At 73.5% G+C, this 84,471-nt stretch carries 82 protein-coding genes and 1 riboswitch; of the genes, 29 read left to right on the top strand and 53 right to left on the bottom strand.

The genetic code is table 11. From position 1 onward, the window contains the following. Window positions 1-149 precede the first annotated feature (149 nt). Together ACF1AK_RS28675 and thrC are read right to left on the bottom strand one after the other, a co-directional pair. Window positions 150-425, bottom strand: a complete 276-nt coding sequence (locus ACF1AK_RS28675; protein WP_350553263.1) for a MoaD/ThiS family protein — start codon at window positions 423-425, stop codon at window positions 150-152. Window positions 426-484: 59 nt separating this feature from the next. Continuing rightward, window positions 485-1,765: a threonine synthase gene (gene thrC, locus ACF1AK_RS28670; RefSeq protein WP_391501725.1), complete on the bottom strand. Its 1,281-nt coding sequence runs from the start codon at window positions 1,763-1,765 to the stop codon at window positions 485-487. A gap of 16 nt (window positions 1,766-1,781) precedes the next feature. Continuing rightward, window positions 1,782-1,913: riboswitch (SAM riboswitch) on the bottom strand. A gap of 161 nt (window positions 1,914-2,074) precedes the next feature. On the opposite strand from thrC, the gene ACF1AK_RS28665 reads away from it, so the two are divergent. Both ACF1AK_RS28665 and ACF1AK_RS28660 read left to right on the top strand, forming a co-directional pair. Beyond that, on the top strand, window positions 2,075-3,115 hold the full coding sequence (locus ACF1AK_RS28665; protein WP_391501724.1) for a glucosyl-3-phosphoglycerate synthase: 1,041 nt from the start codon (window positions 2,075-2,077) through the stop codon (window positions 3,113-3,115). Window positions 3,116-3,177: 62 nt separating this feature from the next. Then, window positions 3,178-4,647 (top strand): trehalose-6-phosphate synthase, encoded by a 1,470-nt coding sequence (locus tag ACF1AK_RS28660; protein WP_391501723.1) that lies wholly within the window; start codon window positions 3,178-3,180, stop codon window positions 4,645-4,647. Here ACF1AK_RS28660 and otsB read toward each other — a convergent pair. Both otsB and ACF1AK_RS28650 read right to left on the bottom strand, forming a co-directional pair. Continuing rightward, on the bottom strand, window positions 4,631-5,482 hold the full coding sequence (otsB, locus tag ACF1AK_RS28655) for a trehalose-phosphatase (protein ID WP_391501722.1): 852 nt from the start codon (window positions 5,480-5,482) through the stop codon (window positions 4,631-4,633). The two genes, ACF1AK_RS28660 and otsB, sit on opposite strands and share 17 nt — an antisense overlap. A 30-nt stretch (window positions 5,483-5,512) precedes the next feature. After that, window positions 5,513-5,818 (bottom strand): DUF3263 domain-containing protein, encoded by a 306-nt coding sequence (locus ACF1AK_RS28650; RefSeq protein WP_391501721.1) that lies wholly within the window; start codon window positions 5,816-5,818, stop codon window positions 5,513-5,515. Window positions 5,819-5,921: 103 nt separating this feature from the next. On the opposite strand from ACF1AK_RS28650, the gene ACF1AK_RS28645 reads away from it, so the two are divergent. Further along, complete coding sequence (locus ACF1AK_RS28645; RefSeq protein ID WP_391501720.1) at window positions 5,922-6,272, top strand: cupin domain-containing protein; 351 nt, start codon at window positions 5,922-5,924, stop codon at window positions 6,270-6,272. Between the two features lie 28 nt (window positions 6,273-6,300). On the opposite strand, the gene ACF1AK_RS28640 is transcribed toward ACF1AK_RS28645, so the two are convergent. Next, window positions 6,301-7,584 carry an extracellular solute-binding protein gene (locus ACF1AK_RS28640; protein WP_391501719.1) on the bottom strand — a complete coding sequence of 428 codons (1,284 nt, stop codon included), beginning with the start codon at window positions 7,582-7,584 and terminating at the stop codon, window positions 6,301-6,303. Window positions 7,585-7,930: 346 nt separating this feature from the next. Here ACF1AK_RS28640 and ACF1AK_RS28635 point away from each other — a divergent pair, with 346 nt between their 5' ends. Both ACF1AK_RS28635 and nagA read left to right on the top strand, forming a co-directional pair. Next, window positions 7,931-8,878, top strand: a complete 948-nt coding sequence (locus ACF1AK_RS28635) for an ROK family protein (RefSeq protein WP_391501718.1) — start codon at window positions 7,931-7,933, stop codon at window positions 8,876-8,878. Then, entirely contained in the window at window positions 8,875-10,047 is a 1,173-nt protein-coding gene (nagA, locus tag ACF1AK_RS28630; RefSeq protein ID WP_391501717.1) for an N-acetylglucosamine-6-phosphate deacetylase, read from the top strand. Before ACF1AK_RS28635 ends, nagA begins: the two co-directional genes overlap by 4 nt. Before the next feature lie 70 nt (window positions 10,048-10,117). Here nagA and ACF1AK_RS28625 read toward each other — a convergent pair whose 3' ends face one another. Together ACF1AK_RS28625 and ACF1AK_RS28620 are read right to left on the bottom strand one after the other, a co-directional pair. Then, a complete protein-coding gene (locus ACF1AK_RS28625) occupies window positions 10,118-11,101 on the bottom strand; it encodes a hypothetical protein (protein WP_391501716.1) in 984 nt (327 codons plus the stop codon). 211 nt (window positions 11,102-11,312) lie between these two features. After that, window positions 11,313-13,199, bottom strand: a complete 1,887-nt coding sequence (locus ACF1AK_RS28620; protein ID WP_391501715.1) for a diguanylate cyclase domain-containing protein — start codon at window positions 13,197-13,199, stop codon at window positions 11,313-11,315. A 385-nt stretch (window positions 13,200-13,584) separates the two neighbouring features. Between ACF1AK_RS28620 and ACF1AK_RS28615 the strand changes: the two genes are divergently transcribed. Further along, the gene (locus tag ACF1AK_RS28615; protein ID WP_391501714.1) at window positions 13,585-14,121 is read left to right on the top strand and encodes a flavin reductase family protein; all 537 of its coding nucleotides are present in this window, start codon (window positions 13,585-13,587) and stop codon (window positions 14,119-14,121) included. A gap of 28 nt (window positions 14,122-14,149) precedes the next feature. Here ACF1AK_RS28615 and arfB read toward each other — a convergent pair whose 3' ends face one another. Further along, the gene (arfB, locus tag ACF1AK_RS28610; protein ID WP_391501713.1) at window positions 14,150-14,584 is read right to left on the bottom strand and encodes an alternative ribosome rescue aminoacyl-tRNA hydrolase ArfB; all 435 of its coding nucleotides are present in this window, start codon (window positions 14,582-14,584) and stop codon (window positions 14,150-14,152) included. 69 nt (window positions 14,585-14,653) lie between these two features. Between arfB and ACF1AK_RS28605 the strand changes: the two genes are divergently transcribed. Further along, complete coding sequence (locus ACF1AK_RS28605) at window positions 14,654-15,151, top strand: hypothetical protein (protein ID WP_391501712.1); 498 nt, start codon at window positions 14,654-14,656, stop codon at window positions 15,149-15,151. Window positions 15,152-15,265: 114 nt separating this feature from the next. Continuing rightward, the gene (locus ACF1AK_RS28600; protein WP_380290715.1) at window positions 15,266-15,841 is read left to right on the top strand and encodes a TerD family protein; all 576 of its coding nucleotides are present in this window, start codon (window positions 15,266-15,268) and stop codon (window positions 15,839-15,841) included. 120 nt (window positions 15,842-15,961) lie between these two features. Here the strand turns inward: ACF1AK_RS28600 and ACF1AK_RS28595 are convergent, their stop codons facing one another. The 7 genes from ACF1AK_RS28595 to ACF1AK_RS28565 all read right to left on the bottom strand — a co-directional run bounded on the left by ACF1AK_RS28595 (window position 15,962) and on the right by ACF1AK_RS28565 (window position 22,553). Beyond that, on the bottom strand, window positions 15,962-17,143 hold the full coding sequence (locus tag ACF1AK_RS28595; RefSeq protein ID WP_391501711.1) for a hypothetical protein: 1,182 nt from the start codon (window positions 17,141-17,143) through the stop codon (window positions 15,962-15,964). Window positions 17,144-17,266: 123 nt separating this feature from the next. Then, entirely contained in the window at window positions 17,267-17,761 is a 495-nt protein-coding gene (locus ACF1AK_RS28590; protein ID WP_391501710.1) for a DUF3180 domain-containing protein, read from the bottom strand. 169 nt (window positions 17,762-17,930) lie between these two features. Beyond that, window positions 17,931-18,530, bottom strand: coding sequence for a 2-amino-4-hydroxy-6-hydroxymethyldihydropteridine diphosphokinase (gene folK / locus ACF1AK_RS28585; protein ID WP_391501709.1), 600 nt, complete (start codon window positions 18,528-18,530; stop codon window positions 17,931-17,933). A 58-nt stretch (window positions 18,531-18,588) separates the two neighbouring features. Further along, window positions 18,589-18,948: a dihydroneopterin aldolase gene (gene folB / locus ACF1AK_RS28580; protein ID WP_391501762.1), complete on the bottom strand. Its 360-nt coding sequence runs from the start codon at window positions 18,946-18,948 to the stop codon at window positions 18,589-18,591. Window positions 18,949-19,205: 257 nt separating this feature from the next. Then, entirely contained in the window at window positions 19,206-19,706 is a 501-nt protein-coding gene (locus ACF1AK_RS28575) for a nuclear transport factor 2 family protein (RefSeq protein WP_380295698.1), read from the bottom strand. Between the two features lie 24 nt (window positions 19,707-19,730). Next, window positions 19,731-20,603, bottom strand: coding sequence for a dihydropteroate synthase (folP, locus tag ACF1AK_RS28570; RefSeq protein WP_391501708.1), 873 nt, complete (start codon window positions 20,601-20,603; stop codon window positions 19,731-19,733). A 111-nt stretch (window positions 20,604-20,714) separates the two neighbouring features. Next, complete coding sequence (locus tag ACF1AK_RS28565) at window positions 20,715-22,553, bottom strand: phosphatidylglycerol lysyltransferase domain-containing protein (protein WP_391501707.1); 1,839 nt, start codon at window positions 22,551-22,553, stop codon at window positions 20,715-20,717. Window positions 22,554-22,929: 376 nt separating this feature from the next. Here ACF1AK_RS28565 and ACF1AK_RS28560 point away from each other — a divergent pair, with 376 nt between their 5' ends. Together ACF1AK_RS28560 and ACF1AK_RS28555 are read left to right on the top strand one after the other, a co-directional pair. Continuing rightward, a complete protein-coding gene (locus ACF1AK_RS28560) occupies window positions 22,930-24,084 on the top strand; it encodes an alpha/beta hydrolase (protein WP_391501706.1) in 1,155 nt (384 codons plus the stop codon). A gap of 134 nt (window positions 24,085-24,218) precedes the next feature. Continuing rightward, a complete protein-coding gene (locus tag ACF1AK_RS28555) occupies window positions 24,219-25,046 on the top strand; it encodes a ferritin-like domain-containing protein (protein WP_391501705.1) in 828 nt (275 codons plus the stop codon). Here the strand turns inward: ACF1AK_RS28555 and folE are convergent. The 6 genes from folE to dacB form a co-directional block, all read right to left on the bottom strand. Beyond that, entirely contained in the window at window positions 25,033-25,638 is a 606-nt protein-coding gene (gene folE, locus ACF1AK_RS28550; protein WP_376096460.1) for a GTP cyclohydrolase I FolE, read from the bottom strand. The two genes, ACF1AK_RS28555 and folE, sit on opposite strands and share 14 nt — an antisense overlap. A gap of 113 nt (window positions 25,639-25,751) precedes the next feature. Continuing rightward, window positions 25,752-27,806: an ATP-dependent zinc metalloprotease FtsH gene (gene ftsH / locus ACF1AK_RS28545; RefSeq protein WP_391501704.1), complete on the bottom strand. Its 2,055-nt coding sequence runs from the start codon at window positions 27,804-27,806 to the stop codon at window positions 25,752-25,754. Window positions 27,807-28,032: 226 nt separating this feature from the next. Continuing rightward, window positions 28,033-28,587 (bottom strand): hypoxanthine phosphoribosyltransferase, encoded by a 555-nt coding sequence (hpt, locus tag ACF1AK_RS28540; protein ID WP_350553213.1) that lies wholly within the window; start codon window positions 28,585-28,587, stop codon window positions 28,033-28,035. 71 nt (window positions 28,588-28,658) lie between these two features. Beyond that, window positions 28,659-29,798: a tRNA lysidine(34) synthetase TilS gene (gene tilS, locus ACF1AK_RS28535; protein WP_391501703.1), complete on the bottom strand. Its 1,140-nt coding sequence runs from the start codon at window positions 29,796-29,798 to the stop codon at window positions 28,659-28,661. Window positions 29,799-30,064: 266 nt separating this feature from the next. Then, the gene (locus tag ACF1AK_RS28530) at window positions 30,065-31,249 is read right to left on the bottom strand and encodes a zinc-dependent metalloprotease (protein WP_391501702.1); all 1,185 of its coding nucleotides are present in this window, start codon (window positions 31,247-31,249) and stop codon (window positions 30,065-30,067) included. Between the two features lie 1,131 nt (window positions 31,250-32,380). Then, the gene (dacB, locus tag ACF1AK_RS28525) at window positions 32,381-34,123 is read right to left on the bottom strand and encodes a D-alanyl-D-alanine carboxypeptidase/D-alanyl-D-alanine-endopeptidase (RefSeq protein ID WP_391501701.1); all 1,743 of its coding nucleotides are present in this window, start codon (window positions 34,121-34,123) and stop codon (window positions 32,381-32,383) included. A gap of 77 nt (window positions 34,124-34,200) precedes the next feature. On the opposite strand from dacB, the gene ACF1AK_RS28520 reads away from it, so the two are divergent. Then, on the top strand, window positions 34,201-34,692 hold the full coding sequence (locus tag ACF1AK_RS28520) for an inorganic diphosphatase (protein ID WP_344344657.1): 492 nt from the start codon (window positions 34,201-34,203) through the stop codon (window positions 34,690-34,692). A 220-nt stretch (window positions 34,693-34,912) separates the two neighbouring features. Further along, window positions 34,913-35,587, top strand: a complete 675-nt coding sequence (locus ACF1AK_RS28515; RefSeq protein WP_391501700.1) for a heme oxygenase (biliverdin-producing) — start codon at window positions 34,913-34,915, stop codon at window positions 35,585-35,587. Window positions 35,588-35,641: 54 nt separating this feature from the next. Here the strand turns inward: ACF1AK_RS28515 and ACF1AK_RS28510 are convergent, their stop codons facing one another. From ACF1AK_RS28510 to ACF1AK_RS28500, 3 genes are all read right to left on the bottom strand, one after another. Next, window positions 35,642-36,289, bottom strand: coding sequence for a GNAT family N-acetyltransferase (locus ACF1AK_RS28510; RefSeq protein ID WP_391501699.1), 648 nt, complete (start codon window positions 36,287-36,289; stop codon window positions 35,642-35,644). A gap of 455 nt (window positions 36,290-36,744) precedes the next feature. Next, complete coding sequence (locus ACF1AK_RS28505; RefSeq protein ID WP_391501698.1) at window positions 36,745-38,418, bottom strand: HtaA domain-containing protein; 1,674 nt, start codon at window positions 38,416-38,418, stop codon at window positions 36,745-36,747. Window positions 38,419-38,460: 42 nt separating this feature from the next. After that, window positions 38,461-40,008 (bottom strand): HtaA domain-containing protein, encoded by a 1,548-nt coding sequence (locus ACF1AK_RS28500; protein ID WP_391501697.1) that lies wholly within the window; start codon window positions 40,006-40,008, stop codon window positions 38,461-38,463. A 171-nt stretch (window positions 40,009-40,179) separates the two neighbouring features. Here ACF1AK_RS28500 and ACF1AK_RS28495 point away from each other — a divergent pair, with 171 nt between their 5' ends. Genes ACF1AK_RS28495 through ACF1AK_RS28485 form a run of 3 tightly spaced genes read left to right on the top strand, consistent with a single transcriptional unit; the run spans window position 40,180 to window position 43,096 of the window. Continuing rightward, window positions 40,180-41,205: a hemin ABC transporter substrate-binding protein gene (locus ACF1AK_RS28495; protein WP_391501696.1), complete on the top strand. Its 1,026-nt coding sequence runs from the start codon at window positions 40,180-40,182 to the stop codon at window positions 41,203-41,205. A gap of 29 nt (window positions 41,206-41,234) precedes the next feature. Further along, a complete protein-coding gene (locus tag ACF1AK_RS28490; RefSeq protein WP_391501761.1) occupies window positions 41,235-42,272 on the top strand; it encodes a FecCD family ABC transporter permease in 1,038 nt (345 codons plus the stop codon). Continuing rightward, window positions 42,269-43,096, top strand: coding sequence for a heme ABC transporter ATP-binding protein (locus tag ACF1AK_RS28485; RefSeq protein WP_391501695.1), 828 nt, complete (start codon window positions 42,269-42,271; stop codon window positions 43,094-43,096). The genes ACF1AK_RS28490 and ACF1AK_RS28485 overlap by 4 nt, the downstream gene beginning before the upstream one ends. 1 nt (window position 43,097) lies before the next feature. Here the strand turns inward: ACF1AK_RS28485 and ACF1AK_RS28480 are convergent, their stop codons facing one another. The 3 genes from ACF1AK_RS28480 to ACF1AK_RS28470 all read right to left on the bottom strand — a co-directional run bounded on the left by ACF1AK_RS28480 (window position 43,098) and on the right by ACF1AK_RS28470 (window position 45,042). Next, complete coding sequence (locus tag ACF1AK_RS28480) at window positions 43,098-43,313, bottom strand: dodecin (protein ID WP_391501694.1); 216 nt, start codon at window positions 43,311-43,313, stop codon at window positions 43,098-43,100. A gap of 94 nt (window positions 43,314-43,407) precedes the next feature. Then, a complete protein-coding gene (locus ACF1AK_RS28475; protein WP_391501693.1) occupies window positions 43,408-44,367 on the bottom strand; it encodes an asparaginase in 960 nt (319 codons plus the stop codon). Between the two features lie 78 nt (window positions 44,368-44,445). Next, complete coding sequence (locus ACF1AK_RS28470; RefSeq protein WP_391501692.1) at window positions 44,446-45,042, bottom strand: ABC transporter substrate-binding protein; 597 nt, start codon at window positions 45,040-45,042, stop codon at window positions 44,446-44,448. Window positions 45,043-45,562: 520 nt separating this feature from the next. Between ACF1AK_RS28470 and dtd the strand changes: the two genes are divergently transcribed. Further along, window positions 45,563-46,003: a D-aminoacyl-tRNA deacylase gene (gene dtd, locus ACF1AK_RS28465; protein WP_391501691.1), complete on the top strand. Its 441-nt coding sequence runs from the start codon at window positions 45,563-45,565 to the stop codon at window positions 46,001-46,003. Window positions 46,004-46,010: 7 nt separating this feature from the next. Here the strand turns inward: dtd and ACF1AK_RS28460 are convergent, their stop codons facing one another. The 3 genes from ACF1AK_RS28460 to ACF1AK_RS28450 form a co-directional block, all read right to left on the bottom strand. Beyond that, entirely contained in the window at window positions 46,011-46,973 is a 963-nt protein-coding gene (locus tag ACF1AK_RS28460) for a YgfZ/GcvT domain-containing protein (RefSeq protein WP_391501760.1), read from the bottom strand. A gap of 19 nt (window positions 46,974-46,992) precedes the next feature. Further along, a complete protein-coding gene (locus tag ACF1AK_RS28455) occupies window positions 46,993-47,457 on the bottom strand; it encodes a Fur family transcriptional regulator (protein ID WP_380296460.1) in 465 nt (154 codons plus the stop codon). A gap of 97 nt (window positions 47,458-47,554) precedes the next feature. Beyond that, window positions 47,555-48,157 (bottom strand): FABP family protein, encoded by a 603-nt coding sequence (locus tag ACF1AK_RS28450; protein ID WP_391501690.1) that lies wholly within the window; start codon window positions 48,155-48,157, stop codon window positions 47,555-47,557. Between the two features lie 274 nt (window positions 48,158-48,431). Here ACF1AK_RS28450 and ACF1AK_RS28445 point away from each other — a divergent pair, with 274 nt between their 5' ends. Further along, window positions 48,432-48,800: a DsrE family protein gene (locus ACF1AK_RS28445; protein WP_391501689.1), complete on the top strand. Its 369-nt coding sequence runs from the start codon at window positions 48,432-48,434 to the stop codon at window positions 48,798-48,800. On the opposite strand, the gene ACF1AK_RS28440 is transcribed toward ACF1AK_RS28445, so the two are convergent. From ACF1AK_RS28440 to ACF1AK_RS28410, 7 genes are all read right to left on the bottom strand, one after another. Beyond that, window positions 48,794-49,066, bottom strand: a complete 273-nt coding sequence (locus ACF1AK_RS28440) for a DUF3099 domain-containing protein (protein WP_391501688.1) — start codon at window positions 49,064-49,066, stop codon at window positions 48,794-48,796. The genes ACF1AK_RS28445 and ACF1AK_RS28440 overlap by 7 nt on opposite strands. A 68-nt stretch (window positions 49,067-49,134) precedes the next feature. Next, window positions 49,135-49,425 (bottom strand): DUF1416 domain-containing protein, encoded by a 291-nt coding sequence (locus tag ACF1AK_RS28435; protein WP_344343425.1) that lies wholly within the window; start codon window positions 49,423-49,425, stop codon window positions 49,135-49,137. Window positions 49,426-49,465: 40 nt separating this feature from the next. Beyond that, the gene (locus ACF1AK_RS28430; protein ID WP_391501687.1) at window positions 49,466-50,299 is read right to left on the bottom strand and encodes a sulfurtransferase; all 834 of its coding nucleotides are present in this window, start codon (window positions 50,297-50,299) and stop codon (window positions 49,466-49,468) included. A gap of 249 nt (window positions 50,300-50,548) precedes the next feature. Further along, window positions 50,549-50,629, bottom strand: a complete 81-nt coding sequence (locus ACF1AK_RS28425) for an Ms5788A family Cys-rich leader peptide (protein WP_350517234.1) — start codon at window positions 50,627-50,629, stop codon at window positions 50,549-50,551. Window positions 50,630-50,896: 267 nt separating this feature from the next. Next, the gene (locus tag ACF1AK_RS28420) at window positions 50,897-51,613 is read right to left on the bottom strand and encodes a DUF2993 domain-containing protein (RefSeq protein ID WP_391501686.1); all 717 of its coding nucleotides are present in this window, start codon (window positions 51,611-51,613) and stop codon (window positions 50,897-50,899) included. A gap of 136 nt (window positions 51,614-51,749) precedes the next feature. Next, window positions 51,750-53,387: a hypothetical protein gene (locus ACF1AK_RS28415; protein WP_391501685.1), complete on the bottom strand. Its 1,638-nt coding sequence runs from the start codon at window positions 53,385-53,387 to the stop codon at window positions 51,750-51,752. A gap of 5 nt (window positions 53,388-53,392) precedes the next feature. Continuing rightward, the gene (locus tag ACF1AK_RS28410; protein ID WP_391501684.1) at window positions 53,393-53,692 is read right to left on the bottom strand and encodes a MoaD/ThiS family protein; all 300 of its coding nucleotides are present in this window, start codon (window positions 53,690-53,692) and stop codon (window positions 53,393-53,395) included. Between the two features lie 683 nt (window positions 53,693-54,375). Here ACF1AK_RS28410 and ACF1AK_RS28405 point away from each other — a divergent pair. From ACF1AK_RS28405 to ACF1AK_RS28385, 5 genes are all read left to right on the top strand, one after another. Next, complete coding sequence (locus ACF1AK_RS28405) at window positions 54,376-55,119, top strand: response regulator transcription factor (protein ID WP_391501683.1); 744 nt, start codon at window positions 54,376-54,378, stop codon at window positions 55,117-55,119. Between the two features lie 146 nt (window positions 55,120-55,265). Further along, complete coding sequence (locus tag ACF1AK_RS28400) at window positions 55,266-56,312, top strand: LacI family DNA-binding transcriptional regulator (protein WP_391501682.1); 1,047 nt, start codon at window positions 55,266-55,268, stop codon at window positions 56,310-56,312. 94 nt (window positions 56,313-56,406) lie between these two features. Continuing rightward, on the top strand, window positions 56,407-57,576 hold the full coding sequence (locus ACF1AK_RS28395; protein ID WP_391501681.1) for a S1C family serine protease: 1,170 nt from the start codon (window positions 56,407-56,409) through the stop codon (window positions 57,574-57,576). Between the two features lie 56 nt (window positions 57,577-57,632). After that, window positions 57,633-58,409, top strand: a complete 777-nt coding sequence (locus tag ACF1AK_RS28390) for a response regulator transcription factor (RefSeq protein WP_391501680.1) — start codon at window positions 57,633-57,635, stop codon at window positions 58,407-58,409. Further along, on the top strand, window positions 58,406-59,911 hold the full coding sequence (locus ACF1AK_RS28385) for a sensor histidine kinase (RefSeq protein WP_391501679.1): 1,506 nt from the start codon (window positions 58,406-58,408) through the stop codon (window positions 59,909-59,911). The genes ACF1AK_RS28390 and ACF1AK_RS28385 overlap by 4 nt, the downstream gene beginning before the upstream one ends. 70 nt (window positions 59,912-59,981) lie before the next feature. Here the strand turns inward: ACF1AK_RS28385 and ACF1AK_RS28380 are convergent, their stop codons facing one another. The 4 genes from ACF1AK_RS28380 to ACF1AK_RS28365 all read right to left on the bottom strand — a co-directional run bounded on the left by ACF1AK_RS28380 (window position 59,982) and on the right by ACF1AK_RS28365 (window position 65,931). Further along, a complete protein-coding gene (locus ACF1AK_RS28380; RefSeq protein ID WP_391501678.1) occupies window positions 59,982-61,775 on the bottom strand; it encodes a bifunctional metallophosphatase/5'-nucleotidase in 1,794 nt (597 codons plus the stop codon). Window positions 61,776-62,013: 238 nt separating this feature from the next. Further along, entirely contained in the window at window positions 62,014-63,363 is a 1,350-nt protein-coding gene (locus tag ACF1AK_RS28375) for an ATP-binding protein (RefSeq protein WP_391501677.1), read from the bottom strand. Window positions 63,364-63,401: 38 nt separating this feature from the next. Continuing rightward, complete coding sequence (locus ACF1AK_RS28370; protein WP_391501676.1) at window positions 63,402-64,976, bottom strand: SCO6880 family protein; 1,575 nt, start codon at window positions 64,974-64,976, stop codon at window positions 63,402-63,404. A 7-nt stretch (window positions 64,977-64,983) separates the two neighbouring features. Continuing rightward, window positions 64,984-65,931: a hypothetical protein gene (locus tag ACF1AK_RS28365; RefSeq protein WP_391501675.1), complete on the bottom strand. Its 948-nt coding sequence runs from the start codon at window positions 65,929-65,931 to the stop codon at window positions 64,984-64,986. On the opposite strand from ACF1AK_RS28365, the gene ACF1AK_RS28360 reads away from it, so the two are divergent. Further along, window positions 65,921-66,085, top strand: a complete 165-nt coding sequence (locus ACF1AK_RS28360; protein ID WP_387673152.1) for a hypothetical protein — start codon at window positions 65,921-65,923, stop codon at window positions 66,083-66,085. The two genes, ACF1AK_RS28365 and ACF1AK_RS28360, sit on opposite strands and share 11 nt — an antisense overlap. 183 nt (window positions 66,086-66,268) lie before the next feature. On the opposite strand, the gene ACF1AK_RS28355 is transcribed toward ACF1AK_RS28360, so the two are convergent. Together ACF1AK_RS28355 and ACF1AK_RS28350 are read right to left on the bottom strand one after the other, a co-directional pair. Then, window positions 66,269-67,090: a hypothetical protein gene (locus ACF1AK_RS28355; RefSeq protein WP_391501674.1), complete on the bottom strand. Its 822-nt coding sequence runs from the start codon at window positions 67,088-67,090 to the stop codon at window positions 66,269-66,271. Between the two features lie 344 nt (window positions 67,091-67,434). After that, window positions 67,435-67,785 (bottom strand): hypothetical protein, encoded by a 351-nt coding sequence (locus tag ACF1AK_RS28350; protein WP_391501673.1) that lies wholly within the window; start codon window positions 67,783-67,785, stop codon window positions 67,435-67,437. Window positions 67,786-68,033: 248 nt separating this feature from the next. On the opposite strand from ACF1AK_RS28350, the gene ACF1AK_RS28345 reads away from it, so the two are divergent. Both ACF1AK_RS28345 and ACF1AK_RS28340 read left to right on the top strand, forming a co-directional pair. Further along, window positions 68,034-69,236: an NlpC/P60 family protein gene (locus ACF1AK_RS28345; RefSeq protein ID WP_391501759.1), complete on the top strand. Its 1,203-nt coding sequence runs from the start codon at window positions 68,034-68,036 to the stop codon at window positions 69,234-69,236. 195 nt (window positions 69,237-69,431) lie between these two features. Then, window positions 69,432-70,157: a phosphatase PAP2 family protein gene (locus tag ACF1AK_RS28340; protein WP_391501672.1), complete on the top strand. Its 726-nt coding sequence runs from the start codon at window positions 69,432-69,434 to the stop codon at window positions 70,155-70,157. Between the two features lie 22 nt (window positions 70,158-70,179). Here ACF1AK_RS28340 and ACF1AK_RS28335 read toward each other — a convergent pair whose 3' ends face one another. Further along, entirely contained in the window at window positions 70,180-70,368 is a 189-nt protein-coding gene (locus tag ACF1AK_RS28335) for a hypothetical protein (RefSeq protein WP_391501671.1), read from the bottom strand. A 166-nt stretch (window positions 70,369-70,534) separates the two neighbouring features. Here ACF1AK_RS28335 and ACF1AK_RS28330 point away from each other — a divergent pair, with 166 nt between their 5' ends. Both ACF1AK_RS28330 and ACF1AK_RS28325 read left to right on the top strand, forming a co-directional pair. Beyond that, window positions 70,535-71,476 carry a hypothetical protein gene (locus ACF1AK_RS28330; RefSeq protein ID WP_391501670.1) on the top strand — a complete coding sequence of 314 codons (942 nt, stop codon included), beginning with the start codon at window positions 70,535-70,537 and terminating at the stop codon, window positions 71,474-71,476. Window positions 71,477-71,684: 208 nt separating this feature from the next. Continuing rightward, window positions 71,685-71,906, top strand: a complete 222-nt coding sequence (locus ACF1AK_RS28325; protein ID WP_391501669.1) for a hypothetical protein — start codon at window positions 71,685-71,687, stop codon at window positions 71,904-71,906. Between the two features lie 36 nt (window positions 71,907-71,942). Here ACF1AK_RS28325 and ACF1AK_RS28320 read toward each other — a convergent pair whose 3' ends face one another. Next, complete coding sequence (locus ACF1AK_RS28320; protein ID WP_391501668.1) at window positions 71,943-72,350, bottom strand: metal-sensitive transcriptional regulator; 408 nt, start codon at window positions 72,348-72,350, stop codon at window positions 71,943-71,945. Between the two features lie 348 nt (window positions 72,351-72,698). Here ACF1AK_RS28320 and ACF1AK_RS28315 point away from each other — a divergent pair, with 348 nt between their 5' ends. Beyond that, the gene (locus ACF1AK_RS28315; protein ID WP_350553137.1) at window positions 72,699-73,319 is read left to right on the top strand and encodes a DUF47 family protein; all 621 of its coding nucleotides are present in this window, start codon (window positions 72,699-72,701) and stop codon (window positions 73,317-73,319) included. Window positions 73,320-73,324: 5 nt separating this feature from the next. Then, window positions 73,325-74,323 (top strand): anion permease, encoded by a 999-nt coding sequence (locus tag ACF1AK_RS28310; RefSeq protein ID WP_391501667.1) that lies wholly within the window; start codon window positions 73,325-73,327, stop codon window positions 74,321-74,323. Window positions 74,324-74,479: 156 nt separating this feature from the next. Here the strand turns inward: ACF1AK_RS28310 and pstB are convergent, their stop codons facing one another. The 8 genes from pstB to mshD all read right to left on the bottom strand — a co-directional run bounded on the left by pstB (window position 74,480) and on the right by mshD (window position 84,347). Continuing rightward, window positions 74,480-75,256, bottom strand: coding sequence for a phosphate ABC transporter ATP-binding protein PstB (pstB, locus tag ACF1AK_RS28305; protein ID WP_391501666.1), 777 nt, complete (start codon window positions 75,254-75,256; stop codon window positions 74,480-74,482). 45 nt (window positions 75,257-75,301) lie between these two features. Then, window positions 75,302-76,378 (bottom strand): phosphate ABC transporter permease PstA, encoded by a 1,077-nt coding sequence (gene pstA / locus ACF1AK_RS28300; RefSeq protein WP_391501665.1) that lies wholly within the window; start codon window positions 76,376-76,378, stop codon window positions 75,302-75,304. Between the two features lie 67 nt (window positions 76,379-76,445). Beyond that, window positions 76,446-77,426 carry a phosphate ABC transporter permease subunit PstC gene (gene pstC / locus ACF1AK_RS28295; protein WP_391501664.1) on the bottom strand — a complete coding sequence of 327 codons (981 nt, stop codon included), beginning with the start codon at window positions 77,424-77,426 and terminating at the stop codon, window positions 76,446-76,448. A gap of 148 nt (window positions 77,427-77,574) precedes the next feature. Next, window positions 77,575-78,711, bottom strand: a complete 1,137-nt coding sequence (gene pstS, locus ACF1AK_RS28290; protein WP_391501663.1) for a phosphate ABC transporter substrate-binding protein PstS — start codon at window positions 78,709-78,711, stop codon at window positions 77,575-77,577. 244 nt (window positions 78,712-78,955) lie between these two features. Next, a complete protein-coding gene (locus ACF1AK_RS28285) occupies window positions 78,956-79,507 on the bottom strand; it encodes an NUDIX hydrolase (protein WP_391501662.1) in 552 nt (183 codons plus the stop codon). 1 nt (window position 79,508) lies between these two features. After that, window positions 79,509-80,597 (bottom strand): CHAD domain-containing protein, encoded by a 1,089-nt coding sequence (locus tag ACF1AK_RS28280; RefSeq protein ID WP_391501661.1) that lies wholly within the window; start codon window positions 80,595-80,597, stop codon window positions 79,509-79,511. Window positions 80,598-80,837: 240 nt separating this feature from the next. Next, entirely contained in the window at window positions 80,838-83,015 is a 2,178-nt protein-coding gene (locus tag ACF1AK_RS28275; RefSeq protein WP_391501660.1) for an RNA degradosome polyphosphate kinase, read from the bottom strand. Window positions 83,016-83,351: 336 nt separating this feature from the next. Further along, complete coding sequence (mshD, locus tag ACF1AK_RS28270) at window positions 83,352-84,347, bottom strand: mycothiol synthase (protein ID WP_391501659.1); 996 nt, start codon at window positions 84,345-84,347, stop codon at window positions 83,352-83,354. Window positions 84,348-84,471 lie beyond the last annotated feature (124 nt).

Below are 84,471 nucleotides of genomic sequence, written 5' to 3'. Positions count from 1 at the left end.
CCCGGGGCCCGGGCCGCCCCCCCTTCCCCCCGCCCGGCCACCAAAAATCCCCCCCAAAACCCCGGGGCCCCGGGCCGCGCCCCGTTCGCCGGCCCCCCCCACGGCCGGTCAACGGCACGTCCGTCCGGCGGGAACGGGCACGGCGGGGCTCAGCCGCCGGCGACCGCCGGGATGATCGAGACGTTGGCGCCGTCCTTGATCTCCGTCGCCAGGCCCTCGGCGAAGCGCACGTCGTCGTCGTTCACGTAGACGTTGACGAAGCGGCGCAGCTTGCCGGTGTCGTCCAGGATGCGGGCGGCGATCCCGGCGTGGTTCTTCTCCAGGTCGGCGATGACCTCGCCCAGCGTGGTGCCCTCGGCGGGCACCTCGCTGGCGCCGCCGGTGTAGGTGCGCAGGATGGTCGGGATGCGGACGTTGGCGCTCATGGGGGTCTCCTCGGTGCGGGCGCGGGGGCGGCGCGGGGGGGCGGGTGGAGTACGGGGGGTCAGGCGGACGCCAGGCCGGCGCCCCGGAAGGACTCCAGGGTCGGCCGGATGACGGCGGTCATCCCGGCCTCCGAGACGGCGTCGAGGGTCTTCAGGCCGTCGCCGGTGTTGATCGCGACGGTCTCCTTCGACGGGTCCAGCCGGCCGGTCTCGACCAGCTTCTTCAGCACGCCGACCGTCACGCCGCCCGCGGTCTCCGCGAAGATGCCCTCGGTGCGGGCCAGCAGCCGGATCGCGGCCACGACCTCCTCGTCCGTCACGTCCTCGACCGCGCCGCCGGTGCGCCGGGCGATGTCCAGCACGTACGGGCCGTCGGCCGGGTTGCCGATCGCGAGCGACTTGGCGATGGTGTCCGGCTTGACCGGCCGGATCACGTCGTGGCCGGCCTTGAACGCGGCCGAGACCGGCGAGCAGCCCGCCGCCTGGGCGCCGAAGATCCGGTACGGCCGGTCCTCGACCAGGCCGAGCTTGATCAGCTCCTGCAGGCCCTTGTCGATCTTGGTGAGCTGGGAGCCCGAGGCGACCGGGATCACGATCTGCTCCGGCAGCCGCCAGCCCAGCTGCTCGCAGATCTCGTAGGCGAGCGTCTTGGAGCCCTCGCCGTAGTACGGCCGCAGGTTGACGTTGACGAAGCCCCAGCCCTCGCCGGCCGGGTCGCCGATCAGCTCCGAGCAGAACCGGTTCACGTCGTCGTAGTTGCCCTCGATGCCGACCAGCTCGCCGCCGTACACCCCGGCCATCACGACCTTGCCCTGCTCCAGGTCGTGCGGGATGAACACGCAGGACCGGAAGCCCGCCCGGGCCGCCGCCGCGCCCACCGCGCCGGCCAGGTTGCCGGTCGAGGAGCAGGACAGGGTGGTGTAGCCGAACACGCGGGCCGCCTCGATGGCGCAGGCCACCACGCGGTCCTTGAAGGAGTGGGTCGGGTTGCCCGAGTCGTCCTTGACGTGCAGCTGCGCGGTGAAGCCCAGCTCGCGGCCCAGGTTGTCGGCCTTGACCAGCGGGGTCCAGCCCGGGTTCAGGTTCGGCTTGCTCGCGACGTCGGCGGGCACCGGCAGCAGCGGTGCGTAGCGCCAGATCGACGCGGGACCGGCCTCGATGCGCTTGCGCAGTTCCTCGGCGCCCTCGCTGCCGAAGTCGTAGGCGATCTCCAGCGGGCCGAAACACTCCAGGCAGGCGAAGCTGGGGCCGAGCGGGAAGCGGGTTCCGCACTCGCGACAGGACAGCTGGGCGGCGGGGCCGAGGTCGACGGTGGCGGGTGCGGCGGTGTCGATGGACATGTGGCGGAGGCCTCTCTCCTCATCTTCCCCGTGACGCGGTCGCGCCCGGGCCGGAATTGGCACCTGTCCCGCCGGGGCCGTACGCCAGCCGTGCGAGAAGGTTGCCGGGACGTCAACGGGCCGTTCCCTCAGTCCCTCTGGATGAGCTCTGTGAAGTTGTGGTCCTGCTCAGCGGTGACCCCGGCGTGCGAAGGTCCGACCGCTGTACGAAGACTGTATCCGAAGGCGTCAACCCCGAACGGCACCGTCCGCCACGCGAGATGCCCCGTCCCACCAGGCCCCGTCCCCGAGCCCGCCGAGGAGAGCACCGTGCCCCCCGAACCGACCCCCGAGCTCCTCCCCGAGACGGCGTCCTGGCTGCGCCGGCGCTCGTGGAGCGCGGCCGACCGGCCGGTGCACACGCTGCCGGCGGCCAAGCGCGCGCTCGGCCCGGCCGGCACGGTCAGCGTCGTGCTGCCCGCCCTGGACGAGGAGGCCACCGTCGGCGAGATCGTCCGGATCATCCGCCGCGAGCTGATGGAGCGGCTGCCGCTGGTCGACGAGCTGGTGGTGGTCGACTCCGGCTCCGCCGACGCCACCGCCGAGGTCGCCGCGCGGGCCGGCGCGACCGTCGTGCACCGCGACGCGATCCTGCCCCGGCTGCCCGCCGCCCCCGGCAAGGGCGAGGTGCTCTGGCGCTCGCTGCTGGTCACCCGCGGCGAGATCGTCTGCTTCGTGGACGCCGACCTGCGCGAGTTCGACCCCGCCCTGGTCTCCGGCATCATCGGCCCGCTGCTCACCGAGCCGGACATCCAGCTGGTCAAGGCGATGTACGACCGGCCCCTGGAGACGGACGGCGCGGTGGTGCCGGCCGGCGGCGGCCGGGTCACCGAACTGGTCGCCCGCCCGCTGCTCAACCTGCACTGGCCGGAACTCGCCGGTTTCGTCCAGCCGCTCGGCGGTGAGTACGCGGCCCGCCGCTCGCTGCTCGAACGGCTGCCCTTCCCGACCGGCTACGGCGTCGAGCTCGGCCTGCTGGTGGACGCCCTGGAGACCGCCGGACTGGACGCGCTCGCCCAGGTGGACGTCGGCGTCCGCCACCACCGGCACCAGGACGGCCAGGCGCTCGGCCGGATGGCCGCCACCATCTACCGCACCGCGCTGGAACGGCTCGACCGCGCCCACCGGCTCAAGGCCTCCGCCGACCTGCTGCACCCCCGGCTCACCCAGTTCACCCGCGACCCGCGCACCCGCGCCTTCACCGCCCACACCCACCCGGTGACCGCCGTCGAACGCCCGCCGATGCACACCGTCCCCGAGTACGCCACCCGCCGCCGCGAGCCCGGCTTCCGGGTCGGGCGGGGGTCGTGACCTGACCCACGAGTCAGGCCCCGGGGGGTTTGCCACCCCGGACCCCCGGCAACCAACCAACCATGGGCCCTGACACGACCGAACGTTCGAATCCGACCGGCGCCGCCCCCGTCCTGGTGGCGTCCAACCGGGGGCCGGTGTCCTTCGGCACCGCGGACGACGGGACGCTGACCCTCCGCAGAGGCGGCGGAGGCCTGGTCTCCGGGCTCTCCGCCATCGACGACCCGGACGCCGTCTGGGTCTGTGCCGCACTCTCCGACGCCGACCGCCGGGCCGCCCGGGAGGCCCCGGACGGCCGCCTCGACCGGGCCGGCCACGACGTCGGCGGGCAAGCCGTGCGGATGCTCGACATAGACCCCCGGACCTTCGCCCGCGCCTACAACGGCGTCGCCAACTCCACCCTCTGGTTCGTCCACCACCTGCTCTGGAACACCCCGACCGCCCCCGCCTTCGACGCCGGCTTCCGCACCGAGTGGCAGGCCTACACCGACTACAACACCGCCTTCGCCGAGGCCCTCGCCGCCGAGGCGGCCCCGGGCGCCGCCGTCCTGGTGCAGGACTACCACCTCTCGCTCGTCCCCGCGCTGCTCCGCGCCGCCCGCCCCGACCTGCGGATCGGCCACTTCTCGCACACCCCCTGGGCGCCGCCGGAGTACCTGCGGCTGCTGCCCGACGACATCGCCGAGGCCGTCCTGACCGGCATCCTCGGCGCCGACCGGGCCGGTTTCCTCACCCGCCGCTGGGCGCTCGCCTTCGCCGACTGCTGCGAGCGGTTCCTCGGCGCGACGGTCGACCGCGAGGCGCTCACCGTCACGCACGCCGGCCGCACCACCGCGCTCGGCGTCCACGGCCTCGGCGCCGACGCCGACTTCCTGCGCGAGCGCGCCCACCGCCCGGACGTCGAGGAGCGGCTCGCCGCCCTGCGCGCCACCGTCGGCGAGCGCCGCACCGTCGTGCGGGTCGACCGCACCGAGCTGAGCAAGAACATCGTCCGCGGCTTCCTGGCCTACCGGCACCTGCTGCGCACCCGTCCCGAGTGGCACGACCGGGTGGTGCACATCGCCTTCGCCTACCCCTCCCGCACCGACCTCGCCGAGTACCGGGCCTACACCGACCAGGTGCGGGCGCTCGCCGCCGAGATCGACGCGGAGTTCGGCACACCGGACTGGACACCGCTGGTCCTGCACGTCGACGACGACTTCCCGCGCTCACTGGCCGCCTACCGGATGGCCGACGTCGCCCTGGTCAACCCGATCCGGGACGGCATGAACCTGGTCGCGAAGGAGGTCCCGGTGGTCTCCGACCGGGGCTGCGCGCTCGTGCTGTCCCGGGAGGCCGGCGCCCACGCCGAACTCGGCGAGGACGCGCTGAGCGTCAACCCGTACGACATCGTGGCCACCGCCGAGGCGCTGCACGCCGGGCTCACCATGGCGGCCGGCGAACGCGCCGACCGCACCAAGCGGCTGGCCGCCGCCGCGACCGCGCTGCCGCCCCAGCAGTGGTTCCTCGACCAGCTCAACGCCCTGCGCTGAGCTCCTCCCCCAGCGCGCCGAGCAGTTCCACCACGCCGGCCGGGCCCGGGACCACCAGGTCCGCCCGGTCGGCGAGCTCGCGCACCGGCGCGTCCGGCGCGTCGCCCACCGTGCCGCTGCAGACCAGCAGCCCGGCCAGGCCCTCCCCGCGCAGCTCCTCCACCGCCGCGAAGGCCGGGACGTCCCCGAGGTCGTCGCCCGCGTAGAGCACCGAACGGGCACCGCGCTCCCGCAGCAGCCCCGTCAGCGCCGCGCCCTTGTCCACCCCCGGCGGCCGCAGCTCCAGCACCATCCGGCCCGGCTCCACCACCAGTCCGTGTTCCCGGGCCAGTTCCTCCATCGGCCCGCGCAGCAGTTCGAAGGCGGCGGCCGGCTCCGCCGTGCGCCGGGTGTGCACGGCCACCGAGCGGCCCTTGTCCTCCACCGAGGTGCCGTCCGGCGCGCCGAGCGCGGCCAGCACCTGCGGCAGCCGCTCGCGCACCGCGTCGACGCCCGGGTGCGGCGGCGGCGCGGTCAGCTCGCCGTCCTCCCAGCGCTCCGCGCCGTAGTGCCCGAGCACCACCACGCCGTCGAGCCCGGCGAGCCCGCCGTACTCCACGGCCAGCGCGGCCGGGCGGCCGGTCACCACCGCCACCGCGCCGACCCGCGGCGCCAGCACGCGCAGTGCGGGCACCACGCCCGGGTGCGCCCGGGCCCGGCTCGGGTCGGGGACGATCGGGGCGAGCGTCCCGTCGAAGTCGAGGGCGATCACGGCGTCGCGGGGCGCGGCGAGCACCGCCGCCAGCCCCGCGCGCCCGGCATCCGTCAGCGGTCGCGTCATCTCGGCAAGGCCCATGCCTGGCACCGTACCCGCCCGGGCCGGAGGTCATCCGCCGGACGCCGGACCGTGCTCCTGCGGCCGGGCCTGGCGTGCCGCCCGGCGGGTGTCGCGGACCCGGCGCAGCCGGTTGACCAGGACCGGGGCGTGCGCCAGCGCCTCCGGCCGGTCCAGCAGCGCGTTCAGCAGCTGGTAGTACCGGGTGCTGGAGAGCCCCAGCTCCTCCCGGACGGCGCGCTCCTTGGCGCCGGCCGTCCGCCAGGAGCGGCCCTCCAGCTCCAGTACGGCCCGGTCCCGCTCGTCCAGGGCGCCGGGCGCAGCCGGTTCCGGTGCCGTCTCGTCGTCCGCGCCCATCGGGGCCCACCTCCGTCCATCACTACGGAGTGTCATTCTCCCCCGCGGACCCGACACACTCTGCGTCCTGTGCCGCCCCGGCCCGGCGGCTAGCGTCACGCCCATGACCAGCATCCCGCCCACCGCCTTCGCCCTGCACGTCCCGAGCGCCGAGCTCGTCCCCGACCCGCTCGACCCGGCGCAGATCGTCTCCGGGAGCCCCGAGGTGTCCGCCCTGGTGCTCACCGGGTCCGCCACCGGGGAGAGCGGCATCTGGCAGATCACGCCGGGGGTGGCGACCGACGTCGAGGCGGACGAGGTGTTCGTGGTGCTGAGCGGCCGGGCCACCGTCGTGGTCGACGGCGGCCCGGTGCTGGAGCTCGGCCCGGGCGACTGCGGGGTGCTGCGGGCGGGCGACCGCACCACCTGGACCGTCCACGAGACGCTCCGCAAGCTCTACACGGTCACCTACTGACGCCCGCCGGCGCCCGCCCGGCCCGGATTCACTTGCGGATCCGGGCCGCCTCCTTCACCGCCGCCTGCTGGAGGTCCTCCAGCACGGGCTTGGCGTCACCGGTCACCGCCGCTCCGATGCCGGCCTTGATGCGGTTGGAGACCTCCGCCCAGGCCGGGTCGCCGAACGGGTAGAAGCTGGCGTTGGCCAGGCCGGCCGCGAACTGCTTGAGGTCCTCGTGCTTGGGGTCCCTGGTCATCGCGTCGAAGGCGTCCTGGGTGACCGGCAGCAGGTTGTAGGTCTCGTCGAACTTGAGCTGGTTGTCCTTGGTGTAGACGAAGGACAGGAACCGGCGGATCTCGTTCTTGTGGCCGTTGGCCTTGAACGCCATCATCCAGTCGGCCACGCCGAGGCTGCCGGTCTTCGCCAGGCCGTCCTTGCGCGGGATCGGCGCCGTACCGAAGTCGATCTTGCCGTTGGCGGCCATCCGCAGCAGCGTCGGGTGCCCGTTGAGCATCGCCACCTTGCCGGCCGCGAAGTCGCTGAACACCGGGGTGCGGTTCACCTTGCCGGGCTCGGGGTAGGTCAGACCGGTGGCCACCAGATTGGTCTTCAGCCAGGTGAAGGTGGCCTGGTTCTGGGTGCTGTCGATGGTGTAGTTGCCGACGTCGTCGGAGAGGCTGCCGCCGCCGCTCAGCGTCCAGAGCATCGACTCGGCCGGCGCCTCCTCGGGCCCGAGCGGCAACCCGTACGGCAGGACGCCCGGGACCTTGGCCCTGATCTTCTCGGCGGCCTGCTTGAGCTCGTTCCAGGTGGCCGGCGGCTGGGTGATGCCGGCCCTCTGGAAGACCGCCTTGTTGTAGAAGAGCACCCGGGAGGAGGAGACGAACGGGATGCCGTACTGCGTGCCGAGCACCTGCCCCGCGTGCGAGAACGACTCCATGATGTTGGCCTGGGTGTCCAGGGAGAGCACCTCCGAGGCCGGGTACAGCCGGTCGGCGGCGACCTGGTCGGCGAAGCCGCCGGTCTGCAGCAGGTCGGGGGACTTGCCGCTCTTCACCAGGTCGTCGACCCGCTTGCCGATGTCGGTCCAGCTCGCCACCTCGACGTCCACCTTGATACCCGGGTTGGCGGCCTCGAAGCGGCGGGCGAGGTCGTCCCAGTACAGCTTGGAGCCGGTGTCCGCGCTCTCGCCGTAGTCGGCGGCGACCAGCCTGAGGGTGACCGGGCCGTCGTCCTGGCCGCCGCAGCCGGTGAGCACCAGTGCTCCGGCCAGGGCTCCGGCCAACGCGACGCCGAACAACCGGGTGGGGACCTGGGCGCGCCTGTCCAACGCGGGTACCGCCTTCGAGGGGGATCCTGGGGTGGAACGGACCGGATGCAGGGGGGATCCGGCCGGGGGAAGGCCGCAAGGGTGCCAAACCGGACGCACGGCGGTCCACACCTCCGGGCCCGGAACGCCGGGTAGTTATCGAAGTGCGGGATTTGTTGCGCAGCGCGCAACAAATCCGCGGATCCGACCCGCCAGAACCGTCCCGCCCCCGCCCGGGGGTCCGTCGAGGGGCTCGTGCAAAGTGCCGCACACCACACGCTTCTGCGACAAAGCTCACCCCTTTGGACCAGACCAATCCGACAACTGGACTAGACCTCTTAGACCCGGTCAAGGGAAACTGTCCTCCGTGAAGCACGTCATCGCACTCGATGTGGGGGGCACCGGCATGAAAGCCGCGCTGCTCGCCCAGGACGGCTCCGTGCTGTTCGAAGCACGCCGCCCGACCGGGCGGGAGCACGGCACGGACGCCGTGGTCACCGCCATCCTCGACTTCGCCGCCGACCTGGCGGACGAAGGCCGCAGCCGCTTCGGCGCCGCGCCCCTCGCGGCGGGTGTCGCCGTCCCGGGGACGATCGACGAGAAGCACGGCATCGCGGTCTTCTCCGCCAACATCGGCTGGCGCGACCTCCCGCTGCGCAAGCTGCTGGGCGAGCGCCTGGCCGGCCCGGACGGCAGCGCGATGCCGGTCGCCCTCGGCCACGACGTGCGTTCCGGCGGCCTCGCCGAGGGCCGGCTCGGCGGCGGCCGGGGGGTCGGGCGCTTCCTGTTCATCGCCCTCGGCACCGGCATCGCCGGCGCCATCGGCATCGACGGCCGGATCGAGGCGGGCGCCCACGGCTACGGCGGCGAGATCGGCCACGTGGTGGTCCGCCCCGGCGGACCGCAGTGCGGCTGCGGCGCCCGCGGCTGCCTGGAGACCCTCGCCTCCGCCTCCGCCGTCTCCCGCGCCTGGGCCGAGGCCGTGGGCGACCCCGACGCCGACGCGGCATCCTGCGCCGTCGCGGTGGACGCCGGGGACCCGCGGGCGATCGCGGTCTGGCAGAACGCCGTGGAGGCCCTGGCCGACGGCATCGTCCTCGCCCAGAGCCTGCTGGACCCGTCCCGGGTCATCGTCGGCGGCGGCCTCGCCGAGGCCGGGGACACCCTCTTCACCCCGCTGCGGGCGGCGGTCACCGAGCGGCTGACCTTCCAGATGCCCCCCGAGGTCGTTCCCGCCATGCTCAAAGACACCGCCGCGTCACTGGGCGCGGGCCTGCTCGCCTGGGATCTGCTCTCCATGGAGGTGACCGCGTGACCGCGGACCGACTCGCACTGACCGGCGCCCGGCTGGTCCTGCCCGGAGGCGTCGTCGAGGGTGACCGCCTCGCCGTCGAGGGCGACCGGATCTCCGGTCTCGGCGGCTCCGCCACGCCCGGCGACCTCGACCTCACCGGCTACACCGTGGTCCCCGGCTTCGTCGACCTGCACGTGCACGGCGGCGGCGGCGCGTCCTACTCCTCCGGCATCGCCGAGGAGGCCCTCCAGGTCGCCCGCACCCACCTGGAGCACGGCACCACCACCACGGTCGCCTCCACCGTGACCGGCGAGATCGACGACCTGGCCCGCCAGGCGGCCGTGCTCTCCGAGCTCGTCGAGGACGGCGTCCTCGCCGGCATCCACTTCGAGGGCCCGTTCATCTCGCACAACCGCTGCGGCGCCCACCGCCCGGACCTGCTGCGCGACCCCGACCCGGCGCTGGTGCGCAAGCTGGTCGACGCCGCCCGCGGGCACGCCAGGATGGTCACCCTGGCGCCCGAGCTGCCCGGCGGCCTGGACTCCGTGCGGATGCTCGCCGACCTCGGCGTGATCGCCGCCGTCGGCCACACCGACTCGGACTACGCCAAGACGCTGGAGGCCATCGAGGCCGGGGCCACCGTCGCCACCCACCTGTTCAACGCCATGCCGGGCATCGCCCACCGCGCGCCCGGCCCGATCGTGGCGCTGCTGGAGGACGAGCGGGTCACCGTCGAGCTGATCAACGACGGCGTGCACCTGCACCCGTCCGTGCTCGACCTCGCCTACGGCACCGCCGGCGCCTCCCGGGTCGCCCTCATCACCGACGCCATGGGCGCGGCCGGCATGGGCGACGGCCTCTACCCGCTCGGCCCGCTCCAGGTCGAGGTCAAGGACGGCGTCGCCCGCCTGGTCGAGGGCGGCGCGATCGCCGGCTCGACGCTCACCCTGGACGTGGCGTTCAAGCGCTCGGTCACCATCAACGGCCTCAGCCTCAACCAGGCCGTCGAGTCGCTGTCCACCGTCCCGGCCCGCCTGCTCGGCCTCGCCGACCGGATCGGCAGCCTGGAGCCCGGCAAGTCCGCCGACCTCGCCGTCGTCGACTCCACGACCTACGACCTGGTCGCCGTGATGCGCCACGGCGAGTGGATCACCGGCGGCGACCGCTTCGCCCCGATCGCGGCCGGCTGACCGGCGCGGCCCGCACACGGCACGGCCGCCCGCTCCCCTCGGGGAACGGGCGGCCGTCGCGCGTTCGGGGCTACGCCGCCTCCAGCAGCACCTGGTCGATCAGGATCGTGCCGCTGCCCGGCGGCAGCGAGATCACGATGGTGTTCGTGCCCGCCTGCATCGGCGGCGTTATGTAGGTGTTGAACCAGGACGAGGCGGGCTCCTTGCCCGGCGAGTAGTTCTTGAAGTTCGCGCCGCCCGGCCAGTCCTTGCCGTTCACCGCCGTGGTCGCCCGCACGTCGGCGCCCGGGTTGTTGTAGTGCACGGTGAACTTGTACGTCCCGGCCGCCGCCAGGTCACCGGTCCAGGTGACCGTGCCGCCCGGGTTGAGCGTCAGGTAGCTGCCGTCGGCCGACTTGGTGCCCTTGACGGTGTTCGCCGAGGGCGCGTTCTGCCCCTGCAACTGGCTGGCGTCCACCGGGCCCAGCCCGCCCGAGGCGGTCGCCGAGGGGGTGGCCGACGCGGCGGCGCTCGTCGGATCGGCGCTCGCGGTGGCGCCGCCCGGGGCGGCCGGGGCGCTCGCCGCGGTGGTGCCGCCCTTGGCCTCCTTGTCCTTCTCCTTGTCCGGATCGCCGGACAGGGCGATGCCGGCGCCGATCGCGATCGCCGCGACCACGGCGACCGCACCGATCACCGCGCCCTTGCCGCGGCCGCCGCTCGGCGGCCGCTCCTCGCCCGGCTGCGGGCGGGAGTGCTCGGCGTAGCGGGTCTGCTGGGTCGGGGCGGCGCCGAAGTCGCCCTGCGGCGGGTACGGCTGCGGCGGCGGGGCCTGCGGGTAGCCCGGCTGCGGCGGGTAGGGCTGCTGCGGTCGCGGCGGCTGGCCGTACTGGGCGCGGCCGACCTCCATCGGCCGGCTGTAGGACGTGCGCGGCACGCCCTGCTGCGGCTCGGCCTGCTGACCGGAGCCGCCGTCGGCCGGACGGTAGAGGTAGCCGAAGGGATCGTCGTCCTGCGGGGCGCCGTCCTCCGGGCCCTGGGGCGCTCCGCTGCTGCCGGCGGTGGTCACGGTGGTCAACTCCCCCATCGCGGTCGCGCCGCCGGGCTGCCGTGCCGTCGGCGCTGGTCGTGGTCGCTCGTACCCCGGAACCCTACCTGCCGCCCCGGACGCCCCGGAAAGACCCCTTGACAACCGGCGAGTAGCCCCCGCCCGGCCCCGCCTGCGGGAGGGTGGTCCGGGGCCCGTCTCGTGGACTTCGGCGGCCCGGCAAGGATCCACGGGACCGGCCCTAGCCCGCCCTCCGGTGCGAACGCTCGCCGCGGGCGCCGCGCACCGCGCCGCCGCGGGCCCGCTTCTCGTCGTACATCCGCTCGTCCGCGGTGTGCAGGACCTCCTCGATGCTCATCCCGCAGCCGGCCCAGCCGATGCCGAGGCTCACGCCCACCCGCATCCCCCGGCCGTCGATGCGCATCGGCGGGATGATCGCGTTGCGCAGCCGGTGGGCGAGGTCCTTCGCCTCGTCGCGGCCGATGCCGTCGGCGAGCACCACGAACTCGTCGCCGCCGAGCCGGGCCACCGTGTCGCCGTCGCGCACGGCCGCGCTGAGCCGGCGGGCCACCTCGACCAGGACGGCGTCACCGGCGTTGTGGCCGAACCGGTCGTTGATCGACTTGAAGCCGTCGAGGTCGCAGAAGAGCACCGCGAGCCCTTTCTCGACGGCGGCGGCGCTGCCGGAGCGGAACGGGCCGGACCACGGCTCGCCGCCCGGGCCGTGGTCGGCCGGGACCACCGCGTGCACGTGCTCGCCGTAGCCGTTCGCCCCGGCCGGTCCGGCGTCGGCGGCGGGCACCGGGTAGCCGTCCCGCGGGCCCTGGCCGTGCCCCGGCTCCGGGCCGCCGAAGCCGTCGCCCGGGCGGGAGGGCTCGCCGAACAGGCTCTCCGGGTACCCCGCGAACCCGTCCTCCGGGCCCGCGGCGCCGTACCCGGTGCTCCCGTGGGCGGCGTCGCCGTACCCCGGACCGCCGTACCCCGGACCGCCGTAGCCGGCCTCGTCCGGGCCGCCCTGGTGCCCGGCGGCGACGGCCGCCTGCGGCTGCCCGCAGAGCCGGCGCCCGAGCCGCGCCTTGAGCTCGGCGCCGTTCGGCAGGCCGGTGAGGGCGTCGTGGCTGGCCCGGTGGGCGAGCTGGAGCTCGTGCCGCTTGCGGTCCTCGATGTCCTCGACGTGGGTGAGCAGGAAGCTCGGCCCCTCGGCGGCGTCCGCCACGATCGAGTTCCGCAGGCACACCCACTGGTAGCCGCCGTCCCGGCGGGAGAGCCGCAGTTCCGCCCGGCCGCTCTCGGCGCTGGTGCGCTCCAGCAGCGCGCGGTCGTCCGGGTGGACCAGGTCGGCGAAGCTCTGCTGGCGCAGCACCGCCCGGGGGCGGCCGAGCAGTCGACAGAGCGCGTCGTTGACCCGGGTCAGCTGGCCCCGGCCGGCGCCGTGCAGTTCGGTGATGGCCATCCCGCTGGGCGCGTACTCGAAGGCCTGGCGGAAGCTCTCCTCGCTGGCCCGCAGGGCCTGCTGCTCCTTCTCCAGGCGGGCCAGCGCGCGTTGCATCTCGGCGCGCAGCCGGGCGTTGCCGATCGCGATGGAGGCCTGCAGGGAGAACATCTCCAGGGCCTCGCGGGTCCAGGCGCCGGGCCGCTTGCCGCTGCGCGGGCGGTCCACCGAGAGGACGCCGAGCAGGTCGCCGCCGGCGCTGTACATCGGGGCGAGCAGACCGTCGGCGGGGTGCCAGTCGTTGGCGTAGACCGGCATCGGGCCGTCCCCGATCCAGCGCGGGATGTCGCTGGCCACCGCCCAGCCGCGGTCGTAGGGGAGGAAGCGCAGGGTGCCCCAGTGGTCGCTGACGCCGAGCAGCCGGTCCCAGGACTCGCGGGAGCCGACCTGGCCGAGCAGCACGGACGGGCCGCCCATGGCGCTCTCCTCCAGCTCCCAGACGGCCGCCACCACGAGGTCGCCGTCGGGCCGTACCAGGCTGACCGCGGCGGCGTCGAAACCGAGTCCGTGCACCGCGCCCTCGACCACGGCCTGCAGCGTGCCCGCCAGGCTGCGGGCAGCGTTGAGGTCCGCCACGACCCGGTGCAAGGTGCGGAGGGTCGCGAGACGGACGTACGGCTCCGACTCGGCTTCCATGCGGGGGCTCCCCGGCTGCTTCGGATAGGTCTTGATTGGTTATCGTCCGATTGCCAGAAGAACTGAATCACAGGGAGCACAGCGTTCGGCACGCTCGGTCAGCAATAGGTCGGCACTTGTGACTTAAATCACACAACACTAATGCGCCCTTAATCAGTTCATCCGCCCCATACCGGGACATCCCTGCCCATCGGAACATTTCCCGTGGTCGGTCGCATTGGCCCCGCGCTGTAGTGCCCGACCGCCGGCAGGCCCCTCCCTTCACTCCTGGGGGTGAGAGCGGACGCGGACCGTAACCTTTCCGCCGCCCCGGCGGGCCGAGCGGTGCTGCGCCGCTGGTCCTACGACCAGGGCCCGATGTCGCCGCCCCCGGTCCCGGGCTACCGTGCGGTACGTGTACCCGTCCCCGCAGCCCGAAGCTGCCACCCAAGCGACCCCCGACGAGTTCCGGGCGGCGCTCTCCCAGCTCGCCGCCGGTGTGAGCCTGGTGACCGTCCACGACCCGGACGACGGGGAGGACGTCGGCATGACCGCCACGTCCTTCCTCTCCGTGTCGCTGGAACCGCCGCTGGTCCTGATCTCCGTCCGGGAGGACTCCCGGATGGACGAGGTGCTCAGCCGGGCCGACACCTGGGCGGTCTCCCTGCTGGCGGAGGGCCAGAAGGCACTCGGCTCGCGGTTCGCCATGAAGGGCCGGCTCAGCGACCGGCTGCTGTTCGCCGACGCCCCGCACCACCGCGGCCCGCACAGCGGCGCCCCGCTGATCGACGGCGCGCTCGCCACCGTGGAGTGCCGCACCGAACAGCGGGTGGCCGCGGGTGACCACACCCTGCTGCTCGGCCGCGTCCTGGAGGCCACCGTGCCCGACCCGGGCGGCCGTCCGCTGCTGTACTTCCGCGGCGGCTACCGCACCCTGGGCTGAACCGGCGACCCGCGCGTCAGGACACGCCCTACTGCTCCCCGCGCGGAGCGCGCCGCCCCTGCTTCAGCTCGGAGCGGTGCCGCTTGTTGGTGAGCCGCCGCTCGACCATGCCCCGGCTCGGCCGGGTCGCCCGGCGGGCCTTCGGCGGCGGCGCGGTCGCCTCGCCGAGCAGCGACGCCAGCCGGGCCGCCGCGACCTCCCGGTTGCGCCACTGCGAGCGGTGCTCGGACGCCCGGACCACCAGCACCCGCCCGTCCACCAGCCGGCCCGCCAGCCGCTCCAGGGCGCGCTGCTTCCACACCTCGGGCAGCGCGGCGGAGGCCGCCAGGTCGTAGCGCAGCTCGACCTGGGTGTCGGAGGTGTTGACGTGCTGGCCGCCGGGGCCGGAGGAACGCGAGAAGCGCCAGACGAGCTCGGCGTCGGGGACGACCACCGACCCCCGTACGCGGATGGGCTCGGGCATGTGCCCATCATCCCGCGCCGGGCCGCGCCGGTCACCCGGTTATCCGGCCAGGACCGGTCTGCCCCGACAATGTCCAGTGTGATCGAGCTCGGCTACTCCCTCTCCAACCGTTTCCCCGACCCCCCGCAGACCGACTACCGGACCGCGGGCGTGCGGGAGCTGCGGTACGACCTGTTCTGCGGCGACGTCCACCTCGACGCCGAGGGCTCCGAACTGTCCACGGCCTGGGGATGGGTCCCGGTGCTGGACTTCGCCTGGGCGCTCTGCGACGTCGTCGAGGAACTCGACCGCGACCCGGCCGGCGGCCGCGCGGCCCGGGTGCAGAGCGCCGACCTCGACTTCACCCAGAACACCGAACTGCTGCGGTTCGCCCGCCGCTTCAACTGGGTCGAGATCACCGCCACCTGGCTTCCCGACGAGCCGCCCGTCGTGGTGCGCCACGGCGACCTGCGCCGGGAGGCCCGCGACTTCCTCCAGGACACGCTCGCCGACCTCTTCGACATGCACCCGGACCTCGCCGACAATCCGGTGGTCTGGGAGCTCCAGGGCCGGTTCCGGCGGATCTGACGGGGGAACATCCCAGCCGTGCCGGCGGCGGAAAAGAACCGGCCGCGCGGAACCATCCCCGGAGGTTCCCGCGTTATCCCCGGCAACAAGCAAATCGAAGGGACAGCACACACCATGCCAGTGAGCCTCTCCAAGGGTGGCAACGTCTCGCTGACCAAGGAGGCCCCCGGCCTGACCGCGGTCACCGTCGGCCTCGGCTGGGACGTCCGCACCACGACCGGTGCCGAGTTCGACCTGGACGCCAGCGCGATCGTGCTGAACGCGGACGGCAAGGTGCTGTCCAACAGCCACTTCGTCTTCTTCAACAACACCAGCACGCCGGACAACACCGTCGTCCACACCGGTGACAACCGCACCGGCGAGGGCGCCGGCGACGACGAGGCGATCAACGTCAACCTCGCCTCGCTGCCGGCCGAGGCCGCCCGGATCACCTTCCCGGTCTCGATCTACGACGCCGTCGCCCGGTCGCAGAACTTCGGCCAGGTCCGCAACGCCTACATCCGTGTGGTGAACTCCGCCGGCGGCGCCGAGATCGCCCGCTACGACCTCTCCGAGGACGCCGCCACCGAGACCGCCATGATCTTCGGCGAGCTCTACCGCAACGGCGCCGAGTGGAAGTTCCGCGCGGTCGGCCAGGGCTACGCCTCCGGCCTGGCCGGCATCGCCCAGGACTTCGGCGTGCAGATCTGACGCTCCCGCACCGCGGGCCGTCCGGCGCCCGTCCCGCCACCCGGCGGGGCGGGCGCCGTGCCGTTCCCGGGCCCGCCGCGCCCGCACCCGGACGCGGCGGGCGGCGGGCGGCGCCCCCTCCTACCGCGAGGCGCGCAGCTCGGGGACCTCGATCTGCTCGGTCTCGTCGTGCGGGGTCAGGTCGACCACCTCGGGGGCGTCCTCGCCGGCCTGCGGCAGCAACCGGGTCTGCGCCTCGGTGTCCGCCGGCTCCGGGACCCGCTCCTGCTCCCGGGTCCGCTCCAGCGCCTGCGCCGCGACCGCCTCGTCGCCGACCACGTCCGCCAGGTCCGCCCGCTCGCCGAGCTCGGCGACACTGCGCACGGCCGGCGACGGCGCCGCCGCGCGGACCGCCGCGCCGGAGCCCCGGCCGAAGAAGCTGAAGCCCTGCGGACGCGCGGCCGGGGCGGCCGCCGGGCGCGGACGCTGCCGCTCGGCCGGCCGCACGGCCGGCGTGGCGGGCGCGGCGGGCGCCCCGCCGAGCTGCCCGACGGTCGCCGTCAGCACCGGCCGCACCGGGGCCGCGGGGGCGTCGGGAGCGGCCGCGGAGGGGGCCGCACCGGGCTCGGGCACCGAGGGCGCGGCCGGTGCCGGAACCGCCGTCGTGACCCGCCCCGGCGCCGGCGCGGCCGTCGTCGCGGGCGCCGTCCGCGCGCGCAGCGCGACCTCCGCGCCCGCCGCGCGCTCCGCCTCGCGCCGGGCGTCCTGCTCCCGCTGCGCCTCCTGCTGCGCCGCCCGCCGCTCCAGCTGCCGCAGCACGGCCGCGGCGCGGACGTACGCGGCCGGGCTGGCCGGGTGCTTGGGCCGGCTCGCGGCGAGCGCCCGCTGGGCCGCCTCGGCCTCCTTGAGCGCCTGCTCGGCGACCATCACCGCGCGCTCCTTGAGCAGCCGGGCGATCTCCGTCTCGGCCTTCGCCAGCCGGGACTTCTCGGCGGTCAGCCGCCGTCCGAACCGGGTCGCCCGCTCCTCGGCCACCTCGGCGGCGTACTCGGCCTCGGCGAGCTGCTCCTCGAAGCGCTCCTCGGACCGCAGCCGCTGCGCCGCGGAGACCTCGGCCGCCGCCCGCGCGGCCCGGTCGCGCTGACGCAGCAGGACGGCGAACCCGAGCGTGGCGAGCACCGCGGCCGCGCCCACCGAACGGACCAGCACGGTGTCCTGACTGAAAAGCAGTGCCCCCAGCGCGGCGACGATGAGCACGCCGGCGGCGGTGGGGGGAAAGACCCGGCCGAGGACGGAGGAATGACGGTGGCGTCCGCGAGACATGCTCAAGAAACTAGCGTGCGAATTGGGGCCGTGTCAGCCCAGGGTCCGGTTCGGCCCTTGACACCGCACCGGTTTTACCGGACGCATCCGGGAAATCACTCAAGATCACCGGAAAAGCGCTGGTCAGCGATGCGTGGCCGCCGGCCCGTGGCCACCGGGGTCGTCGTGGTCCTCCGGCAGCCGGCAGACGTGCTGCAGCCAGAGCGCCGCCGCGATCACGGCCGCGCCGGCCAGGACGGCGAAGCCCGCGGTGATCGCCTGGTCCTTGCGGGCCGGCACGTCCAGCTCCCCCAGCAGGTGGATCCCGGCGCCCGCGTAGATCCCGGTGACCACCGCCGAGACCAGGGCGCTGGCCTGCCCGAGCACCACCGCCCGGGCCGCACCCAGCGGGTCCACCCGCTTCGCCCCTGGCTGCCGCTCGCGCGCCGCCTTCAGCCGCGAGCGCAGCGAGAGCGCGGTCGCGAGCAGGATCACCGCCACCGCGGCCAGCACCACGGGCGCCGCGCCCGGCACCGCGGGCAGCGTGTCCAGGGAGGCCCACAGCTTGGCGCCGGCCCAGGACAGCGCCGTCGCGGCGGCCGTGATGCCGATCAGCAGACGGAGGCGAAGCAGCTTCACTCGGACGAGGTCCTTTCCCGGGCGGCGGGTACGACGGCGTCAGGCCACCGTACCGGGCCCCGGCCCGGGGGGTCCCGGACCGGGGCGGACACCCATGGGTACGGCCGGCGGCCCCGCACGAGTTCCCGGCCCGCGCGGACGGGGCCGTCCGCGCACGCTGCGGCGGTGCCTACTCCGGCAGCGTCAGCCGGATGTCGTCACGCCGCCGCACACCCTGGGCGTCCGGGCCGCCGAGCGCCTCCAGCAGGCCGGCCACCGGCCCGTGCCCGGGCAGCTCGGCGTCCGGCTGGGCGTCCAGCCACGGGGCGAGCACGAAGGCCCGCTCGTGCGAGCGCGGGTGCGGCAGCAGCAGCTGCGGGTCCTCGCTGACGACGCCCTCGTAGGCCAGGATGTCGACGTCCAGGGTGCGCGGGCCCCAGTGCACGGTGCGGACCCGGCCGAAGGCGTCCTCGATCGCGTTGCCGCGCTCCAGCAGGTCGCGCGGCGGCAGCGAGGTGCGCAGCACCACGACCGCGTTGTAGTAGGCGGGCTGCTCGGCGGGGCCGCCCACGGCCTGCGTCTCGTACACCGCGGAGACGGCCTTGATCTTGAGCCCGGGCGTGTCGGCGAGGGCGTCCACGGCCCCCTGGAGGGTGTCCAGGCGGTTGCCGAGGTTGGAGCCGAGGGCGATCACGGCGAAGCGCTGGCTGTGCAGGGTGGTGTCCACCGAGTCCACCCGCTGCTCCAGGTCGAAGGCGCTCGGCGCGGCGGTCGGGTCACTTGTGGTCATCGGACTTCCCCTCGGGCTGGGACGGGCGCTGCGGCGGGCACCGGACGGACGGTGCGGGTCATCCGCGGGTCCGGTGGATGGTCACGGTCACGTCGTCGAACGGCACGGTGATCGGGGCGTCCGGCTTGTGCACGGTCACCTCGACCTCCTCCACCGGCTCGTGCTTCAGGCACTGGTCCGCGATCCGCTGGGCCAGGGTCTCGATCAGCTCGACCGGCTCGCCGGCGATGATCGCGGTGACCTCCTCGGCCACCATGCCGTAGTGCGCCGTGCGGGTCAGGTCGTCCCCGGCGGCGGCCGGGCGGGTGTCCAGGAAGAGCACCAGGTCGACCACGAAGGTCTGGCCCTCGGCCCGCTCGCGCTCGAAGACGCCGTGGTGGCCGCGGGCACGCAGGCCCCGCAGGGTGACGCGGTCCAGCAAACGAATCACTGCTCCCAGTCGGACGGGCCCCGCCCCGGAGGAGGGAGGCGAACAGGGCGGAGACGGGCGTCGCGCCCGCCGCTGCCTTTTCGAATCTACCCGCGCGCGCCGACAACACCCGACCGTCCTACCCGGCACGAACCGTCGCCACGCGCGCCGGAATGGCGATTGACGTGAACGTTCGGTGACCTGCCGGGAATTCCCCGGCCGCCGGCCGGTGACGTTTTCCCGCGATTTCCCGCCGGGGTCCGGAATCAGTCCTCGTCGTCCTCGTCGGCGCTGGTCAGAACGGGTGAACCGTGGTGCGACCACAGTTTCCACCCGGCCGGAGTGCGCCGGAAGAGATTGGTCGACACGACCTTTCCGCCGACCAGCGGCCCGAGCTCGCCCTCCTGTTCGGCCTCGCCGCCGGAAAGGATGTTCTCGGTGCACGTGACAAGGGCCACATCGCCGTGCACCTCCGCTTCCTCGTCGGTGAGGATGAACTGGATGTACTCGGTGTTCGCCATGATCAGCATGTACGAGCGGGTCACCTGGGCCCGCCCGCGCAGCACCGGCCACCCCGGGTGGACGCAGACCACGCCCCCCTTGTCGTCCGCCTCGCCGGCGCCCAGCCAGGCGTCCTCGACCGCCGCGAGGTCGCCGGTCTCCAGCGCCTCGTAGAGCGCCCGGTTGGCGGCCAGGACCGCCTCGCGGTCCGCGCCGCCGGCCCGTCGGCCCGCCGTCTCCCCGCTCAACCTGCCGTCACCCGCCATGACCCTCCCGTCTTCGCCCAGCGCTCATCCCTGCCCGGCGGCACGCTGCCAGGCCGCGACGACCCGGACGGCGTCCGCCGTGCCGGACACGTCGTGCACCCGCACCGCCCACGCGCCGGCCCGTGCCGACAGCACCGACACCGCGGCGGTCGCGTCGTCGCGCTCCCGCGCCGGGCGCAGCTCCCCGGTTTCCGGGTCGGCGAGCAGCGTACCCAGGAACCGCTTGCGCGATGCGGCGACCAGGACGGGCCGGCCGAGCGCGGTGAGCGCGTCGAGCCGGCCGAGCAGCGCCCAGTTGTGCTCGGCGGTCTTGGCGAAGCCGAGCCCCGGGTCGAGGATCAGCTGGTCCTCCTTGACCCCGGCGGCCAGCAGCGCGTCGACCCGGGCGCTCAGCTCGCCCACGACGTCGGCGACCACGTCGTCGTAGACGGCCAGCCGGTCCATGTCGGCGGACTGCCCGCGCCAGTGCATCACCACGAACGGCGCGCCGCTCTCCGCGACCACCCGGGCCATCGCCGGGTCCGCCAGGCCGCCGGAGACGTCGTTGACGACCAGCGCGCCCGCCTCGACGGCCCGCTCGGCCACCGAGGCCCGCATGGTGTCGACGGAGACCGTCACCCCGGCGGCGGCCAGCTCGCGCACCACCGGGACCACCCGGCGCAGCTCCTCCTCCTCGGGGACGCGCTGCGAGCCGGGGCGGGTGGACTCGCCGCCGACGTCGACCAGGTCGGCGCCCCGGGCACGCAGGGCGAGCCCGTGGGCGATCGCCTTGGCGGGGTCGTGCCACAGCCCGCCGTCCGAGAAGGAGTCGGGGGTCACGTTGACCACGCCCATGACGGCGCAGCGGTCCAGCCGCGGCAGTCCGGGCGGCAGCGGGAAGGGCACCGAATTGCTCATACCCCCATTATCCGGCCGCCCCCCGCGGCCGCCCGGCCCCCACCCCCGGGAAACGGCCGGCCCCCGCCGGGGAGGGTCCTCGACGGGGGCCGGCACGGGTGCCGCCGGGCCTCAGGCGGCCTCGCCGACCGCCGGGCGGGTGCTCTCCGGCATCAGCCCCTGGCGCTGCGGCTTGCGGCCGAAGCGGGGCATCCCCAGGGTGATGAAGGCCTCCGCCTGCATCGCGGCGAAGCCGATCCGCGGCAGGTCGCGGTTGTTCGGGAAGACCAGGAACCGGGGCTCCCACTCCGGCTGGAACTTCGCGTTGAACTTGTACAGCGACTCGATCTGGAACCAGCGCGACAGGAACACCAGCAGCCCGCGCCAGGCGCGCAGCACCGGCCCGGCGCCGATCCGCTCGCCGCGCGCCAGCGCCGAGCGGAACATCGCGAAGTTGAGCGACACCCGGCGCACCCCCATCGCCGGGACGGCCTGCAGGGCGGCGACGATCAGCAGCTCGTTGAGGCCCGGGTCGGCCGCCCGGTCACGGCGCATCAGCTCCAGCGAGATGCCGTCCGCGCCCCAGGGCACGAAGTGCAGCACGGCCTTGAGGTCGTCGCCGCCCTCGCCCTCCTCGGGCGCCTTGTGGGCGGTGACCACCACGCAGTCGTCGTCGCCCGGGTCGCCGAAGCGGCCGAGCGCCATCGAGAAGCCGCGCTCGGTGTCGGTGCCGCGCCAACGGGCGGCGGCGTCGGCGATCCGCTGCTTCTCCTCCCGGGTCAGCTCGGCGACCCGGCGGACCCGGCAGGAGTAGCCGTTGCGCTCGATCCGCTTGACCATCTGGCGGACGTTGCGCATGGCCCGCCCGGCCAGCGAGAAGGTCGCGGTGTCGACGATCGCCTCGTCGCCCAGCTCCAGCGCGTCCAGCCCCGCCTCACGGGTCCAGACCTCGCCGCCGACCTCGCTGCAGCCCATCACGGCCGGCACCCAGGCGTGCTCGCGGGCCTCCGCCATGAACACCTTGATCGCGCCGGGCCAGGCCTCGACGTCGCCGACCGGGTCCCCGGAGGCGAGCATGACGCCGGAGACCACCCGGTAGGAGATCGCCGCCTTGCCGGTGGGCGAGAACAGCACGCTCTTGTCCCGGCGCAGCGCGAAGTAGCCGAGCGAGTCCCGCTCGCCGTGCCGCTCCAGCAGCGCGCGGACCTTCTCCTCGTCCTCGGCGGTCAGCTCCGGCTTGGGCTTCTCCGGGCGCAGCGCCAGGTAGGTGGTGGTGAGGGCGGTGATCAGGCCCATCGCGCCGAGCAGGTAGCCGACCAGGTCCTCGATCCGGTCCGCGTTGTAGTGCACCGGGCCCTCGAAGCCGAACAGCCCGTAGACCACGTGCTCCAGCCGCTGGGACAGGCCGGGGTGCCCCAGCTCGTACTTCGTCCGGGTGCTGACGATCAGCAGGCCGAGCACGATGCTGAAGGCCCCCAGCACGACCAGGTTGACCACGGCGCGCCAGCGGGTGCGCGGGTCGGCCTTGGCGTAGAACTCGCGCCGGTGGATCAGCACGACCGCGAACAGCACCAGCGAGATGACCGCCGGGCCGAGCTGGTGCCAGCGCAGCAGGTGCAGCGCCGCGCCGACCGGCAGCAGCACGCACACCGCGCGCCAGGCGCGCCGCTTGCGCCGGCGCAGCGCGTGCGCGAGCAGCACCAGCAGCAGGCCGATCATCAGGGTGCCGGCGGCGGCCAGCGTGGTGGTGCCGCCGGGCAGCTGCCCGGCGAAGGTGTGCACCTTGGTGTGCCGCAGTTTGGGGAACACCGCGCTGGCGATGTCCACCAGCCCGATCAGCAGACAGGCGTAGCCGACCGCACCGGGGAGCCAGGCCCTCGGAACGGCGGCCGCTTGGGTACGAAGCGTCTGCAGGCCGCGACGGCGCAGCGGCTGCTCGGGGCTCGGCTCAACGGACACGGGAACGCTCATGGGGATTCAGCGTAGAGGCTGCGGCGGGGTGTCCGGCCACTCCTGGGCGGGAGCCGTGATGGACCTTCATGCCTTTTCCTTCATCTGGCAATACGCACACCAAGGAACCGGCAACGAAGGGTAAACCGGCGCCCTGGGGGCACTGCGAATTGAGCCGTGGGGTGGGTGCCGGAGCCCCTCACCGCGTGGCGCGACGGGCCCCCGCGTACGTCCTACGTACGGTGGACGCCGCATTTTAGGGCGTCGGTTGCGTGCGTGCGCCGTCGGCCTCCCGGGCCCTCCCGGCGTCCGGACAGCCTAGCCGCGGTGGCCGGGGCTGACGCACCGCCAGACGATGAAGCCTGCACCGACAGTGTCCCACCGGAAGGCCGACGGTATGGAACTGACCAGCGACGCCCTGATGAACTCGCTGCTTGCCCTGGGATCGGCGACACTCGTCACCACCCTGTGGATCTGGCCCAGACTGGCCCGGCAGCGCCCGCTGCCGGTGCTCGGCCGGGTCGGCCTGCTGACCGTCACTCAGGCCTCGGTGCTGGCGGTGCTGGCGCTCAGCGTCAACAACTCCTTCGGGTTCTACACCTCATGGGACGACCTGCTGAGCCCCGGCGGCACCAAGCTCGCCCTCACCAGCAACGAGAACCACAAGGGCGGCGCCCCGGCCGGCGACGCCCTCCTGACGCCGACCGACGAGGGCGGCCTGGAGGGCGTCGGGGACCTGCCCAAAGGGGCACCCGAGGAGGCCGGCAAGGTCGAGTCGGTCCGGATCACCGGCCAGGAGACCGGACTGTCCGACCAGATGTTCGTCTACCTGCCGCCGGAGTACTTCGACCCGAAGCTGGGCCTGACCCGCTTCCCGGTGCTGCTGGCCATCGCCGGCTACCCCGGCACCACGCTCAACCTGATGAAGGACCTGCCGGTCATCCAGACCGCGGCGGAGCTCCAGCGCACCGGGAAGATGCAGCCGGCCATCGTGGTACTGGCCCGCCCGACCCTCGCCCCGCCGCGCAACACCGAGTGCGTGGACGTCGCCGGCGGGCCGCGCACCGAGACCTGGTTCACCAAGGACGTCCCCGACGCGCTGCGCTCCGCCTACCGGATCGGCCGCTCGCCCGCCTCCTGGGGCGTCCTCGGCTACTCCACCGGCGGCAGCTGCGCGCTGCGGCTGGCGATGCGCTTCCCGGGCGTCTTCGGCAGCGCGGGCGGGCTGCACGCCGACTTCAAGGTCAACGAGGACCAGTTCACCGGCGGCAGCCTGTTCGGCGGGGACAAGGCGCTGGCCGAGCAGAGCGACCTCGCCTGGCGGCTGCAGAACCTGCCCGCCCCGGCGCTGTCGATGCTGGTGGTCTCCACCCGCAAGGAGGCCGACTACCCGCAGACCGTCCAGTTCGTCGAGCTGGCCCAGCAGGTCGCCGCCGCCAATCCGCAGTTCCAGGCGGAGTCGATGTACCTGGACGACGGCGGCCACAACTTCGAGAGCTGGGTGCGCGAGCTGCCCGCCTCGCTGGAGTGGATGGGCCACCACCTCGGCTGACCCGGCCCCCGGACGCCTCCGGGGGAGTGAATACCGGCGGGGTCGGGCACGGCGCCCGCCGCCGCGGGGGACGTATCTCGACCGCCCCGGCCGAACGACGGCCGGTGCCGTCCCGGATCCGGGCAGGAGGCCCCATGCTCAGCACCCGATCGCTCTTCGACCAGATCTACCGGAACGACGAGGCCTACCAGCTGTTCTGCAGCATCGCCGCCGGCGGCGAGGACCAGGGCGGGTGGGAGAACGAGCGCATCGCCGGGCTCACCCGCGACCCGGTGCTCGCTGCGAAGGTCGCCCGGCACGGCGCCGACGAGCGCAAACACGGCCGGATCTTCACCCAGCTGCTCCACAAACGCGGCCTGCCGAAGGCCGGCGTGCCCGCCGAGGCCGACTACTGCATGCTGCTGGAGCGCCAGGGCGTCGGCCTCGCCCACGAGCGGCTGACCAGCGGCGTCCCGCTGACCGACCGCGAGATCATCACCTACCTGGCGCACAGCCGGGTCACCGAGCAGCGCGCGGCCGAGCAGATGCGCCAGCTCGTCAAGGTGTACGGGGACAACCCCGACCTCGGCCGGGCGATGCGGTTGATCTCTGCCGACGAGGACAACCACCTCGCCTACTGCCACGAGGAGCTGCTGCGGCTGGCCGCCGAGGGCCACGGGCCGTACATCCGGCACGTGCTGGAGACCAGCGCCCGCGGCGAGATCCGCACCCACCGGGACGTCGGCCTCGCGGTGACGTCCCGGATGGCGCGGATCCTGCGCTGGCCGCGCTGGCAGCTGGCCGTGGTCTCGGCCGGCGTGCACGCGCTCTACCTGTACGACCTGCTGTACGGCTGGCGGCGGATGGTGCGGCTGAGGATGCCCGCGCGCCGCAACGCGCTGGGCACCCCGGCCCCGCCGCACACCGAGCCCGAGCCCGAGCCCGGGCACGAGCCCGAGCGGGATCCGGTCAGCGACCGATGATCAGGCTCATCGCCTCGGCCCGGGTGGCCGGGTCGCGCAGCTGGCCGCGCACGCAGGAGGTGATCGTCTTGGCGCCGGGCTTGCGGATGCCGCGCATCGACATGCACATGTGCTCGCACTCGACCACGACGATCGCTCCGCGCGGCTCCAGGATCCGCATCAGCGCGTCGGCGACCTGGCTGGTGAGGCGCTCCTGCACCTGCGGCCGGCGGGCGTAGACGTCGACCAGCCGGGCCAGCTTGGACAGGCCGGTGATCTTGCCGCTGGTGGACGGGATGTAGCCGACGTGCGCGACGCCCCGGAAGGGCACCAGGTGGTGCTCGCAGACCGAGGTCAGCTCGATGTCCTTGACCAGCACCATCTCGTCGTGGCCGAGGTCGAAGGTGGTGGTGAGGACGTCCTCGGGCTCCTGCCAGAGGCCCGCGAATATCTCCTTGTAGGCGCGGGCCACCCGGGCCGGCGTCTCCAGGAGGCCCTCGCGGTCCGGGTCCTCGCCGACGGCCAGCAGCAGCTCGCGGATGGCGTTCTCGGCCCGCTTCTGGTCGAAGGTGCCGACGGCGGGCGAACCGTCGAGCGTCACCGGGTCGATCATGCGGGCCTCGCTAACTGGTTGACGAACAGGGGTTGAACAGCACGGATGCCGCGCCTCCAGGGTACAAACCCCGGTGACGCGGCATCCATTCCGTCGGGTGCCCGAGCTTCCCGTCAGCCCTCGGCGGGCGGGTCGACCGGCAGCGGCGGGAGCTTCACCACGTCGGCCGGGGCGGACTCGGCGGTGGCGGTGGCGCCGTTGGTGAGCGCCAGCTCCTTGGGCGACTGCACCGGCGGGCGGGTGGACGGCGTCCGGCGGGCGGAGCCGGTCCACGCCGGCCGGGCCGGGCGCTTGACGATCGGGGCGAAGATCTCGGCGATCTGCTCCTTGTTCAGGGTCTCCTTCTCCAGGAGCTCCAGGACCAGGTTGTCGAGCACGTCGCGGTTCTCGACCAGGATCTCCCAGGCCTCGTTGTGCGCGGCCTCGATGAGCTTCTTGACCTCTTCGTCGACCAGCCCGGCGACCTCTTCCGAGTAGTCGCGCTGGTGGCCCATCTCGCGGCCCAGGAAGGGCTCCGAGTTGTCGCTGCCGAACTTGATCGCGCCCAGCCGCTCGGTCATGCCGTACTGGGTGACCATGGCCCGCGCGGTGGCGGTGGCCTTCTCGATGTCGTTCGAGGCACCGGTGGTCGGGTCGTGGAAGACCAGCTCCTCCGCCGCGCGCCCGCCCAGCATGTACGCCAGCTGGTCGAGCATCTCGTTGCGGGTGGTGGAGTACTTGTCCTCGTCCGGCAGCACCATGGTGTAGCCGAGGGCCCGGCCGCGGGACAGGATGGTGATCTTGTGCACCGGGTCGCTGTACTGGCAGGCCGCCGCGACCAGGGCGTGACCGCCCTCGTGGTACGCGGTGATCTTCTTCTCCTTGTCGGACATGATCCGCGTGCGCTTCTGCGGACCGGCCACGACGCGGTCGATCGCCTCGTCCAGGATGTTGTTGTCGATCAGCTTCTTGTCCGAGCGGGCGGTCAGCAGCGCCGCCTCGTTCAGGACGTTCGACAGATCGGCACCGGTGAAGCCGGGGGTGCGCTTGGCGACGGCCGAGAGGTCGACGTCGGGCGCGATCGGCTTGCCCTTCTGGTGCACCTTGAGGATGTCCAGACGGCCCTGGAGGTCGGGGCGCTCGACCGCGATCTGCCGGTCGAAGCGGCCCGGGCGCAGCAGCGCCGGGTCCAGGATGTCCGGGCGGTTGGTGGCGGCGATCAGGATGACGCCGCCCTTGACGTCGAAGCCGTCCATCTCGACCAGCAGCTGGTTGAGGGTCTGCTCGCGCTCGTCGTGACCGCCGCCGAGGCCCGCGCCGCGGTGCCGGCCGACGGCGTCGATCTCGTCGACGAAGACGATCGCCGGGGCGTTCGCCTTGGCCTGCTCGAAGAGGTCGCGGACGCGGCTGGCGCCGACACCGACGAACATCTCGACGAAGTCTGAGCCGGAGATCGAGTAGAACGGCACCCCGGCCTCGCCCGCGACGGCGCGCGCCAGCAGGGTCTTGCCGGTGCCGGGCGGGCCGTAGAGCAGCACGCCCTTGGGGATCTTGGCGCCGACCGCCTGGAACTTGGCCGGCTCCTGGAGGAACTCCTTGATCTCGTGGAGCTCCTCGACCGCCTCGTCGGCGCCCGCGACGTCGGCGAAGGTGGTCTTCGGGGTGTCCTTGGTGAGCAGCTTGGCCTTCGACTTGCCGAACTGCATGACGCGCGAGCCGCCGCCCTGCATCTGGTTCATCAGGAAGAGGAAGACCAGCACGATGATCACAATGGGCAGCATCGACAGCAGCAGGCTGACGAGGGTGCTCTGCTTCTCCGGGCTGATGGTGTAGCCCTCGGAGAGCGTGCTCTGGTCGTTGTCGTTGATCTGGGCCTGCAGCTTGTCGGCGATCGCGACACCCTGGTCGCCGATGTACGAGGCCTGGAACTTGCTGCCGGACTGCGGCTTGCCGGTGCCCACGGCGGGCAGCTTGGCGCCGTCCTTCAGCTGGATCTTGATGGTGTTCGAGTCACCTGTGGTGATCTGCGCCGACTTGACCTGCTTCGCGTCGATCGCCGCGACGACCTGCCCGGTGTCCACCGTCTTGTAGCCGTTCGAGTCCGAAACGACCTGCATCAGCACGACGACGGCGAGGACGGCCAGCACGATCCACATGATCGGCGCACGGAAGTATCGCTTGACGTCCATCCATGCGGGGCGTTGCCGCCCCGTCCCTCCTGCCACTCAACGGCGCCGCGGGGCCTGGGGGCCGCCGGCGCATTCGGTCAGTGCTCATGTGAAGAGCGGTTTATTGGACCGTACCGCAGTGCGGCCCCCACGTGGCGGGAGCACGGCGATACGACGTTCTTCTATGGTCCCCCGGATCCAACGGGCGGGAACAGGCTCCTGTTCCCGTCCGTCGTCCGAACGGGTCTCAGCCGCCGTAGACGTGCGGCGCGAGGGTGCCGATGAACGGCAGGTTGCGCAGCTTCTCCGCGTAGTCGAGGCCGTAGCCGACGACGAACTCGTTGGGGATGTCGAAGCCCACGTACTTGACGTCGATCTCGACCTTCGCCGCGTCCGGCTTGCGCAGCAGGGCACAGACCTCCAGGGAGGCCGGGCCGCGCGAGCTCAGGTTGCCGAGCAGCCAGGAGAGGGTCAGACCGGAGTCGATGATGTCCTCGACGATCAGGACGTCACGGCCGGCGATGTCGGTGTCGAGGTCCTTCAGGATCCGCACCACGCCGGAGGACTTGGTGCCCATCCCGTAGGAGGAGACGGCCATCCAGTCCATGGTCACCTGCGAGTGCAGGGTGCGGGCGAGGTCCGCCATGACCATCACGGCCCCCTTGAGGACGCCGACGATCAGCAGGTCCTTGCCTGCGTAGTCCCGGTCGATGCGCTCGGCCAGCTCCAGGAGCTTGGCGTCGATCTCGTCCTTGCTGATGAGCACCTTCGCGAGGTCAGCGCCCATGTCGTTCTGGTCCACCGGGGATACGTCCTCAAACGTGTCGGGGTCTGGATGGCCGGCGGCCGGCTCCCCCGGGGCATGCCCGCCCGTCAGTCGCCCTGTCGCCGAAAGACCAGCGTGCCACACCGCCGGGTCGCCTCGACGCCCCCGGGTAGGTGCAGCGGCCCCTGGCCGCGCCATCCGGTGACGAGCAGGTCGATCGTTTCGAGGTGCCGGGCGAAGAGGTCCCCCGCCGGACAGCCCGCCCGCAGCGCGGCCCGGCGCAGCACCCGGCGGCGCACCGCGGGGGGCAGTTCGGCCAGCTTGACGGCGTCCAGGGCGCCCTCGCCGGCCCGGATGTCGCGCTCCGCCAGCGCGGCCCACTGGTCGAGCGCGTCGGCGTCGTCGCGGAACAGCCGGGCGGTGCGGGCGAGCGCCTCCACCACGCCGCCGCCCAGGTGCTTCTCCAGCACCGGCAGCACCTCGTGGCGGACCCGGGAGCGGGTGTAGGCCGGGTCGCAGTTGTGCGGGTCGTCCCAGACCGGGACCGCCTGGGCGGAGCAGGCCTGCCGGGTGGCGGCCCGGTCCAGCTCCAGCAGCGGGCGGCGGTAGCGGCCCTTCTGGGCCGGCATGCCGGCCAGCGAGCGGGAGCCCGAGCCGCGGGCCAGGCCCAGCAGGACGGTCTCGGCCTGGTCGTCGCGGGTGTGCCCGAGCAGGACGGCGAGCGCGGCGTGCCGCTCGGCGGCCTCGTCCAGCGCGGCGTAGCGGGCGTCCCGGGCGGCGGCCTCGGGCCCGCCCTCGCGGCCGACCCGCACGGCGACCGCCTCGACCGGGTCCAGGCCCAGCTCGCGCAGCCGGCCGGCGACCTGGGCGGCGCGGTCGGCGGAGCCCGGCTGCAGGCCGTGGTCGACGGTGACGGCGCCGACCCGCAAGCCGATCTTGGGGGCCTCGAAGGCGGCCGCGAGGGCGAGCGCCATGGAGTCCGCGCCGCCGCTGACGGCGACCAGGACCAGCGGCGAGCCGGGCGCGGCGGGGGTGCGGGGCAGCCCGGAGGGGTGGCGGTGGGCGTTGCCGATCAGCGTGGTGCCGACGGCGGCGGGCAGCGCGGCGGCGGCCAGCGGCGCACCGCCGGTGCGCTCGCGCGGCTCCCGGACGGGCGCGGTGAAGGTGGAACCGGCCTCGGCGGCGAGGTCGGTGAGGGTGCGGCGAACGGCCAGGCGTATCGCGGCGACGGCGGGGTGAGGGCCCACGGCGACGACTCCTCGCGGAGGGGGGACAGGACGGCGGTGGGCGCGGCGGGGAACCGCGCAGCTGTGAGCACCCTGTTACCGGGCGCTCACAGATGGTGGCAGAAAGGAGACACCCGCTACGCCACCCGCGCCACCGGTACGACCACCGTCCCACGTTCGGGTGAATGAAGAAACGTATCTTCACCCGCCATGTGCACGACTGGACCACCCGTACGAACGGGTTTGCACCGCCGGTTTCCTCGTCACCGCCTCACGGGCGGCCCGTCTCAGCGCGCGACCCGGGCCACCCAGGCGGCGGGGTCGTGGATCTCCTCCTTGGTCGGCAGCGTGTTCGGCGAGGTCCAGACCCGGTTGAAACCCTCCATGCCGACCTGCTCCACCACGCCCCGGACGAACACCGCGCCGTCCTGGTACTGGCGGAGCTTGGCGTCCATGCCGAGCAGCCGGCGCAGCACCAGGTCCAACCGGTTCGCGCCGCGGTCCCGGCGCTGCTGGAACTTCTCCCGGATCTCCGCGACGCTCGGCACCACGGCCGGGCCCACGCCGTCCATCACCACGTCCGCGTGCCCCTCCAGCAGGGACATCACGGCGGTCAGCCGGCCGAGGATCTCCCGCTGGGCCGGCGACTGGACGATCTCCAGCAGACCGGTCGAGGAGGTGCTGTCGCCACGGGACCCGCCGCCCAGGCCCGGCAGCCCCGCGCCCAGCGATCCGGCGGCGTCCCGCAGGCGCTCCAGCAGCGCCCCGGGGTCGACGTCCGTCTCGGCCAGGAAGGACTGCACCTCGGACTGGATGTGGTCGCGCAGCCAGGGCACCGCGGTGAACTGGGTGCGGTGGGTCTCCTCGTGCAGGCAGACCCAGAGCCGGAAGTCGGCCGGATCGACGTCCAGCTCGCGCTCCACGTGCACGATGTTCGGCGCCACCAGCAGCAGCCGCCCGGGGCCGGGGCCCTCGGGGCCGAGACGCGGCTTGTCGAACAGCGCGGCCGGGCTGTCCGGCGCCTCCAGCGAGGGCTCGGCCGGGGCGAAGGTCTCGTACTGGCCGAGCACCTTGGTCGCCAGGAACGCCAGCAGCGCGCCGACCTCGATGCCGGTGGCCTTCTCCCCCACCGTGCCGAACACCGCGGAGGCCGACCCGTTCGTCCGGCGCGCCTGCAGCTTCTCCACCAGCGGCTGCACGATGGTGCGGAAGCCCGCCACATTGGCCCGCACCCAGCCGGGCCGGTCCACGATCAGCACCGGGGTCGCGGCCGCCTCGGCCAGGCTGCTGGACCGCATGCCGGTGAACTCCCGGACGTGCTCCTCGGCCGCCAGGGCGTGCCGGCGCAGCTCGGCGACCACCGCACCCGCCTCGGCCCGGCTCACCTCCGGCCCCGGCCGCACCAGCCTGGTCGCGGTTGCGACCGCGAGATTCCAGTCGACCATGTCAGCACCGCCGCTCGCGCTCGTCATGCCCTCACCGTACGTGCTCCCGCCCGCCGGGGGGAGCCGGAACGGCCGGTCAATGGCCACCCACCGCGGGACGGCAGCGGATCCGCCCCCCTCCCCCGCTCCGGCACCCGCCCGAGGGAGGGGGAGGCGGCGCCCATGGCCCCACGCACCTCGACCCCCCCGGTACCCCCGCCCGCCTCCGCGGCCACGCGCACACCGGCGCCTCCCCGAAGTGCCGCCAAGGCAGCGGCCTGCCCCGGCGCCGCCCGGCCCTGCCCCCGGAACTCACCTCGGCCACGAGCCCCTCCGTCAGGTGTCGGCCCCCCACGCGCGTCCGCCCCGGCCCAAGACGCAGCAGTCCACCGGCCACCGCCGCACGCCCACAAGCCCCTCCACGGGGTACCGCCACGTCGGCCGGCTCCCGCACGAGAGCCCCACCCCGGCCCCGTCCGTCCGTGGGGTGCCACCAGGCCGGCGGCCTCCCAGCGCGCGGACTTCCGCCGGCCTGACACGCCCGGCCCAGCCCGGAACGCAACACATGCCGGGCACCGCCACACGCCCACGAACCCCTCCACGGAGCACCATCACCTCGGCCGGCTCCCGCACGAGAGCCCCACCCCGGCCCCGTCCGTGCCTTGCCACCGAAACTCACCTCAGCCACGAGCCCCTCCGCGGGGTGGCGCCGCGTCAGGGGCTTGGCGCATGCGAGCTGCCCCCGCCTCAACACGCCCGGCCCAGCCAAGACGCAGCAGTCCACCGGCCACCGCCGCACGCCCACAAGCCCCCTTCCGGGGTACCGCCGCGCGCGCCCTTTCGAGCCACCGCAGCCGACTACGCACGCCCCTGGCCGGCCTGGATCCGTGCGCTGCGGCGCCTCTTGGAGGCGCCGCAGCTGCTCCGTCCCGGCCCACCTCTACGCGGAACCCCCGCCGGACCGAACGTCCGACCACATGCCGAGGGCCCTCGCGGAGGCGCCGCGCCCGACACACCCTGGACCCGGCGGCCACACCCGCCCCGGTCGGTCCGCCCGGGCAACTCGGTCTGCGGCCGTTCGCCGAACTCCCGCCGTCCGCCCGGAGGGCGGGCCAACAGGAACGCCTCGCGGCGGCGAAGCCCGCCCAGCCGAAGGCGGCGGCGAAGCCCGCCCAGCCGCTAGTGGCAGCCGCAGGCGGCGAGGCGGGCGACGACGCGGTCCATGGCGGTGCGGGCGGTGTCGGCGGGGGCGGTGGTACGGGTCATCAGGGCGAAGGAGAGCAGGCGGCCGTCGGCGTCCACGACGGTGCCCGCCAGGGTGTTGACGCCGCTCAGGCTGCCGGTCTTGGCGCGGACCAGGCCGGCCGCGTCGGCGGCGCCCGAGGTGGAGCCGAAGCGCTTGCCGAGGGTGCCGGTGAAGCCGGCGATCGGCAGGCCGGTCAGCACCGGGCGCAGCGTCGGGTGGTCCACGGAGGCGGCGAGCGCCAGCAGCTTGACCAGGACGACCGGCGGGATCGCGTTGCCGGTGTGCAGGCCGCTGCCGTCGTTGAGCACCACGCCGGCCGTCGGCACGCCGAGCCGGGCGAGTTCCTGGGTGACGGCGGTGGCGGCGCCCTCGAAGCTGGCCGGCTGGTGGGCGGCGAGCGCGGCCTGCCGGGCGAGCGCCTCGGCGAGCGTGTTGTCGGAGGTGGTCAGCATCCGCTCGACCAGCCTCGCCACGGTGGGCGAATCGACCCGCCCGAGCACCGGCGCGTCGGCGGCGGCCGGGGCGGTGGCCTGCTTGGCCTTGCCCTGGACGGTGATGCCCTGCGCCTTGAGCAGGTTGGCGAAGGCCTCGGCGGCCGCCCCGGCCGGGTCGGTGACGCGGGCGGGCGCGTCCTCGCGGCTCTTCGGGTCGACCTTGCCCTCGTCCACCATCAGCGGCGTCACCGCGGCGATGTTCTCGTTGTCGTGGTTCTTGTGCAGCAGGCCGCCGGCGTAGAGGGAGACGTCGTAGTCGAGCGCGACGGCGGTGGTGCCCGCGGCCTTCAGCGCGGCGGCGGTCTGCCGGGCCAGTGCGTCCAGCGAGGCGGGGGCGGTGTCCGGGTCGGCGGGGACGCCGCCGATCTGCACCTGCTCGGCGGGGAGCCCGGTGAGGGTCGGATCGCCACCACCCACGAGGGTGATCCCGCCGGTGGCCGCGTTCTTGACGACCCGGGTCGTCAGCCGGGTGTCGCCGGGGATCAGCGACAGCGCCGCGATCGAAGTGGCCAGCTTGGTGGTGGACGCCGGGGTGGCGGCGGTGTTCTCGCCGCTGCCGTAGAGGAGCCGGCCGTCGGCGGCGTCCGCGACGGCGAGGCCGACGGTGCCGAGGTTCTTGTCGGCGAGCACGGCGGCGAGCGCCTGCTGGAGGCCCTGGGACGTGGGCAGGCCGGTGTCCGGCCCGGCCCCGGCGGCGGTCAGCACCGTCCCGGCGGGGGCCGGACGGGCGGCCCCGGAGGGCTTGGCGGCGGGCGGGGCCGTGCCGGTGGCGGGGGCGCCCGGCGCACCGGCGGCCGGGGTGGTGGCGGTGCCGGTGGCGCTCGCGGACGGGTGGGGCGACTCGCCGCCCCGGCGCCCGGGCCGGTTGCCGTTGTCCCCCTTGCCGCCCCGGTCCCCCTTGCCGCCCCTGCCGTCGTCCCGGCGGCCGTCGCCCTCGTCCTCGTCCCCCTGGGCGTTCCCGGGGGCCCGGCCGGAAGGCGGGACCGGTCCGGACCCGGAGGGCGAGGCCGGTCCGCCCGGCGCGACCGATCCGGCCGGCGAGCCGGATCCGGACGGCGCCGGGGACGGCTGCGCGTACGCACCGCCCGCGCCCAGCACCGTCCCGGCGACCAGCACCGCCGCCCCGAACAGCCCCGCGGCCGTCCCCCCGCGTCGGTCCCCCGACCCAGCCCCTGCACGCACCGAACCGGCCCCTTTCCTCAGCACTCACTCCCGTAGGAGACACTTGGATTCTGTCAGTCCCTACCTTGGAGGAACCGTTGGAGTTCGACGTCCTTATCGAAATCCCGAAGGGCTCTCGTAACAAGTACGAGGTCGACCACGAGACCGGCCGTCTGCGGCTCGACCGGATGCTCTTCACCTCGACCCGCTACCCGGCCGACTACGGCTACGTCGAGGGCACCCTGGCGGACGACGGTGACCCGCTGGACGCCCTGGTCATCCTGGACGAGCCGACCTTCCCCGGTTGCCTGATCAAGTGCCGTGTCATCGGCATGTTCAAGATGACGGACGAGGCCGGCGGCGACGACAAGCTGCTCTGCGTCCCGGCGACGGACCCGCGCTGGGAGCACCTGCAGGACATCCACCACGTGTCGGAGTTCGACCGCCTGGAGATCCAGCACTTCTTCGAGGTCTACAAGGACCTGGAGCCCGGCAAGTCGGTCGAGGGTGCCAACTGGGTCGGCCGCACCGAGGCCGAGGCCGAGGTCACCGCGTCGATCAAGCGCCTGGCGGAGCAGGGCGGTCACTGAGCCGTCGCGCCCGTCTCGTCCGTCCGGCGGTCCGTCCGCCCGGGCGTTTCGAGGTAGGTCGGGGCAGTGGGAGGCCGGGGCCCGCGGAGTTGTTCCGCAGGCCCCGGCCTTCGCCGTTCCCGGGGGTGCGCGGTTCTTCCCGACACCCTGTCGGCATGACGGAAACTTAGGTTAGGCTAACCGAAGTAATCGGGGGCGTACTCGATCTCTGGAGGCCCGCATGCCCATACCCGAGCAGCCCGTCGTCCCGTTCTCCACCGTGCTGCGCACCGCCAGCAGCGCCGAACACGAGGCGGCCGAGCAGTCGTCCTTCATGAGCCGTCTGCTCGGCGGGCACCTCGGCGTCGAGGCCTACGCCGACCTCACCGGCCAGCTCTGGTACGTCTACCGCGCACTGGAGGAGCGGGCGCAGGAGCTCGCGGGGCACCCGGTGGCCGGCCCCTTCATCGACCCCGCGCTGCTGCGCACCGACGCCATCGAGCGCGACCTGGCCCACCTGCGCGGCCCGCGCTGGCGCGAGGAGCTCGCCCCGCTGCCCGCCACCGCCGCGTACGCCGCCCGGCTGGAGGAGCTCGCGGCCGACTGGCCGGCGGGCTACATCGCGCACCACTACACCCGCTACCTGGGCGACCTGTCGGGTGGTCAGATCATCCGCGGCCTCGCCGAGAAGACCTGGGGCTTCGAGCGCAAGGGCGACGGCGTGCGGTTCTACGTCTTCGAGCAGGTGGAGAACCCGGCCGCGTTCAAGCGGGACTACCGGGCCAGGCTGGACGCCGCCGGGCTCGCCATGGACGAGGTCGAGCGCCGCCGGGTGGTCGAGGAGTGCAAGCGCGCCTTCCAGCTGAACGGCGCCGTGTTCCGCGACCTGGACACCCGGTACCCGCTGAGCGCCTGAGCGGCCGAGCGTGGAGCAGGAAGTCGGCCGGGCCGGCTTCCTGCTCCTTCCGCGTCACTCCGGGCCGAACCAGGGAAGGCACTCCGCCAGCCCCTCGATCCCCACGGGGACCGGCCGGTGCTCCCGCCAGCGGTCGGAGGTGAGGCGGAGCCGGCGCAGGACCGCGGCCCGTCCGCGGACGACGTGATGCTCGACGCCGTCCTCGCGGTACCCCAACTTGCCGGACACCGCCAGCGACGCGGCGTTGTCCGCGTAGGCGCCGGAGACGGCGTGCCGCGCGCCGAGTCCGGCGAAGGCCAGGTGGAGCGCCGCGGCCCGCATCTCGGTCCCCAGGCCCTGACCGTGGTGCGCCCGGCCGAGCCACGAGCCGGTGCGGACCTCACGCAGGACCGCGAAGTCCCGGGCGGCGATGCCCTGGGTGCCCACGACCACGCCGTCCCGCAGCGCGACGAGGTTCAACTCCCAGGCGTCCGGCTGCCACTCGCCCCAGCAGCGCCAGTGGTACTGCAGGACGCCCCGGGCCCGCTGCTCGGGCTCGACGTCGGTCCAGGCGACCGTGAACGGCTGCACGGCCGGGTCGTGCACGCCGTCGGCGGCCAGCGAGGCCAGCGCGGCGAGCTCATCGGGGTTCGGCAGGCGCAGTTCCAGGCGGGGGGTGGTCAGCCGCAGGCCGGCCAGCGGCCACTGGGACATCAGGCTCATACGGGAGGATTCTCCCGCCCCCCACCGCCCGTGACCACCGGATATCGGTCAGCGGGGCATCCGGCGACGGCCCCCGGGGGTCGGTTCCGGGCCGAGGTGGCCGGCCTCCCGTTCGCGCCGCACCCCTCGGCGGCCCTCGCCCGGACCGGGCGGGGCCACCGGACACCAGCCGGAGTGGGAAGTCGGTCCCGCCGACTTCCCACTCCGTGTTCATCCGCGTCGGCCGCCACCGCGACGTGTTCGGGGTGACCACGCCACCGTCGGGTTCGGCACGCCCCCCGGGCCACCCCCGCCGGCAGCGGGGACCGGGACCGGCCTTTCCCGCTCACCGAACTACGCGGCCACGGGCGCCTCGGGGCGGCGAACCCCGACGACGCGTGGGCGCAGGGCCGGCCGGGGGTGAGGGGCCGGAGCAGGAGGCCGGCCGGGCCGGCTTCCTGCTCCATCGCCCCTGGTCAGGCGCGGGTGGACGTGCGGTGGCGGGCCAGGGCGGTGGCGCCGCCGCCGAGGAGGAGCAGGCCTCCGGCGGTCGCCAGCAGCGGGGCGACCGGGGTGGAGGAGCCGGTGGAGGCCAGCACCCCGGTGCCGCCGCCGGTGGTGGTCAGGGAGGCGCCGCCGACGGGCCCGGTGCCGGTGCCGGCGGAACCGGTCGTACCGGTGGTGGTGCCGCCCGCCGTACCGCCGGTGGTCGGCCGGGTGGTGGGGAGCGGGGCGTTCTTGTCGAAGGCCAGCGAGACGGTGACCGGGTCGAGGGCCTCGCCCGCCCTGTAGTTGGCGAAGGCCGGGACGCCCTCGGCGGTCAGGGTGGCCGGGACGGCGTTCAGCGTCACCACGCCGTTCACCGGGGTGAGGTCCGCCTTCGAGACGTCGAGCTTGGCGATCCGGGCGGCGGACAGTGAGGTCGTCCTGCCGTCCGGGGACTTGGCGTCGACGTCGGCGGTCAGGTAGGCGCCGTCCTTGTCGATGCTCAGGCCGAGCTTGGAGAAGGTGGTGTCCAACTGGTAGCCGCCACCGGCCGGGTGGCCGAGGAAGCGGACCGATCCGGCGAAGCCCGCCGACAGGGTGTGGCTCCTGGTGTTGTAGCTGCCGGTCGCGCCGCCGAAGCGGTAGCCGGCCGCGCCCGCGCCGAACTCGACCTTGCCGTTGGCCACCGGGCTCTGCAGGTACGTGCGGAAACTCTCCTTGACCTGCCAGTCCAGGGTGCCGTTGACGACAGCGAGTTCACCGTGGCCGGCGGGAGGGGTGGTGGCGGGGGCGGTGGCGGTCGGGGACGCGGTGGTGGACGGCGTGGCGGTAGCCGTGGACGTGGGCGTGGCGGTCGGGGCCGCCGACGGGGACTGCGTCGGCGACGGGTTGGCGGTGGCGGTGGCCGACGGCGAGGCGGTGGCCGTGGCGGACGGCTCGGCGGTCGGCGTGGCCGTCGCCGTCGGAGTGGCCGTGGCCGTCGCCGTGGCCGTGGCCGTGGCCGTGGCGGTGGGCGTGGCCGTGGTGGTCGGTGTGGCCGTCGGGGACGGGGTCACCGGGCTCTGCCGGAGCAGCAGAGCCAGCGGGTCCATGTCCGCCCCGGCCCGGTAGAAGCCCGCGAAGGCCTTGGCGCCCTCCTCCGTGAGCTTCGCCGCCGTCGGCACGCCCGTCGTGGTGTCCCGGCCCACGGTGAACGTCACCAGCGGCACGTCGTCCCGCCTGGTGACCTCACCGGCGCCCATCGACTCCTTGGAGGCGGTGTCGGCGGTGAGCGTGCCGGCCGTCCCCGACGTGGTGATCCTCAGGTCGCTGAGGGCCACGTCCAGCGCCCCGTGGTGGGCCGTGAAGTGCACGCCACCGGTGAAGGAGGAGCTGAGCGCGTGGGTGGTGAGGTCGTACGTGGCGCTCGCCAGGCCGAAGTGGAAGGTGCCGTCGGCGTTGCGGGTCGCACCGTCGGTCAGCTCGATCGCGCCGCCCTGGGAGGCCGGGCTCTCGATGTAGGTGCGGAAGCTCGCCTTCACGCCCCAGTCCAGCGCGCCGGTGTCGTACGTGACGCTGCTCGGCGCACCGGCGCCGAAGGCCAGGGCCGGGGCGCCGATGGCGGTCAGGCCGAGGCCGGCGGTGACGGCGGCCAGGGCGGCCATCCGGGTGCGGTTGCGGGACATGGGGGAACTCCGATCGATGAGCGGGGGGAAGAAGGGTGGGGGTCAGGCGCGGCGGCGGCGGCGGAAGAGGAGGAGGCCTCCCGCCGTGAGCAGCGCGGCAGCGAGCACACCGCCGGCCACCACGGCCGCCGTCGGGACGCCGTCCGGGCCCTCGGCCCCGGTCGCGGCGGCGACCGGCGTGACGGACGGGCTGACCGGCGCGAGCGCCGGGGCGCTGCCGATGTCCGGCAGCGGCGGGAGCGCGGCGGCCGGGTCGAGGGCGACGGCGAAGCTCAGCGGGTCCATCCCGGTGCCCGCCGGGTACAGGCCGCCGAAGGCCCTGCCACCCGGCTCGGTGAGCGTGAGCGGGATCTCGACGGCCTTCAGCAGTCCGCCCTCGGCCTTGAGCCCGGCCGGATCGAAGGTCGCCAGCTCGACGCCGGTGAGCTGCTGCGCGGCGCCGTCCGGCGTGCGGCCGGAGACGTCGGCGCTCAGCACGCCCTTCCCGTCGGCGACGGTGATGCCAGGGTCGGTCAGGGTGAGGTCCAGGCCGTAGGCGTCACCGTTCTTCAGGCCGGTGAAGCGGACGCTGCCGGAGAAGGCGGCAGTCATCGCACCGCTCGCCGGGTCGTAGGTGCCCTTGGCGGGCGTCCAGCGGAAGAACGCGCCGCCGTCCGCCGCGCCGCCGGACGGTTCCCAACGGCCCTGGGCGATCGCGCCGGTGACGTAGTCGCGGAAGGTCCGGCGCACGCCCCAGTCGAGCGCGCCGTTGCCGAACTCGGTGACGGCGGCGGCCGGAGCGGTCGTCGGGGCCGGGGTGTCGGCCGGGGGCGCGGAAGCGGCCGGAGCGGCCGGAGCGGCCGACGAAGGCGCGGCGCTCGGCGGAGCGGCCGCGGTCGCGGTCGCGGCCGGAGTGGGCGAGGCCGCCGGGGCCGTCGGCGCGGCCGGAGTCGGGGTCGGGGTCGGAGTCGGCGCCGCCGCGGGGAGGTTGACCGACAGGCTGACCGGGTCGAGCGCCGTCCCCGCGGTGTAGAACCCGGCGAAGGCCTTGGCCCCCGCATCGGTCAGCGTCGCCGGGACGTTGCCGAGCGTCAGGGTGCCGGCCGCGCCGCGCAGGTCGACGCCGGAGAGCGAGAGGTCCGCCAGCTTGGCCTGGCTCGCGCTGCTGACCTGCCCGGTCTCCCGGGACTTGCTGGTGACGTCCGCGTACAGCCCGGCCGCCCCGCCCGGGGAGGCCCGGAAGGTGAGCCTTCCGATGCTCAGGTCGAGCGCGTTGGTGCCGTCCTCCTGGTGGCCGGTGAACCGGACCCCGCCGGAGAACGCGGCGCTCAGTGCACCGCTCGCCGGGTCGTAGGTGCCGGCGGCGGAGTGGAACCGGAAGCCGCTGCCGGCGACCGTGGCCGCGCCGCCGGTGAGCGACCAACTCCCCTTGGCGATGGGCCCGGTGACGTACGTCAGGAAGGACTGCTTGATCCCCCAGTCGAGCCGCCCGCCGGACACCTTCCCCTCGGCCGCCACCGCCCGGCCCGGCAGCAGGGCGACCGTCAACAGGGCCGCCAGGGCGGCCACCAGGACGGCGGCCGGACGGCGGAGCCGATGGGGCAGAGGCACGCGGATCACTCCTCGGCGCGACAGGGGGAAGCAGGGAAAGCGGGGTCGGCGCAGCGCCGACCCCCTTGCGAGATTTAGGTAAGGCTAACCTAATATATGAGTCAAGAGCCCCGCCGGGCACCCCCGCACCCCACCCACCGGCGGCGACAACTCCCGACGAAGGGAACGACGTTGAGCAGCAGTACCCCCCGACATCGGGCCGCCCGCGGCCCCGCGATCCTGCTGCTGCTCCTGGGTCTCCTGCTCGCCCTGACCGCCTGCGGCTCCACCACCGGCACCACCGGCGAGGCCTCCGGAACCGGCTCGCGCGCCCCGGACGCCGTCGAACCGCTGCCCGACGCCCCGACTCCGCGACTGCCCGCCACCGCGGCCTCCGCCGACGGCCGGACGACCACCGTCACCAGCGCCGAGCGGATCATCCCGCTCAACGGCAGCCTGGCCGAGATCGTCTTCAGCCTCGGCCTCGGCTCCCGCGTGGTCGCCCGGGACGTCTCCACCACCTTCGAGCAGGCCGCCGCCCTGCCGGTGATCACCCAGGCCCACGACGTCTCCGCCGAGGGCGTGCTCTCCCTGCACCCCACCGTCGTCCTCGCCGACCGCTCCACCGGCCCGGCCGAGGCGATCGCCCAGATCCGCGCGGCCGGCGTCCCGCTGCTCGTCCTGGACGACGCCAAGCGGCTGGAGGACGTCGGCCCGCGCATCGACACCGTCGCCGCCGCCCTCGGAGTCCCCGACGCCGGACGGCAGTTGAAGGAGCGCACCGAGCAGCGGATCACCGGGGCCAGGGCCGCGCTGCCCGTCGTCGAGCGCCGTCCCAAGGTCGCCTTCCTCTACTTGCGCGGCAGCGCCTCGGTCTACCTGCTCGGCGGCCCGGCCTCCGGCGCCGGCTCGCTGATCGAGGCGGTCGGCGGCGAGGACGCCGGCACCGCCGCCGGACTCGGCGGCGACTTCACCCCGCTCACCAGCGAGGCCCTGGTCAAGGCCGCCCCGGACGCGATCCTGGTGATGAGCAAGGGACTCGACTCCGTCGGCGGCGTCGACGGCCTGCTCAAACTGCCCGGCGTCGCCCAGACCCCGGCCGGGCTCGACCGCCGGATCGTCTCCGTCGAGGACGGCCAGTTGCTCAGCTACGGCCCGCGCACCCCGCAGGTGATCAACGAGATCGCCGAACAGCTCTACCCGGGGACCGCCCGGTGACCGCCGCCGTCGCCGGCAAGAGCCTTCCCGTGGCCGGGCGCACCGGCCACACCACCCTGGTGACCGTCGGCCTCGCCGCCGCCCTGCTGCTCTTCGCCCTGCTCGCGGCCGGCATCGGCGCCTACCGCATCCCGCTCGGCGACATCCTCGCCTCGGTCGCCCACCGGACCGGCCTCGGCGGCCACGCGCTCGACCGCGTCCCCGAGTCGGTGCTCTGGAACGTCCGGCTCCCCCGGGTGGTGCTGGCCCTGCTGGTCGGCGCCGCGCTCGGCTGCGCCGGGGCGCTGATGCAGGGCGTGTTCGGCAACCCGCTCGCCGAACCGGCCGTCATCGGCGTCTCCTCCGGCGGCGCGGTCGGCGCGGTCGGCTGCATCGTGCTCGACCTGGACGCGTTCGGCACCTGGACGGTGACCGTCGCCGCCTTCGCCACCGGCCTGCTGACGGTCTTCGCCGTCTACGCGATGTCCCGCTCCGGCGGCCGCACCGAGGTGGTCACGCTGATCCTCACCGGTGTCGCGGTGAACGCCTTCTGCGGCGCGCTGATCGGCCTGTTCCTGTTCACCGCCGACTCCGCGGCGATCAGCCAGGTCACCTTCTGGCAGCTCGGCTCGCTCGCCCAGGCCACCTGGGGCAAGGTGCTCGCCGTGCTGCCGTTCGCGCTCGTCGGCCTCGCCCTCGCGCCCCGCCACGCCCGCTCGCTGGACCTGCTGGCGCTCGGCGAACGGCCCGCCCGCCACCTCGGCGTGGACGTCGAGCGGATGCGGCTGGTGCTGATCACCGTGGTCGCCCTGCTCACCGCCGCCGCCGTCGCGGTCAGCGGCATCATCGGCTTCGTCGGCCTGGTCGTCCCGCACCTGCTGCGGATGGTCGCCGGTCCCGGCCACCGCTTCCTGCTGCCCGCCTCCGCGCTCGGCGGCGCGCTCGTCCTGGTCGCCGCCGACCTCGCCGCGCGCACCCTGGCCGAACCGGCCGAGCTCCCGCTCGGGGTGCTCACCGCGCTGATCGGCAGCCCGTTCTTCTTCTGGCTGCTGCGCCGCACCAGGACCAGGCAGGGAGGCTGGGCATGAGGCTCCGTACGCTGCGCGGCCGCCCCGAGGTGCCCGGCCGGCCCGCCCCGGGCACCGAACTGCTCACCGCCGAGGCCGTCCGGCTGACCGTCGGCGGGCGCGACCTGCTGGCCGGCGCGGACGTCCGGGTCACCGCCGGCGAGGTGGTCGCCCTGCTCGGGCCGAACGGCGCCGGCAAGTCCACCCTGCTGTCGGTGCTGGCCGGCGACCTCGTGCCGACGGCCGGCGAGGTCCGGCTGGACGGCCGCCCGCTGGCCGGCTACCGGCCCGCCGACCTCGCCCGGCGGCGCGCGCTGCTGCCGCAGGCGGCCGCGCTGTCCTTCCCGTTCCCGGCCGACGAGGTGGTGCGGATGGGCCGCGCTCCCTGGGCCGGGACGGCCGCCGCCGCCGAGGACGAGCGGGTGATCGCCGAGGCGATGGCCGCGACCGAGTCCGCCGCCTTCGCCGGGCGCCCGTTCACCGTCCTGTCCGGCGGCGAACGGGCCCGGGTGGCGCTGGCCCGGGTGCTCGCCCAGCGCACCGCCCTGCTGCTGCTCGACGAACCCACCGCCGCGCTCGACCTGCGCCACCAGGAACTGGTGCTGCGGCTGGCCCGTGCCCGGGCCGCCGCCGGGGACGGCGTGGTCGTCGTCCTGCACGACCTGTCGCTCGCGGCGGCCTACGCGGACCGGGTGGTGCTGCTGACCGAGGGCGCGACGGTCGCCGACGGGCCGGTGGCCGAGGTGCTGCGCGCGCCGCTGCTCAGCGAGGTGTACGGGCACCCGGTCGAGGTGCTGGCGCACCCGCGCACGGGACTGCCGTTGGTGCTGCCGGAGCGCGGGTGACTCAGCCCTCGTCGTCCAGCCGGAAGCCGACCTTCATGCACACCTGGTAGTGCTTGATCCGGCCTTCGGCGAGATGGCCCCGGACCTGCGAGACCTCGAACCAGTCGAGGTGGCGCAGCGTCCGGGAGGCCCGCTCGATGCCGTTGCGGATCGCGGCGTCGATGCTCTCGGTCGAGGACCCGACGATCTCGGTCACCCGGTACACGTGCTCGCTCATGGCGGTCTCCTCAGCTGTGCGACGGCCCCCGGTCCACCGTGCACCGGGGGCCGTCGCTCCGCATGCGGAGGGAGGCGGAGGGGCGGAGGAAGCGCTAGAACGCCGCGCGGACCTCGCCGACCCGGACGCCGCCGCCGAACAGCGGCGAGGCGGCGATCCGCTCCAGCGTCGCGTCCCCGGTGCTCACCCCGAGGCGGCGCAGCGCGGCGGCCAGCACCGGGCCGCGGGCCCGCTCGGCACCGTCGTCGATCTTGAAGGCGAGGGCCCGCCCGTCCGGCAGGGCCACCACCTGGACGGCTTCCGCACCCATCTTGGCCAGCGCGCCGGGCACCGCCCGCATCAGCCGGGTGTCGGCCCGGCGGGTGCCGGCCACGTACTCGGGGTGCGCCCGCATCGCGTCGGCGACCCGGCGCTGCGGGGTGCCGGGCCCGGCCAGCACCAGGGCGCGGTAGGCGCGGGCCAGCCCGGTCAGGCCGACGGCCAGCAGCGGCGCGCCGCAGCCGTCCACCCCGGCGTGCACGGCGGGCTCGCCGACGGCCTCCTCCAGGGCCTCGCGGGCCAGCCGCTGGATCGGGTGCTCCGGGTCGAGGTAGCTGTCGGTGGGCCAGCCGTTGGCCACCGAGGCGGCGAGCCAGCCGGCGTGCTTGCCGGAGCAGTCCATCAGGATCGGCTCGCGGTCGCCGCCCCAGCGCAGGTGCAGCTCCGCCTCCAGGTCGTCGAGGGGGAGGTCGGCCGGGGTGCGCAGGGCGGACTCGTCCAGCCCCGCACCGGCGAGGATCCGCCGCACACCGTCAAGGTGAAACGATTCCGCGGAGTGGCTGGAGGCCGCCAGGGCCAGCAGCTCCCCCTCGATCGCCAGTCCGGCCCGCAGCGTGGCCACGGCCTGGAACGGCTTGGCGCAGGAGCGCGGGAAGACCGGCGCGTCCGGCGCGCCCAGCGCGAGGTCGACCGAGCCGTCGGCGGCCAGCAGCACCAGCGAGCCGTGGTGCCGGCCCTCGACGAAACCCGAGCGGACGACTTCGGCGAGCACGGGCAGGGCGGCGGAATTGGACATGGCGAAAGCCTTCCGGAGGTGAGGGTGAACCGGGGGCGAGCCGGGCCCGTCCCCCGCCCCCGGCGGCCCTCGCACCTGTCAGAGCGGGCCGCCTGCGAGCAGGTCGTCGACCCGTGCTTCCCCATCACGGTACCTGCGGGTGATTTCGGCGTTGCAGCCGTCCGCCGTGCGCAGCAGCCGCTGCCGCCGCCCGGACACCTCCCGCTCGTGCGCCCGCAGCCGCTCCAGTGCCGCCAGCAGCTCCTCGGCCGGGTGCGCGGCGAGGTCGGCCAGCTGGACGTCGCCCATCAGCGCGTCCGCCTCCAGCTGGGACTGCTGCCCGCGCGGCGGCCCCAGCGTGACGTGCCGGGCCGAGCGGCGGACGCTCGACGGCGCGTCCGTCAGGATGGCCGGCAGCCGCTCCAGCAGGGCCCCGGCGGCGCCGGCCGGCTCCGCCGCGTCCGCCGGCCGGGCCGCCCCGGCACCGGGCCGGCGGTCCAGCTCGGCCAGCAGGATGTCCATCCGGCCGTGCAGCAGCCTCCGCAGGTAGGAGAGGTCGGCCTCCTGCTCCAGGGTCTCCCGGCGCAGGGTCCGCAGTTGGTCCAGGCCCAAGCGTCCGAGGTCCGGCTCGGGGCCGGCCCCGGGCCCCTCGGGCAGCCGCCCGTGCCGGTCCTGCGCCGTGCTGATCGCGTCCATCAACCAACCACCTGCCGTCGTCCCGATCCCACCCGCTCGCGGCGCCCCGTCGCCTGCCGCCGGTCCGGCCCGTCAACCGCCGCCCGCGCCCGACGGCGCGTTCCCGTCCGGAGGCACGCCCGGACGCCTGCGAAGGTTCCCGCCCCCGGCCGTGGCCACCCACCGGGGCGACACGACCAGAACGCCTGACCCACCGGCTCGGCCGCCCGGCCGAACCGGGCCCGGCGCGGCGGACCTCGGCGCCCCGGACCTCGGACGCGCCGACCGGCCCCGCCTGGGCGGCGGAGCGGCGGGCCCGTCCTCGTACGGTTCCCCAGCGTGCCACCCCGCCCGGCGCCGCCGCACCGCCCGTGCACCCGAACGGCCCCCTGGCGAAGAGGGGTGGCTGATACGACCGAAGCTTTTCGCAGGGAGAACGCCGCCATGGTGCGCGCAGGCGCACGCTACCCGGCGCGCACCCCTGTCTGGAGCGCCCCCGGGGGCATGCTCACGCCCCCACCGGCTCCGGCAGAATGGCCGCATGCGAGCAGTGGTGCAGCGAGTGACCGAGGCCAGGGTGACGGTGGACGGCGAGACCGTCGGCGCGATCGAGGAGCCGGGGCTCTGCGTCCTGGTCGGCGCCACCCACGACGACACCCCCGCCAAGGCGGCCCAGCTGGCCCGCAAGCTGTGGACCCTGCGGCTGCTGCCGGCCGACGACGAGGGTGTCGAGCAGTCCTGTTCCGACCTCGGGGCGCCGCTGCTGGTGATCAGCCAGTTCACGCTCTACGGCGACGCCCGCAAGGGCCGCCGCCCCACCTGGAACGCCGCCGCGCCCGGCCCGGTCGCCGAGCCGCTGGTGGACGAGGTGGTCGCCCGGCTGCGCGCGCTCGGCGCCAAGGTCGAGACCGGCCGCTTCGGCGCCGACATGAAGGTCGCCCTGGTGAACGACGGTCCGTTCACCGTCGTCGTCGAGGTCTGAGTCCCCCCTACTGGGGCACGATCACGTCCTGCGTCCCCGGCACCGTGCCGGCCAGCAGCACCGCGTCCACCGGGACGTTGCGCTTCACGAGGGCCAGCGCGACCGGCCCCAGCTCGTGGTGGCGCGCCGAGGAGGTGACGAAGCCGAGCGCCCGGCCCTGCGGGTCCGAGGCGAGCCGCACCTCCGTCCCGTGCGGGGGCAGCACCTCCTCGGTACCGTCCAGGTGCAGGAAGACCAGCCGGCGCGGGGGCCGCCCCAGGTTGTGCACCCGGGCCACCGTCTCCTGCCCCCGGTAGCAGCCCTTCTGCAGGTGGACGGCGGTGTTCAGCCAGTCCACCTCGTGCGGGATGGTGCGGTGGTCGGTCTCGAACCCGAGCCGCGGCCGGTGGCCCTCGATCCGCAGCGCCTCGTACGCCCAGACGCCGGCCGCCGGGCCGTAGCCCGCGGTCCGCTCCGCCAGCTCGGCGCGCGGCAGGAAGAGGTCCCGCCCGTAGGGCAGTTCACGGACGGCGACCGCGCCCTCGGCGGAGGCGGTGGAGCCGGCCGGCAGGTGGACCACCGCGTGGTCGGCGGTCGCGTCGGCCACCTCGACCCGGTACATGAACTTCATGCTCTCCAGGTAGCCGACCAGCGCCTCCTGGGTGCCCGGCTCGACGTGCGCCCAGGTGGTGGTGCCGTCGTCGACCAGGTAGAGGGCGTGCTCGACGTGCCCGTTGGCGGAGAGCACCAGCGCGTCGGTGGCCTGCTGCGGCGGCAGCGCGCTGACGTGCTGGGTGATCAGCAGGTGGAGCCAGCTCAGCCGGTCCGCGCCGGTGACGGTGATCACGCCGCGGTGCGAGAGGTCCACGAAACCGGTCCCCCGGGAGAGGTTCCGTTGCTCGCGGAAGAGGTCGCCGTAGTGGGCGGCGACGCCCTCGTCGGTCCCCTCGGCGGGGACGGCTCCGGGCAGGGCAAGCAGCGGACTCTTCAGACCGGTCATACCGGCAAGCTTACGACCGCCCCGCGGCGCGCTCGGCGGTGCAGTCGGAGCAGCGGCCGAAGATGGCGAAATGCTTGAGGTCGGTGTCGAAGCCGTGCTGGTCACGGAGGCTGTCGATCAGCGGCTGGGCGATCTCGGTACCGGTCTCGGTGACCTTCTCGCAGTCCCGGCAGACCAGGTGCAGATGGTGGTGGCGGCCGGCCAGGTGGTAGGTCGGGGCGCCGTGCCCGAGGTGGGCGTGCGAGACCAGGCCCAGCTCCTCCAGCAGCTCCAGGGTCCGGTAGACGGTGGAGATGTTGACGCCGCTGGCGGTCTGCCGCACGTGGCAGAGGATGTCGTCCGGGGTCGCGTGGTCGAGCGCGTCGACCGCCTCCAGCACGAGCTGCCGCTGCGGGGTGAGCCGGTACCCGCGCTCGCGCAGGTCGGCCTTCCAGTCGCCGGAGAGCTGCCAGTCGGTGGTGCCGGTGTCCGCCACGGTCCTGTCCCTGCCAAACGTCGGGGGTCCTGGAGCAAGTGTAGGGACCGGCCCCGGGCCGGTCCCTACCGTGTGCGCGACTCGCGGGCGGGCGTGCCTACTTGAAGAAGGCGATGCCGTCGTCCGGCAGGTCGTTGATGTCCTTGATCAGCTGGGCCGGCGAGAGCACCTTCTTCAGCTGGGCGGACATGTACGGGCGCAGCGGCACGTTCGGGGCGGCCTTCTCGCCCACCCAGAGCAGTTCCTCGTTGACGAAGCCGTAGAGCCGCTTGCCGCCCGAGTACTCCGGGGAGCCCTCGATCCGGGCCACCGCGTCGGTGGAGACGTCGATCTGCGGCTTGCCGTCGGCCAGCTCGCCGTACCAGATCTCCACCGTGCCGTCGTCACGGACGGACGAGATCTCGATCCCGCGGGCGCCGCTGGTGCCGTGCTGGTTGCTGGTGATCCGCCAGAAGGCGTGCTCGTTCTCCAGCGGGCGGACCTTCTCGCCCTCGCCGTTCAGCACCCAGGTGCGGGAGCGGAACTCCAGGAAGGGCCGTCCGTCGTGGCGGATGACGATCTCCTGGCCGAAGTTGCACTTCTCGGCGTCCGGGGCCCCGTCACCGGGCAGCGGGGCGTAGACGCCCGCGCCCTCCCAGGTGCCGAGGAGGAAGGCGAGCGGGACGACGTCCTTGTGGAGGTCAGAGGGGATCTCGATCATGTTCCTGGTCGCTGTCGTCGGTGCGGGAGTACTTCAACCGTACGGCAGTGCGCTCAGCGCTGGCCCTGGTAGAGCTTCATCACCGAGAAGATGGCGAACCAGGTGATCAGCACGGCCATGAGGGCCAGCAGACCGTCGAAGAAGATTTCCAGACCGGACACGGGGGGCTCCCATTGCGGCGACAGTGTGGTGGATTTTGCTGCCGCTCACTCTATCCGGCGGGTGGGGGAGGGTCTCGGTGAGCCCCACCACGTCGGCGATCTAGGGTGTCGGCATGGCCCAGAAGAAGAAGCTCGTCATCAAGGTGACCGCCGGGGCTGACGCCCCCGAGCGGTGCTCGCAGGCGTTCACGGTGGCGGCGGTGGCCGTCGCCAGCGGCATCGAGGTCTCGCTCTGGCTGACCGGCGAGTCGGCCTGGTTCGCCCTGCCCGGGCGGGCGGCGGAGTTCGAGCTGCCGCACGCGGCGCCGCTGCCGGACCTGCTGGAGTCGGTGCTGGCCGGCGGCACGCTCACGCTGTGCACCCAGTGCGCGGCGCGGCGCGGGATCGAGCAGCAGGACACCCTCGACGGCGTCCGGATCGCGGGCGCGCAGGTCTTCGTCAGCGAGATCATGGCCGACGGCGTGCAGGCGCTCGTCTACTGACGGGGTTCGTGGTCGGGGCGGTCCCGGTCGTGGCCGGGGTCGTCCCACTTGGGGTCCTCCCAGCGCGGGTCGTCCCACCAGTCGTCCTCGGGGTCGCGCCGGTTGGCGAACACCGCCGCCGCCGGCGGGATGACCATCGCGACCACGCACAGCGCCACGGCCGCCGGGACGGAGACGAACCGCACCACTCCCCAGGCCAGCACGAAGAGGCCCAGGCAGACGCCCATCATGGCGTAGTAGTAGCGGCGGCGCCGGCGGGTCTGCACCCTTCCACGGTATGCCCGGGGGCCCCCGCTCGGCAGGGGCCCCCGGTCGTGCTCGCTCGCGTCGCCGGTCAGACGGCGATGGCGACCTCGGTCAGGTTGCCCTGGGAGGCGACCACCTGGCGGTCCACGGTCTGGCCCGGGATGAGCGCGCGCAGGGTCCACTTGCCCGGGCGGGCGAAGAACCGGAACTGGCCGGTCGCCGAGGTGGGCACCTCGGCCGTGAACTCGTTGTTCTCGTCGAGCAGTCGCACGTAGCCGTTGACCGGCTCGCCGTCGCGGGTCACCGAACCCTGGATGATCGTCTCGTTCGCCACGTCAACTCCTGCCAGGTCCGGGCCGCCGGCCTTCGCACCGCACATTGTCTTGTTTCCCTTCTGCCTTACGGGTGGAGCCGGAGGCTCAGTTGCCGAGCTCGATCGGCACGCCGACGAGGCTGCCGTACTCGGTCCAGGAACCGTCGTAGTTCTTCACGTTCTCCTGGCCGAGCAGCTCGTGCAGCACGAACCAGGTCAGCGCGGAGCGCTCGCCGATGCGGCAGTAGGCGATGGTGTCCTTCGCCAGGTCGACGCCCTCGGCCTCGTAGAGGGCCTTGAGCTCGTCGTCGCTCTTGAAGGTGCCGTCGTCGTTGGCGTTCTTGGCCCACGGGATGTTGCGCGCGGTCGGCACGTGGCCGGGGCGCTGCGACTGCTCCTGCGGGAGGTGGGCCGGGGCGAGCAGCTTGCCGGAGAACTCGTCGGGCGAGCGGACGTCCACCAGGTTGAGGGTGCCGATGGCGGCGATCACGTCGTCGCGGAAGGCGCGGATCGAGGAGTCGGCGGCCTGCGCCTTGTACTCGGTGGCGGCGCGCTGCGGCACCTCGGCGACCAGGTCGCGGGAGTCCAGCTCCCACTTCTTGCGGCCGCCGTCGAGCAGGCGGACGTCGCCGTGGCCGTACAGCTTGAAGTACCAGTAGGCGTAGGAGGCGAACCAGTTGTTGTTGCCGCCGTAGAGGACGACGATGTCGTCGTTGGCGATGCCCTTGGCGCTGAGCAGCGCCTCGAAGCCGGCCTGGTCGATGAAGTCGCGGCGGACCGGGTCCTGGAGGTCGGTCTTCCAGTCGATCCGGACCGCGTTGCGGATGTGGTTCTTCTCGTAGGCGGAGGTGTCCTCGTCGACCTCGACGATGACGACCTTCGGGTCGTCCAGGTGGGCCTGGACCCAGTCGGCGTCGACCAGGACGTCGCTGCGGCTCATGGTGATGTTCTCCATCCGGGGGCGGTTGGCGGAAGGTGCTCGCTGCTTCGGGTGCTGCTGCTCAGCGGTGGTGCTGGTCGCCCGTCGGCCACCGGTCCGAATTCCTGTCCGAATAATGGGACTGACGGCGGTGTGCGGCGCGACCGGGCGGTGCGTGGAGAAATACGGCGGCGAAGCCCGGCCGAGGGGCCGTCGGCGATCGCCGGAAGAAGTCGGCGGCGGGGGCAACTGCCCTGCCTGGACGCCGAGTTAACGCATTCGACACAGACAGGCGGCCACGCGGCACAGGTCTACCGCCCGCCGCTTGGTGAGATCCGTCTGTCGCTTCATGCGGACGATGCTAGGGACACCGGACGCCCGCTGTCATCAGCGTATCGAATGGCGAGACTCAATGGCTCGCATCATGGGATTTGACCCGCTCTTGGGCGACCGGAACCGGCCGGAGCCCGGACGGCGGGCGCACGGGGACCGGCCCGGCGGCGGGAACGGCACCGCTCCGCGGCCTGCGCTGGACAGTGCGTCTCGCGGAGCGGAACGGAGGAACGGGGAACGGGAGAGGGTGCGGCGGTGCGGAGGTGCGGAGGTGCGGCGGCGGGGTCAGCCGATCAGTTTGACGTCCTTGCCCTCGAAGCCCAGCTGGAAACCCTCCTCCTGCGGCGTGACCGAGGACAGGTTCAGCCCGGCGGGCAGCTCGGAGAGGGTGAAGCTGATCGGGTCGATGGTCTGGTCGGCCACCCCGGCCAGCAGGGACGCCATCGCGCTCAGCTTGAACCCGTCCACCGTGACGGTGTTGCCCCGGCTGTGCACCGCGGCGTCGCCGACCGGGAACGGCCCCAACGAGGCCTTGACCTTGCCCGGACCGCCGTAGGAGAGATTCAGCCGGGTGCCCGCGCCCAGCGAGAGCCGGCCCGCGTTCGGCACCAGCTCCGAGGCCGGCGGCAACAGCCGGGAGAGGTCCGCGTAGGTGATCAGCCCGGAGCCGCTCCCCCGGTCCACCGTGGCGCTGCTCATGTTGCCGCTGACCTCGACCCCGGACAGCTCGGCCTTGAACGCGTGCAGGGCCACCTGGTCCTTGCCCTCGCCGACGGTCAGCCCGTCCGAGGAGATCCGCACCTCGTCCAGCTTCCGCGCGACCACCTGGGTGAGGAACGGGAAGCCCTCGATCGAGACGTCCGGCTTGCGGCTCATCCGGCCGCTCTTCAGGATCTGCTCGGCCGCCTCGTCCTCGGCGACACCGACGGCGATCCGGTCGGCGCCCACCAGCACTCCGAAGAGCACCACCACGCCGATCGTCGCCTTCAGCCAGCCGCGCATCGCTCTCCCCCGTCGTCGCCGGTCGCTGTCGCCCGCCCCCGCTCCGGCGGACCGGGCCGTTCCGGTGCGGCCGCTTCCGCACGACCGTACGACGTCCCGCCCCGGAGCATGGTTCCGGGGCGGGACGCCACGGCCGTCAGCCGAGCAGCGCGGTGGCGATCCACACCAGCGGCGCGGAGACCGCGAGCGGCAGCGCCACGCCCGCCGTCATGTGCACGAACCGGGACGGGAAGTCGTACCCGGCCACCCGGCGGCCGATCAGCGCACCGAGCCCGGCCGCCAGGCCCAGGAACGGCGGAGCGCCGACCGCGAAGCCCAGGCCGACCGCCGCGAGCAGGCCCAGCAGCGGGCCCGACCAGCGCGGGCCGGGCACCGGCGCGGCCGCCAGCAGGGTCGCCAGCGCGACCGCGCCGACCGCCGCCGGCACCCAGTCGGCCAGCAGCAGCGCGGTGCAGAGCACCGTGACCACGGTGGCGGAGCCGAGCACGGTGAGCGCGTAGAAGCGTTCCTTCGGATCGGCCGGCCGGAACGTCTGCAGCACCAGGACCAGCAGGAAGAACCCGCCGAGCGTGCCCACCACGGCGGCGGTGCCGCCGTCCTCGTCGGCCAGCAGCACCGAGACGTCGGCCACCACGCCGGACAGCGCGGCCAGCGCGATGCCCTGGCGGGCCGGCCACATGCCGTTCAGCCGGAACCAGCCGGCCGCCGTCAGGCCCTGGAGGAGGACGAGCACCAGCGCGAGCGCGACCTGGCCGAGCGCCGCGCCCCCGGCCAGCAGGGCGGCGGCACCGGCGGTGATCAGGGCCGGTTGGAGACCCGGGTCGTTGATCGGCGAACCGGTCCGGACGGGCGGGGCCGCCGGGGCCGGCGCCGGGGACTGGGACGGGCTCTGGGCCGCAGCCGGGGCCGGGGCCGGGGCCGGGAACGGCTGGGTGCCGAGCGACGGGGCCGGGCCGGGGAACGGCGCGGCCGGACGGGCGGGCGCGACGTGGCCGCCCTGCGCGGCCCGGGCGGCCCGGGCGGCGCGGGCCGCGGCCGGGTCGGTCAGCACCGGGGCCGGGGGCTCCGGGCGCTTCAGCGTCATGGTCGGCTGGTCCAGGCCCTGCCCGTGGTCCGGGGCGGGAGCCGACGGGGGGACCGGGGCCTGGGACTGGACCTGTGCCCGGGCCGGAGCCTGGACGGGCCCGGGGGCGGGCGCGGGGGACTCCGTCCGGCGGTGCGAACGGCCGCGCCGCGGCTCGGTGTAGGGCCGCGCCGGTCCCCCGGCCGACGGCTGCCCCGGCGCGGCCGGCGGCACCGGACCCGACTCCGTCACCGGGGGGAGCAGGGCGGTCGCGGCCTCGTCCGGCGGCGGAACGGGCGGGAGCAGCGTGGTCGCCGCCGCGTCGTCCAGCGGCGGCACCGGCGGGAGCAGCGCCGTCGCAGCGTCGTCCGCGCCCGGCCCGGCCCCGTAGGGCGACCGGCCGTGGGGCGGCTGTCCGTAGGAGGGCTGCCCGTAGGGCTGCCGGCCATAGGACTGCTGGCCGTACGGCGCAGGGCCCGCGCCGGGGGCGTGCGGCTGCGCCGCGTGCCCCTGCTGCGCATAAGGATCCGGCGCGTACGCCTGCGGCGGGGCGTACGGGTAGGGCGCCTGCCCGGACTGGGGCTGGGGCTGGTAGCCCTGCGGCGCCTGCTGTTGCGGCTGCGGCTGCGGCTGCGGCTGCCCGTACGGGTACTGCGGCTGGTACGGCTGCTGGGGCTGCTGCCCCTCGGGGGTCGGGTTCGTCCCGCTCACGCCGCTCACCCGCCCGCGAACGGGGGAAGGACCTCGACCGTGCCGCCCTCGGTGAGGGCGACGGTCGCGTGGTCGCGGCCACCCACCGGCGAGCCGTCCACCAGGTAGGAGCAGTGGCCGAGCAGCCGGACCAGCTTCGGCCGGTCCGCGTGCCGCTCCGCCGCCCCTGCCAGCGCCTCGGCCAGGGTCGCCGCCAGGTACGGCTCCTCGGCCAGCCCGGCCTCCGACTTCGCCGCCGCCCAGTAGCGGATCGTCCCGCTCACCCGAACGGCGGCCGCCGGGTCGTGCCCGGTGGTCGCGCCCATGGCAACCCCTTCTCGTCGTCCTCGCCCGGGCCCGGGTGTCCCGGCCGGGTCCACCACCGGGGCGGCCGCGCCTCGCCCGAAAGGTGGACTCGCACGGTGCCGCCGATGTGTCCCCCCATGATGTCGTGTTCGCCCGCGCGAGCGGCAATCGCCCTGGCCCGGCGCCCGGCGGCGCCGTCGCGAAGCTGTGGCGGGGCTCACCCGGGGCGCGCCCGGAAAGGCCGGCCCGCCGGGCTCGGGCCCTCCCGGCGCGGGGGACCGGTCGGTTATCCTCGATCCCCGAGGGATCCGGGCAGAGTCGCCCCCGGGTCCTTTTGTGCTTTCAGGACGCCAGTACGGACGTCCGTGCGAATCGTCGGCCCACCCCCGGCGTGCCGCAGGGACCGCCCCCGCCACACACGGCACAACGACGTGCCGCAACCGGGCCGGGGCGTCGGACAACCCCGGCTCCGGGCCGCCGCCCGGGACGGGCCAGGACCGGAAGGTTCGCGGATGAGCAGGGCAGAAACGGTGCACCGGGGGTCGCGGGACGCCCGGGACGTGCCCCGTCCGGCCGCGCGCACCGCCGTGTCCCCCGCGTCCCCACGGGCCTCCGTCTCCTCCCCCTCACCAGCACGTGCGCCATCCGGCTGTGGCGGCAGCCGGAACGCGACCGCGACGACCCGGAAAGGGGACTACCGGGTATGAGTTCTCTGCTCCTCCTCACCAACGCGCTGCAACCCTCCGCGGAGGTCCTGCCCGCGCTCGGCCTGCTGCTGCACAACGTCCGGGTGGCCCCCGCCGAGGGCGCCGCCCTGGTCGACACCCCCAGTGCCGACGTCATCCTGGTGGACGGCAGGCGCGACCTGCCGCAGATCCGCAGCCTCTGCCAGTTGCTGCGCTCCACCGGCATCGGCTGCCCGCTGATCCTGGTGGTGACCGAGGGCGGCCTGGCCGCCGTCACCGCCGACTGGGGCATCGACGACGTCTTGCTCGACACCGCCGGCCCCGCCGAGGTCGAGGCCCGGCTGCGGCTCGCCCTCGGCCGGCTCCAGGTGACCACCGACGACAGCCCGGGCGAGATCCGCAGCGGCGACCTCTCGGTCGACGAGGCCACCTACTCCGCCAAGCTCAAGGGCCGGGTGCTGGACCTCACCTTCAAGGAGTTCGAGCTGCTCAAGTACCTCGCCCAGCACCCCGGCCGGGTCTTCACCCGGGCGCAGCTGCTGCAGGAGGTCTGGGGCTACGACTACTTCGGCGGCACCCGGACGGTCGACGTGCACGTCCGCCGGCTGCGCGCCAAGCTCGGCGTCGAGCACGAGGGCCTGATCGGCACCGTGCGCAACGTCGGCTACCGCTTCGTCGTCCCCGAGAAGGGGGACAAGGGCGAGCGGACCGAGCGGACCGAGCAGCCCGCCCGGCGCTCCGCGGCCGCCCTGGAGGCCTGACCGACCGGCCGGGCGGTCCCGTCGCCGACGGGGCCGCCCGGCCTGTCCGGATTCGTCCCGCCCCGCCCGGGACCGGGCCCGCGCCGCACCCGCCCGGCGCGGGTCCCCCGCTGCCCGGCCGCACGCCACACGCGTAGACTCCCCCCGTGGCCAAAGTGACGCGCGACGACGTAGCCCGACTGGCTGGTACCTCGACCGCGGTCGTCAGCTACGTGATCAACAACGGACCGCGCCCGGTCGCGCCCGCCACCCGGGAGAAGGTGCTCGCCGCGATCGAGCAGCTCGGCTACCGGCCGAACAGCGTCGCGCAGGCGATGGCCTCCCGCCGCACCAACCTGATCGGCATGGTCGTCCCGGACGCCCGCCAGCCGTTCTTCGCCGAGATGGCGCACGCCGTGGAGCGGGCCGCCTCCGAGCGCGGCAAGCTCGTGCTGATCGGCAACTCCGACTACGTCGACGACCGCGAGGTCCACTACGTCCGCGCCTTCCTCGGCATGCGGGTCTCCGGCCTGATCCTGGTCAGCCAGGGCCCCTCGCAGCGGGCCGCCGAGGAGTTCGCCGCCATGGAGGGCGCCAAGGTGGTGCTGCTGCACCGCCGCCCCGAGGCGATCGACGACGTCGCGGTGGTCACCGACGACGTGGCCGGCGCCGAGACCGTCGTGCGCCACCTGCTGGAGGTGCACGGGCATCCGTACGTGGCCTGCTTCGGCGGCCCGGTGGAGTCCCCCGCCCCCGGCGACCCGGTCATCGACCACGTCGAGGGCTGGCAGCGGGCCATGGACGCGCACGGCCTGCCCACCGAGCCGCACCTCATCGACGCGCCCTTCCACCGCTACGGCGCCTACGACGTCGCGCTCGGCGTGCTGCGCTCCGAGGACCGCCCGCCGGCGATCTTCTGCTCCACCGACGACCAGGCGATCGGTGTGCTGCGGGCCGCCCGCGAGCTGGGCCTGCGGGTGCCGGAGGACCTCGCGGTGGCCGGCTTCGACGACGTGCCGGAGGCCGCGCTCGCCGACCCGCCGCTGACCACCGTCGCCTCCGACCGCGACGCGATGGCCCGGGCGGCGGTGGACCTGGTGCTGGACGACTCGCTGATGGTGCCCGGCTCGGACACCGAACGGGTCCGCACCTTCCCGTCGCGCCTGGTCGTGCGGCGTTCCTGCGGCTGCTCGCCGAAGAGCGCCGACGCCTAGCCCGACCAGGCTTTATGAGAAGTCAACGGGCTTCTCGGGGCGTTCTGAGCGGGCTCTCACCGGATTCTCATCCGGCGGGCGGACGTTGGTCGCCATGAGCGATCACCGGCAGTGGCAGCCCCGCACCGACGACCGGCAGGACGACGGCCCCCACGGGTACCCGCGGCCCCGGGTCGTCCCGGGCACCGTCCTCGGCAGCACCACGCACGACAGCGCCGTGCACAACGGCACCGGGTACGACGGCACCGGGTACGGGAGCCCCGCCCACCCCGCCGCCGGCACCCCGCCCCCGCCCCCGGCCCCGCCGTCCCCTCCCGGAGCGGCCGGGGTACCCGCCCCGGCCGCCCCCGGCGGCCCCGGCCACCGCGCCCGGCGCGGCCTGCTGCGCGGACGGCTCGCCCTGGTCACCGCCGTCGCCGCGATCGCCGCCGTCCTCGGCGGAGTCACCGGCGGCGTCGTCGCCGCCCAGGAGCACGACTCCGACGGCCGCACCGGCACCCTCGCCGGCCCGGTCGCCGCCCGCTCCGACGGCAGCGCCGACGTCGCCGCCGTCGCGGCCGCCGTCGCGCCCAGCGTCGTCCAGATCACCGTGCAGAGCGCGAACGGCACCGCCACCGGCACCGGCGTGGTGCTGACCGGCAGCGGGCGGATCCTCACCAACTACCACGTGGTCTCCGGCGCGGCCACCGGCGGCCGGATCACCGTCACCTTCCACGACGGCTCCACCGCCCGGGCCGACCTCACCGGCACCGACAAGGGCCTGGACGCCGCCGTGATCACCGCGAGCGGCGCCGGGCACCTCACCCCCGCCGTCCTCGGCGACTCCTCCGAGGTCGCGGTGGGCGACCCCGTCGTGGCCATCGGCAACCCCGAGGGCCTCACCGGCACCGTCACCTCCGGCATCATCAGCGCCGAGCACCGCGAGGTCACCGTCCAGCTCGACGAGGGCACCACCGGCGGCAACGGCGGCTTCGGCCTCCCCCAGCTGCCCGGACTGCGCGGCGCCGCCCCGCAGGGCGGCGGCGAGACCGCCACCTACCAGGCCTTCCAGACCGATGCCGCGCTCAACCCCGGCAACTCCGGCGGCCCGCTGATCAACGCCGAGGGGCAGGTCATCGGCATCAACGCGGCCATGTACGCGCCGAACGGCTCCAGCGCCACGGCCGGCGGCAGCGGGGCGGGCAGCGTCGGCCTCGGCTTCGCCATCCCGATCGACGACATCAAGCAGGTGCTGCCGCACCTGCAGTCCGGCCGGAACGTCTGACCACGTCCGACAATTGACCCGAGCAGGCCCTCCCGCCACCAGAAAGGCGACCGCCGATGACCCCGTCCGCCGACGACCGCACCCCCGCCGAGCCCGGTCAGCAGACCACCGCCCGGCTCCTGGTGGTCGACGACGAACCCGCGCTCCGGGACGCCCTGGAGAACAGCCTCGCCTTCGAGGGCTACGAGGTCACCACCGCCACCGACGGCTACGAGGCCCTCGAAACCGTCGAACGCGACCGGCCGGACCTCGTCCTGCTCGACATCATGATGCCCCGGATGGACGGGCTCACCGCCGTCCGCCGGATGCGCTCGCGCGGCGACACCGTCCCGGTGCTGATGCTCACCGCCCGGGACGCCGTCGGCGACCGGGTCACCGGCCTCGACGTCGGCGCCGACGACTACCTCGCCAAGCCCTTCGAACTCGACGAGCTGCTCGCCCGGGTGCGCGCCCTGCTGCGCCGCAACGCGCTCGCCACCGAGGCCGCCGCCCGGGCGGCCGCCGTCGAGGAGGAGACCGACGTCCTCGCCTTCGGCGACCTGCGGATGAACACCGCCACCCGCGAGGTCACCCGGGCCGGCCGGCCGGTCGAGCTGACCCGCACCGAGTTCATGCTGCTGGAGATGTTCCTCGCCCACCCGCGCCAGGTGCTCACCCGCGAGCAGATCCTCAAGGCGGTCTGGGGCTTCGACTTCGAGCCCTCGTCCAACTCGCTGGACGTGTACGTGATGTACCTGCGCCGCAAGACCGAGCAGGGCGGTCTGCCCCGGCTCGTCCAGACCGTCCGCGGAGTCGGCTACGCACTCCGCCCGGCCACCGGCACCACGGCGTGAACCCCGCCGTCCCGCCGCCCCCGCTCACCCCGCCCCGCATCCCGCGCCGCGGCCGCCTCACCACCTGGTACCGCGCCCGCTCCCTGCGCACCCGGCTCACCTTCCTCACGGCGGCGGCGGTGGCGGTGGCGATCGCGCTGTCGGCGCTGGCGTGCTGGTTCATCGTGGAGAAGCAGCTCTACGACCAGATCCGCAACGACCTGGAGCACATCCCGCAGCCCCGGGTGGCGACCCTCCAGTCCGCCTGTCCGAAGACCCCCGAAGCCGCCCTCGAACTGGCGCAGCGGACCAGCACCCTCGCGGAACCTCCCCAGGGCGGCGGCCCGGCCCCCCGGGACACCCAGTTCCTCTGGGTCGACCAGGGGTGCGTCTCCCTGCCGCTCGGTGCCACCCGGGCCATTGCGATCCAGCCCGGCGACGCCAGGACGGCCCTCTCCCTCCAGCCCGACCAGGCGGTCCTGCGCGAGGGCACGTACATCAACGGCGACCCGGCCATGGTCCGCCTGTCCCTGCTGCGCCTGCCCGGCCACACCTCGGTCGTGGTCATGGTCGCCACGCCGACCGCAGCGGCCGAGGAGTCCCTGCGCCGGCTCGCCTTCGTCCTCGGCGGGGTCGCCCTCGGCGGCATCGTGCTCGCCGCCGTCGCCGGCCGGCTGGTGGCCCGCTCCGCGCTCAAGCCCGTCGACCGGCTCACCGACGCCGTCGAGCACATCGCCCGCACCGAGGAGGTCGGCACCACCATCCCCGTCCACGGCGAGGACGAGATCGCCCGGCTCTCCACGTCCTTCAACTCCATGAGCACCGCCCTCGCCAACTCCCGCGAGCGGCAGACCCGGCTGATCGCCGACGCCGGGCACGAACTGCGCACCCCCCTCACCTCCCTGCGCACCAACGTCGACCTGCTGATCCGCAGCGACGACACCGGCCGCCCGCTGCCGCCCGCCACCCGCACCAAGCTGCTCGGCAGCCTGAAGGCCCAGATGCAGGAGCTCACGGTGCTGATCGGCGACCTGCTCCAGCTCTCCCGCCCGGACTCCCCCGGGCCGGTCCGCACGCTCGCCGTGGTCGCCCTGCACGAGATCGCCGAACGGGCCGTCGAGCGTGCCGAGTTGCGCGGTCCGGGGCTGGTCTTCGAGACCGCCGCCGCGCCCTGGTACGTGCACGGCGACGCGGCCGCCCTGGAGCGCGCGGTGATCAACCTGCTGGACAACGCGGTGAAGTACAGCCCGCCCGGCGGCACCATCGAGGTCCGGCTCGACCGCGGTGTGCTGACCGTCCGCGACCACGGCCCCGGGATCCCCCCGGAGGAGCTCCCGTACGTCTTCGACCGCTTCTGGCGCTCCCCGTCCTCACGCCAGCTCCCGGGCTCGGGCCTGGGGTTGTCGATCGTCGCGCAGAGCGTGCGGGAGGCCGGCGGCGAGGTGTCGCTCGGCCCGGCCCCGGACGGCGGCCCCGGCACCCTCGCCACCGTCCGGCTGCCCGGCGGCCCCGCACCGGTCTGAGGCGACGGAAAGGGGCGGGGCGCCCCGACAGCGCCCCGCCCCGGCCGGCCCCGGGCCGGCGATCCCCGGCTCAGCCGGTGGTGGTACCCGCGGCGATCACCTTGATCCGGTCCTGCGCCGGAGCCTTCAGCGGCGCGGCGGCCGAGCTGTTGGCGCCGAGGTAGGCGGTGAAGACGTCCAGGTCGGAGGCGCCGACGAGCTTGTCGGTGCCGGCCGCGAAGGCCGGGAAGCCGTCGCCGCCGCCGGCCAGGAACTCATTGGCCGCGACCCGGTACCCGGCGGCCGGGTCGATCGGCGCGCCGTTGAGGCGGATCGAGTCGACGACGACCCGCTCCGCGCCCTTGTTGCGCATGTCCAGCGTGTAGGTGAGGCCCTTGGACGGCTGGAGGATCTTCGGCGAGGCCTCGTTGGAGCCGCTGACCTGCTGCTGCAGCAGCTGGACCAGCTGGGCCCCGGTCAGCGTCTTGACCTGCATCATGTTGGTGAACGGCTGGACGGCGAACGCCTCGCCGTAGGTCACCACGCCGTCGCCCTCCGCGCCGGTCGCCCGGTAGACGAGGTCGGAGCGGATGCCGCCGGGGTTCATGAAGGCGACCTGCGCGCCGCCCTTGTCGGCGGGCGCGAGGCCGGCCTGCTGGGCGTCGGCGATGACATCGCCGAGCGGCTTCTCCGGGTCGTTGTTGCCGCGGCCGTTGATGTCCGAGGCGATGTAGCCCACCGGGCGGTTGGAGATCGGCGCGGCCAGCTTCGAGTAGTGCTCGATCAGCTGGGTCATGTCCGGGGCCTTCTCGACCGTCCGGCGCACGATGTGGTTCTCGGCCTTGACCGACGGGCGCACGATGGTGCCGGTGGTCCGGTCGAGCTTCAGGTCGATCTCGGTGTACAGCCGGCCGAAGGAGGCGGCGCTGGTCACCGACCGCGGCACGCCCTGCGGGTCCGGGATGGTGCAGGCGTACGCCCCGTGGGTGTGGCCGGTGACGATGGCGCCGACCGCGGGGTCGATGTTCTTGGCGATGTCGACGATCGGGCCGGAGATGCCCTGGCCGGCCGCGCCGCAGTCGTAGTTGTAGGTGCTGCTGGCCGGCAGGCCGCCCTCGTGGATCAGTGCGACGATCGAGTTGACGCCCTTGGCCTTCAGCTCCGCGGCGTACTTGTTGATCGTGGCGACCTCGCCCGCGAACTTGAGGCCCTTGACGCCCTCGGCGGTGACGATGTTCGGCGTGCCCTCCAGGGTGACGCCGATGAAGCCGATCTTGACGCCCTGGGACTTGGTCACCCAGTACGGGGCGAGCAGCGGCTTGCCGGTCTTCTCGCTGGTGACGTTCGCCGACAGGTAGTTGAAGTTGGCGCCCTTGAACGTGCGCCCCTCCTCGTAGCACCCGTCGGTCGGGTGGCAGCCGCCGTTCTGCAGCCGGAGCAGCTCGGCAGAGCCCTCGTCGAACTCGTGGTTGCCGACCGAGGTGACGTCCAGGCCGAGCTTGTCCAGCGCCTCGATGGTGGGCTCGTCGTGGAAGAGCGCCGAGGTCAGCGGGGAGGCGCCGACCAGGTCGCCGGCGGCGACGGTGATCGAGTCGTCGGCGGGGATGCGGGCCTGGCGCAGCGCGGTGGCGAGGTACTCCACGCCGCCGGCCGGGGTGCTGACCGGCTGGCCGGTGGCCGGGTCGATCTCCCGGATGGTGCCGGAGGAACCGGCCGGGGGCTCCAGGTTGCCGTGCAGGTCATTGATGGCCAGCAGCTGGAGGTTGACGGTCTTCGGCTTGTTGGCGGTCGCGGCCTGGGCCGCGGACGGCACGGCCACCGTGCCGACGAGGCCGGCCGCGGCGACGACGGCCAGCGCCGACCGCCGAGTTCTGACGGAGAGCATGTAGGGGGTCCCCTGCACCTGTGAGAGCGCCCAGCTGTGGACAGGCCCGGGCGCGCGAGACGAGTGTCGTTGCGCGAGTGCAGCCTAGGGTCAACGCGCGTAGCTGTCAGGCCCCCGGACGTAACGACAGGGTGACCCACGGACGAATCGTCGTCGGACTTTCCGCGCCGGCCGCCCGCCCGCGCTGCCGCCCGCGCAGCCGCCCGCGCGGACGCCGGCCGATCTGCCGGGAGCGGCCTCAGACGCCCGGCTCGGCGGCCAACTGCCGCTCGGCGCGCACCCGTTCGGCCACCGCGTCCTCGGTCATCGCGCGGTCGGTGTAGACCAGCGGACGCTCCGCCTCGGTGATGATGTGCTTCACCACCTGGACGTTGCCGTTGACGTCCCAGACCGCGATGCCCGGCGACAGTGTGGGGATGATCTCCACGGCCCAGCGCGGCAGGCCGAGCACCCGGCCGGTGGCTCTCGCCTCCTCGGCCTTCTGCATGTAGATGGTCCGGGTGGAGGCCATCTTCAGGATCGCCGAGGCCTCCTTGGCCGCCGCCCCGTCCACCACGTCCGACAGGTGGTGCACCACGGCGACGAAGGACAGGCCCAGCCGGCGGCCGAACTTCAGCAGCCGCTGGAACAGCTGGGCCACGAACGGGCTGTTGATGATGTGCCAGGCCTCCTCGACCAGGAAGATCCGCTTCTTGCGGTCCGGCCTGATCCAGGTGTGTTCCAGCCAGACCCCGACGATCGCCATCAGGATCGGCATCGCGATCGAGTTGCGGTCGATGTGCGAGAGGTCGAAGACGATCAGTGGCGCGTCCAGGTCGATGCCCTCGGTGGTCGACCCGTCGAACATGCCCCGCAGGTCGCCGTCGACCAGCCGGTCGAGCACCAGCGCGACGTCCAGGCCCCAGGACTGCACCTCGTCCACCGCCACGCCCAGCGACTCCACCGACGACAGCTCGGGGTTGCGCAGGGTGTCGATGATGTCGTCCAGCACCGGCTGACGGTCCCGGACCGTCGCCACCACGTGCGCGTGCGCGGCCTTCAGCGCGAAGCCGGCCCGCTCCTCCAGACCGCGCCCCATCGCCACCTCGATGATGGTGCGCAGCAGCGACAGCTGCCCGGTCTGGGTGATCGCCGGGTCCAGCGGATTGAGCTTCACCCCGCCGTCCCGGGCCGCCATCGGGTCCAGCCGGATCGACTTTATGCCCAGCGCGTCGGCGATCAGGTTCCACTCGCCGACCCCGTCCTCGCCCTGCGCGTCCAGCACCACCACCTGCCGGTCCCGGAAGCGCAACTGACGCAGTACGTACGTCTTCTCCAGCGCCGACTTGCCGTTGCCGGACTCCCCCAGCACCAGCCAGTGCGGGGCCGGCAGCTGCTGGCCGTACAGTTGGAACGGGTCGTAGACGTACCCCTTCCCGCTGTACACCTCCCGTCCGATGATCACCCCGGAGTCGCCGAGGCCCGGCGCGGCGGTCGGCAGGTAGACCGCCTGCGCCTGACCGGTGGACGTGCGCACCGGCAGCCGGGTGGTCTCCACCTTGCCGAACATCAGGCTGGTGAACGCGTCGGTGAGGTTGCCGATCGCCATACGGGGGCCTCCAGATCAGTCGCTCGCCCGGTGCCCGCTCAGCGGCGGATACCGGTGGCGAACGGCAGGGTGTTGACGAACGCGCGGTGGTGCTCGCGGTCGCACCACTCCAGCTTCAGGTAGCTCTTGCCCGCCGAGGCGCGGATGGTCCGCTTGTCCCGGGCCAGCGCGTCGGGGTTGCGCGAGGAAACCGTGATGTAGCCGACCAGGTTGACGCCGGCCGCGCCGGACGCCAGGTCGTCACCGCGCTGGTCCACCCGGCCGCTGTGGGCCAGGTCGCGCGGGTCGACGGTGCGGTTCATCTTGGCGGCGCGGCTGGCCTCCGCCTCGTCGTTGGTCTTCTCGGTGAGCATCCGCTCGATGGCGACGTCGGTGGGCTCCAGGTCCATCGTCACCGCCACCGTCCGGATCACGTCCGGGGTGTGCACCAGCAGCGGCGCCAGGAAGTTGACGCCGACCGGGGTCAGCGGCCACTCCTTGATCCACGCGGTGGCGTGGCACCACGGCTCCCGGGTCGCCGACTCGCGGGTCTTCGCCTCCAGGTACTGCGGGTGGGTGGCGTCCAGCTCGGCCGGCCAGGCGTTGCGCTTCGACATCGCCTGGATGTGGTCGATCGGGTGGTCCGGGTCGTACATCGAGTGCAGCAGCGAGGAGAGGCGGGCCTGGCCCAGCGGCTGGCGCACCCGGATGTCCGCCTCGGCCAGCCGCGCGCAGATGTCGGTCAGCTCGCGGGCCATCACCGCGGCCAGCCCCTCGTCGTCCCGGGCCCGGCGCCCGGTCGCGGTGCGGCCCATCGCGTGCGCCTCGGCGGCGAGGTCCCGGGTGTAGTGCATGCACGCCACCAGGTACGCCCGGTGCTGCTCCGACGAGGTCGACACCATCGACTGCAGCTGGTCGTACGAGTCCTTCAGCCAGTTCGGCGCGCCCGGGTCGCCGCGCCGCTCCACGTCCTTGGCGTGCGCGTCCGGGTCGGCCGGCAGGGTGCGGGCCAGGATCTGCAGCCGGGTCACGAAGCCGTCCCCGTTCGCGACGTGCTTCAGCAGCGTCCCGAACCGGTCGACCAGCGCCTCCTGGTCCTCCGAGTCGCGCAGCCCGACACCCGGGCCCTCGATCTCGATCGCCGCCGTCACCGTCCGCCGCTCCAGGTGCATCAGCACCCCGACCTCGTCCGGCCCGAACGGCGCCGACAGCCAGCGCAGCCGCCCCACCCCGGGCGGCGGCCCGATCTCCACCTCGCGGCCGTCCAGCCGCGTCCCGGCGTCCATCGCGTCCGACTTCCACACCGCCCGGCCGCTGCGGACCGTCCGGCGGTAGGTGCGGTTGATCTCCACCCACTTGTAGAACGTCCGGCGCCGGTACGGCACGTACACCGCCGCGATCGCCAGCGCGGGCAGGCCGACCAGACCCGCGATGCGCAACGGCAGGATCGGCATCATCAGGCCCCAGACCATGCCGAGGAAGGCCCCGAAGATGATCAGCACGATCTCGCCGGACTCCCGGTTCCGGCCGATCGGCGCGTTCGGGCGGGCCTTGCCGATCAGGTAGGTACGGCGCTGGTGCACATACGGCTGGGCGTACTGGGCGCCGTACTGGCCGAGCGGTTCGCTGCTCACTTACCCGTCACCCTCCCTTCGCTGGATTGCTGTCGCGGGCCGAGGACTGCGCCGGCGGCCCGGCCTGCTGCGGCGGCGCGGGCGTGCGCGCCGCGTGGGCGGCGATGCCCGGGGCGACCGACCCGCCGCCCGGACCCGCCCCGCCCCCGGCGCCACCCGGCTGCGGACCGCGGTCGCCGTGCGTGCTGATGCCCTGCCGCATGAAGTTCGCGGTCCCGTTGATCATCGCCGATCCGGCCGACACCGCGCTCGCCCGGGCACTGCGCATGCTCATGATCTCGTCCCCGAAGCCCGGGACGAACCGGTACACGGCGGCGCTGGCGAAGATCGACAGGAAGAGGATCGCCAGCCCCGACAGCACCCGGGCGAAGTCGTCGCTCGCCCCCGCCCCGGCCGACACCGCACCGGCCAGCCCGAGGATGATCACGATGATCGGCTTCGCCAGGTCCACCGCCACCATCACCCCCGCCCAGCGACGCACGTGCTTCCACAACTGCTTGTCCACCAGCCCCGCGTACACCGCCGTCCCCAGCAGCGCGCCCACGTACAGCATCGCCGCCCGGATCAGCAGCTCGATCCAGAGCACCGCCGCCGCCAGCACGGCCACCAGTGAGGTGATGATCAGGATCAGCGGCCCGCCGCCGATGTCACCCTTCTCCAGGGTGTCCGCGAACCCGCCCAGGTACGTCCCGGTGTCCGACTTCGTCCCCACCGCGACCGCCTTGGTCAGCCCGTCGGTCGCGCTCACCACCGTGTACAGGATCAACGGCGTGAACGCCGACGCGACCACCGTCAGCCACAGGAACCCGATCGCCTCCGAGATCGCCGTCGCCAACGGCGCCCCGCGCACCGCCCGCTTGGTCACCGCGAGCAGCCACAGCACCAGGGTGATGATCGTCGACGCGGCGAACACCACCGCGTACTGCTGCAGGAACGACGCATTGGTGAAGTCCACCTCCGTCGTGCCGTCGATCGCCCCCGACAACTTCCGCACCACCCACGCCGCCGCCTGCGCACACCCCTTCGCCAACGACCCCAGCGGATCCGTCACCGTCCCCACCGTCCCGCTCCCGGGCAGCGACGCCCCGCCGCCACCGGGAGCGCAGTAGACGTCGTTGCCGGGAAGGGGGATCCCCGGGCAGTTCGAGTTCGGAGTGCTGGGGGTCGGGGTCGGGGTCGCCGTGGGCGAGGGTTCGGCGAAAGCCTGCTGAGCCGTCAGAACGACCGTCAGGATGCCCAGGGCCGAACCTCCGGAGAGCCTCGCCATCATGCGCGGCGTCTTCCGGTCACCTTCAGCGCGCATAGCGGAAGCCTCCGAACTGCTCGACGGCACCTGTGATCTCCTCAGCGGTCGCGGCCTGCTGGTCCGGTGGTACAGGTGCCGGGCCCGATACCCGGCTGTAGTCGGTGAGTTTCCAGTCGTCGCCCACCCACCGCAGGCTGAGAGTGAGTGTGAACCACTCCTCCGAGACGGGCCGGATCGAGCGCTCACCGGCGATCCCGAAGAGTCCCGTGCACCAGACCTCCACCTTCGCGCTCTCGGCCGTGTAGCCGCTGCTCTTCGTCCCCACCGGCACGGTCCGGCTTACGAAGGTCATCCCCTTCGGGGCGCGCCCCTGCGCGTCCACCCCGAACCTGGCCGCCGTCTCCGGCGAGAACCCCTGGTCCAGGCGGGACTGGAGGGTGGGGGCGGCGGCGGGGTCGGCGATGGTGGTGATGATGGTGTGGCGGGTGTCGGTGCGGAACATGTCGGCGGAGCCGATGGCGACCGCGTAGTTGGACGCGGCGGACTGGGCGCCCTGGTCGGTGTGCGGGAAGCCGGAGGCGATGCCGTTGACGGTGGTGGTGACGGGCTGGTCGCCGCTGGGGGCGGGGCCGGCGCCGGAGGCGGGGGTGGTGGCGGCCCGGTCGGCGGAGCCGCCGGCCTTGGCGCTGCCGGGGTTGGGACGGCCCCGGTTGGCGATCGAGATCGCCAGGACGAGCAGCGCGACGACCAGCAGGACCGTCAGCGCGGTGCGGACCGGGTGCGCCTGACGCTGGCTCGGCTGGGAGGAGGGCTGTTCGCCGACCGGCAGCCGCGTACGGGTGTGCGGCTGGTCGTCGGACAACGGCACGGCGGCCCTCCTGGTGCGGGGAGCCGGCTGGCGGCTCCGGGGGCCCCTCCGGCCGTGGGGCGGGCGCGGAGGGAAGGGGTGGTGGATGGATTCCCGGCGGGGCTCCGGGCATGCACGGATGCCCGGACAGGCGGTCGGACGGTCAGACGATCGGACAGGTCGGCCGGCACGGACGGCACGCCGTCCTCCGCCCGCCTCCCGGCGCTCCGAAGGGTCCAGAGGGTCCGAAGAGTCCGAAGGGCCGGAAGGGTCCGAACCGCCGGATCAACCCCGGTCGACCCGGATCAGACCCGATCGCCCCGGATCGAACCCGATCCGCCCGGACTGTCCGATCTGCCTGATCGTCAGATCGCCATGCCGTACACAATGGTGAACAGAGTGCCGAGTGAACCAATGATGAACACGCCGGTCAGCCCGGCGATGATCAGCCCCTTGCCCTGTTCGGCGCCGAAGCTGTCGCGCATCGCGGTGGCGCCGATCCGCTGCTTGGCCGCGCCCCAGACGGCGATGCCCAGGCAGGCCAGGATGGCCACCGCCATGACGACCTCGACCATCACCCGGGCCTCCGACCCGAGGCTCGCGAACGGGCCCCAGTCCGGGGCGATCCCGCCGATGATGGTGTCGATGTTCGGCTTCTTTGGAGGGTCCTCGGCCAGGTGGCCGATCGCGATGCTCTGCACGCTGCTCTGGTTCATTTCCATCTCACCGCCCGATCAGGCAAATTCAAGGGCCCAGACCCCGCCCGCGCGAAGGGTCGGTACCTATTCTTGGCCAGATCTGATGTCGACTTGGCTACTTCTCGCGGATTGGTCGTGAGGCATCGGACACGTACGCGAGGATGTCCACCGTACGAAGGATAGCGCTCACTCTTTGTATCTCTGATGATTGCGGTGAGCAACGCCTTCCGGGACACTTCGACTGACGATTCGTCGGGATGGTGCTGATGGTACTCCGGAAGGGCGGTATCGCCGCCGCTGCCGCGGGAGTTGTCCTCGCCGGCTTCATCGGCCTGGTGACGGTCGGGACGTATGCGGCGAGCGGGACGCCACAGCAGCGGGGCAATGCCGCGGGGCTCTCCCCGGGAACCGTTCCGGCCGCGTTCCAGGGGCCGATCGAACAGTGGGGGCGGCTGTGCCCCGATCTCTCCCCCCCGTTGCTCGCGGCGCAGTTGTACCAGGAGAGCGGTTTCGACCCGCGGGCCCGTTCCGGGGTCGGGGCGGAGGGGCTGGCGCAGTTCATGCCGGGCACCTGGGCGTCGTACGGAACCGACGGCAACAACGACGGCCGGCGGGACCCCTGGGACCCGCTGGACGCCATCGCCTCCGCCGCCACCTTCGACTGCGCGCTCGCCAGGGACGTCGCCAAGGTGCCGGGCGACCGCCAGTCCAACATGCTGGCGGCGTACAACGCCGGGCCGGGCGCCGTGTCCAAGTACCAGGGCGTGCCGCCCTACCGGGAGACCCAGGGGTACGTGCGGAACATCCTGGCGACCGCCCGCAGCTTCGCCGCGCCGGCCGACCCGGCCGCCCCGGTGGAGGTCTCGGCGCAGTCGGCGGGCGCGATCTACTTCGCCCAGACCAAGCTCGGCACCCCGTACCTGTGGGGCGGCGACGGAAAGCCGTGGCAGAACGGGCGGTTCGACTGCTCCGGGCTCACCAAGGCCGCGTTCGACAGCGTGGGCATCAAGCTGCCGCGGGTCGCCAACGACCAGTGGTACGCCGGGCCGCACCCGTCGCGCGACCAGCTGCGGCCGGGCGACCTGGTGTTCTGGGCGACCGATCTGGGCGATCCGCGGAGCATCCACCACGTGGGCATCTACGTGGGCGGCGGGTACATGATCAACGCGCCGCACACCAACGCGGTGATCCGCTACGACAAGATCGACACCCGGGAGTACATCGGCGCCACCCGGGTCACCTCGGACGGCGCCCAGGCCCTGCCGGACCGCAACGACGAGGGCACCGTGATCGCCCCGAGCCGGCCCGGCGAGCCGGCCCAGACCCCGGCCCCGAACCCGCCCGCCCCGGCCGCGCAGGCGGCGGCCACGGCCGCCCCGGCCGGCCGGCCCGGCTCCGCCGCGGCGGCCGTGGCCGTCGCGACCGCCGCCGGTGCGGCAGGTCCAGGTCAAAAACCCGCAAAGAACTGAACCCCGCCCACCCGCCGGGTGTGCGCGCGGTGTGGACGCTGAGTCAAGTTTCCATAACTGCCTGTTTCCGTGGAACGCTGTCCACCGGTGATGACGTTGTGTCCGGTGGTCCCCCGTCAACCGCCCCGACCAGGGCGGCGGCGGCCGGACCACGGCGCGATGACCAGATGCAGCGGACCCGGAAGGAGGTGCGGCGTGTCGACGCCGCTTGCCGACACGACCAACCCCGACCTCGACCTGCTCTACGCCGTCAACGGTCTGGCCAGACACGCCCCGGACTCGCTGGACCACCTGGTCTCCTGGATCGGCGAGTACGGCATCCTGATCGGCCTCGCCCTGCTGGGCCTGGTGGGCTGGTGGCAGGCCCGGCGGCGCCCGGACGCCCCGGTGGCCGTCGCCGGGCTGCTCTGGGCCCCGCTCTCGGTCGCCATCGCCGAGCTGGCCAACCTGCCGATCTCGGCGATCGTGGACCGTCCCAGACCCTTCGTGGACCACTCCGGTCTGGAGGTGCTGGTCGAGGGCAAGGCCGGCACGCACTCCTTCGTCAGCGACCACTCCACGATGTCGATGGGCATCGCGGTGGCGCTCTTCCTGGTGAACCGCAGACTCGGCTGGATCGCCGGCGGCCTGGCCCTGCTGCAGGGCTTCTGCCGGATGTACATGGGCGTCCACTACCCGACCGACGTGCTCGGCGGCTTCGCGCTCGCCACCGCCGTGGTGCTGCTGCTGGCGCCGATCGCGATGGCCGTGCTCGTCCCGCTCTGCCACGCGCTCGCGCGCACGCCGGCGGCCCCGCTGATCCGCGCCGGACGGGGCGCCGAGCGGGCCGGGGGCCGTCCGGGCGCACGGAGCCGGCGCGGCGGGGCCCGGAGAGCGGTCCGCACCGAGGAGCAGCCGCGGGAGTCCGACCTCGCCGCGTGAGCGGGACGGCCGCCGGCCGGGCCTACCCCGGGTCCGCCTCGGCGGCGAGGTGGTCGTCCGCCTCCCGCCGGGTCAGGTCGCGCGAGCGCCGGGCCGGGGAGTACCAGCCGCAGGTGCAGGTCGCGTGGCAGAAGGAACCGCGCTCGCTGATCACGACGCGGTGCTCGGGCATCCGGGCGGTGCCGGGAACGGCCGGCAGCTCACTGTGCACGTGCCTCACGGTAACGCGCCGCGGGCCCGGCGCGCGACGCGTGGGACACGCGGGTCACCGCGTAACCCCCCGGGCCCCAACTCGTTTGCCCGGAAAGAGCTCTGCCCACCCGCTGACGGTGGCCGGCGGGGCAGTCGGGCCCGAGGGGGTTGTCGCGAGGATGAAGATGACCGACCAGCAGCGCACCGGTCGAACCGGCGGCCGCACCGAGCGGCGGGCGCGTCCGGTGGCGGGTGCCGCCCTGCTCGCCGCCGTACTGGCCGGGGCGGCCGCCCTGGCCGGCTGCACCCCGGACGGCGCCGCCGGCACCGACGGCGCGGATGCCGCGGCCGCGCCGCCGGCGAACGGCGCCGTCGACCAGGTCTCCGCCGACCGGCTCGCGGCCGACCCGCTGACCGCGGTCCGGGCCGCCGCCGACGTCACCGGCCGGTCGGGCACCGCGCACGCCACCACCGAACTGGTGACCGAGTCTGCCGAGAAGAAGGCCGTCTTCACCGGCACCGGCGGCTACGACTACACCAAGCGGATCGGCCGGCTGGAGGTCCAGGTGCCGCCGGGCGCCGCGACCACCGGCAAGATCGTCGAGGTGCTCCTGCCCGGCACGGTCTACCTGCAGAACAGCGGCGCCAAGGTGCCGGAGGGCAAGTGGGTCAAGCTGGACGTCCGCCAGCTGCCGGACGGCAACCTGGTCAGCGGCGGCGCCACCGACCCGTCGTCCGCCGCGGGGGCGCTGCGCGGCGCCCAGAAGGCCGAGCTGGTCGGCACCGAGTCGCTCGACGGGGTGGCGCTGAAGCACTTCCGCGGCACCCTGGACCTCGCCAAGGCGGCCGACGCCACCGGCGGGCGCGGCGGGGACGGCCTGCGGATGGGGGCGCAGACCTTCACCGTGAAGGAGGTCCCCTACGACGTCTGGCTGGACGAGCAGGGCCGGCTGCACAAGGTGGTCGAGGTCTTCACCTTCGCCGGGGTGGCCGGGTCCAAGGAGGCGAAGGACCAGGTCAAGGTGGTCTCGACCACCACGCTGAGCGACTTCGGCGCGCCGGTGGAGGCGGCCGAGCCGCCGGCCGCGGACATCTTCGCGATGAAGCCCACCGAGAGCCCGAAGTAGCGCGCCCGGGGGGCCGGTGCGGGCGCCGCAGGTGGGGGCGCGAGGGGAGGCCGCCGCTCCGGGTGGGGCCGGGAGCCTCCGGGCCCACCCGTTTCGGCGGCGCGGAGATGGCCCGTCCGTGCCATGTGGACGGGCCCCGAAGTGCCTAGGCTGGACGTCGGGTGGCTGCCGCCCGGGCTGGCGAGGCGCTGAAGGGGTGGTGCAGGTGATGTCGTCCACGGACGGCCGCAGCGGCGGCCACGAGGCCGCGGCCCTCGACGAGATCGACCTGGCCGGTGAGCTGATGATCGCCGCCACGGCCAGCAGCGGCGACCGGCTGCCGACCGAGCGGATCGACGAGGTGCTGCTCGACCGGCCCGACGGCGGTCCGGCCGCCGGGCCGACGCCGGGCCCGCAGGATCCACCGGGGCTGCGGGGCCGGGAGGGTTAGCGAGGGTCGGGGGTGCGCCGGGGCGTCCCGGTGCGGTCAGCTGCGCAGCAGCCGGCCGATCGCCGCGGTGGCCTCGGCGACCTTGGCGTCCAGCTCGGTGCCGCCCTCCTCGGCGGCGGCCGCGACGCAGTGCCGCAGGTGCTCCTCCAGCAGCGAGAGCGCGAAGGACTGCAGGGCCTTGGTGCTGGCGGAGACCTGGGTGAGCACGTCGATGCAGTAGACGTCCTCGTCGACCATGCGCTGCAGGCCGCGGATCTGGCCCTCGATCCGGCGCAGCCGCTTGAGGTGCGCGTCCTTCTGGGCGCTGTACCCGTGCGGGCCGTGCCCGGGGTGGGCGGTGTGGGCGGTGTGGGCGTCCGGCGTCTTCGGGAGTGCAACGTGCTCGCCGTGCGGTTCCGCCCCGGGCGCCTGCTCCGGCCCGGTGCGCGCTTGCGTGGTGGTCATCGGCCCGCCTTCGTCTGAGTGCCTGGTGGCTGCGTCGGCCTCCAGTGTCCAACACCCGGGCCCGTCGTGGTGTTCCTCCGGCGCCGCCGGCCCGGTCCGGCCGCGTCCCGCGCGGTTCCCCCGTCCGGGGAACACCCCGCTCTTCCCGCCGCACGGCAGGGGCAATCCGGGCGAGGTTCCGTCAGACTGGGGGCTCATGCCCGCACCTGTCGTGCGGACCGGATCCACTGCTGCGGCAGCCGAACGGAAGGGGAGGTTCCGGCTCCTCTTCGAGCACCCCGTTTGCGTGATGGCGCTCGGTTGCACCTAGCATCGTTCAGTCCCCTACCCCGCACATCGGAGATTTCCGTGCGTTTTAGCCTGACCCCGAAGGAGACGAGCTTCTACGACATGTTCGCCGCCGCCGCGGAGAACCTGGTCGTCGGCTCGAAGCTCCTGCTGGAACTGCTGGGATCAGACGTGTCGGCCCGCGCGGAGATCGTCGAGCGCATGCGCGCCGCCGAACACGCCGGAGACGACACCACCCATGCGATCTTCCACCAGCTGAACTCGTCCTTCATCACGCCCTTCGACCGCGAGGACATCTACACCCTCGCCTCGTCGCTGGACGACATCATGGACTTCATGGAGGAGGCCGTCGACCTGGTCGTCCTCTATGACATCCAGACCCTGCCGAAGGGCATCGAGCAGCAGATCGAGGTCCTGGCCCGCGCCGCCGAGCTGACCGCCGAGGCGATGCCGAACCTGCGGAGCATGTCCAACCTGACCGAGTACTGGATCGAGGTCAACCGACTGGAGAACCAGGCCGACCAGATCCACCGCAAGCTGCTCGCCCACCTCTTCTCCGGCCAGTACGAGGCCATCGAGGTGCTCAAGCTGAAGCAGGTCGTGGACGTCCTCGAACAGGCCGCGGACGCCTTCGAGCACGTCGCCAACACGGTGGAGACCATCGCGGTCAAGGAGTCCTGACCCCCGTGGACATGGCAGCACTCATCGCCGTCGTCGGCGTTGCCTTCTTCTTCACCTACACCAACGGCTTCCACGACTCGGCCAACGCGATCGCCACCTCGGTCTCCACCCGGGCGCTGACGCCCCGGGCGGCGCTGGCGATGGCCGCGGTGATGAACCTGGCGGGCGCCTTCCTGGGCAGCGGGGTGGCGCACACCGTCTCGCAGGGCATCATCGCGACCCCGACCGGCGACCGCGGCATGGCGATCCTGTTCGCCGCGCTGGTCGGCGCCATCGCCTGGAACCTGGTCACCTGGTACTTCGGCCTGCCGTCCTCCTCCTCGCACGCGCTGTTCGGCGGCATGGTGGGCGCGGCCCTGGCCGGCGGCACCGAGGTGATCTGGAGCGGCGTCATCGACAAGATCATCATTCCGATGATCGTCTCCCCGGTGGTCGGCCTGGTCGGCGGCTTCCTGGTGATGCTGGCGATCCTCTGGCTCTTCCGGCGGGCCAATCCGCACCGGGCCAAGCGCAACTTCCGGGTCGCCCAGACGGCCTCGGCCGCCGCGATGGCGCTCGCGCACGGCCTGCAGGACGCGCAGAAGACCATGGGCATCGTGGTGATGGCCCTGGTCATCTCGGGCCACCAGGGCCAGGGCGACCCGATCCCGGTCTGGGTGAAGATCTCCTGCGCCACCATGCTCTCGCTGGGCACCTACGCCGGCGGCTGGCGGATCATGCGCACCCTGGGCCGGAAGATCATCGAGCTGGACCCGCCGCAGGGCTTCGCCGCCGAGGCCACCGCCTCGACGGTCATGTACATCACCTCGTTCGTCTTCAAGGCGCCGATCTCCACCACGCACGTGATCACCTCGGCGATCATGGGCGCCGGCGCCACCAAGCGGATCCGCGCGGTGCGCTGGGGCGTCGCCAAGAACATCGTGCTCGGCTGGTTCATCACGATGCCGGCGGCCGCCGTGGTCGCGGCGCTGGTGTACTGGTTCGTCCACCTGTTCTGGGGCTGACGGACGGCACCGGACGCGACAGGGCCCGCCCCCACATCCGGGGAGCGGGCCCTTCATCATGCTCCGCGGCGGCACCGCCATGCAGCACCACGAAGCAGCTCTGTGTCCGTCACGCGCGACGGTGGAGCGCCGCCCGGGCGGACCGGGCGGAGCCGGTCACCCGAAGCGGCCGGAGATGTAGTCCTCGGTCGCCTGCACGGACGGGTTGGAGAAGATCCGCTGGGTGTCGTCCAGCTCGATCAGCTTGCCCGGCTGGCCGACGCCGGCCAGGTTGAAGAAGGCGGTGCGGTCGCTGACGCGGGCCGCCTGCTGCATGTTGTGCGTCACGATGACGATGGTGAACTGGGACTTCAGCTCGCCGATCAGGTCCTCGATGGCGAGGGTGGAGATCGGGTCCAGGGCCGAGCAGGGCTCGTCCATCAGCAGGACCTGCGGCTCGACCGCGATGGCACGGGCGATGCACAGACGCTGCTGCTGGCCGCCGGAGAGGCCGGCACCCGGCTTGTTCAGCCGGTCCTTGACCTCGCTCCACAGGTTGGCACCCTTGAGCGACTTCTCCACCACGCCGTCCAGCACGGACTTCTTGCGCACGCCCGCGAGCTTCAGCCCGGCGACCACGTTGTCGTAGATCGACATGGTCGGGAACGGGTTCGGGCGCTGGAAGACCATGCCGACCGAGCGGCGGACGGCGACCGGGTCGACGCTGGAGCCGTACAGGTTCTCGTCGTCCAGGAGCACCTTGCCCTCGACGCGGGCGCCCGGAATCACCTCGTGCATCCGGTTGAGGGTCCGTAGGAAGGTGGACTTGCCGCAGCCGGAGGGACCGATGAAGGCCGTCACCGAGCGGGGTTCGATGGACATCGAGATGTCCTCGATGGCCTTGGTGGAGCCGTAGTAGGCGGACAGTCCGCTGACGTCGATGCGCTTGGCCATGATCGTTCGTCTTCTCTCAGTCTTCGTCGTACGTCAGTCGGTCGCTCAGTGCCCGGCCTTGGGCGAGCGCCAGCGGGCGATGCCCCGGGCGATGAGGTTGAGCCCCATCACGAAGGCGATCAGCACCAGCGCGGCACCCCAGGCACGGGCGTAGCCGTAGTCGTTGTTCACCACGGCGTACTGCTGCCAGATGTACATCGGCAGGGACTGCTGCGGTCCGTCGAACGGGTTGTTGTTGATGTACGCGGCACCGAAGACCAGCATCATCACCGGAGCGGTCTCACCCGTGATGCGGGCGACCGCGAGCATCACACCGGTGGTGATGCCGCCGATGGCGGTGGGGAGGACGATCCGCAGGATGGTCTTCCACTTCGGCACACCGAGGGCGTACGACGCCTCGCGCAGCTCGTTCGGGACGAGCTTGAGCATCTCCTCGGTGGAGCGGACCACGACCGGCATCATCAGGATCGCCAGCGCGAGGCTGCCCGAGAAGCCCGAGTAGTTGAAGCCGAGCGCGATGTTCCACAGGGACAGGATGAACAGACCCGCGACGATCGACGGGACACCCGTCATGACGTCGACGAAGAAGGTGACCGCCTTGGCGAGCGTGCCCCGGCCGTACTCGACCAGGTAGACGGCGGTCAGCAGACCGATCGGGGCGGCCATCAGGGTGGCCAGCAGGACCTGCTCCACGGTGCCGATCAGCGCGTGGTAGATGCCGCCGCCGGGACCGGCCGAGCGCACGCCCATCATGGAGTGCGACAGGAAGTTGCCGTCCACGACGCCGATGCCCTTCTGGACCGTGTAGACGGTCAGCGAGAGCAGCGGGACGACGGCCAGGATGAAGGCGACCCAGACCACCGAGGTGGCGAGCCGGTCCTTCGCCTGCCGGCGGCCCTCGACCTGCGCCGAGAGCACGTAGCTGATGATCACGAACAGGATTGCGGAGATCAGGCCCCACTGGAGCTTGCTCTCCAGACCGCCGACCGCGCCGATGCCGCAGCCGAGGACGATCGAGCCGGCGGCCACACCGATCGGGGTCCACTTGGGCAGCCGGTTGGCGGTCAGCGGGCGGCCCACCGGACGGGCGTCCGCCGGAACCGAGGTCGTAGCGGCGCTCATGCGACCTTCCTCGCTTCGCTCGTCAGGGCGCATGCGCGCAACACGCGGGGTTCGATGATTCGCTCGCTCATGCGTTGGCCCCCGAGTACTCCTTGCGGCGGGCGACGATCAGCCGCGCGGCACCGTTCACCAGCAGGGTGATCACGAACAGGACGAGACCGGAGGCCATCAGCGCGTCCCGGCCGAAGGGCTGGGCCTCGTTGAACTTCAGCGCGATGTTCTGCGCGAAGGTGCCGCCGCCCGGGTCGAGCAGGTGCAGCGAGAGGACGTTGCTGGAGGAGAGCACGACGGCGACCGCGATGGTCTCGCCGAGCGCGCGGCCGAGGCCGAGCATCGAGGCCGAGATGATGCCGGGGCGGCCGAACGGCAGCACCGCGGTGCGGATCATCTCCCAGCGGGTCGCGCCGAGCGCGAGCGCCGCCTCCTCGTGCATCCGCGGCACCTGCCGGAAGACCTCACGGCTGACCGCGGTGATGATCGGCAGGATCATGATGGCCAGCAGGATGCCGACCGTGAACAGGTTGCGCGGCGTGGTGCCGGCCCGGGACTGGTCGAAGATGTACGTCCAGCCGAGGTACTCGTCCAGCCAGCTGTTCAGTCCGCCGAGGTGCGGCACCAGGAAGAGCGCGCCCCACAGGCCGTAGATGATGCTGGGCACGGCCGCCAGCAGGTCCACCAGGTAGGCGAACGGCTGGGCGATCCGGCGCGGCGCGTAGTGGGAGATGAACAGCGCGATCCCGATGGCCACCGGGACGGCGATCACCATCGCGATCAGCGCGCTGACGATGGTGCCGAACGCCAGGACGGCGATGCCGAAGACCGGCTTCGGGGCGTCCGGCGTCCACTCGAAGGTGGTGAGGAAGTTGCCCTCGTTCTTGGTCAGGGCGACGCCCGAGCGCCAGGTCAGGAAGCCGGCGATGGCGGCCATGACCACCAGCAGCAGGATGCCCGACCCTCGGGACAGGTTCATGAAGATCTTGTCGCCGACCCGGCTGTCGCGCTGGCGGCGTTCCCTGCCCCGCGGGGAGGCAGGGGTGGATGAAGTCATTGGTCTACTCCGGTCTGGTGGTGCGGCCCCGAGGGGGCGGCACCCTGGCGGCGGTGCCCCGGACGTGGTGCGTTTCTTCGGTGCTTCCCGCCGTGGCGGCCCCGGCCCCCCTCGTTCACGGGGCCGCCACGGCGGAGGTCCTACTGGGTCAGGCGAGCGAACCGATGACGGTGTTCACCTTGTCGGTCAGCGACTTCGGCAGCGGGACGTAGCCCGCGTCGCCGATCGCCTTCTGGCCCGCGTCGCTGGCGGTGTACGCCAGGAAGGCCTTCAGGGTGTCGAGGGTCTCGGCCTTGTTGCCCTTGTCGCAGGCGATCTCGTAGGTGACCAGGACCAGCGGGTAGGAGCCCTCGTCCTTGGTCGCGTAGTCGAGGGTCAGCGCCAGGTCGCTGCCGGTGCCGGCGATCTGCGCCTTGGCGAAGGTGTTCGCGGCGTTGGCCGCGGTGGCCTCGACCGGCTTGGCGGCACCGGTGGCGATGGAGGCGCTCTTCAGGTTGTTGGTCTGCGCGAAGGAGAGCTCGGCGTAGCTGATCGAGTTCTTGACCTGCTTCACCTGGGCCGAGACACCGGCCGAGCCGTTGGCACCCTGGCCGCCCTTGCCGGCCCAGGCCTTGCTGGCCGGGTAGGTCCAGGCGCCGCCCGAGGTCTTGGCGAGGTACTTGGTCAGGTTCTCGGTGGTGCCCGAGTCGTCCGTGCGGTGGAAGGCCTGGATGTCGGCGTCCGGCAGCTTGGCGCCCGGGTTCAGGGCGGCGATCGCCGGGTCGTTCCACTTGGTGATCTGCGAGTCGAAGATCTTGGCGATGGTCGGGGCGTCCAGGACCAGGTTGTCCACGCCGTCCACGTTGTAGACGATCGAGATCAGGCCCGCGACGAGCGGCAGGTTGATGCCCTGGCCACCGGTGCAGACGGCCTTGCTGGCGTCGACCTCGGCCGGCTTCAGCGCCGAGTCCGAACCGGCGAACTGGATCTTGCCCTGGTTGAACTGCTGGACACCGGCGCCGGAGCCGCCGCCACCGTAGTTGACGGTGGCGCCCTTGCAGGCCGCCTCGAAGTTGTTCTTCAGGATGTCGATCGCGTTGCCCTGCGCGGTGGAACCCGCGGCGACCAGCGCGGTCGGCTTGGAGCCACAGTTGATCGCGGCGGCGGCCGAGGAGCCGGAACCGCTGGGGGCGGCGGCGTTGCCACCGTTATCGTCCGAGCCGCAGGCGGCGAGCGACAGCGAGCTGACGAGCGCCATGGCACCGATCGCGAGGGCCTTGGAGCGGCCGTTCCGCTGGAGCTTCACAGGGTGTCCCTTTCTGTGGCATTGCCCGGCGCGCGGGCCCTGCCGAGCAGGGCGAAGCGCGGGTTTTGCTGAGGTCCGGGGCCCGTACGGCCCGCCGGTGACACCGAAGTTAGGCCGGGTAGGTGACGCGTCAGCCGGTCGGAAGTGAACGGGGAGTGAACCTCGAACGGATGACAGGAAACTACGTCAGGTAGTAACGGTTGCGTCACGGCAAGAGCGCAGGGAGATCACTTCCACTGTTCCTTCACGTCTCCCGCCCCCGCAACCGCACCGGCCGCGCACCCAGCAGCTCCAGCAGCGCGTCGACCAGCCCCCGGTCCTGCTCCCGGGACAACCGCGCCCGCGCCTTCCCCGCCGGCAGCCACTCCAGACGGTCCACCTCCCGGTTCGGCCGGAACTCGCCCTCCGTCGGCACCGCCGCCCAGTACCGGACCTCCTTCGGCCGGCCCTGCGCCAGGTAGTGCTGGGTCGGCAGCTCCGCCCCCAGCACACAGCCGAACCCCGTCTCCTCCCGCACCTCGCGCAGCGCCGCCTCGACCACGCCCTCGCCCGGGTGCAGCTTCCCCTTCGGCAGGCTCCAGTCGTCGTACTTCGGCCGGTGGATCACCGCGATCCGCGGCCGCCCCAGCCGGCCGCTCTTCTTCGGGCGGCCCGGCAGCCAGAGCACCGCCCCCGCCGCCCGCACCACCGGCCCGCCGGACACCGCCCGGCCGGCCGTCGTCCGGACGGGCCGCGACCCCGCGTGCCGGCCGTCCTGCGGCACCGGCCGCCCGCCCGCCCCAGGCCGTCCGCCCATCTCAGGCCGTCCGCGATTCCGCCGCCGACCCCCAGCCCTCGGCCGGCGGCAGCTCCAGCCACGCCTCCGTCCCCGGCGGCAGCTCCGGCCACCGCCGCCCGAAGGCGTACCGCGCCGCCTCCACCTCCAGCCGCTGGTCCGCGTGCACCACACCCAGCACGTACGCCGTCGCCGGGGTGATCCGCGGCGTGCGGGCCGCCGTCGCCGCCGTCACCGCCGCCTCCGAGGCCTCCTGGTGGCGCAGCAGCACCCGGTCCAGCTCGTCCAGCACCGCCGACGGCCGCCCGCACACCTCCAGCGCGTACCGGGCCCGCCTCACCAGCACCCGGGTCCGGTGCCACGGCGCGTCGTCCGCCGCCAGCGCCGCGTCCGCGTCCAGCGCGCCCCGCGCGCTCGGCACCGCCCCCAGCCGGCGCAACCCGTCCCCGCCGTAGGGCGTCGACGCCCGCTGCAGGGGCAGCTGCTGGACGCTCACCGCCAGCGCCCCGAAGGCGGCCGCCGCCTGCGGCACCAGCACCGCCCCCGCCCGGCCGTCCGCCGACGGGGCCAGCGGCGCGTCCGCCACCAGCAGGGTCATCCGGTCCGCCAGCGCGTGCAGCCGCGCCGAGCGCAGCTCCTGCAGCACCGAGGAGTGCGCCCTGGTCCGGGCCAGGGTCAGCTGCCGGTCCAGCAGCGCCCGCGCCTTCGGCGCCCCCGCGTGGCCGGCCAGCATGCCCGGCCCCTCCGCCTCGCTGCCGCTCAGCCCGTCCAGCGCGCCCAGCAGCCGGGCCGAGCGCCGCACGTACCCCGGCTCCAGCGCCAGCAGGTTCAGCAGCCAGGCCAGCTCGGTCCGCGACTCCTGCGCCCAGACCGGCTCGAAGGAGGCGGAGAAGGTGGTCAGCAGCCCGTTGATCCGCCGCACCGCCCGCAGCAGGTCGGCGGTGCCCTCCGAGGGGACGACGGACGCCGCACCCGGTCTCGCACCGACCTCGCCCACCGCCAGCGGCAGCGCGCGCAGGAACGCGCCCGCCAGGGCGGTGAGATGGCTGGAGAGGATGTCCCCGGCGGTCGCGGTGGAGGCCGCCCGGTCCGTCATCGGCGCATCGGTCATGGCTAGGTAGATCCCCGTTCCCCCGGGGCCGTCCCCGGGGCTGGTGGCCGACCGCTCAGCGGGTCCCTGCCGCTCAGCGGCTCGCGTCGGTGGGTCGCGCGGGCGCGTCGTCGAGTCTCGTTCCGTCGTGTCCCCCGGCGGCGTGGCCCGCACCGGTCGGTCCGGTGCGGGCCCGCCGCGCGGCGTCGCGGCTCACGTCGTCACGTCTGGCGTCAGCGGGGTCGTGGCGGCGACCTGCGGTCATCGGGCGGTAGGGGCCCGACGACGCTGACGCGAGTCGATGAGCAGGTCCTGGACGTGCCGCAGCGGCGTGCCGTCGGCGTCCTGGGCGTGCCGGGTCCAGGACCCGTCCGCCCCGAGGTGCCAGGACTCCGTCTCGTCCGACATGCCCAGGTCGAGCAGTCCGGACAACTCGGTCCGGTGCGCCGGGTCGGTGATCCGCAGCAGCGCCTCGATCCGGCGGTCCAGGTTGCGGTGCATCATGTCGGCGCTGCCGATCCACACCTCCGGATCGCCGTTGTTGCCGAAGACGAAGATCCGCGAATGCTCCAGGAAACGCCCCAGGATGCTGCGCACCCGGACGTTCTCGCTCAGCCCCGGCACCCCCGGCCGGATCGCGCAGATGCCGCGCACCCACACGTCCACCGGCACCCCGGCCTGCGAGGCGCGGTACAGCGCGTCGATCACGGCCTCGTCGACGATCGAGTTGACCTTGAGCTTCACGTGCGCCGGGCGGCCGGCCCGGTGGTTGGCGATCTCGTTGTGGATCCGCGCCACCAGGCCGTCGCGCAGTCCGCGCGGGGCGGTCAGCAGCCGGCGGTAGGACTCGCGGCGCGAGTAGCCGGAGAGCCGGTTGAAGAGGTCCGAGAGGTCCGCGCCGACCTGCGGGTCCGAGGTCAGCAGCCCGAGGTCCTCGTACAGCCGGGCCGTCTTCGGGTGGTAGTTGCCGGTGCCGACGTGCGAGTACCGGCGCAGGGTGTCGCCCTCCTGCCGGACCACGAGCGACAGCTTGCAGTGCGTCTTCAGCCCGACCAGGCCGTAGACCACGTGGCAGCCGGCCTCCTCCAGCTTGCGGGCCCACTTGATGTTGGCCTGCTCGTCGAAGCGGGCCTTGATCTCCACCAGCACCAGCACCTGCTTGCCGGACTCCGCCGCGTCGATCAGCGCGTCGACGATCGGCGAGTCACCGGAGGTCCGGTAGAGCGTCTGCTTGATCGCCAGCACGTCCGGGTCGGCCGCGGCCTGCTCCAGGAAGGCCTGCACCGAGGTGGAGAAGCTGTCGTACGGGTGGTGCAGCAGCACGTCCCGCTCGCGCATCGCGGCGAAGATGTCGGGCTGCGACGCCGACTCCACGTCGGTCAGGCCCCGCGCGGTGCCCGCAACGAACTTCGGGTACTTCAGCTCCGGCCGGTCCAGCCCGGCGATCCCGAACAGCCCGGTGAGGTCCAGCGGGCCGGGCAGCGGGAAGACCTCCGCCTCGGTGATGTTCAGCTCCCGCACCAGCAGGTCCAGGATGTAGGGGTCGATCGACTCCTCGACCTCCAGCCGCACCGGCGGACCGAAGCGCCGCCGCATCAGCTCCTTCTCCAGGGCCTTGAGGATGTTCTCGGTGTCGTCCTCCTCCACCTCCAGGTCCTCGTTGCGGGTGACCCGGAAGGCGTGGTGGGCGAGCACCTCCATCCCCGGGAAGAGCTCCTCCAGGTGCGCGCCCATGACGTCCTCCAGCGGCACGTACCGCTGCGGGGAGGCCTCCAGGAAGCGCGCGAGCGACTGCGGCACCTTCACCCGGGCGAAGTGCTTGTGCCCGGAGACCGGGTTGCGCACGACGACTGCCAGGTTCAGGGAGAGCCCCGATATATAGGGGAAGGGGTGCGCCGGGTCCACCGCCAGCGGGGTGAGCACCGGGAAGATCTTCTGCCGGAACAGCGTGTGCAGCCGCGCCTGCTCCTTCTCCGCCAGCTCGGACCAGCGCACCACCTCGATGCCCTCGGCGGCGAGGTCCGGCAGCACCTCCTGCTGGAACGCGGCGGCGTGGCGGGCCATCAGCTCGCGCGAGCGGGTCCAGATGAGGTCCAGCACCTCGCGCGGCTGGAGCCCGGACGCGCTGCGCTGGGCGACGCCGGTGGCGATCCGGCGCTTCAGGCCGGCCACCCGCACCATGAAGAACTCGTCGAGGTTGCTGGCGAAGATCGCCAGGAACTTGGCACGCTCCAGCAGGGGGATCCCCGGATCCTCCGCCAGCTCCAGCACGCGTTCGTTGAACGCGAGCCAGCTGCGTTCGCGGTCCAGGAAACGGCCCTGCGGCAGTTCCTCCAGGTCCTGCTCATCGGTGACCGTCAGTTCCGGCGGTATCCCGAGCGCGCTGGACAACCGCGCGGGCGGGGACAGCGGGGCAGGGACGGGGCGGGGGATGCTCATGGGCTCCAGCTCCTCCAGCAGGACGGCGTCCGGACGCGAAATGCTTTTCGGGCCGTCGCCCTCGCCCATCACCAACGCCCAACCACCCGGCGCGGTCGTCACAGAACCGGTCGGCACGTGCCGGCCGATGCTGCACGAGCGAGACACTACGGACTTCATCCTGTGATCTTCGCGGCATTAATTGAATCCACGGTAAACACCGCATGGCCAGGAGGAAAGCTGAGGCGGTCGGGGCCGGGGCCACAGGCGCACGCCCGTTGCCCCGGCCCCGCTGTTTCCGCTAGGCGGCGCCGGGGCGCCCGTTCCCGGCGGTCACCCTCGGTCACCGGAAGGCGGTCACCGGGAATTCGGCTTCGCGACCGCGGCGCGATACATCAAATCGACTTCGTGGACGGTGAATCCCAGCCTTTCGTACACCCGCACCGCCGCCGGATTGTCCGCGTCGACATAGAGCAGCACGGTCTCCAGACCGCGTTCGCCGGCCGCGGCGTCACCGCCCGTCAGGTGGCGCAGGCCGGCCGCGGTCAGCGCCCGGCCGAGACCGCTGCCCTGCTCGGCCGGATCGACGCCCACCACGTAGACCTCGCCGAGCGCGGGCCCGGCCGCGGTCGCCGGGTGCACCTTCGTCCAGTGGAAGCCGACCGGCTTGCCGTCCCGGGTCGCGAGGAAGAAGCCGGCCGGGTCGAACCAGGGCTCGGCCAGCCGGTCGGCGAGGTCGCGCCCGGTCCAGGCGCCCTGCTCCGGGTGGTGGGCGAAGGCGAGGGCGTTCAGCCGGAGCCACTCGGCGTCGTCCTCACCGGGCCGGAACGTCCGCAGCTCGATCCCGTCCGGAAGCGGGACGGCCTCGGTCTGCGGCCCGGTGCGCCGCATCTGCCGCAGCTCACGGACCAGCTCGGCACCGTACTGCCCGGCCAGGTGCCGGGCCGCCGGGTGTCCGCCGTGCACCCAGAAGTCGACGTGCCCCCGGCCCGCCCGCCCCGCCTCGGCGAGCACGGCGTCCACCAGCGGCCGTCCGAGGCCCCGGCCGCGGGCGGCGGGCGCCACGACGAGCTCGGCCGCCGGATGGGCGGTGCCGCTCTCGGGGACCTCCAGCTGGCCGTAGCCGACGGCCTCGGCGTCCGTACCGGTGGTTTCGAGGAAGTGGGTCACTCCGGTCCGTGCCGCCTCCGAGGAGCGCAGGCGCAGGCGCCCCTGTTCGGACACGGCCTCCCGGCCGTCCACGCCCTGGGCGTCCGCCAGGATCCGCAGGGCCGCGTCCCGCTGTGCCGGCCGCAGTACGTCGGAGGCGAGAACCGTGATCGCGTCGCCCGTTGTTGCCGTTCCATCGTCCATGCCCTGACGATACGTCAACGGACAACGCGAAGAACCCCCGCCGGAATACCGGCGGGGGTTCTTCTCACAATTTGTTCGGCGGCGTCCTACTCTCCCACAGGGTCCCCCCTGCAGTACCATCGGC

It is taken from the genome of Kitasatospora sp. NPDC015120 (assembly GCF_043080305.1).
GTDB lineage: Bacteria > Actinomycetota > Actinomycetes > Streptomycetales > Streptomycetaceae > Kitasatospora.
The sequence above is the reverse complement of the archived record's forward strand: the minus strand, read 5'-3'. Positions and strand labels throughout refer to the sequence as shown.

Excerpts from the sequence above, each read along its gene's own strand:
- ACF1AK_RS28675 (WP_350553263.1), bottom strand. The coding sequence starts at position 425 with ATGAGCGCCAACGTCCGCATCCCGACCATCCTGCGCACCTACACCGGC.
- thrC (WP_391501725.1), bottom strand. The coding sequence starts at position 1,765 with ATGTCCATCGACACCGCCGCACCCGCCACCGTCGACCTCGGCCCCGCC.
- ACF1AK_RS28660 (WP_391501723.1), top strand. The coding sequence starts at position 3,178 with ATGGGCCCTGACACGACCGAACGTTCGAATCCGACCGGCGCCGCCCCC.
- otsB (WP_391501722.1), bottom strand. The coding sequence starts at position 5,482 with ATGGGCCTTGCCGAGATGACGCGACCGCTGACGGATGCCGGGCGCGCG.
- ACF1AK_RS28650 (WP_391501721.1), bottom strand. The coding sequence starts at position 5,818 with ATGGGCGCGGACGACGAGACGGCACCGGAACCGGCTGCGCCCGGCGCC.
- ACF1AK_RS28645 (WP_391501720.1), top strand. The coding sequence starts at position 5,922 with ATGACCAGCATCCCGCCCACCGCCTTCGCCCTGCACGTCCCGAGCGCC.
- ACF1AK_RS28620 (WP_391501715.1), bottom strand. The coding sequence starts at position 13,199 with ATGGAAGCCGAGTCGGAGCCGTACGTCCGTCTCGCGACCCTCCGCACC.
- arfB (WP_391501713.1), bottom strand. The coding sequence starts at position 14,584 with ATGCCCGAGCCCATCCGCGTACGGGGGTCGGTGGTCGTCCCCGACGCC.
- ACF1AK_RS28605 (WP_391501712.1), top strand. The coding sequence starts at position 14,654 with ATGTCCAGTGTGATCGAGCTCGGCTACTCCCTCTCCAACCGTTTCCCC.
- ACF1AK_RS28600 (WP_380290715.1), top strand. The coding sequence starts at position 15,266 with ATGCCAGTGAGCCTCTCCAAGGGTGGCAACGTCTCGCTGACCAAGGAG.
- ACF1AK_RS28595 (WP_391501711.1), bottom strand. The coding sequence starts at position 17,143 with ATGTCTCGCGGACGCCACCGTCATTCCTCCGTCCTCGGCCGGGTCTTT.
- folK (WP_391501709.1), bottom strand. The coding sequence starts at position 18,530 with ATGACCACAAGTGACCCGACCGCCGCGCCGAGCGCCTTCGACCTGGAG.
- ACF1AK_RS28575 (WP_380295698.1), bottom strand. The coding sequence starts at position 19,706 with ATGGCGGGTGACGGCAGGTTGAGCGGGGAGACGGCGGGCCGACGGGCC.
- folP (WP_391501708.1), bottom strand. The coding sequence starts at position 20,603 with ATGAGCAATTCGGTGCCCTTCCCGCTGCCGCCCGGACTGCCGCGGCTG.
- ACF1AK_RS28565 (WP_391501707.1), bottom strand. The coding sequence starts at position 22,553 with ATGAGCGTTCCCGTGTCCGTTGAGCCGAGCCCCGAGCAGCCGCTGCGC.
- ACF1AK_RS28560 (WP_391501706.1), top strand. The coding sequence starts at position 22,930 with ATGGAACTGACCAGCGACGCCCTGATGAACTCGCTGCTTGCCCTGGGA.
- ACF1AK_RS28555 (WP_391501705.1), top strand. The coding sequence starts at position 24,219 with ATGCTCAGCACCCGATCGCTCTTCGACCAGATCTACCGGAACGACGAG.
- folE (WP_376096460.1), bottom strand. The coding sequence starts at position 25,638 with ATGATCGACCCGGTGACGCTCGACGGTTCGCCCGCCGTCGGCACCTTC.
- ftsH (WP_391501704.1), bottom strand. The coding sequence starts at position 27,806 with ATGGACGTCAAGCGATACTTCCGTGCGCCGATCATGTGGATCGTGCTG.
- ACF1AK_RS28530 (WP_391501702.1), bottom strand. The coding sequence starts at position 31,249 with ATGACGAGCGCGAGCGGCGGTGCTGACATGGTCGACTGGAATCTCGCG.
- ACF1AK_RS28515 (WP_391501700.1), top strand. The coding sequence starts at position 34,913 with ATGCCCATACCCGAGCAGCCCGTCGTCCCGTTCTCCACCGTGCTGCGC.
- ACF1AK_RS28510 (WP_391501699.1), bottom strand. The coding sequence starts at position 36,289 with ATGAGCCTGATGTCCCAGTGGCCGCTGGCCGGCCTGCGGCTGACCACC.
- ACF1AK_RS28505 (WP_391501698.1), bottom strand. The coding sequence starts at position 38,418 with ATGTCCCGCAACCGCACCCGGATGGCCGCCCTGGCCGCCGTCACCGCC.
- ACF1AK_RS28485 (WP_391501695.1), top strand. The coding sequence starts at position 42,269 with ATGAGGCTCCGTACGCTGCGCGGCCGCCCCGAGGTGCCCGGCCGGCCC.
- ACF1AK_RS28480 (WP_391501694.1), bottom strand. The coding sequence starts at position 43,313 with ATGAGCGAGCACGTGTACCGGGTGACCGAGATCGTCGGGTCCTCGACC.
- ACF1AK_RS28475 (WP_391501693.1), bottom strand. The coding sequence starts at position 44,367 with ATGTCCAATTCCGCCGCCCTGCCCGTGCTCGCCGAAGTCGTCCGCTCG.
- ACF1AK_RS28470 (WP_391501692.1), bottom strand. The coding sequence starts at position 45,042 with ATGGACGCGATCAGCACGGCGCAGGACCGGCACGGGCGGCTGCCCGAG.
- dtd (WP_391501691.1), top strand. The coding sequence starts at position 45,563 with ATGCGAGCAGTGGTGCAGCGAGTGACCGAGGCCAGGGTGACGGTGGAC.
- ACF1AK_RS28450 (WP_391501690.1), bottom strand. The coding sequence starts at position 48,157 with ATGATCGAGATCCCCTCTGACCTCCACAAGGACGTCGTCCCGCTCGCC.
- ACF1AK_RS28445 (WP_391501689.1), top strand. The coding sequence starts at position 48,432 with ATGGCCCAGAAGAAGAAGCTCGTCATCAAGGTGACCGCCGGGGCTGAC.
- ACF1AK_RS28435 (WP_344343425.1), bottom strand. The coding sequence starts at position 49,425 with ATGTGCGGTGCGAAGGCCGGCGGCCCGGACCTGGCAGGAGTTGACGTG.
- ACF1AK_RS28430 (WP_391501687.1), bottom strand. The coding sequence starts at position 50,299 with ATGAGCCGCAGCGACGTCCTGGTCGACGCCGACTGGGTCCAGGCCCAC.
- ACF1AK_RS28425 (WP_350517234.1), bottom strand. The coding sequence starts at position 50,629 with ATGAAGCGACAGACGGATCTCACCAAGCGGCGGGCGGTAGACCTGTGC.
- ACF1AK_RS28420 (WP_391501686.1), bottom strand. The coding sequence starts at position 51,613 with ATGCGCGGCTGGCTGAAGGCGACGATCGGCGTGGTGGTGCTCTTCGGA.
- ACF1AK_RS28410 (WP_391501684.1), bottom strand. The coding sequence starts at position 53,692 with ATGGGCGCGACCACCGGGCACGACCCGGCGGCCGCCGTTCGGGTGAGC.
- ACF1AK_RS28405 (WP_391501683.1), top strand. The coding sequence starts at position 54,376 with ATGAGTTCTCTGCTCCTCCTCACCAACGCGCTGCAACCCTCCGCGGAG.
- ACF1AK_RS28395 (WP_391501681.1), top strand. The coding sequence starts at position 56,407 with ATGAGCGATCACCGGCAGTGGCAGCCCCGCACCGACGACCGGCAGGAC.
- ACF1AK_RS28390 (WP_391501680.1), top strand. The coding sequence starts at position 57,633 with ATGACCCCGTCCGCCGACGACCGCACCCCCGCCGAGCCCGGTCAGCAG.
- ACF1AK_RS28380 (WP_391501678.1), bottom strand. The coding sequence starts at position 61,775 with ATGCTCTCCGTCAGAACTCGGCGGTCGGCGCTGGCCGTCGTCGCCGCG.
- ACF1AK_RS28375 (WP_391501677.1), bottom strand. The coding sequence starts at position 63,363 with ATGGCGATCGGCAACCTCACCGACGCGTTCACCAGCCTGATGTTCGGC.
- ACF1AK_RS28350 (WP_391501673.1), bottom strand. The coding sequence starts at position 67,785 with ATGAACCAGAGCAGCGTGCAGAGCATCGCGATCGGCCACCTGGCCGAG.
- ACF1AK_RS28345 (WP_391501759.1), top strand. The coding sequence starts at position 68,034 with ATGGTACTCCGGAAGGGCGGTATCGCCGCCGCTGCCGCGGGAGTTGTC.
- ACF1AK_RS28330 (WP_391501670.1), top strand. The coding sequence starts at position 70,535 with ATGACCGACCAGCAGCGCACCGGTCGAACCGGCGGCCGCACCGAGCGG.
- ACF1AK_RS28325 (WP_391501669.1), top strand. The coding sequence starts at position 71,685 with ATGTCGTCCACGGACGGCCGCAGCGGCGGCCACGAGGCCGCGGCCCTC.
- ACF1AK_RS28320 (WP_391501668.1), bottom strand. The coding sequence starts at position 72,350 with ATGACCACCACGCAAGCGCGCACCGGGCCGGAGCAGGCGCCCGGGGCG.
- pstB (WP_391501666.1), bottom strand. The coding sequence starts at position 75,256 with ATGGCCAAGCGCATCGACGTCAGCGGACTGTCCGCCTACTACGGCTCC.
- pstA (WP_391501665.1), bottom strand. The coding sequence starts at position 76,378 with ATGAGCGCCGCTACGACCTCGGTTCCGGCGGACGCCCGTCCGGTGGGC.
- pstC (WP_391501664.1), bottom strand. The coding sequence starts at position 77,426 with ATGACTTCATCCACCCCTGCCTCCCCGCGGGGCAGGGAACGCCGCCAG.
- ACF1AK_RS28285 (WP_391501662.1), bottom strand. The coding sequence starts at position 79,507 with ATGGGCGGACGGCCTGGGGCGGGCGGGCGGCCGGTGCCGCAGGACGGC.
- ACF1AK_RS28280 (WP_391501661.1), bottom strand. The coding sequence starts at position 80,597 with ATGACCGATGCGCCGATGACGGACCGGGCGGCCTCCACCGCGACCGCC.
- ACF1AK_RS28275 (WP_391501660.1), bottom strand. The coding sequence starts at position 83,015 with ATGAGCATCCCCCGCCCCGTCCCTGCCCCGCTGTCCCCGCCCGCGCGG.
- mshD (WP_391501659.1), bottom strand. The coding sequence starts at position 84,347 with ATGGACGATGGAACGGCAACAACGGGCGACGCGATCACGGTTCTCGCC.